Source organism: Renibacterium salmoninarum ATCC 33209, from assembly GCF_000018885.1.
Classification (GTDB): Bacteria; Actinomycetota; Actinomycetes; order Actinomycetales; family Micrococcaceae; genus Renibacterium; species Renibacterium salmoninarum.
In genome coordinates, this window is the sequence record NC_010168.1 from 456,748 (window position 1) to 570,007 (window position 113,260).

The window sequence follows — 113,260 nt, forward strand, 5'->3', positions numbered from 1 at the left end:
TTTGGTTGACGGCGAACAGGGTTCGAAATTCTTGGCTGATATTGGCACCATTTTGTCTGACCCAGGCATGCTCATCACGATGATCTAGGCCGGAATTTTGACTGCTTTACGGCAATAGGCCGGCGAGCGCCATTCGTTCAAGGATTGGTCGTGCTACTTTGGCTGGCGCGATCTTGCCTGAACGGCTGTACGAGCGCAACGAATGCGGCGTTGAGTTGATGAGGCCAAAGGCTGCGTGTGCTTGAACCCGAAGTTCAAGAGTGTCCGCCCTCGGATACAGCTGGCTCAACACTTGTACCCATAACTGCACGTATTCGCGCTGCAGGGTTCGTACGGCGTGCCGGTCGTCGTCGTTCATACTGGCTAAGTCGCGGTCTTGGACTCGAATGATGTCGGCATTGCCCAGTGCGAATTCCACATGAAAGGCGACCAATTTACGGATGGTCGTTTCGGGGTCAGCGTTGTCCATGGCGACAGCGCGACCGCCGGTCAAAAGGTCTTCGCTAACTCCCATGAGCAAGGCTGCGAGCACTGCTTGTTTGCCGCTGAAGTGTCGGTAAACCGCGGGTCCGCTGACGCCGGCAGCAGCACCGAGCTCTTCAATTGATACACCGTTAAAACCACGTTGGGCATAAAGCTCGGCAGCCGCATCCAAAAGTGCTTGCTTACGACTAGCCTTCGCCAAACTGCGCTGGGTCGGTTCAGTCTCTTGGAGCGGCTCGGGCTCGAACGATTCCATGCAAATTCCCTCCGTGGTGGACATCACAGTTAATAAAGACTAACCTAAATCTCAGTTAACGATCACTAACCCAACTCTTTTGAGTGGTTCGAGAGGGAGTCAATGGAGACCTTGACGACGTCGGCCGCGCCCGGCAGCGAAAGCTTTGTAGCGAATGACGCAGATCACCGCGCATTACTGGTGCAGCTGCGCGAAAAATTGGCGACGGCGGCACTTGGCGGGCCAGAACGATCGCGGCAGCGCCATATTGACCGCGGCAAGTTGTTGCCTCGCGAGCGCATTGACCAGCTTCTTGACCAGGGCAGCCCCTTCTTGGAAATTGCGCCGCTCGCCGCCGATGGGCTCTATGACGACGAATGCCCTGGTGCGGGCGTTATTGCCGGTATTGGCTTGATTCATGGTCGCCAGGTAGTTGTGGTCTCCAACGACGCCACGGTTAAAGGTGGCACCTATTACTCCATGACCGTCAAAAAGCATTTGCGTGCTCAAGAAGTGGCTCTAGAGAACCGGCTGCCTTGTATCTACCTTGTTGACTCTGGCGGCGCGTTTTTGCCTAAGCAAGACGAAGTGTTCCCGGATAAAGAACACTTTGGCCGCATCTTTTACAACCAGGCCAAGATGTCCGCAGCCAAGATCCCGCAGATCGCTTCGGTTATGGGTTCTTGCACCGCTGGTGGCGCCTACGTGCCTGCCATGAGCGATGAGACGGTCATTGTGCGCAACCAAGGCACGATCTTCCTGGGCGGGCCACCGCTGGTCAAGGCGGCAATTGGCGAGATCGTTACCGCAGAAGAACTCGGCGGTGGTGAGTTGCACTCACGTACCTCCGGAGTGACCGATCATCTGGCCGAAAATGATGAACACGCGCTGCAGATTATTCGTGACATCGTCTCGACGTTGCCCTTGCCCGAAGCGCCAGCGTGGGACACCGTGGCCACCCGTGAGCCGGTGGCGGATCCGGACGAACTTTATGGTGCCGTGCCAGTAGACGTGCAAGCACCCTATGACGCTCGCGAAATCATCGCTCGCATTGTGGATGCGAGCGAGTTCCACGAATTCAAAAAGAACTACGGAGCCACGCTGATCACTGGCTTTGCGCATATTCACGGCCACCCGGTAGGCATCATTGCCAATGACGGCGTGCTGTTTAGCGAATCGGCCCTCAAGGGTGCGCATTTTATTGAGCTCTGCGACCAACGTGGTATCCCGCTGCTGTTCTTGCAAAACATCAATGGCTTTATGGTCGGCCGCGATTACGAAGCTGGCGGCATTGCCAAAAACGGCGCCAAGATGGTCACCGCTGTTGCCTCCACCCGCGTACCCAAGCTGACCGTCGTCGTCGGTGGCTCGTTTGGCGCTGGTAACTACTCCATGTGCGGACGCGCCTATAGCCCGCGGTTCCTTTGGATGTGGCCGAACGCACGGATTTCGGTGATGGGCGGTGCGCAAGCATCCTCGGTGCTGGCCACGGTTCGCCGCGAGCAGCTTGAAGGTCGCGGCGAAGAGTGGTCGGTCGAAGCAGAAGACGAGTTCAAAGCTCCGATTAAGCAGCAATACGAGGCGGAAGGCAGCCCGTACTACTCAACTGCTCGATTGTGGGACGACGGCATCATCGACCCAGCAGATACCAGGGACATCGTGGGCATGGCGCTCCAAGTATGTTCGCAAAGCCTCTTGCCGGAGAGCTCCTTCGGCCTCTTCAGAATGTGATCGGGCGGAAAATGACTGCGATGTTCCATACAGTTTTAGTTGCCAACCGCGGCGAGATCGCTTGCCGGGTAATCCGGACGCTCCGTAGCATGGGCATCCGCTCGGTGGCGGTATACAGCGATGCCGACGCCGGTGCCCGGCACGTGCAAGAAGCAGATACCGCAGTGCGGATTGGCCCCGCAGCGGCTGCTGAGAGTTATCTCAATATCGAAGCGGTTCTGGAGGCCTGCCGAAAGTCCGGTGCTCGAGCAGTGCATCCTGGCTACGGCTTTCTCAGCGAGAATTTGGCGTTTGCCCAGGCGTTAGCAGCGGCGGGAATTACTTTTATTGGCCCGAACCTAGAAGCCCTGAATGTCATGGGTGACAAGATTCGGTCTAAAAACCATGTCCAAGAAAACCAGGTTCCGGTGGTCGCCGGTATCGCGGAGCCCGGTTTGTCCGATGCGGCGCTCATTGAAGCGGCGGGCAGCATCGGTTACCCGATTCTGATCAAGCCTTCGGCTGGCGGCGGCGGCAAGGGCATGCATTCGGTCTTCGACACCGCGGAATTACCCGAAACCTTGAAAACAGCTCGCCGGGTGGCTGCCTCAGCCTTTGGCGACGACACGCTCTTTTTGGAGCGCTTAGTTGCCACGCCTCGCCACATTGAAGTGCAAATTCTGGGCGACAACTTTGGCCACGTGATCCACCTAGGCGAGCGCGAATGCTCCCTGCAACGTCGGCACCAGAAAGTCATCGAAGAGGCGCCTTCCGCGTTATTGGATGCCGCCACCCGGGCCCGAATTGGCGAAGCGGCCTGCAATGCAGCGCGTAGCGTGAGCTATACTGGTGCCGGCACGGTGGAATTTTTGGTATCCGACGATGCACCGGATGAGTTCTTCTTCATGGAGATGAATACTCGACTGCAAGTTGAGCACCCAGTGACCGAAATGATCACTGGCTTGGACCTGGTCGAATGGCAGATCCGGATTGCTGCGGGGGAGCACCTAACGCTCAACCAAGACGACATTGTGCTCACCGGGCACGCGATCGAAGCACGACTTTATGCTGAGAACCCGGAACAAGACTTTCTGCCAGAAACCGGAACCGTGCTTTCACTGGCCGAATCTGCACAGGCACGAAATGACTCGGCGCTGCTAGAAGGGCTGGAGATCAGCTCAAATTACGATCCGATGCTCGCGAAAGTGATTGCTTGGGCACCGGACCGCGACGCCGCGCTGAGCAAGCTTGACGCAGCGCTTGCCGAAACTCTGGTTCTGGGTGTGAAGACCAACACCGAGTACTTAAGGCTTTTGATCAACGACGCCGATGTCCGTGCCGGACGGCTAGACACTACGATGATCGAACGCAAGATGCCTGATTTCGTCTTCGCAGCACCGGGCGAGCTAGAGCTACAAGCCGCCGCGCAATTTTTTGCCGCTCAATTGATCACCGATTCCGTGTGGGGCTCAGCGAACAGCTGGCGGATGGGTGCCCACCGCCCGCTCAGTTTCTCAATAGTAAACGGAAGAGAAAACCATCAAGTAACCGTTAGCGACGGCGCACTAGAAGTGCATGATGGTGAGTTGGCTTTGACCGCGGACGGCCTACGCACGCACTGGGACTATGCGTTCGACCCGGCAACGGAAACTCTCTGGCTAGGCTCAGCCGGCGTCAGTTTTGCCTTGCGCAAACGCAGCCGACAGGAACTTGTCGAGGCCAAAAACGCATCAATGGCTCGCGCTGAAGGCAGCGTAGACCCGGAGGCGCGCTCGCCGATGCCCGGCACCGTGGTCTCGGTATTGGTTGCCGACGGCGATGAAGTCACCGAAGGCCAGACGTTGCTCGCCGTCGAAGCGATGAAGATGGAACACCAACTCGTCGCGGCAGTAGCCGGCATCGTCAAGCTTTCCGTCAGCACCGGAAATCTGGTGAAAGCCAATCAAATCTTGGCTAGCATCCACCCACTTGAACAAAATCCAGCAGGATCAGCCCAGAACCAGGAGCAATCATGACCACTTCAGACAGTTACGGACTGAGTGAGGACTACCAGGATCTCAGCGATACCGTGCGCGACTTCGCGGACGAAGTTGTTGCTCCAGTCTCGGCAAAGCACGATGAAGAGCACAGCTTCCCTTACGAAGTGGTCAAACAGATGGGCGAGATGGGCCTGTTCGGCTTGCCGTTCCCTGAAGAGCATGGCGGCATGGGCGGCGACTACTTTGCGTTGGCCTTAGCGCTCGAGCAATTGGGCCGAGTAGACCAGTCGGTGGCGATCACGCTGGAGGCCGGTGTCTCGCTCGGTGCGATGCCGATCCACCGCTTTGGCACGGAGGCGCAAAAAGAACAGTGGCTGCCAATGCTCGCCTCTGGTCAGGCACTCGCTGGCTTCGGCCTGACCGAGCCGGAAGCCGGCTCAGATGCTGGCGGTACCAAAACTAAGGCTCGCCTTGAAGATGGCAGCTGGATTATCAATGGCAACAAAGAATTCATCACTAACTCGGGAACCGATATCACCCGTCTGGTGACGGTGACCGCGGTGACAGGTGAGAGTACCCGGGCTGACGGCAGCATCAAAAAAGAGATCTCTACCATCTTGGTTCCCACCAACACTCAAGGATTCAAGGCAGAGAAGGCTTACAACAAAGTTGGCTGGAACGCCTCGGACACTCATCCGTTGACGCTGGCTGACGTTCGAGTTCCAGAGGCGAATCTGCTGGGCGTTGAAGGTCGCGGTTATGCCAACTTCCTCTCCATTCTGGATGAGGGCCGGATCGCGATTGCCGCTTTAGCCACCGGCGCGGCGCAAGGTTGCGTTGATGAATCGGTGCGCTACGCCAAAGAGCGGATGGCCTTCGGCAACAACATCGGCAAATACCAGGCTATCCAGTTCAAGATCGCCAGGATGGCCGCCCGTGCGCACACTGCCCGCCTGGCCTATTACGATGCCGCAGCCCGGATGCAGGCCGGCAAATCGTTCAAAACCGAAGCCGCTATCGCAAAGATGATTGCTGGTGAGGCAGCGATGGACAACGCGCGTGATGCCACCCAGGTTTTCGGCGGATACGGCTTTATGAATGAGTTCCGAGTCTCGCGCCATTACCGCGACTCTAAGATACTTGAAGTGGGCGAAGGCACCACCGAAGTTCAGCTCATGCTCATCGCCCGCGATTTAGGTTTGTAGAACAGGGGAGCAAAGATGATCGATAAGACTGTGCCAACCGCTGCTGAAGCGGTGGCCGACATTCCTGACGGTGCTTCACTCGCCGTCGGCGGTTTTGGGCTTTGCGGTATTCCGGTAGCACTCATCGATGCGCTGCATAAGCAAGGCAGTACGGATCTGGAAACGGTGAGCAACAACTGCGGAGTGGATGACTGGGGGTTGGGCATTTTGCTCAACGACCGCCGAATTCGTCGGACCGTCTCTTCCTATGTGGGCGAGAATAAGGAATTTGCTCGGCAGTACCTTTCGGGTGAGCTCGAAGTTGTGCTTACCCCGCAGGGAACCTTGGCCGAGAAACTACGCGCTGGCGGTGCCGGAATTCCGGCATTTTTCACCACCGCCGGAGTGGGCACGCAGGTAGCTGAGGGTGGTTTGCCGCAAAAGTACGACGGCGAGGGCAATGTTGCGATCGCGTCTTCGGCTAAAGAAGTTCGCGAGTTCAACGGCGCTGAGTATGTCCTTGAAGACTCACTCACGCCAGACTTCGCGCTAGTACACGCGGCCAAAGGCGATCGGCACGGCAACTTGGTGTTCCACGCCACCGCGATGAACTTCAATCCGCTCTGCGCAATGGCGGGGAAGATCACTATTGCCGAGGTCGAAGAACTCGTGGAGCCGGGCGAATTGGACCCGGAGCACATTCACTTGCCAGGGATTTTTATCCAGCGCTTGGTGCATGTGCCCGCCGGTTCGGCGCATGCCGAAAAGCGGATCGAAAAACGGACCGTCTCTGCATCTTCGGCCGATACCGAGAAAATTGCTGCCGGGCAGAACCAAGTAGTGGAAGGCTGAGATGGCGACGGAAACAAAAGGTCTTTCTCGAAACGAACTGGCCGCACGAGTAGCCCAAGAGCTCGAAAATGGGCAATACATCAATCTTGGCATCGGTATGCCGACGCTGATTCCGAACTACATCCCGGCCGACGTCGAGGTAGTGCTGCATTCTGAAAACGGGATTCTGGGTACTGGACCGTACCCGACCGAAGACGCGGTGGACCCCGATTTAATCAACGCTGGCAAAGAGACCGTGACCGTCAATAAAGGCGCAGCCTTCTTCGACTCGGCGGCCTCCTTTGGCATGGTCCGTGGCGGGCACGTCGATGTTGCGGTGCTTGGTGCGATGGAAGTAGTCCAAAACGGTGACCTGGCTAACTGGATGATTCCGGGCAAAATGGTCAAAGGTATGGGCGGCGCAATGGACTTAGTCTTTGGTGCCAAGCGGCTAATCGTGATGATGGAGCATGTCGATCGGAACGGAAACCCGAAGATTTTGGCCGAATGCACGCTGCCCTTGACTGGTAAAGGCTGCGTCAACCGGATCATTACCGACCTCGCCGTGATCGACGTCGTTCCTGGCGAAGGTTTGGTGCTTCGCGAGGTAGCGCCTGGGCTTTCGGTCGAAGAAGTTATTGCCGCCACCGGTGCCCCGCTGAAAGTTGAACTCGATGTCTGATTCCCGACCCGTTCTCGCACCGCTGCCTATTATCGAGCAGCGGGGCCTTTTTCTCGATGAGCTGCAGACCGACGTCGTTTATGCGCATCGCCCGGGTCGCACCGTCACCGAGGCAGACAACGTACTTTTCACCACGCTCACGATGAACACCCAGTCATTACACTTGGATGCGGCTTGGAGTGCCCTCCAAACCTTCGGTCAGCGCTTGGTGAATTCAATGTTCACGCTGTCGACCGTAGTTGGTTTGTCCGTGGCGCAATTGACGCAAGGCACCATCATCGGTCAGTTAGGCCTCAGCGATGTGCGATTCCCGAATCCGGTGTTTCACGGCGACACGCTGTACGCGGAAACGGTAGTCACGGCAAAACGGCGCTCGATATCACGGCCTGGGCAAGGCATCGCGACCATGAAGCTTTTGGGTAAAAATCAAGACGGCCTAGTGGTTGCCGAAGCGACCAGGAGTTGCCTGATGTGGGCAAACGCCGAAGCCGCCTTGGCTGCAGCGACAAAGAAGCACTAGCCATGAATCAATTTGCAGATACTCTGCTAACTATGGGTCCGGCAATCCTGTTCTGCCCAGCAGATCGCCCCGAACGTTACGCGAAGGCGCTGGAACGGGCGGATGCCGTGATCTTGGACTTAGAAGACGCAGTAGCACCAGATGCCAAAGCTCAGGCGCGAAAGTTCTTGCTGGAGAATCCGTTGGATCCGGCGCGGACAATTGTGCGGATCAACGCGGCTGGCACTTCGGATTTTGCGCTCGACCTGGACGCTGTCTCCCAGAGTGCTTACCGCACTGTGATGCTGGCCAAAGCGGAGTCCGCTGAGCAACTGCGAATCATTGCAGATCACGGCGTGCAGCCTAGGGCATCGATCCGAGTTATTGCACTGTGTGAAACTGCGCTGGGCGTGCTGCGTGCTGCGGAGATTGCGCAAGAACCGAATGTGGTTGGCCTGATGTGGGGGGCCGAAGATTTGGTGGCATCACTGGGTGGCTCTTCATCGCGGTTTGCCGATGGTCGCTACCGGGCGGTGGCGTTGCAAGCACGCTCGCAGGTTCTGCTGGCGGCCGGCGCTTTTGGCAAGGACGCAGTTGATGCGGTGTATCTGGATATTCCGGACGTTGACGGACTTGCTGCTGAGGTGAACGACGCCGTGGCCTCGGGCTTCACGGCCACGGCGTGCATTCACCCTAGCCAAGTAGCAGTGATCAGCGCTGGGTATGCGCCTTCAGCTACGCAAGTCGCCGATGCCGAGGAGTTGCTAACTGCGGCGGCGCAGGCTGGTAATGGTGTCTTCCAGTTCAAAGGACAGATGATCGACGGGCCAGTACTCAAGCACGCCGAGCAGGTGTTGCGGCGAGCCCATTAAGGATCGCTTCAATGCCGTAGTCGAAAGCAGCTTCGGCCTCAGGATGCGCTGCGTTGAGGCGCCCTGCGCTTATCTGGTCGGCACTTACTTGGCCGGCACAGACGTCGGCCAGGCTGGAGCGGGTTTGTTCTTCCATGAGGGCGCCCAAAATAAAATGAATCAATACCCGGGAGCCTTGGGTATTGGGCCGATCTGCCTTGACCAGATCTGCCTTGACCGAATTTGTCTTGATCGAATCTGAATCGGCTGGATCGGCATCGAGCAGCTCTCGAAGCCTGGCGAAAGGTCGCAATTGGTAGGGCTGTAGCGCTTGGGCGAGCGCAATGACTTCAGCGCTATCTCTTATCGACAGTGATTTTGCCCGTAACTCGAGGGCAATTTCGTGGGCGGAATCTGCTGCGGTGGCCGAGGGGAGGTCCGCGACAATTAATTCTGCAACGGCGTAGAGCAGCTCTTGTTTATTGGGTACATGCCAATAAAGTGCGCCGGCCTGAACGCCAAGTTCCTTAGCTAGTCGACGCATGGATAGATCAGCAAGTCCGTACTCCTGCAGCACTGAGAATGCAGTGTCGACTATTCGTTCTCGTGTGAGCACAGCGCTAAACCTCCTGACAAAAACCTTATGGCATTGCGGGCCGAGAGTTGACCTTAAGCATTTGCTCTATTGATTTGAACAGTGTTCAATAAAGCTATGGCCAATGAAGCACTGTTCAATAATCCGGCGTCGCGCACACAAGACACCGCGTTCAACGAAGCTGAAATTAACCAGTTTGATGCCCTGGCCGATCGGTTGCTTTCTGGTGTTGAGCTCAGCCGGGACGAGGCTTTGGTGCTTCTGCGTTCAGATCCGGCGAACTACCTCAGCCTGTTGGCGGCCGCGGCGCGCTTGCGAAGCGCCTACTTTGGCAACTCTGTGAAGCTGAATTACTTAGTCAATCTCAAATCTGGACTTTGCCCAGAAGACTGCACTTACTGTTCCCAACGTCTCGGTTCGGCTGCCCAGATTCTCAAGTACAGCTGGCTCAAGTCGGAAGACGCTATCGATCAAGCGGAACAGGGCCTTGCCGGTGGCGCATCGAGAGTCTGTTTTGTGGCAAGCGGGCGTGGTCCTAGCGACCGAGACGTGGATCGTGTGGCTGGTTTGGTTGGCGATTTCAAGACTCGCAATCCGCAAGCGGAAGTTTGTGCTTGCCTGGGCATTTTGAAAGAAGGGCAAGCCGAGCGGCTCAAATCTTGCGGTGTGGATGCCTATAACCACAATCTAAATACCAGTGAAGAAAAGTACTCGGAGATTTGCACCACGCACGAATTTAGCGACCGGACCAATACCGTGAAAGCGGCCAAAGCCGCTGGGCTGTCGCCCTGCTCTGGGTTGATCGTGGGGATGGGCGAGAGCGATGAAGAGCTGATCGATGCACTTTTTGCACTGCGCGAGCTGGGCAGCGAATCGGTTCCGGTGAATTTTTTGATGCCTTTTGAAGGCACGCCGTTGGCGGATACCTGGTTACTCACGCCAGTGAAATGTTTGCAGATTCTGTGTGTTGCTCGTTTCGTCGCGCCGCGTAGCGAGCTGCGCATCGCGGGCAGCCGGGAAATGCATCTACGTTCCTTGCAACCTTTGGCGCTACACGTAGCAAATTCGATCTTCTTGGGTGACTATCTGACCAGCGAAGGCCAATCGGCGGCTGAAGATCTCGCAATGATTGAAGACGGTGGCTTCGTGATCTTGGATCCGAGGGCGAGCGCCCCGCAGGGCGGGGTGGAGCCGGTGTTGCGAAAACGAGGCGCCGGCACTGAACTGCAACCCAATGCCTGATACCAGCTTGGCCGGACTCATTGACCGTGATCGCGGACTGCTCTGGCATCCTTATGCGCCGCTGAACGGTGTTGCCCCGTATGCTGTTGAATCAGCTAGCGGCGTCCGGCTGAGCTTGCGTGACAACAACGGCAGATCATATGAAGCGATCGACGCCATGAGCTCCTGGTGGCGCATGGTGCATGGCTATCGAAACCCAGTTTTGGATCGCGCCATTTTGGCACAACTGGCTGAGTTCAGTCATGTAATGTTTGGCGGTTTGACTCATGAACCCGCCGTCGAGCTTGCCGAAAAGCTTCGGCAGATGAGCCCTGAGCCTCTCCAGCACGTCTTTTTTGCGGACTCTGGGTCGGTTTCGGTGGAAGTTTCACTCAAGCTGGCGTTGCAGTATCAGAGCGCACAGGGTCTACCGGATAGACAGAAGTTTTTGGCTTTGCGCGGCGGCTATCACGGGGACACTTTTGCCGCGATGGGCGTCAGCGATCCCGACGGCAGTTTGCACACCGAGTTTCCCGGTGAGCTCGCTGCCAACGTCTTTGCACCCAGGCCTCCCGCCGCCACTCTTCACCATAGTCAGCTTTCTGCCGACCCGGACGAACTGAGTGCCTGGGCTGCTGAGGTAACCGAGCTGGTGTACCGCAATGCGCACCAACTTGCCGGCATCATCGTCGAGCCAGTGTTGCAAGGTGCCGGTGGCATGTTCGTCTACGACCCGCAGTGTTTGCAGCTTTTGCGCGAGCTGGCAGATTCGACGGGACTATTGCTGATTTTTGATGAAATTGCAACGGGCTTTGGCCGGACGGGCACACTATTTGCTGCTGAGTGGGCCGGGGTCTTACCGGATGTTCTTTGCCTTGGCAAAGCGCTAACTGGTGGATACCTAAGCCTGGCCGCAACGTTGTGCTCGGCCGAGATTGCCTCGGTACTGGGCCGTTCTGAATTGGGTGCTTTGATGCATGGACCAACATTTATGGCTAACCCACTTGCCTGCGCTGCCGCCAATGCTTCGCTTGATTTGCTCGCGACTAAGGATTGGCAAACCCAGGTGGCCAAAATCGATGCGCAATTGACGTCTGGTCTGGTGGGCGCGCTTGAGCTCACGAGTGTTCAGCAGATCCGCACCCTGGGGGCGGTGGGTGTCTTGGAACTCAACGTGCCGGTTGATGTGCCAGCGGTGACCCGGGTCGGCCTGGAAAATGGTGTTTGGCTGCGGCCATTTCGAAACTTGGTCTACACGATGCCGCCATACGTCAGTTCGGCTGAGGACACGGTTCAGATCACCCAAGCAATGGTGGCTGCGGTGGCTGAGGTGCACGGCTAATGGTTAGTCAGTTGACCGGGACCTGGTTGCAAGGTGCGACGGCGACTTGGCTCGCTGCTGCGGCCACCGAGCGTGCTGAGTTGTCCAGACGGCGTCGAACTGAAGTATTTCAACGCCCTGGTGGGTTTCTGGATTTAGCCTCAAACGACTATTGAGGTCTTTCGCGCGATCCGCGACTTATCGAAGCCGCGACGGTTGCGCTGCGTGAATACGGTTGTGGCTCGCGGGCTTCCCCGGTGGTCACCGGTAGGCACGCCGTGCACGCTGAATTGGAGGGCGCGCTTTGCACGCTCACTGATCGCCCAACGGCTTTGATATTTTCTAGCGGGTATTTGGCCAATCTGGGTGCTCTCACCGCGCTGACTGGGCGCGGGGCGGTGATCTTTTCTGATGAACACGCACACGCTTCTTTGATTGACGCGGCGAGGTTGTCTCGGGCCAGAGTCGAGGTCTTTCCACATTCGGATCTGCGCGCATTAGAAATGATGTTGCAGGTTCGCCAGGAAACCCGCGCAGTGGTGGTGGTTGAATCGATCTATTCAGTTTTAGGCGATGCGGCACCGTTACGAGAATTAGCGCAATTATGCGCCCGTTTTGACGCTTTGCTGCTTGTCGATGAGGCGCACGGTCTTGGCGTAAGCGGTTCCGGCCGGGGTGGCGTCTGGGCGGCCGGGCTGGCCAAAGCGGAACACGTAGTAGCCACCGTGACGTTGTCGAAATCTTTGGGAGCGCAAGGGGGAGCGGTGCTGGCCGGTTAGCTGGTGCGTGAGCATTTACTGAACACGGCCCGCAACTGTATTTTTGATACCGCGCTTGCGCCGGCTTCAGCGGCAGCGGCAGCGTGCCAGATCATCGCCGTCGAACCCCAAAGGGTAGCAAAGCTACACCAGGTGGCCGGAGCAATTGCGCAGGCGGCCGGAATCGAGGCCTCCGCTGGCGCCGTGCAGTCGCTGCGAATGGCCAATGCGGCTCAGGCAGAAAAAATCAGTTTGCGACTTCGTGCCGAAGGCATTCTGGTTGGGTGCTTTCGACCGCCCAGTGTGCCGGACGGAATCTCCCGACTTCGATTCACCGCGCGCGGATGTTGCTCCAGCTGAAGCTGCGCAGGCAGCTGTCCTTGCCCGGCTTTGGGCGCGTGCGACCCGGGAGATTCAATGAATGGAGGTGCCATGAAAAATGTTTTAGCGCTGCCCAAGGTTGTGTTTGTCACCGGAACAGATACCGACGTCGGCAAAACCATCACCACCGCGGCGCTCGCTGCCGTGTTTGCGCAGGTAGGTTCAGTAGCGATCTATAAACCGGTGCAAACCGGTGTTGAAGCCGGCGAAGCGGGGGATACGGCCGAAGTAGCCAGGCTGGCTGGCGTGCAAAATACTTTCGAAGGCGCACGGTACTCGGCGCCGATGGCTCCGGTCGCGGCTGCCGAGAAAGAAAATCGCGAGCTACCAAGCTTGGCATCGCACGTGAGGAATGTGGTTGAGCTCAGTCAGCGCTTCGACCGAGTTCTCGTTGAAGGTTCCGGCGGGCTGTTGGTCGAATTGGACGGTGCCGGCGGAACGCTTGCAGACTTAGCCGCTGGATTCGCCCTAGCCGCTGGAAACGGAACGGCGTCAGAATCTGGCGTAGTGCTGGTGGCCAGGGCCGGATTAGGCACCTTGAATCACGCCGCTCTGACTATCGAAGCATTGCAGACGCGCGGGCTTGACCTTGTTGGGGTGGTACTTGGTAGTGTGCCTGCGATTCCGAATGTTGTTGAGCGGAGTAATCAAGAAGTTTTTGCAGCCAGCCGAAACAAGCTTTTGGCGCAAGTTCCGGCCGGCGTCGCAAAAATGCAGGCCAAAGCGTTTTGTGAAGCTGCCGGATTGTGGTTTGAGCCAGAAGCCGTTTGGAGTACGCCCAGAAGCTAGTTGAGTGCTTTGATACCGTCCGGTAGTACGCCGCCAGCCAGAAGCTTTTTGGCCGCGGATTGCAAGGCGGTAAGGGCTAGACGCTGGGTCAGCGGTCCGTATGAGATTCGTGAAATACCTAGTTGCTTGAGCTCCGCGGGCGCAAGGGAGCCAGATACGCCGATGAGCGAAACTTTATTGAAGCCGATTCCTTCAACTAAAGCAGATACGGTTGCCGCGTCGAAGAGACCTGGAACGAAGACGTTTGTTGCGCCCTCAGCCAAGAAAGCCTGGCCGCGTTTAATGGCTTCCGCTAATTGCTCGTTCTTATCCGCATCTTTGGGCCCTTTGGCGAAAACATCGGTACGCGTATTGAGTGCGAACTGGACGCCTTCAACCTCCGCGGCCTTGACCGCGGCACGTACTGCGCCGACTGCTTCATCGAAAGGCTTCAACTGGTCTTCTAAGTTAGCGCCAACAATGCCAACGCCGATCGCTTGCCGGATAGTCTCGGACGCATCGCCATAGCCACCTTCAAGATCCGCACTAACTGGCAAGTTCGTGGCTGCCACGATGCGCCCAACAGCCTCGATAATCAGTTCACGAGGGATTTTTTCGCCGTCTTCATAACCGTAAGAAGCGGCAATCGAGTGGCTCGCCGTAGCGAGGGCTTGGCTGCCGTCAAGGTCCGCGATGACTTTCGCTGAGACGACATCCCAAACGTTGATTACCTGGAGAATCTCGGCCGCATTGTGCAGATCAAGGAGCCGTTGACCTTTTGCACTGAAGTTCTTTTGTGCTGAGTTCTTTGATCGGAGGGTTTGAATTCTCTGGTGTGATCATGGCATCACGCTACCGCTGCCTCCTGACAGTAGTCACGTCCGAGTTCAGTTATTGGCGGCACTGGAACATGAGGGGCGCAAGATCAGCGCATGTGGATTCGCGAACTCCAATCTTGCGGCGCTCAAATCTGGTGGTGCTCAAATCTGGTGGAAGAGATTTCGGCGCGCCTTGCGTTGAGCATCAGCCCATGGCGGCGGGATGAACCAGGGCACGCCGTCGCGCATTTCGATCTGCCAATGGTCTTGGTGAATCAGATGATGGTGATGTGAACAAAGTAGTGCACCGTTTTCTACCGCAGTCCAGGGATTTCGCGACCACCACTGAACGTGGTGAGATTCGCACCAGGCAGCGGGAATAGTGCAGTCCGGGAAACTGTAGCCTTTATCTCTGGCTACCAAGGCAGAGCGTTGTGTCCGGTTGAAGAGTCGGTTGCTGGCTCCAACGTCAAGCACTTGGCCTTTGCTGCCAAAAACCATCGGAATGATGTCTGCTTCACAGGCGAGCGCCCGAATGTTCTTGGCATTGATCGGGCCTGTGAAAGCGAGTCTGGCTGATGTTGGAGACTCAGTGGAATCTGTCTCACCAAACCCCGAGTCCCTCGATGCTTCGAACTCGCCGAGCAATTCTTTAAAGCTCGCGGTGGCCAACAATTGTGGTCTAGATCCGCCGCTAAGCGGAAGTAAGTCGGTTCGCAGCGCTGCCTTCAGGGCATCCGTCAGCGTGTCCAAGTATTTTTGCGGAAGCGAACGATCATCCAGGCTGCGTTGCGCTACGGTCTGTGCGCGCGGATTGGTGCCCGCATTCATCACCGTGAGCAGCACTTTGAATCGCCCCGGCGTGTCCGGAGGGTTTCTCAGACGATGAGCCTGTCGGCGGCTGCCGTGCTCTGGTAGTGATTGTAGTAGTGGTTTTCTAGCTCTGCTGGTGGGATGTCTCCGCAGTACTGGTAGAGCCTTCGGTGGTTGTACCAATCTGCCCATTCAGCGGTGCCGATTTCGACTTCTTCTAGAGTCCGCCAGGGCTTGCCGGGTTTGATCAGCTCGGTCTTATAAAGCCCGTTGATGGTTTCCGCCAAGGCGTTGTCGTAACTATCACCCACAGAACCGATCGAGGGGCGGATACCGGCCTGGGCCAGGCGTTCGGTGAAGGCCAAGGAGGCGTATTGAGCCCCGGCATCGTGATGATGAATCACCCCGGAAATCTCAGCCCCGGCCCGTTCACGACTCCAGATTGCCTGATTAACTGCGTTGAGCACTAGCACGGTGTTCATAGAAGCACTCGCTGACCAGCCCAGGATCCTCCGAGAGTAGGCATCGATCACGAAGGCAACATAGACCCACCCGGACCAGGTCGAAACATAGGTGAAATCATCTACCCATAGCCGATCCGGTGCCGTTGGTGTGAAATCACGGCGGACCAGGTCCTTCGCTCGGGCTGCCTTCGAGTCTTTGATCGTGGTGCGTTTGACCTTGCCACGGACCGCACCCTGTATGCCAAGTAACCCCATGAGCCGTTCTACCGTGCACCTGGCCACCGGCACACCTTCACGGTTCATCGCCAACCAGACTTTCCTGGTGCCGTGCACCCCGTAATTAGCGGCATACACCTTCTGGATCACGGGCTTGAGCACCTCATCACGTTGTTCTCGGTGAGATCGTGTTTTATCCACCCATTCGTAGTACGTGGACGGGGTGGTCTTCACCCCGTCCCAGTAAGCACCTGGCAGATCGACTCGACACCCCACCGCAATCCATTATTCTCGCGGTGACCGGCATGGTCCTTGATGTATTTCACGATCAGTGTTGTGGCGGTCGAGTTCGACCGCGAAAAAAGCTGAAGCACTCCGAAGGATCGCGTTCGCCCGTTTCAGCTCAGCGTTCTCACGCCGTAACCGTTTCAGCTCGGCCGATTCCGTGCTCGTTGTTCCAGTTCTAGTACCAACATCGATCTCGGCTTGCCGGACCCATTTACGCACCGTTTCCGGCACACCCACACCCAAAAGCTGGGCAACTTTTTGCATCGCCGCCCACTCCGAAGACGCACCCTCCATCTCCGCACGATCCTTCAACTCCTGCGGATACCGTGTCGTAGTTTTCCCTGCCATGTCCTGATCCTCTCAAACAAGAAAGTCTCCGGACACGCCGGGGCGATTCACGCACATTCTGCGTTGAATAGGCAGTGTCCGCGATCTGAGGGAGCGGTTAGAGTGTGAGTGTGAGCACTGAGAACCTTGAATCGACTCCTGTCACTCCGCGCGCCGCTCTAGGCAAGCTACCGCGCTATGCCGCTGGGAAACCGCCAGCTGTGGTGGAAGGAATCCAGAGCTACAAGCTCTCGTCTAACGAAAATCCTTTACCGCCGCTACCTGAAGTATTGGCGGCAATCTCCGATTTTGAGGCGATCAATCGCTATCCAGAGCCCACTGCCGCACCGGTGCGAGCCGCATTGGCAGAGTTGCTGGACGTACCAGCTGAAGACATTGTCATGGGTACCGGTGGACTAGGCGCTTTCAATCAGATTCTGGCGGTCTTCGCTGGTAGTAACGACAACGGCGAACCAGATGAAGTAATTTACCCGTGGCGCTCTTTCGAGGCCTATCCAATTTCAGTTGGCTTGACCGGCGCGGAGAGCGTGCAGGTTCCCTTGGCTAGTGGGGGCCGGCATGACTTGGCAGCGATGGCGGCAGCGATTACCGAGCGCACTAAGGTCATCGTGCTCTGCACACCGAATAATCCGACCGGCCCGGCCTTGCGCACGGACGAAGTTGAAGACTTTCTCAATCAGGTACCCGCCCGAGTCGTCGTGGTGATCGATGAGGCGTATCACGACTTAAACAGGGATCCACAGATGGTCAAGGGTCTAGAGATGTACCGCAAGTATTCGAATGTGGTCTTACTGCGTACATTCTCCAAGGCGTATGGATTGGCTGGCTTGCGGATTGGTTACAGCATTTCGAACCCAGAAATCACTGAGAATTTGCGCATTGCGGCTTCACCCTTTACCGCGTCTTCGGTAGCGCAAGAAGCGGCAGTGGCATCAATCGAATTACACGAGAAGATTATCGAAAGGGTACAAACCCTCGTCTTCGAGCGGGATCGGGTTCTTGAAGGGATTCGGGCGCTTGGCTGGGATATTCCCGACGCGCAGGGCAACTTCATCTGGCTCAATTTAGCGGAGAATTCCCTTGAATTTGCTGCACTCGCTGAAAAGAATGGCATCGCGGTGCGGCCGTTCGCTGGTGACGGAGTGCGAGTAAGTATCGGAGAAGTTGAAGCAAATACCAGGTTCTTGGAAATCTGTGCAAGCTATACAAAAGCGCCACTCGCTTCCTAGCGCTTCACACAGCGCGGCTGAGCTCTGCTGAGCGGTTAGAGTAGAAGCTGAGTCTGAGAGATATTCCGCAAGGGTTATGTATTCCGTTTGGGGAATATCTCTATCGCAAAGCATAGATTTGAGGTGAAGCTATGGCAGTCGTTGATTTGCCTGGCACCGAGCTCGATACTGTTGAATCGCCGTCGAGCGAACTACAGCTAAACCATTCCGAACAGATGGTTCAGCTGTTGGCAGCAGACGGTACCCGCCGTGATGACGCCGATTTTGTTCCATTTGCGGACAGGCTAGCCCCGGAACAGCTTCGCCAGTTTTATCGTGATATGGCAGTTGCTCGACGTTTTGACCAAGAGGCCACTGCACTGCAGCGGCAAGGTGAGTTGGCGCTCTGGGTGCCGGAAATTGGCCAGGAAGCGGCTCAGGTTGGTTCCGGTAGGGCAAGCAAACCGCAGGATTACTTGTTTCCGACGTATAGGGAACACGCAATAGCGCTTATCCGAGGCATTGGTCCGGAAAAGCTACTCAAGCTTTTCCGCGGTATCTCGCACGGCGGGTGGAACCCGAAAGATTACGGCTTCCACCTCTATACCCTGGTCCTAGCGGCGCAGACTTTGCACGCGGTTGGTTACGCCATGGGTATTCAGCGTGATCAAGCCAAGAATCCGGAGGCGGCCCCCGCTGCAACTATCGCCTACTTCGGTGATGGTGCCAGTTCTGAGGGTGACGTGCACGAATCTATGGTTTTCGCAGCCTCTTTTAACGCCCCCGTAGTGTTCTTTTGTCAAAACAACCAGTGGGCAATTTCGGTGCCATTTGAGGTCCAATCTCGAGTTCCACTGGCCGAGCGCGCCAAGGGTTACGGATTCCCCGGCATCCGAGTCGACGGAAATGACGTGCTTGCCGTGCACGCAGTCACCGAATGGGCACTAGACCATGCCCGAAATGGTCATGGCCCGGTGCTGATTGAAGCGGTGACTTATCGTTTGGGTGCGCATACGACGGCTGACGATCCAACTAAATACCGGAGAAGCGAAGAGGAACAGCTTTGGAGCACTCGGGATCCGCTGACTCGATTAGAGAAACTGCTTCGAACTGAATCCCACGCAGACGATGCGTTCTTCGCTCAAGTCAGTGCGGACTGCGAAGAAGCGGCGGCGGCGGTGCGTAGCGCGGTCTTGGAAATGCAGATGCCAACTATCCGAACGTCGTTTGAAAACGTTTATGCCGAGCAGCATCCGTTGGTGGCCGAAGAGCTGGCCTGGTGGGAAAACTATGAGGCGGGCTTTGACGCTGAGGAGCAGCAAAAGTGAGCACGATGACGATCGCCAAAGCGATCAATGAGGGCTTGCGCCGCGTTTTGACCCAGGATGAAAGCGCCCTGCTGATGGGTGAAGACATCGGCGCTCTTGGCGGCGTTTATCGCGTTACCGAAGGCTTGAAATTTGAGTTTGGCGGTGAGCGCCTTGTTGATACGCCGCTTGCTGAATCTGGCATCATTGGCACTGCGATCGGTCTGGCCTTACGTGGCTATAAACCCATTTGTGAAATCCAATTTGATGGGTTTGTCTTTCCTGGCTTCAACCAGATCACCACCCAGCTGGCGAAAATTCATGCTCGGAGCGAAGGCCAGCTGAGCGCCGGGGTAGTAATTCGAATTCCTTATGGCGGTGGTATTGGTTCGATCGAACACCACTCGGAATCTCCGGAAGCGCTTTTCGCGCACACTTCGGGCCTGCGGATCATCACGCCGTCGAATCCACATGACGCTTACTGGATGATTCAGCAGGCAGTAGAGTGCCCAGATCCGGTCATTGTTTTCGAGCCGAAGCGCCGTTACTGGCTCAAAGGCGAAGTCGATACCGAACGTTCGGGTCGGAGCGCTTTCGAGGCGCAAATCCTTCGGGAAGGCAGCGATGCAACGTTGCTGGCCTACGGCCCACTTGTTCCGGTAGCTCTGGCCACTGCAGAAGCAGCGCAGCAAGCGGGGCACAGTGTTGAAGTGGTCGATCTGCGTTCACTTTCGCCCATTGATTTCGATCTAGTTACCCGTTCAGTGCAGAAAACTGGGCGGCTTTTGATCGCACACGAAGCGCCGACTTTTGGCGGTTTGGGTGGCGAAATTGCGGCCAGGATCAGCGAACGAGCTTTCTATTCTTTGCAATCGCCGGTGATCCGCGTTGGCGGCTTCCATCTTCCCTACCCGGTTGCGCGGGTTGAAGAGCACTACTTGCCGGATATTGATCGCATGCTCGAAGCTCTTGATCGGGCGATGGCCTACTGATGGGGGAATCCATGAACAGCTTCAAATTGCCCGATGTTGGCGAAGGCCTTACCGAGGCGGAAATTGTCTCCTGGAAAGTCAAAGTTGGCGATGTAGTTGCGATCAACGACGGCCTAGTTGAAATTGAGACTGTAAAATCCCTAGTGGAACTGCCTTCGCCGTATGCGGGGATCGTGAGTGCGCTTCTGGTCGCGGAGGGTCAGACCGTCGACGTCGGAACCGAAATCATTACGATTGGCGCCGCGGGAGCTGGCCCCTTGTTGGCTCATCCGTCCGTGGATATTGCGCCGGAAAACATTATTGCGGAGACACAGAAACGTACCCTGCCTTCCGCCGAGGAATCAGATGAGCCTCAACCCGGTCCTTTGGTTGGCACCGGACCGGAAGCGGATTCAGTGCACCGCCGAGCGCGAAAGCGCGATGTTTCGCTTAGTACTGCACCGTTGGCAGCAGAACTTACTCGACCGACAGTGGCCGAAGTGGTGACGCGTCCACTGGCAACCCCGCCGGTGCGCAAGGCAGCGCAAGACTCCGGAATCGACCTGTCCCTGGTACGAGCATCTGGGCTTCGGGGCGAGATCACCAGAAAAGATCTGCAGGACTACCAGCAGCAAACTGAACCAATTCCAGTCGTGGGCTCCGCTGCTGGGTTGATCGAGCGCATTCCGGTTAAAGGAGTCCGCAAAGCAACGGCCGAAGCCATGGTGCGCAGCGCCTTCAGTGCTCCGCATGTGAGCATATTCGTTGACGTCGACGCCACTCGAACAATGGAGTTCGTCAAACGGCTCAAGGCGAGTAGCGACTTCGACGGCGTCAAAATATCACCACTGCTGATTGTCGCGAAAGCAGTGATTTGGGCTGCTGCGCGCAACCCAAGCGCGAATGCGGCCTGGGCTGATCAGGAGATTTTGCTGAAGAAGTTCATTAATTTGGGTATTGCTGCGGCAACGCCACGTGGCCTAGTGGTGCCGAATATCAAGAATGCCCAGGAGCTAAGTCTCAAAGAGCTAGCAATTGCCTTGAACACGCTGGCTGAGACCGCGCGTGCCGGGAAAACTCAACCTGCGCAGATGCAAGATGGCACACTGACCATCACCAACATTGGTGCTTTGGGATTGGACACCGGCACCCCGATTATCAACCCCGGCGAAGTAGCAATTGTTGCTTTTGGCACCATCAAGCAGAAGCCGTGGGTTGTCGATGGGCAAGTAGTGCCGCGTTGGATCACCACGCTAGGTGGCTCCTTCGATCATCGCGTAGTTGACGGCGATGTTGCTGCGCGGTTCCTTGGCGATGTTGCTGCGATTCTTGAAGAACCAGCGCTGCTGCTGGATTGAGCGGTAGTTAAAAATTGATGGGGCAACTCGAATTGAGCTGCCCCATCAATCACTTCAAAGCGTTGACTAGGAAGTCAACAGGCTTACGCCATATGCCTGGAGAGCCGGTCCTACTTTTTGCAGGTAGGTTTCGTCGGTATCTCCGTCTTGCGAAGCACAGTACGGGCTGCCCTGCGAGGTCTTGTGTAAATTGCCGCCGGAGGTCATACCTGCCGCATAGTTCCCGGAAAGGTTTGATCCGCCAGAGTCGCCCGGGATAGTGCAACCGTTGGTCTGAATCATGTTTTTCAGGGTAACGCCCTCGTCTTGGTAGGAGACGCTTGCATTGGTGGATAAAACTTTGGAGCATTTCCATTTGGTCTTTTGACCGGACTTGCAAATGGTGTCACCGACCGCAACATTGGTTGAGCCTTTGACGCTCAGGTATGTGCCGTCGTACTTATCAACGGCGCCCTTGCCGGTGAAGTTGGCCGTGTTGACGTCTATCAAACCGTAATCGGTCGAGCTTCCAGAGCCAAAGGAACTGTCCTCGTCGTTGCCGAGGTTCACTTTGTCTTTAGACACGGGTCCACCAGTTGTGGTGCAGTGGCCGGCTTGGACAATTTTGATGTCCGAAGCGTCGTTGTTGCTCTTGGAGAAGAAGCCAATCGAGCAAGTGTATCTGTCGCTATCGAAGAGGTAGCGTTGTCCACCATATGCGGCAGTGCCGGCCGAAGTGTGCGCAGCGTTAGCCGCCTTGCTGATCTTAATGACAGAAGAGCTGGCGTCAAGGACTGCCTGCTGTGCTGGGGTTGCGGTCGTCGCCGTTGGAAGCGTTACGTTGACCGAGTTGGTCACCGGGCTGATCGACCAGCGAGCGCCGCTGGCGCTGTCAAATGTTGCCGCGAGTTGATCCGAGACAGACTGCAACTGAGCGAGCGAGTTCGCTACCCGCACGGACCGGATGCCCTGGGCCGAAGCCAAGGCTGCACCGGCGTCGTCAGTTACCGAAGCCGTAAGCTCTCCACTGGCAAAGTCAGTGTAAGCGCCTGCGCCATGGCTGCCGAGGATGCTGTCTAGTTTGGTAGCCAACTCGCCACGAGCGGCCTGGGTATCAATCCGGTGCTGCGCTGCATCGCGGTTGACTCCCTGTTCTACTAGGTAATTTACTGCTGCTTGTACCGGATCCGCAGGATCAGCTGCGTTAGCGTTCGCGGCTCCGAACGCGGTGGCCCCGAAAGTTACGGCCAGAAGCGATACGGTTGCCAATCCGGAAAGACAAGCCTTCCGAACGTTTGTTGATGTCTTCACTGACACTCCTTGAATGTTTTGCGATTTTACGGCGAAGATCGTCTTTGATCTCGCTAACGATTGCAAACGGTGCATCGCAAATCTGAGATCTGCAACGCTCAAGTTTTATGAGGCTAAAGTCCAAATGTCCTGTGTAGAAACTGGTTAAACCCTGAACTTTAGCTATGACGTCCAAGGATTTTCGCCGTTAAGATAATCGATGCTTTCGTGCCAAAACGTCGGCTTGAACCGGTCGTTGAAAAGCGCGAAATGACCGATTTTTTGCTCCCCATAACGGCTCGGGGCCAAGAAATGGCTCGACGACGGCGCGGAGCTGAAGTAGCGCAGCATCCGGTTGGTCGCGGCCGGGGTTGCAAAGGCATCGTCAGTGGGGGCAACTGCTGCAATGGGGGCGGTGACTGCGGCAAAGCTTCGCCGGAGTTCGGGCTGACCGCGCGTGAAGTCACGGGGACTGCGTGCCCAGTCCATGGCCACACCTCGTGGCAGGTCTTCCGTCAGTCCCAAGCGTTTGCCGGGAAAATATCCTGTTTTATGTGTCAGGAGCGGCATGCGTAGATGCCATTGATACCAGAAGTTCAGCCGTTCGGCGCGTTGATAATCCCGCCAGTAAGCATGCTGCGCGCCAACCATCAGAATTCGCTGCAGCTCTCTCGCATGCGGAGCCAGGCCCGCCGCGAATCCGCCAAAGCTGTGGCCGACCAAAGAGGTTTTCCAAGGCTGCACGGCATAAGCCAATACTGCGTCGAGATCGTATCTTCCCCAGTCTGACCAATGACCGTGCAGCGCTTTGAGATCCGAAACAGCAGATAAACCGATGCCGCGGTAATCGAATGTGATGGCGTTGAACCCCGACTCACGCAAGAATTCGGCATAGCGGCGGTAATAACTGGCTAGCACTCCGGTGGCACATGCGATCACGATCGTTGCAGCGTCTGGATTATCTGCTTCAAAGACCGTACACACCAAGGTGTATCCATCTTGGGTCTGGAGGCTGATCTGCTTACCGGGCATGGACTCAGTTCATCATGACTGCGGCATATGGAGCGTTAGAACAACCCTCTCCACTTTCAATTTATACCGGATAGGGGGTCTTGCCGCAAGGCCCCCTATGGCCCGGATAATGATCAGTCCAAGAAGAATCCTGCACGTTGGCAGTCACCTAAATGCTGCTTGATGGGAGCAAATGATTTGAAGAACGCCGTGATTAGCCCATTCAACCTTCCCGACAACCTCAGTGCGAAAGCTGACCCCGCGCTGATTGCCCGTGACGAAGCGCAGTTTGCGGTGATTACTGAAAGCCTTGAAGAAACGATTGCTCAGTTATCTGGGCGTCTTGACGCCGAGCGTAAAGCCCCGGGCGTCGGAGGGCAGGCCGCCTTGGACCGCGATCAGGAAATCCATCGCTTGACCGCGCGGCTTCGCACCTTGCGAAGGTTCGGGTTAGACCTAGCTCTTGGCCGTATGGTCGGGGTCGAAAATGTAGACGCAGAGCAAACTGGGCCGGTTTACATTGGCCGATTGGGGCTTACCGACGGAGCTGGTCGTCGGCTACTTCTTGATTGGCGCGGCCCAGCCGCTGAACCGTTTTTTGGCGCTACCCATGCGACCCCTATGGGTCTACGAAGCCGGCGTCGATACCGTTGGACGCGAGGCGAGCTTACCGATTATTGGGATGAGGTATTTACCGAAGAAGGTTTGGTCGGAAATGCCGCCCTGGATGATCAATCAGCGTTTATTGCCAGCCTGGGTGGCAACCGCTCCGCCCAGATGCGAGATGTGCTTGGCACCATTCAATCTGATCAAGACGCAATTATCCGCGCCGGGTCACGTGGCGCACTTGTCGTTGATGGTGGCCCTGGGACCGGTAAGACCGTAGTTGCCCTGCACCGCACAGCGTATCTGCTCTACTCGGACCCGAGGTTGGGTCATCACCGCGGTGAGGTGCTGTTTGTTGGCCCACATCAGCCTTATCTGGCGTACGTTGCCGATGTGCTGCCCAGTTTGGGGGAGGAAGGCGTGCAAATCTGTACGCTGCGCGATTTTTTGCCCGGGGTGGCCCAAGTAGCCGAAGAGTCCAGTGCGGAAGTTGCGCAACTGAAATCGAGCGCCAAGTTGGTCAGCGCGATTGACGCCGCCGTCGCTCTTTACGAAAAGCCCCCGACCAAGGGGATGCTAGTTGAGACGCCGTGGTCTGATTTGTGGCTAAGCGCCGACGATTGGGCCGAGGCATTCGGTTCTGCGGATCCAAGTGCTTCGCATAATGAAGCGCGTGATCAGATTTGGGACGCGCTGATCAAGATCCTGATCGATAAGTACGCCGGTGAACTCGACGACGATCAAGACGATTGGCAACCAGACAAAGACGAGTTCGATGCCTACGGAATCCACTGTGAGGGGGGTGGAAAGTAAGCTTCGCGGCTCGCTTGCGGCAAATCAAGCATTGGTACACGAGTTCGGTAAATCGTGGCCGCTGCTGGAGGCGAGCGATATTGTTAGCGATCTCTGGTCAGTTCCCGCTTATTTGCGGATGTGCGCTCCTTGGCTTGAGGCAAGTGAGATATCTGCTTTGCAACGAGCTGAATCGAGCCCCTGGACAGTTTCTGACCTGCCCTTTTTGGACGCGGCAAGGCTACGTCTTGGCGACCCGGAAGCATCACGGCGCAGGCAGCGTCAAGCAGCGACTGCCGCATTCGAGCGAGAGCGGATGTCCGACGTCGTCAGCGATTTGATCTCGAGCGACGATTCGGCCCTTGGAGTGATGTCGATGTTGCGTGGTCAGGATTTACGAGCTGCACTGGTAGACGATTCGTCGGTGCCCGCGGCGGACCCTGATCTGCTTGCTGGGCCTTTTGCCCATATCGTGGTTGACGAAGCGCAAGAGCTAACTGACGCGCAATGGCAAATGCTGCTCCGGCGATGTCCCTCGCGAAGCTTCACGATTGTGGGAGACCGCGCTCAGGCCAGACACGGATTCACCGAGTCTTGGCAGGAGCGTCTTGAGCGGGTCGGGTTCGACCGGATCGAAATGGCAACTCTGAGCATCAATTACCGCACGCCACAAGAGGTCATGAGCGAGGCCGAGCCGGTGATTAGAGCGGTTCTTCCAGATGCCAATGTGCCCAGGTCGATCCGTAGTAATGGAATCCCGGTACAGCATGGTCAAGTAGCCGAGCTGGAAGCGATCCTTGATGCTTGTTTTGCCAAACATGCAGAAGGCGTCGCGTGCGTCATTGGCGACTCGCGCTTTGTCGCGAGCCCTCGGGTGCGATCCTTGACGCCTGAATTGGCAAAGGGACTCGAATTCGACTTGGTGATCTTGGTCGATCCGGAGTCGTTTGGCGAAGGCATAGAGGGTGCGGTAGATAGCTACGTCGCAATGACCAGAGCTACACAACAGCTGGTGATCCTCACGAGTTGAAACCCCGTTGAGGGGTCGTGAAGTGACGCTAATATGGGCGGTTAGCGTCACTTCACGACCCTTCAACGGGTGCAGTCTGCTGGGCACGATTTGGGCTCGGCGCTGACATTCGCGATCGCATTGAATCTTGGCGCAGTCGGTGGATCTTTGATTTCGGCACCTTTGGCGGATCGATTCGGACCGATGCGAGTGGCTGCCGTTACTGCCGCGTGTGCCGCCGTCGCACTGCTTTTATTGTTGCTAAACCCGCCTACGGCAGTCGTCTATGCGCTGTTTGTCGTCGCTGGTATTGGCACACACGGAACTCAGTGTCTACTTTTGGCGGCGATCGCCACTCACTATCCGAGTCGACTACGTGGCACTGCGCTGGGCTGGGCGCTGGGTATCGGTCGAATTGGTGCCGTAGCAGCTCCGCAAATTGGCGGCCTAACTATTGGCCCTCAACCTGGGTGTGAATTCGAACTACGTAGCCTTCGCATTCGGCGCGGGTCTAGCTTCAATCGCGCTGATATTTCTGCTTGCGAAGTTTGGGCGACCAACTAACCTCGCGCGATAGCTGCGGCGAGCACCGGGGCCAAGCGCCGGACACCTTCGCGAATGCTTTCTGAGTTCACCGCGCTGAAGGCTAAGCGTAAGGAGTTGCTTTGCTCGGTGCCGGTAAACGCCGCTCCTGGTACAAAAACCACTCCTGCTTCGATGCCCTCGTGCAGTAGCGGGTACGTATCGATGCCCTCGGGCAGGGTTAGCCAGATGAAGAAGCCGCCGGCCGGCCGGTTCCACTGCACGCCGGCAGGCATGTGTTCTTCCAGCGCTTCGAGCATCGTCTCGCAGCGCTCGCGATACAGGGAACGGTACTGCTCGATCTGGCCCTTCCAGTCATAATCTCGAAGATATGCCGAAACAAGCATTTGATTGAACGATGGCGGGCAGAGCGTCACTGCCTCGCTCGCCAAGTAGAAGCGCTGCTTGAGTTCAGTCGGCACAAGTGCCCAACCGATTCGGAGCCCAGGCGCAAAAATCTTAGAAAAGGAGCCCAAGTAGAGCACGTTGTGCGCGTCTCTAGCGCGCAGCGGCGCCAAGGGTTCGCCGTCGAATTTCAACAGGCCATACGGGTTGTCTTCCACAATCAAAACATGCGCCTCGCGGCATATGTCAATGATTTCTTGCCGACGCTCTTCGGTGAGCATTGCCCCGGATGGATTATTGAAGTTAGGGATGGTGTAAAGGAATTTCACCTTTTTGCCGGCGGCCTGCAGCCGGGTCAAGTTTTCTCGAAGGGAGCTGGGTACTAGGCCGTCGCCGTCGACTGCGACCGGTACAACTTCCACTTCGTATGCCTCAAAAGTGTTTAAGGCACCGACATATGTGGGGTCTTCGACCAAGATGACATCGCCTGGATCACAAAAAACCTTGGCGGCCACGTCCTGGGCGGACTGCGACCCTGCGGTCACCACTACATTGTCTGGGTCGGCATCAATAATGCCTTCCGCAGCCATCACCTCGCAGATCTGCTCGCGCAGCTCCCGCGTACCTTGTCCGCCGCCATACTGAAGCGCCTCAAGCCCTTGATCAGCAATGATTTTAGCGGCAGTCTGGCCAAGTTTCTCTAGTGGAAGCGATTGCAGATACGGGTTTCCGCCAGCCAGCGAGATGAGTCCCGGCTGCATCGATATTTCGAAGACATCTCGAACCGCGGACTGCTTAATATTTGCAGCGCGTCGTGAGAATAGATCAGTCAGCGAGTCAGCGGGTTCCATGGTGTGAGTCACATTTTCCAGCATAGCCCGTGAAGTTCACTAATGGTCAACAAATGTTTTCAAAAAGCTCTAACTCGGATGACAAACATGTAACGTTTGAGTAACGAGTAAAAATTCACAGGTAGCAGAACTGGGTGAAATTTCACTCAACCGGTTCAGTCGATGTGTGACTATTCGTTGCGCCACAGCCCGCTAGCTCCGGAAATGCTCCGGTTTACGGACTGTCGTCAAAGATTTCGTTCGGGTTACGGCGGCGAAATCCCTTTATCCGCTTAGGCAGCAGCGATGAAAATGCTGTGCTAGATTCTCAGTAATGTGATGCGTAGCACAGTTACCCGAATTGCTGGAAGGCTTCGGTAACGTTGCACGCCCAGACCAATGGGGGTCTGCGGTGAAACTGCGCATCGGACCGCAAGCCAGTCGGGAGGACTGAACAGGTGTCACAACGAAGCGTGGGAATGCCGGATCATGAGTTATCGAAGAGCAGAGGACCGGAACAACCTCAGTAGTAAGTACTCATCACATGCTTTTCTACCTTCTCAAAAGAGCCGCCACCTATGTGGTCATGATTTTTCTGACCACATCTGCCGCTTTTTCTGGCCACCGCTTACTTCAAGCCCGGTAAGGACATGGAGAGCCGCAGTCCGCGGCCTAGTCAAGAACAAATTGACAACTCCTTGGCACTACTGGGGTTAGACCCGCATCGTTCAGCCTGGGACAAATACGTCGACTGGTTAGGCGGCATCTTCACTCGTTGGGATTGGGGACGCAGCCCTAATGCTCAGCACGTATCAGCTGAATTTGGTACCAGGGTTTGGGTGAGTACCCAGCTATACACACTGGCAATCTTGCTGACTGAATCGCTCCGGTGTGTCCGGAGGGTTTCTCAGACGATGAGCCTGTCGGCGGCTGCCGTGCTCTGGTAGTGATTGTAGTAGTGGTTTTCTAGCTCTACTGGTGGGATGTCTCCGCAGTACTGGTAGAGCCTTCGGTGGTTGTACCAATCGGCCCATTCAGCGGTGCCGATTTCGACTTCTTCTAGAGTCCGCCAGGGCTTGCCGGGTTTGATCAGCTCGGTCTTATAAAGCCCGTTGATGGTTTCCGCCAAGGCGTTGTCGTAACTATCACCCACAGAACCGATCGAGGGGCGGATACCGGCCTGGGCCAGGCGTTCGGTGAAGGCCAAGGAGGCGTATTGAGCCCCGGCATCGTGATGATGAATCACCCCGGAAATCTCAGCCCCGGCCCGTTCACGACTCCAGATTGCCTGATTAACTGCGTTGAGCACTAGCACGGTGTTCATAGAAGCACTCGCTGACCAGCCCAGGATCCTCCGAGAGTAAGCATCGATCACGAAGGCAACATAGACCCACCCGGACCAGGTCGAAACATAGGTGAAATCAGCTACCCATAGCCGATCCGGTGCCGTTGGTGTGAAATCACGGCGGACCAAGTCCTTCGCTCGGGCCGCCTTCGAGTCTTTGATCGTGGTGCGTTTGACCTTGCCACGGACCGCACCCTGTATGCCAAGTAACCCCATGAGCCGTTCTACCGTGCACCTGGCCACCGGCACACCTTCACGGTTCATCGCCAACCAGACTTTCCTGGTGCCGTAAACCCCGTAATTAGCGGCATACACCTTCTGGATCACGGGCTTGAGCACCTCATCACGTTGTTCTCGGTGAGATCGTGTTTTATCCACCCATTCGTAGTACGTGGACGGGGTGGTCTTCACCCCGTCCCAGTAAGCACCTGGCAGATCGACTCGACACCCCACCGCAATCCATTATTCTCGCGGTGACCGGCATGGTCCTTGATGTATTTCACGATCAGTGTTGTGGCGGTCGAGTTCGACCGCGAAAAAAGCTGAAGCACTCCGAAGGATCGCGTTCGCCCGTTTCAGCTCAGCGTTCTCACGCCGTAACCGTTTCAGCTCGGCCGATTCCGTGCTCGTTGTTCCAGTTCTAGTACCAACATCGATCTCGGCTTGCCGGACCCATTTACGCACCGTTTCCGGCACACCCACACCCAAAAGCTGGGCAACTTTTTGCATCGCCGCCCACTCCGAAGATGCACCCTCCATCTCCGCCACCATGCGCACCGTATGATCCTTCAACTCCTGCGGATACCGTGTCGTAGTTTTCCCTGCCATGTCCTGATCCTCTCAAACAAGAAAGTCTCCGGACACACCGGGGCGATTCACTGTACGGTTCCTTGGAGACCTCCGCCTGCGGTAGCGCGGAAGTCGCTCACCCTGGCTAAAGGCAATCCAGCCACCGCCACAATCGCCTTGCCTACCGGATGTTCACTGCCATGTTCCACGGCAGCGCTGAGCCGAATGAGCTCGGCTTCCGGCATGCCAAAGCTTTGCACAGCCTGGACGGCCAAGGTGCCAGTGGTGACCGTTCCGGTCTTGTCCAACACAATGGTGTTCGCCGTTCGGGTGTCCTCGAGCACTTGTGGCCCCTTGATCAGGATGCCCAGTTGCGCGCCACGCCCAGTGCCGGTCAACAGCGCGACAGGTGTGGCTAGGCCTAGCGCACAAGGGCAGGCAATAACCAAGACGGCGACGGCGGCCACGAAAGCAGCCTGTACGTCACCCGAGAAGATCCACCACAAGACGAATGTCAGCACGGCGATGCCGAGTACGATCGGCACGAATACGGCGCTGATCCGGTCAGCTAGTCGCGCAATTGGCGCCTTCTCGCTCTGCGCCTGACTGACTAGTCGACCCATCTGAGCCAAGGTAGTCTCGCTGCCAACGCGGCTTGCTCTGACAAGGAGTCGGCCGGAGGTGTTGATGGTCGCGCCAGTCACTGAATCTCCGGGCGCAACCTCAACGGGTAGCGATTCTCCGGTAACCAGGGAGGTGTCGATAGCTGAGTGACCTTCTAATATCTGGCCGTCGGCCGGAAGTTTTTCACCCGGCCGGACCACGAAGTGTTCGCCTACCTTGAGGTCTTCGGCCGGTATTGACACCTCTTTGCCATCCCGGATTACCGTCGCTTCTTTGGCACCCAAGCTGAGTAGTGCCTTGAGCGCATCGCCAGCCTTGGCCTTGGATCGAGCCTCGAGATAACGGCCCAAGAGTAAAAAGGTAGTGACGACGGCGGCCACCTCAAAGTAGAGACCACCCCCGGTCATGCTTTCCATCCCTGGGTGTTCTGTCATCAGGGGATTGGCAATGAGTTCGCCCAAGGAAAACAGGTACGCCGCGATAATGCCGATCGAGACCAAAGTATCCATGGTGGAGGCACCATGGCGCGCATTGACTGCGGCCGCTTTGTGAAATCCCCAGGCGGACCAGCTTGCTACTGGCAGAGTGAGCGCGGCCGCGAACCAGCCCCAATGTGCAAACCGCAGCGCCGGAATCATGGAGATCAAAAATACCGGGACGGTTAGCACTGCGGCGACGATCAAACGCGGTAAGAGCTCTTTGGCACTGCCACCGTGGTCCATATGATTTTCGTGCTGCGCATGCTGCATTGGTTCTTTGACGCTGGCGCTGTATCCGGTGGTTTTGACTGCGGCAACTAACTCTTCGTCGCTGACTCCGGCTGGCACTTCCACCCGTGCAGATTCCAGCGGTAGGTTCACCACGGCATTCACGCCGTCGATTTGATTGAGCTTCTTCTCCACCCTGGTAACGCACGAAGCGCACGTCATGCCCTGAATATCGAGATCGACGAATCGACCCGCAGTCTCGGTGGATTTTGTAAGTTCTCTTGCTGTTTTCATCTTGCCCATTCCATGTTCCGGTCCGGGTCGAATGAGCGCCGAAGAAGCTTTCTAACAGGATCTGCCGGGAAAGTTTCGTCAGTTTCGCAACGGGGCGGACGCAGTAGGAGGACCCTTCAGCGGGGGTGTAGTTATTAGGCCTGATCGGCGACGACGAGGTATCCCGCCTCCGCTACGGCTTCGCTGATCTCTGCAACGCTTAGCGCGGCAGTTGAGGTGATGGTCGCCGTCGAAATTCCGCCGGCATTCAACTCGACTGAAACATCTTGTACTGCTGGCAGTGCGGTCAATTCTTCGGTGACCGAATTGACGCAGTGACCGCAGGTTATCCCGGAAATCGAAACAGTAGTTGATTGAGTGCTCATAATTGCTCCTAGCTTCGCAATAGGCGAGAAATAGCCGCGGTGGCTTCTTCTACCTTGGCTTTGACGATTTCTGGATTGCCAGTTTGGCTGGATTCTTCCGCAGCGCCAACGACGCAGTGGTCGATATGTTCTTGAAGCAGGCCAATACTTACGGCATGCAGTGCTTTGTTCACCGCGGCCACCTGCGTCAAAATATCGATGCAGTACTTGTCCTCTTCGACCATCCTGGCAATGCCACGGATTTGGCCTTCGATTCGCCGCAAACGGCGAAGGTACGCCTGCTTGTCTTCTTTATAGCCATGTTCCATGACACTCAACTTATACCCCCTAGGGGGTATAAGTTGAGTACCCCCTAGGGGGTATATTAATTCGCTGGGTAACCAGGCTGGGAGAGTCGGAACTCGAATCCATCAACGAGTAGCTTTACCCGGTCCAAAAGGAGCTGAAACATACCACCGTCGATGGCGCGCAACGTCTCGGTGGCTAAGGCAGGGTCCTTTTGGGTTGACCAGGCAGCGCGATGTTCATCGCGAATTAGTCCGCCGTGTGAGCTGCGTGCGCGAAAAATCTCTTCTGAGATCATGGTGTCCATGGTCAGATGACCTACTAAGTCCACCGCCATATTGGCATCTGCCGCACTGAAGCCTAAGGCCATCAAATCTTGCGCGATCTTAGTCGCGGCTTTGATGAGGCCGTTAGGCGAGGGGCGCATGAGCTTGATCTCTTGACTGGCGCCGGGGTGCTCATCGAGAAAATTCCAGAATGCTGTTGCAAACTGGGGCAGGTATTCGCGCCAGTCTGGGTGGGGCTCTGGCCATTGCTGGCTTTCTAGGCCAAAGTCAACGGCGAGGCGAACTAGGTCCGCTCGATCGGTAATGTGACGATAAAGCGAGCTTTGACCTACACCAAGACGCTTCGCGACCTTGGTGGAAGATATCCCATCTAGCTCGGCAAGTGCTGCTTCGCCGATGCTGGACCGGGACATAATGGCTGGTCTGCCGACGCCCCGGGATTTCGGTAATTGCTCGTTCTGTCGCATGGTCCCTTTCTGCTGAGGCAGCCAAACTTACTGTGCCGCCTCATTGTCACCAGGATACGCCCCAAGGTGTATTGCATCATCTTGAAATGGGCGCAGTCCGCAATCAGGCAGCGTAGCTGCGTCCGCCGTCGATAACGTCCTGGAGGTGGTATTCCATCTCCTATTAACGTAGTGGTTAACAAATTTGCGCTACCTATTAATAGCGTTGAATACCGAGGAACAGGTTCCGTTTTAAAAAAGCTGTGTGGGTTGTCTGGAATATTCCAGACAACCCACACAGCGAAGTATTACTAGATACCACTCAATGGCATCATTTAAATCTTCGTTTTGCTTAGAGGCCCCAAAAGCGGGCGAGCAGACGAATTGCAAAATCAGACAGCGTGGTTACGGTGGGCCCGAGGATGTGCCACAGCGTAGCAATGGTGTGCCTTGTTACTCCTTATGATTATAAAGGATGTGGTTTAACCTAGCTTTGCAGGCCCGCAATATGAATATACTGCGTAAAATGTTTACTGCAAAGAGTTAAAAAGGAATTTTATTTTTATGACATTGAGACTAACTGTCGCTCAATTAAAGTAATTTGCAATAGCCATTCAGGTAACTAGTTAGTCATTAAGAATTGCCATTTTATTTGACTGCACCCGTTGAAAGCCAGCGAACAAGCTGCTTTTGTGCTATCCAACCAGCTATTACGACCGGAAGGGAGGCCAAAACCGATGCTGCCGAGAGCTTGGCCAAGAACAAGCCCTCGCTGGTCATCTGTGAAACCAGGAACACTGGAACGGTCGCGGCATTTGCCGCGGTCAAGTTGAGCGCAAAGAAAAACTCATTCCAAGCGAAAATGACGCAAATTAGCGCGGTAGCAGCCAACCCTGGTGCGACCATCGGAACCAAAATCGTTAGAATAGTCTTGAGCAGGCCAGCTCCGTCCATTTGGGCAGCTTCTAGTACTTCACTAGGTACTTCCTGGAAGAACGAGCGCATCATCCAGACAGCTATGGGCAAGTTCATCGAGGTATAAGCACAATCAAGGTGCCAATGTTTTCCAGCACTTTGAGTTGGCCGGCGATGACATAAATCGGCATGATGACAGCGACCACGGGCAGCATCTTGGTGGAGATGAAGAAAAATAGCACATCCTGAGTCTTTTTAACTGGCCTAATACTCAAGGCGTAGGCGGCCGGAACCGCGAGCAAGATAACTAAAACGGTGGATAGCCCGGTGGCGATGAGCGAGTTGAGAAAATAGCTACCCGCGCCGGCATTGAGCACCGCGGCAAACTGGTCAAATGTTGGTGCGAAAATAAATTTTGGCGGGCTGGACGCGGCGTCGGACTCTTGTTTGAAGGCGGTCAACACCATCCAAAGAACCGGGGCGAAGAAGATCAACGCGACTAGCCAAGTGAGGGTAGTCAGTGCTGAAGCGCCAACTTTGCCCCGCCGGGCGCGAGCATTGTCCGCCCGGCCAACGGCCTTTGTACGCTGTGTAAGAGTGGCGGTCATAGCGTGTCCTTCGTGTCGAAGCTGCGGAAAATCAACCGCAAGGCGAATGTTGCGATCACTATCGTGGCAATGACGGTGACTACGCCCATCGCTGCGGATTGGCCAATGTCGAAGCCCAGGAAAGCTCTTTGGTAGATGTAGAACGGTAGGTTGGCGCTTGCCGTACCCGGCCCGCCCGCGGTCATCAGGTAAATCTGATCGAAGGTATTCACTACGTAAATCGCACCGAGCAGCACGCCCAGTTCAATGTAGCGACGCAATTGCGGCAGTGTGACGAAGGCGAAATTTTTCCACCATCCGGATCCATCAATCTGTGCAGCTTCCAGCACATCCTTAGGTTGTGCCTTGCAATCCGGCGAGGACCAAAAGCATCATGAAGGGCGTCAACTGCCAGACCAAGGCAATCAGGATTGAAATCACCGGATACTTTGACGTCCAGTCCACGGCGGGAATACCTACTAGCGAGGTCACCCAGTTGACTAGGCCGAAGCTTGGGTTGAGCATCGAAACGCTCCACAGGGTGGCTGAAGCAGCCGGCATGATGAGGAACGGCGAGGAACGGCGTTATCAATAGGGTGCGCACAATTGAGCGGCCGCGGAAGCTGCGGTCTAACAAAATTGCTAAAAAGATGCCCAAGATCATTGCCACGAAAACGCAGCTGAGCGTGATCAGAATTGAATTGAACGCTGCACCGCGAAAGGTTGAGTTGAGAAAGATATCTGCATAGTTCTTGAGGAATACGAACTGATCACTATCTGGTCGCAGTAGATTCCAGTTCCGCAGCGAGTACCAAATTGTTAGCAGGAACGGGATCTGCGTCACCAAGATGGTGAAGACTAATGCGGGAAGCAGCGGTGCGCGCCGCCGCCAGCCTTCGGCTTTGGAATATTCCAGTGCGGGGTCCGCTGGACTTTCTTTTTGTTTGGCACCTAGGCGTTCATTTCTACGTGTGGGGGCCGCCGTCGTCATTTTTTGGCTCCTGTTTGGTAGGATTCCGCGACAATTTCGGCGTATTGCTGAGCTTGAATGAGTGCGTCATCGACGCTCTGCTGGCCCGCAATCGCGGCGGAAATCTGTTGTGCGACTTGAGTGCCCAAATCCTGGAACTCGGGTATTCCCACGAACTGCAATCCGGGGTAGGGCACTTTCTGCACCATCGAGTTGCTCTGTGAGGCATTGTTCATCGCCTTGAGGGTTGGCTCCGCATAAGCTGCGGCCACCTTGGCGTATTCCGGGATTTGATAGGTAGACAGCCTGCTGCCAGGAGGTACGCGTTCCCAGCCAATATTGTTTCCGACCAATTTGATGTAGTCCTTGTTGGTCATCCAGGAGACGAAGTCCCAAGCCGCATCCTTGTGCTTGGAAGTCTGCGGAATGGCTAGTGACCAGCTGTAAAGCCAACCAGCAGATTTGGTATCTTTGACCGGGGCTGGCGCGTAGGCCGTTTGCCCGGCGACCTTCGAAGACTTTGGATCTTCGACCGAAGACACCATGGCAGTGGCGTCGTACCACATGGCAGCTTTGCCTTGGCTATAACGTGTGATGCAGTCGCCGTAGCCGCTGGTGGCGACACCGGGCTGGCCGTAGTTGTTCAATAAGCTGACGTAATCGCTTACCGCTGATTTCACCTGTGGGGAATTCAGCTTTGCGTTCCAGTCCTGGTCGAACCATTGCCCGCCGTAGGTGTTGATCATGGTGTCCAGCGGCGCCATCACCTCACCCCAGCCAGCTAGGCCACGGAGGCAGACGCCGGCAAAATCGTTTTTTGGGTCATTTAGTTTCGCAGCGAAGCCTTTTATGTCATCCCAGGTGGGGTTCGCTGGCATGGTTAGCCCGGCCTTATCGAAAAGGTCTTTGCGGTAGGCGACGAAGGAAGATTCGCCATAAAAAGGTACCGAATAGAGGTTGTTTTGGTAGCTCAGCGCATCCTTGATTGTCGGGATGAAATCGTTGGGATCGTACCCGGCGGTCTTGTCTGCATAGGGCTGCAGGTTAGTGATCCAGCCGTTTTTGCCCACATTTCGGTTTCGTAGTTAGAGATCATCACAACGTCGAAATCACCACCGCCAGTTGCCACAGATGCCACAGATACCACAGATACCGTGATTTTGGCGCGGGCTTCATTTTCCGGAAGCGAAACAAACTTCACGTTGACGTTCGGGTGCGCCTTGCGGAAGTCATCCTGTAGCGAGATGGCGTCTTTCATCTGCGGATTCGACACGATGGCGACCGTAATCTCAGTCTTCGCCGTTGGATCAGCCGAGCAGCCAGTCAAAGCGACCATGGCGATCATGAGTGCTGCCAGGCTTACACCGATCGCTCGAGGCAAGCTACGGCGGCGTAAGCCTGCTTGATAGGGGGACTTCATGGGTAACCTTCCCTGTTCTTGCTCAAATGAGTAACCACGGTGGCTCATTTGTTAAGTGACTTTAGTCATATATGCTCATTTGAGCAAGACTTGAGTGCTCATGCGTTCGTTAGGGAGCCATGACAGCAATACAACCGGAGCACGAAGCTTCTCGCGTTGATCGGCAAGGACTATTACTTGGACAACTTGTCCAAGGTTGATATTGCTCAGCGCTATGGCATTTCACGATTCCAAGTAGCGCGTTATCTCGATGAAGCGCGGGAGGAAGGAATCGTTCACATTGAAGTGCGATTCCCCGGACTAGCTGATGCAACAGATCCGTTGTTACTTGCGCAAAAACTGGGTGTGCAGCGGGTAGTGATTGTGCGTTCGCTCAATGACGATGTTCAGCAGCGAGATCTACTGGCACAGGCGGTTGCCGAAGAAATCATGACGGTAACCCGGGCCGGAATGACGGTGGGCGTTTCTTGGTCCCGCACGCTGGATGTGGCTGCGCGCTACATCAGCAGGCTGCCAAAATGTGAAGTAGTTCAACTTGCTGGCGCGCTGCCCGGCACTGGAAATTCAAACCCGTTAGAGCTGATCCAACGGTTAGGTAGGGTTTCTGAGGGGAAAGTTTGGCCGCTTTGGGCGCCACTTGTCGTAGACAGTGCACAGACTGCCGTTGGACTACGTCAGCAGCCAGAGATTTCTCATGCGCTCACTAAAGCTGATTCTCTGGATGTAGCTGCCGTTGCCATTGGTGCTTTGGGGCCGGCACTCTGAATCGCCCCGGTGTGTCCGGAGACTTTCTTGTTTGAGAGGATCAGGACATGGCAGGGAAAACTACGACACGGTATCCGCAGGAGTTGAAGGATCGTGCGGTGCGCATGGTGGCGGAGATGGAGGGTGCGTCTTCGGAGTGGGCGGCGATGCAAAAAGTTGCCCAGCTTTTGGGTGTGGGTGTGCCGGAAACGGTGCGTAAATGGGTCCGGCAAGCCGAGATCGATGTTGGTACTAGAACTGGAACAACGAGCACGGAATCGGCCGAGCTGAAACGGTTACGGCGTGAGAACGCTGAGCTGAAACGGTTACGGCGTGAGAACGCTGAGCTGAAACGGGCGAACGCGATCCTTCGGAGTGCTTCAGCTTTTTTCGCGGTCGAACTCGACCGCTACAACACTGATCGTGAAATACATCAAGGACCATGCCGGTCACCGCGAGAATAATGGATTGCGGTGGGGTGTCGAGTCGATCTGCCAGGTGCTTACTGGGACGGGGTGAAGACCACCCCGTCCACGTACTACGAATGGGTGGATAAAACACGATCTCACCGAGAACAACGTGATGAGGTGCTCAAGCCCGTGATCCAGAAGGTGTATGCCGCTAATTACGGGGTGTACGGCACCAGGAAAGTCTGGTTGGCGATGAACCGTGAAGGTGTGCCGGTGGCCAGGTGCACGGTAGAACGGCTCATGGGGTTACTTGGCATACAGGGTGCGGTCCGTGGCAAGGTCAAACGCACCACGATCAAAGACTCGAAGGCGGCCCGAGCGAAGGACTTGGTCCGCCGTGATTTCACACCAACGGCACCGGATCGGCTATGGGTAGCTGATTTCACCTATGTTTCGACCTGGTCCGGGTGGGTCTATGTTGCCTTCGTGATCGATGCTTACTCTCGGAGGATCCTGGGCTGGTCAGCGAGTGCTTCTATGAACACCGTGCTAGTGCTCAACGCAGTTAATCAGGCAATCTGGAGTCGTGAACGGGCCGGGGCTGAGATTTCCGGGGTGATTCATCATCACGATGCCGGGGCTCAATACGCCTCCTTGGCCTTCACCGAACGCCTGGCCCAGGCCGGTATCCGCCCCTCGATCGGTTCTGTGGGTGATAGTTACGACAACGTCTTGGCGGAAACCATCAACGGGCTTTATAAGACCGAGCTGATCAAACCCGGCAAGCCCTGGCGGACTCTAGAAGAAGTCGAAATCGGCACCGCTGAATGGGTCGATTGGTACAACCACCGAAGGCTCTACCAGTACTGCGGAGACATCCCACCAGTAGAGCTAGAAAACCACTACTACAATCACTACCAGAGCACGGCAGCCGCCGACAGGCTCATCGTCTGAGAAACCCTCCGGACACACCGGGGCGATTCAGTTTTTGCCCGGCTTCCTCAAACTCCTGCCATGTCTTGGGCGTCCCGACGCCGGCTTTGCCCAGTAGATCTTGGCGGTAGTACATCACCATCGGTGCTGCATCGTAAGGTAGTCCGTACGTCTTGTCGCCAAATTGAACCATGCTTCGAATCTCGTCAGCGAACTTATCCACCGTGTTGGCTTTGTCAATCAAGCCATCTAGGGGCTGGATTTGATCATTGCTGACAAACTGGGGCAGCTGCGGGTATTCAATAGTGGCAATATCGGGCCCATTTCCAGCGGTAATGGCCGTGGATAACTTGGCGTAACCACCATTGGCACCATTTGGCGCGGTTTCGAATTTCACCGTGATCTTGCTTTGGCTGGCATTGAAAGCTGCAGCCACCTTGTCCATCCCTGCCAATGGTGACCAGAAAGTGATTGCACCACTGGGATCCGCGGCTGATGCCGAGTTGCCCGCCGAGCCGGAACCACAGCCGGCAAGCAGCAACGCGCTGCCGGTCAAGACCACAGCTCCGATAAGCAGTTTGCGACGCCTCATTGTTCTCCTTTGAAATCCCCGATGCGAAGTGCTGATATGACTACAGCCACATCATGAATTTCAATCAAACAGACAGGAATGAACAATGTAAACAAAACGAACAGATGCGAACAGAAAGTGATTGTGACTAGTGCTGCTACCGTGCTGTTGAAGCCCGAATTTGCGAGGTCGGAGAAAGACTGACTCGTTGAACTGCTAGGCGCCAATTGCGGCGCGGGCTTAGGCGATTCACACACATTTGCAACGCGAGATAGCCGACGTCGAACTTTGGTGGCGCAATAGCGCTCAACGGCACCGCGGCAAAGGAAGCCACCTAGTCGTCATAAGCCAAAAGCGCTAAGTCATCTGGAACTCGCAATCCTCGTGATTCACATAAATCAGCGAACATCAGTGCGTCCTCGTCATTGTGCACAATTGCAGCAGTGGCGCCGGCCCCAATAAACCCGTCGAGCGTTTCAGTCATCTGCCGCTGCTGTGCCTCCGGGTCAGTGACATCTTGGGTCATCGTGCTCAATTCAGCTTGCGGACGTAGGCTAACTTTCCTGAGAGCTCGGCGGTACCCTGCCGTGATGGCCGAGGCAGTTGGGCTACTTTCACGTAAACACAATGCGATCTTCGTGTGACCCAGGGAAAGCAGATGGGTTACCGCAATCTCAGCGCCCTGGCTATGGTCGCTCCGCACCGATTCAAGCTGTCCAGCATCCAAAACATCATCAATAGAGCGTTCGACGACAACAACTGGCACGTTAGCGGTGACCAACCGGGCCAAGGTTTCCGTGTCCGCCCAAGACTCACCGCTCGGTGTCACCAATAAACCGTCAACCTTGCTGCTAAGCAGCCGCTGAATGTGGCGCTGTTCTTCGGACTCGGAATAGTTGGATACGCCGAGGACTAGTCGAACTCCCAGTTCTTGAGCAGCGGCCTCAGCTCCCCGGATAATCCCGGGAAAGTAGTACCTAGTAGTCGGAACCACCATCCCGATAGTGACCACGGGACGCACCCTGGCAGCGACTCGCGTTTCTGCAGTTATCTTGCGTTCTGCGTTCACTACGGCACCGCCGTGCACACGTTGCAGCAAACCCTGTTCGTCAAGAAGCGCCAAATCACGCCGCACAGTCATTGCCGAGGTGCCAACTTTTCGGGCAAAATCCGCAGCATTCAACGAACCATGTATTGCTAGCTCATGGAGGATCTGATTCTGCCGGTCCTTGGTCAACATTGCCTGACTCCTTGTGTTCACTTCTGTGCGCTCTGTTCATTGTGCACGACATCAAGATTATTGTCGGTAATCAGGTCAGCTGATTACCGAGGCAAAGAAAACTCAACGAGGAGATTTTCGATGACGCACATTAATCTCAACCGGCGCCGACTTTTTCAGACCGGCGGCTTGGGCGCTCTTGCTTTAGCTTTTGCTAGCACCGCATCTGCTAACGCGAGTCCGCTCGCCGTTCGTAGACCAAAGATCACAGACCTTGGGCCAGCAGTGGTCCAGTTCTCGCTGATGAGCGGACTGCTCGTCGGCAATACCGTCTACATTGGCTCGCGAAACCTCAACCCGCCCCGCATTATCGGTTTCCACCTGCCAAGCCAGCGCATCACCTCGCGAACTGATCTAGGCTCGGGGTACAGCATCCAGGCGATGGCCCCGGATGCTTCCGGACGTTATTTATACGCAGGCGTACTTCGAGATGGAATGGACGGAAAGCCGAACCTTTATCGCTGGGACCTGAGCACGCCTGACCAAGCCGCCATCGGCGTCGGCGAGACCGGTGATCGGGACATTCGCGCACTAGCCGTGGCACCCGATGGCAAGGTCTATTTGGCCGGCGGCGGTCAAACGTCAATAGCGCCGTCACTGTGGGAATACGATCCAGCCACAGAAGCCGTGACGAGCTGGGGTGTACCGGACCCTGGCGCCACTATTGCGCAGTCCGTGGCCGCCACCGGCAACATAGTGTATTTCGGTACTGGAAGCACCCTCGGTGGCGGCAATGGTGCCAGCCCGGCGCGTCTGTTCGCCTTCGACCGCAGCTCAAAGACAGCGACGAACATCTTGCCTTCCGAACTGGCTACTGGAGTCTCGGTCACCTCGCTCAGCATTTTGGACGGGTTGCTTGGAGTTGGGGTGAAAGGTCCCGGAAAATCGGTATTGATCAGCCTCAGCGACTCGTCAAAGTACACGATTGTGCCCAAAACTGGCACCATGTTCCGCCAACGCGGCAATCAAGTCTTCTTTGCCAAGGAGCCCGGCGTATGGGCTTATGACCTGGACACAAAGCAAATCAGTCAAGTCATCGCCGACGACGTCGGCGCCATGTGGGGACTGGATGTCTATGCCGACCAGGTAATCGCAGTTTCGGACTACAGCGTGCTTGATATCAACCCGACAACAAAGTCCGCTCAGACGCACGATCTTGATACTGCTGGCGCGCCATGTGGACCGCAACTTTGCATGGGTTTGGCCGCCGGCGCTGGCGATGTTTACGTTGGCGGTACCGGAAGCGGGACTCGGCGGCAACTTGCCTCAGGGCAAAGGAGCAACCTTCGTTCCACTGGCGAAGCGAAGGCCGCCGTCGTCGTCGATGGCATCCTTTATACGGGCCAGTACAACTCGCGCGGAATCTGCAGTTACAACCCCAGCAGCAATCAGCCAATGAGCCAAGTGGCTGTGCTGCCAGCCGGGCAAAATCGACCGCTGGACATCTGTTGGGATCCGGTCAACAAACTCATCATTTCCGGAACTCAAAATGACACTGCAGGCGGCGGCTGTCTTGCCGCTTACAGTCCGGTGACTGGCAAGGTCGTCACGAAAGTCAATCCCATCGATAACCTTCAGATGGTTCGTGCGGTAGCAAGTGCGGACGGCGTTGCGTATCTTGGCGGCGACAATATTTACGCCACCGGTCCGCGCAGCACCGTCGTCGCCTGGGACCCAGCTGGCAACCAGGAATTGTGGCGCCTGGACCCTGACCAGGGCGTGGGCGTTGCTGCCCTGGCAACTTCGGGCAACCATCTTTTTGGCATGTCACGCAGAGCCGCTGGCCTCTTCGTGATCGACCTGGCCACTCGCGAACTAGTGCATACTGCTGAGCTAAGTGCGGTGTGCACTGACTTCGGGGCCTTGACCGTCAGCCAAGGCGTGGTCTACGGCGTCTCAGACAGCACGGTCTTTCGAGTCGATCCGGAGACGTTCGCGGTCTCGGTGGTCGTCCCGAGCATCAATGGCGCTTGGTACAGCGGCCCACACATTAGCGCTGACGACGACGGTCTGTTGTACACGATCCGGGGCAGCGATCTGGTGCAGATCGACGACCGGATTTAGTCCTTCCATCATTGGCAGGTGCAAAGTGAGTGACATTGAGAAATCAGACTGGCGTCACATACGCTCCGGAGATTCCGCCGTCGACCAGAAATTCGCTGGCCGTAATGAACGAAGAATCATCCGACGCGAGGAACGCCACGGCGGCTGCCATCTCTTCCGGCTCCGCAAACCGACCCAGTGGCACATGCACCAGTCGACGTTGCGCTTTCTCCGGATCCTTGGCAAAGAGCTCTTTGAGCAACGGCGTATTGACCGGCCCCGGGCACAGCGCATTTACTCTGACACCAGATCGTGCGAATTCCACACCTAGTTCACGCGACATCGAAAGCACGCCACCCTTAGATGCTGAATAAGAAATCTGCGAGGTGGCGGCCCCCATCACGGCAACAAAGGAGGCGGTATTGATGATCGATCCCTTGCCTTGTTCCAGCATGTACGGCAATGCGTATTTGCAGCACAAATAGACACTGGTCAGGTTGACGTCCTGAACCCGTCGCCAAGCTTCCAGCCCGGTGTCTAAAATCGAGGCATCTTCGGGCGGCGAAATACCGGCATTGTGGAAGGAAATATCCAGTGAGCCGTAAGTCTGCACACACACGGCGAACATGTTCTTGACGTCGTCTTCACTAGTCACGTCAGTGCGTACAAAGATACCGCCCACCTCGTCAGCGGCGGCCTGGCCAATCTCGTCTCGGCAAATATCCGCGATAACAACATTGGCACCCTCCGCAGCCAACCGTCTTGCCGTCGCCAAGCCAATTCCGCTAGCACCGCCAGTAATTACTGCCGCACGGCCTTCCAGCCGATTTGAAATAACCTTCACCAATTTCTCCTATGCTTCGTGGGACAGAAAGACGGTTTTGACTTCGCTGAATGCGTTGAGCGCATCCGGGCCCAACTCGCGGCCCAGACCAGATTGTTTGAAGCCGCCAAACGGCGTCGAATAACGCACTGAAGAATGCGAATTCACGCTCAAATTGCCGGTTTCTACCGCGCGGGCCACACGCAATGCCCGCCCAATATTGCGGGTAAAGATCGATCCGGACAGCCCATAATCGCCGTCATTGGCAATCTGGATTGCCTCGGCTTCATCTCTAAATGCCACTACCGACAGCACCGGTCCGAAAATCTCCTCTCGGAACGCCTTACCGTCCGACGACGTCGGGCCGGGCAGGCTCGAGTGCGCCAACACCGTGGGTGGGAACCAAAAGCCGCTGCCACCCGGCGCGCTGCCCTGGAAAGCGACCGAAGAATCATCAGCAATGAAACTGGCCACGGCGTCGCGCTGGCCGGCTGAGATCAGCGGACCCATCGAGGTTCCTTCCGCCCGCGGATCACCTACTGAGAACGCTTTGACTTCCGGCTCTAACATTTCCAGGAATCGATCAAAAACTGAGTGTTCAACCAGAATCCGCGAGCGCGCACAGCAATCCTGACCAGCGTTATCAAAGCCTCCGGCAGGCGCAGCCGCGGCCGCCGCAGCTAGATCTGCATCAGCGAAGATGATGTTCGCACTCTTACCACCAAGTTCAAGTGTGACTCGTTTGACCTGATCCGCGCAGCCGGCCATGATCTGTTTCCCCACCGCCGTCGAACCGGTGAAGACTACTTTGCGCACTAGCGGGTGTGTGACAAACCGTTCACCAACCACGGAACCCTTGCCCGGAATGACGGTAAAGACTCCCTCAGGCAACCCGGCATCCAAAGCCAGTTCCGCCAGTCGGATGGCCGTCAGTGGCGTTAGCTCAGCGGGTTTGATTACTACGGTGTTGCCCGCGGCGAGCGCTGGCGCAAAACCCCAGCCAGCAATCGGCATCGGGAAGTTCCACGGCACAATAATGCCAACCACGCCGAGAGGTTCGTGGAAGGTTAGTGCCACCCCTCCGGCAACCGGAATCTGCTGCCCGCTATGCCGCTCCGGCGCGCCAGCGTAATAGTGCAAGACGTCGCGCACATTGCCAGCTTCCCAGCGAGCATTCCCAATGGTGTGTCCAGCGTTTTCGACCTCTAACTGAGCCAACTCTTCCAAATGCTGATCAACGCACTCGGCAAAGCGACGAAGTAGCCGCGCCCGGTCTGCGGGGCTCACCTGTCGCCAGGAATCGTATGCTTTCGCAGCCCGCGCGATGGCGGCGTCTGCCTCTGCCAGCGAAGCCAACGCTACGTGCGCGATGACTTCTTCGGTGGCCGGATTCAGCACCGCTGTTGTGCTCAATTCTTCGCCTCTTCTCTAGTGTTTTTGTTGAGCTGGCTTACCAAACGGGCTTGCGCGTACTTTCGAGCTTCCGCAATGAGACCGACGAAAAGTCGGGGATCTTCGGAGTTCTGTTCTGGATGGAATTGCACGCCAAGATTCCAGCCCGGAGCATCCGCTTCGATTGCTTCGATAGTGCCGTCAGTTGCCTTTGCCGTCACGCTCAAGCCACGCCCGACGACGTCGATCGCCTGATGGTGATAGACGGGAGCCGATGCCTGCTCGCCCAGTAGTTCTCTGCTGACGGTTCCGGCTTCAGTACAAAAATCAACGGTGCCAAATACCCCGGGCGCTGGCTGGTAGTTCGCCTCGGGCAATGCATCCGGAAGATGCTGAATGAGCGTGCCGCCTCGGGCAACGTTAAGAATCTGCGCGCCACGGCAAATCGCCAGCAACGGTAGACCAGTGTCTAACGCCGCATCGGTCAAAGCGATATCAAAGGTATCCCGATCCGACTGCCACGAGGTCTTGGGGTGCGGCTCTGCACCATAGTTCGCCGGATCTACGTCGACTCCGCCGGAGATAATCAAGCCGTCCAAAAGTTCCAAGACCGAGGCATCTGGCCCTTCCGGAGCAAATGCGGGCGGCAGCAAGATCGGCGTGCCGCCAGCTGAGATCACGGCTGAAACGTAGGCATCCGGTAAAATCGCGGCCGCTTCGTCCCATACACCCCACTGCCCGCGTTGCAGATAAGTCGTCAGCCCAATACGTGGCCGATAACTTGCGGTCTGCTGATCAGTGCCGCTCGAAGCCACGACGCAACTCCCAATCCGTGATGGCGCCGTTGAAGGCTGTAATCTCAACATCCGCGTAATTGGTGTAATGCTTGACCACCTCTTCGCCGAACACTTCACGCGCGATCGCGGAGGAAGCGAAGAGGTCTCGCGCTTCTTGAAGTGTTGCGGGCACGGTGGGAGCACCTGAGGTGTAGGCATTGCCAACCGTCATGGGCTCCAATTCCAGTTTGTGCTCAATTCCGTAGAGTCCGCCGGCCATCATCGCGGCGATGGCTAGATATGGATTGGCATCGCCGCCAGGGAGCCGGTTCTCCAAACGGGCTGATTGATCGTGACCGACAAGGCGAATGGAGCAGGTGCGGTTATCGATTCCCCAGGCCACCGCCGTCGGCGCAAAAGAACCCTGCTGGAATCGCTTATAGGAATTGATATTGGGCGCATAAAACAGAGTGAATTCGCGCATCGTAGTGAGGATGCCAGCAATGAAGTGATCATAAAGGGCGGTGCGCTGGCCAGTCTCACCGTCCCAAAACACCAGTTTGCCATCAGTGCCTCGCAATGACAGGTGGATGTGGCAGGAGTTCCCCTCACGTTCATTGGGTTTAGCCATGAAGGTAATTGCCTTGTGTTGCTGAGCTGCAATTTCTTTCGCCATGGTCTTGTAAACCGAGTGGTTATCCGCAGTGCTCAGCACGTCGTCATACTTAAAAGCGATCTCATGCTGGCCAAGATTGCATTCACCTTTAGCTGACTCTGGATTGAGCCCAGCTGCGTAGGTGGCATTACGAATCTCCCGCAACAAGGGCTCTACCCGTGCAGAGCCAATAATCGAGTAGTCAACGTTGTACTGATTAGCGGGCACCAGATCCAAATATCGCTGGCTCCAGGCCTCTTCGTAGCTGTTGTTGTACACCACGAATTCCAGCTCAGTTCCGGCCAGCCCTTGCCAACCGTTTTTTGCTGCCCGGTCTACTTGACGCTTCAAAATGGTGCGCGGCGAAACATTGAGCGGGCTGCCATCGACCAACTTCAGATCGCACTGAATCATCGCGGTGCCCGGAACATGTGACATCCACCTAATCGTTTCCAGGTCAATGTCAAAAAACATGTCCCCGTAACCAGATTCCCAGCTGGTCATTTCGTAACCGTCAACGGTGTTCATCTCGGTATCAACAGCAAGTAAGTAATTACAGCCCTCAGCTCCATGAGCTAGCACGTCTTCGACGAAGAAATCACCGTGAATGTACTTGCCCTGGAGTCGGCCCTGCATATCGGTAAAGGCGAGCACCACGGTATCGATGTTGCCTTCCGTGATGAGGTCGCGAAGTTGTTCAACGCTGAGCATGCGCGAATTCTTAGGCATTATTTTCCTGTTCTAGCGTGTGATCGTGAGTGGACATCAGGGTCTTGGCTTGACTCATTTCAGTTCCGATTCAGCTTGCTCAATAGCGGCAAACTCTTCTTCCGGCGCATTGGATACCAACCGATGCCGTGAATAGAACCAGAAATATGCCAACGCCACGAGGAAGACAGCTGCGGTAATCGACGCCGCCAGAATGTCGACGAAAAACGTCGCGATCATTGCGACGAACGCTAAGACCAAAGCAATTCCGGTAGTAACTACACCACCGGGCGTTCGATAACCACGCTCTAGCTGTGGTTCTTTTCGACGCAGCACAATGTGGCTCAAATTCAGCAGGACATAAGAAACAGTGGCGCCAAAGACCGCAATGTTGATCAGCAACGCACCATTTTGCGTTGCCGCGGCCAAAATGAATCCCATCGTCCCCGGTACTAACAGCGCAACCCAGGGCGTTCGGCGTTTGCCGGTCAAGGACAGCCAACGGGGAAGATACCCGGCTCGCGAAAGTGCAAAGAGCTGTCGCGAGTACGCGTAAACAATGGAGAAAAAGCTTGCGACTAAGCCTGCCAGGCCCGCATAGTTTACGAAGTCAGCTAGCCAACTGTGCCCACCGGCGGCGATCCGCAATGCTTCCGGCAGCGGATTATTGGAGGCACCCATGGCGGCAGCGCCCGCCGCACCGGGAACGAGAAAGAGCATCAAGGCACCAAAAACCAGAAGCAAAAGCATTGCGCCAATGATTCCGCGCGGTAAGTCGCGCTTGGGGGTTGCTGACTCTTCTGCGGCCAATGGCACACCCTCAACTGCCAAGAAAAACCAGATTCCATAGACCAACGCGCCCACTGCGCCAGAAATACCCATCGGTAAAAAGGCGCTGGCCGTTCCCACTGAGCTGTCCGGCACGATGTCAAAAAGGTTGCCAAAGGAGAAATGTGGCAACAAGCCGACGACGGTCACCACCAAAGCAATGATGGCCACCAAGGTGATGCCAAAAATTAGTTTCAGTGCTTCGCCCACACCGCGTAAGTGGATGCCAATAAACACGACATAAGCCACCAGGTAAACAGGCCACGAGTTGGTTATGCCAAACAAGCCCAACGCTTCGATATAGCCGCCAATAAAGGTAGCTATTGCGGCCGGAGCCACCGCATATTCGATGAGAACAGCCATTCCGGTAGCAAAACCGCCCAGCGGGCCAAGCGCTCTACGAGCAAATCCGTACCCGGCCCCGGTGGTGGGAATGGCCGATGCCATTTCGGCAAGACCTAAGACCATGAACAGATACATGATGCCCATCAAGACGAAGGCAATCAATAGCCCGCCCCAACCGCCTTGAGCGAGCCCATAATTCCAGCCAGAAAAATCACCGGAAATAACGTAAGCGACGCCGAGGCCCACCAAAAGCAGCCAACCCGCGGCACCCTTTTTGAGCTCCCGCTGCTTTAGATAGTCTTCGCCGAGGGTGGTGTAACCGATATGCTGCTTGGCCATCAAGTCCCCATCTCAAAATAGGTGTGAGCATCAATCCGCGCCCACGGACGACATTCCAATGGTCTGTTATCAGTCCATAAGTAGTTTGTGGGCATTTTGATCATGCGTCAAGGAAAAATCTAAAATTAGTGAGACGCATGCTTTCGTGGATACACCACCTCAGCCATATCTCAGGCGATATTCGCGCCAAGTTACTCAAGGGCAATTAGCAGGAAGCAAACTGATTAGACTGTCAACATGAGCGCAGAGCAGACAGGCATGGGCCATTTTGAAACCAATGGCGACCTGATTGGCCTCAACCTGCTGCGCCCTGCCCGTACTGGAAATGCCTTTGAAGAAACGCTGGCGTCATTACTACGCGCTATTCGACTTGGCGTATTTCCACCCGAGTCACGGTTACCCTCCGAACGTGATCTTGCCGAACGTTTGGGCGTTTCCCGCTCAACGCTCCGAGAGGCACTCTCTGCGCTGCAAGAATCCGGGCATCTAGTCATCCGCCGAGGCCGGTACGGTGGCGCAATCGTCACGGGCGGGCCTACAACATCAACAGATAGTCATGATTCCGTCCCGGTAAGCGCTACGGACCTGTTGGACGCGATTCGATTCCCTTCCGTAGTCGAGCCCGGAGCGGCCGAATTAAGCGCGCGGGCCGATCTGAGCTCGACACAAAGACAGAGCCTACAAACCGCATACGAAAAACTACTTGCCGCTAGCATTGATGACTATCGTTTATTCGATTCTCGATTCCACCTCATCATCGCTGAACTCTCCGGAAGCCCCAGCCTGGCCGCCGCCGTGGCAGAATCCCGGGCCAAGACAAACGCGCTTCTGGAGAAAATTTCGGTTTTACCTGCAAACTTGGCGCACTCGAACGAGCAGCATCACATCATCTTGGCCGCGATTCTCAGCGGAGATGCCGAACGAGCGCGGGCCGCAATGTTCGAGCATCTCGCTGGCACCGAGGCCCTTTTGCGTGGGTTCCTAAGTGAGACTACAAGCCTCGACGGTTAGGGCAAAAGTTGAAGCAGTGAAGCCGCTGCTTCAACTTTTGTTCTAAGCCTATTTTCAATAGGCGCCTCGGATCAGTGATCGGGCTGCGGACTTTGGCTACGGGTGCAAAGGCTTTCGTAGTCGATGAGGATGCCGGAGCCGTCGACGGTTAGTTCAGCGTGGAAGTCGCTGTCCAGACTTGATTAGGAAACCCGTCCGATACCATTTTCTGGGCTTGCTGAAGCGTAGCTCTGATTGCTGCGAAGCACGCGCAGTGAAGGTACTTCGATCCAGGCCATGACGAAGTTAGTCGGTTCTATCGCGAACTGGTGTGCGCCGAGCCGCAGGATTGGCATCGTGTTGGTGACTGGGCATAAGCCCACGTCGCAATCGAGCGCGTCCTTTAGATCAGTTGTGTCTTGAATACCGGGTTCCGGGAGGTCTATTTCACCGAAAAATTTGGTCTGCGAAGACCAATTGCCAAGGTCATCGCGGGAAAGTTTGAGGTTCCGGCCCCAACCGAATCCTTGCACAGACACTCGTATGTTCTTGGGTGATCCATTCCGCGCCAGCGGTCAGATGCCAGCTGAGTGCGTAATCCGGTGTGGTTGAGCTGCCAACGGCCTGTAGCCGATCTGCCTCGAAGGCGATGGTTGCTGCGTCGGCTCGTTGGGCGTCGTCGGTCCCAGTCCACTTGTACGTTTTTCGATCCGTCATAAGGAAAGAATGTCATAGGGCTCAAAACAGTCTGCTGCCGCCGGTGAGGCTTGATCTGCTCTACGAAAGCGCAGTGCTGGGATAACCAGCTGCGTTTCGAATTGCCTGGCCCCAAGGCCGGAGTATTTCAAGGAGTGTTTCAAAGTCATCGCCGAGACTTTTTACGATTACTTCGCATTGACTGTCGGTGGCAGCTTCGACTGCTTCCCGCGCGGCATGGCCTTTTTCGGTCAGTTTTCCGTCGGCGAGATGCCCGCGCGCGGTGAGTCTGTCTTCGGCGTCGTCGAGCTGTTCATCCGTCCAGGCGCGGGTACGAAGGTAGGTGCGTGGCTCGATTCCTCGGTAGAGCTCGGACGCCACGCCAATCTCCGTGCCATCAAAACCAGCAGTCGTCCAAGCAGCAATATGGGCATCTCCGCGAAACTCTCTGAGCAAGTCACCACAACGCCACATCTCACCCATCACACCTGCGGGCAGCGGAAGCGCGCGAAGCCCGGAGTAGAGGGGTTTTCCTTCTGGACGGAGCTGGTCTGAAGCTTTTCCCAGCAAGTCTCTTGCTCGATTCAAGCCATCCGGGTTGCTGCCAAGAACGCGCTCAAGTTGAGCAATGGCGCCGGCTGTTCTCGCGGCTGCCATGGTGCTGGCGTCGGTCAGTGACCAACCGTAGGTTACTGCCGGAATCACAGCCTCAGGATTGAAGACGCCGAAAGCGGCAGCAATGACTTCCCCGGGAACCTGGCCCAAAATCGACCCGCGACTGCAAAAGTATGCGGGCCCGTTTGGACGTGCCGCTCCGCCCATCGTTCCAGCGCTCGCACCAAAACCTAGTGCGGAATAGGCAGCATTGCATTCGGGGGAGAAAATCGCCTGTCCAATAACGGGCTCCAGTACCGAGCCCAGCAGGCGGGACGGATGTTCCTCGACGGTCAAATGAAATCCCTTTCGCGCAGCTGAGCCTTCAGTCTATGGCCCGCGCACTAGGACAAACAGAAGGCCCCGGCCCGGACTTTCGTCTGGATCGGGGCCTTCTGGCGGAGACGGGGGGATTTGAACCCCCGGTGGAGTTTTGCCCCACACTTCATTAGCAGTGAAGCCCATTCGGCCGCTCTGGCACGTCTCCAAAGTGCTGGCTCCAGTAGAAGCCTGAAGCCAGCCTCACAAGGTTACCGAACTTGTGACCCAACACGCAAAGTGAGATCTCTAATTGGCAACTTCGGCATGGCTTTTGAACTTGTTGATCAAGCTATGGGGCGCATCTTCGTTGTAGAAAAGCTCGAGGTTTGCCGCAGATTCGGCCGCCGATACTGCGGCGCGTGGCGCCATTGCTGCCTCGTGCGCGGCAATCGCGGCGTCGACGTCGTTGGGGTTGGCCAGTAGCGCTAGCGCGAGTTCGGCGCCGTCTTGCATGGCCAAATTTGCACCCTCGCCCGCGTAAGGCGACATAACGTGCGCGGCGTCGCCGATCAGCGTCACGCCAGAAACAGGTGACCACGAGTGCCCGATCGGCAGAGCATAAATTGGCCGGGGGATAATTTCGCCATCTGAGCGCAAGATCAAATCAAGCAAGCTAGCATCCCAGCCGTGGAATAACTCAGCCAGGGCCGGGCGGGCGGATTCCGCCTGGTTGAAGTCAATGCCGCAGTCGCGAATCCACGTCTCGGCTACCTTGAAGGCCAGGCCCACCCGTACACTGCCGTCGCCATTGCGTTGGCCCGAGATGCCTTTGCCAGGCACGTTAATGGTCAAGCTGCCGCGGCCAACAAGTGCCGAAAGCTCTGGATTACGCTGATCAATGTCCGTGAGCCGAAGCTCGATGTAGGAAAGTCCGCTGTACTGTGGTTTGGCTGCAGAAACCATTGGGCGGACCTTCGACCAGGTGCCATCGGCACCAACCAAGGTCTCGACAACTTCACTACTGCCGTCGGCGAAATTAAGCACGTGCTTGCCGCCGTCGAGGGCTAGAACCGAGGCGATTTTTCGCCCCCACTGCATCGTGCCCGGTTCAAGGGAATCGATAATGAAGCCCGCGCAGTGCCTTCCGGTCAATCTCCGGCCGTCCGGCACCCTCGCGTAACTGGGCATCGGATATTTCTTCAAACAGCACGTTGCCGTCTTGATCGAGGAAGCGCCAGTCTTCACCTTCAGGCCGCGCCAATTTGGCAAACTTTTCGTACAGGCCAGCTGCACTGATCGCAAATTGACCCGAGTCGGCATGCAAATCGAGTGTGCCGCCTTGGCTGCGGCTTTCGGGTGAATCCTCGAGTTCGAAGATTCGGGTAGCTGCACCGTTGCGTTGCAAAACCCTAGCTAAAGTCAGGCCACCAAGGCCTGCGCCAATGATGGTAATCATCGGAGCGTCCTTTCAAGAGCGATATACGTCGATGCATCAAAGATATATCGCTATATTCTTTAATTCAAGTGTGATTTAGCGCACTTTCGCTGCCCGAGCTTAGCCGTGGGTGTTTAGACGGGTTGTGAGTGGAGTCCGAGAGCGCCGGGTGCGTTGGTGCCGGTCATAAGGGCGGCGAGGTCGTCCGGTTCGAGGAAAGATGGCGGCGGCGGCGGTCCCCAGTTGAAGAGGCCCTGAGCGCCTTCGAAGGTTTCTGGGGTCCAGATTTCGTCTTCGGGGATGCAGTCCATGTCGGAGTAGTACTCGGAGAAGTTCCCTGCAGGGTCTTTGAGGTACCAGAAGAAGTTGGATCCGGCGTGGTGTCTTCCAAGTCCCCAGATGTGGCGTTCGGGGTTGTTCTCGAGCATGGCTTTCGCGCCGCGTCCGACGTCGTCGACGTCGTCGACCTGCCAAGAGGTGTGGTGGAGAAAGTTCACGGGTGCGGCCAGGGGCCAGGACGTTGTGATGTTCCACGGAGCAGCGCATGAACGCGCCTTTGTCGGCGATGTAGTCGCTGACCTTGAAGCCGATGCCCTCGGTAAAGAACCGCATTATCGCCTCGAGGTTCACGGTGCCGATCACTGTGTGGCCGAGCTTGCGAGGCTTGATTTTGGTATTGCGCATAACCCCGGGGGCCCGGCCCCAGCGCTCGATTCGGCCGGGGCCGTTGCAGGGAGTCGCTGGGGTCTTCTCCTGCGCGACCCGGGGTGCGATGTGGATGTGGGCGGTGAACCCGGAGACGGGCTCGGTGGCGAGCAGCTCGGTACCATTGTGGTTGATCGGCACGCCTAGGCGGGTCATCTATGCGGTGACTTTGGCGACGTCGTCCTGGTTGTCGGCGCCGACGCCGAGTTCGACTAGGCGTCGGGTGGGAGCGTGGACGATCTTGAGCTGCTCACCGCCGTCGCGGGTTCCGAATGAGTTGTTGCCGAGTGGGTCGAGGCCAAATTCCTCATAGTAGGCGGCCGTTTCAACCACGTTCGGCACACCCATCACCACACGGGTCAGACGATGTAATGACATGGGATTACTCCTTATGTATCCGTAATTGATGTTGCTGGGGGCAGGCGGGCTCAGTTCCCGGCGGTGGTGAAGGTTTGGCTGATTTCGCCGATGCCTTCGATCCGGGAGATGAGGGTTTCGCCGGGCTTGATGAATCGCTGCGGGCTCCGGCCAAGGCCCACGCCGGCAGGGGTTCCGGTGAAAATGATGTCTCCCGGGAGCAGGGTGAGAGTGTGGGAGAGGCCCTCAATCAAGGCCGGGACGGAGAAGATCAGTTCGCTGGTGCGGCTTTTCTGGACTTCTTCGCCGTCGACGCTGCATTCGATGCTCAGGTCGTCCGGGTTCGTGAACTCATCGGGAGTGACGAGCCAAGGGCCGACGGGTCCGAAGCTGGGGAAGGACTTCCCCAGCCCGAACTCTGGTGCAGGGCCGCGGAGTTGGGACACACGTTCGGAGATGTCCTGCCCGACCGAGAGGCCGGAGACATAGTTCCAAGCCTCCGCGGCGGAAAAGTTCTTGGCCTCGCTTCCGATCACGGCGACGAGCTCGACTTCCCAATCCACGTTGCCGCCCTCCGGCAGCACCACCGTTGTGTCGGGGCCGGTGATGCATGTTGGAAACTTCGTGAATACCGGGGGCAGGGAATCGGGCTGGGCGAACCCGGATTCCTTCGCGTGATCGCTGTAGTTCAAGCCGATCGCGAACACCTGGCGCGGAGCTGGGGAGGGGGAGCCAAGCCGCGAGCGGTCCACGATCACGTCGGCGGCGGTGCCGGCAAGGGTTGAGGCCCAGGCCGTGAACTCTTCCCACTGCTGGTAAATCGCGGGCAGGTCGGGACCGAAGCGGCCCTCGCTGGCCGTGTGGATGTCTATACCGGACTCATCGGTGGCCAGCAGAACGGCCCGGTGATCATGGTTGGCAATACGCACGATTTGTCTTTTCTGTTTAGGCGGAACTGGGGCGGGCTCAGAAGAGCGGGGTGATTTTTTCTTCGACGCCGAGGAGCGCTTTGCCGTAGGTTTCGTATCCAACGATGGGGGTGACTATGCCGTGGCGTGCTGTGGTGGCCGAATCACGCCAGATGCGCTGGAGCGGGCTGGTGTCGCCGAAGCTGCCGGCGCCGTGTGCGCTGAGCAGGATATCGATAGCGCGCGTTACGTGTTCGGCGACCCAGCCAGTGTCTGCGCGGACGCGTGCCCTGGCCTTTTAGTCGAGGTATTCGCCGCTGGTGGCGGCGTCGTCGATGTCCTGGGTGGCCCGGTATGCGTGCAGGTTGGCTGTGTCCAGCAGCTGAGCCGCCTCTGCGACTTGGAGCTGGAACGCGACGGAATCTCTTTGCTTGTCGAAGAAGGTGTAGGCGACTGACTTTTTGGCGGACTTGTCGATGACGAAATCCAAGGCCGCTTGGCCTAGGCCCAGCTGTGGGCCGATCAAGACCAGTACCAGGATGGGCACGAATGCGGAGCGGTAGAGGGCCTCGGAGTCAAGCTGCTCAGTCGGGTAATCGCCCTCAATCGCGGGCGGGACAGACATGATGCGGTGGTCGGGGACGAAAACATCCTCGGCAACCAGGCAGTTGCTGCCGCTGGACCTCATGCCGGCCACGAACCAGGTATCCTCCAAGGTCATCTCGCTGGTAGGAATCAACGCCAACCCTTGGTCAACCACCGCCCCGGTCTCATCGGTGATCGGGATTCCCATAACCGCCCAGGTGGCGTGCCAGGAGCCGGAGTTGTAGTACCAGCGGCCAGTAACCTTATAGCCGCCGTCGACCTTTACGGTGGTGGAGGTCGGCGTAAGGACGCCGGATACCTTGGCGTCCGGGTCCGCGCCGAAGACTTCATCCTGCGCCTTGACGGGGAAGAGCCCAGTCAGCCAGGCGCAGATGTTGGTCAGGGTAAGGACCCAGGCCGTGCCGCCGTCCGCGTAGCCTACGGCTTTGGACACGTCGAGCATCGTGCGCATGTCCGTCTCGTAGCCGCCGTAGCGTTTGGGTACGGCCAGTTTGAACAGGCCCGCCTCTGTGAGGGCTTGAATGGATTCTTCGACGACGCGGCGGTTCTTTTCGCCTTCTGCGGCATTTTTCTTCAGCAGCGTGGTGAGTTCAGTGGCGCGTGCAACGAGCTGTGCGCGGTCCGGGACGGTGGCGGTTTCAGTAATAGTGGTCATTTCTTTTCTCTCTTCTTGAAGGGGCGTACAACGACGCCGGGGGGTGTCGAAGTCAGCGGGCGAAGGCCGTGGCGTAATCCACGATGGGGCGACGGGGGCGCTTGACGAATTCAGAATGGGTGCCGAAGAGGCGGTGGCTGTACACCATCGGGGCCGTATCGGAGCCGGCGGCTTGCTGTACTGCACCTACCAGCATGGTGTGGTCCCCTCCGGGAACAACATCGTAGAGCTCGCAGACCAGCCAGCCGGCAGTGCCCTCAAGGCGGGGCAACCCATGATCGGAGTGCCACTCAGACTGGTCGAACTTGTTCTCACCCCTGCCGCCGAACGTCAACGCCAGCTCAGGTTGGTGCTGAGCCAGGACGTTGACCGCAAAGCGGCCCTCCCGGCAGATCCTCCGAAGCACGTTGGACCGGTTCTCCATGGCCACGAGGATCAAATGAGGCTCCAAGGACAGCGGCATGAAAGCGCTGACTGTGGCCCCGGCTGGGCCCTCGTCGCCGTCGGTCGTGACGATGGTTACCGGGGAGGGCACCGCTGCCCGCAATTCCCGGAACTGCCTTTGAATATCCACAACTCCTCCTATTCAACATAATGATCATCATGATCATTATGTTGAATAGGAATCTAGTGTGGATCACCTGTCAAGGGTTTGCGATATAATGATCATGATCTATTTCGATGAATAGTTAGGAGGGGCGATGTCAGCGCCGTATGACGAGATGAGCGAAGGGCAAGCCCTTAGCCGTGAACTCTGGCGGGCTGGGCTATCACGCCAGCAAGCGGCCGCTCCCGAGCCTGCGAACAGGGCGGTGATGGCGGCGAATCTCATTGAGGAATTCGCTGCAAAGGCCGGACCTGAGGAGCGCCTTGGCAGCAAGGATGGTCTGCGGAAGCATTGCTCGGTTTCTGTCGGGACGTTCAACGAAGCGTTGAAGATCGCCGAGGGGCGTGGCGTTATTGCGTTGCGCCGGGGTCCGGGCGGGGGCGTATTTGCCGCCCAGCAGACCCCGCTGGTCAAGCTCGGAAACCAGATGCTGGCGATCAATGACAGTGAAAGGATCGTCGCGGATGCCCAGCGTATGCGCAATGCGCTGGATCCATTGCTCATTGAAGATGCGTTACTGCACTCCTCAGCTGCCGACGTCCTCACCATGCGCAAGGAAGTCGCGGCGATGAAAGAGGCCATGGCCGCCAACGACATTTCTGCGTTCCTGCACGGCAATTGGCGGTTTCAGGCCTGTATCGCCAGCATCTCTCCGAATGTCATGCTGCGCTCGGTCTTTCTCAGCTTGCTGGAGATACTCGAGCAACATGCGGTTACGTTGCCTGCACCACCGGACCACCCGTTGCTCGAGGTGTGGGAGCGCCGCTTAAGCCTTTATCAAGGAATGGCAGATGCCATGGAAGCAAGAGACTGCGGCGCGGCAATGCGGATCATGCACGAACACAACACCGGCATCTTGAATCGCCCCGGTGTGTCCGGAGGGTTTCTCAGACGATGAGCCTGTCGGCGGCTGCCGTGCTCTGGTAGTGATTGTAGTAGTGGTTTTCTAGCTCTACTGGTGGGATGTCTCCGCAGTACTGGTAGAGCCTTCGGTGGTTGTACCAATCGGCCCATTCAGCAGTGCCGATTTCGACTTCTTCTAGAGTCCGCCAGGGCTTGCCGGGTTTGATCAGCTCGGTCTTATAAAGCCCGTTGATGGTTTCCGCCAAGGCGTTGTCGTAACTATCACCCACAGAACCGATCGAGGGGCGGATACCGGCCTGGGCCAGGCGTTCGGTGAAGGCCAAGGAGGCGTATTGAGCCCCGGCATCGTGATGATGAATCACCCCGGAAATCTCAGCCCCGGCCCGTTCACGACTCCAGATTGCCTGATTAACTGCGTTGAGCACTAGCACGGTGTTCATAGAAGCACTCGCTGACCAGCCCAGGATCCTCCGAGAGTAAGCATCGATCACGAAGGCAACATAGACCCACCCGGACCAGGTCGAAACATATGTGAAATCAGCTACCCATAGCCGATCCGGTGCCGTTGGTGTGAAATCACGGCGGACCAAGTCCTTCGCTCGGGCTGCCTTCGAGTCTTTGATCGTGGTGCGTTTGACCTTGCCACGGACCGCACCCTGTATGCCAAGTAACCCCATGAGCCGTTCTACCGTGCACCTGGCCACCGGCACACCTTCACGGTTCATCGCCAACCAGACTTTCCTGGTGCCGTGCACCCCGTAATTAGCGGCATACACCTTCTGGATCACGGGCTTGAGCACCTCATCACGTTGTTCTCGGTGAGATCGTGTTTTATCCACCCATTCGTAGTACGTGGACGGGGTGGTCTTCACCCCGTCCCAGTAAGCACCTGGCAGATCGACTCGACACCCCACCGCAATCCATTATTCTCGCGGTGACCGGCATGGTCCTTGATGTATTTCACGATCAGTGTTGTGGCGGTCGAGTTCGACCGCGAAAAAAGCTGAAGCACTCCGAAGGATCGCGTTCGCCCGTTTCAGCTCAGCGTTCTCACGCCGTAACCGTTTCAGCTCGGCCGATTCCGTGCTCGTTGTTCCAGTTCTAGTACCAACATCGATCTCGGCTTGCCGGACCCATTTACGCACCGTTTCCGGCACACCCACACCCAAAAGCTGGGCAACTTTTTGCATCGCCGCCCACTCCGAAGATGCACCCTCCATCTCCGCCACCATGCGCACCGCACGATCCTTCAACTCCTGCGGATACCGTGTCGTAGTTTTCCCTGCCATGTCCTGATCCTCTCAAACAAGAAAGTCTCCGGACACACCGGGGCGATTCACTTCGGTTGTCACAGCCGGTGCTCTTTTTTTGCTCGGCGCCGGCGGTGCTCAAGCGGCTGACACCAGCACGCCGATTAAGCATGTGGTGGTGATCTTCGGCGAAAATATATCCTTATGATCATTACTTCGGCACTTACCCCAACGCAGTTAATGACCCGGCTGAGAAGCTCCAGGACGGCACTCCTGCGGCTCAGTTCACCGCGGTAGCAGATACGCCCACCGACATTGCCACGCTAAGCCACGATGGACTGCTGACGCAGAACCCCAACCAATACTCGCCGCTGCGACTCAAGCCTTCGGAAGCGCTGACTTGCGATCAGAACCACGGCTACGGCCCGGAGCAACAGGCTTATAACAACGGTGCGATGGACCAATTCGTGCAGAAAACCTCGGTAGATATCTGCAAGAGCCCCGATAACGTGCACATGTTCGGCAAGCCGGGATTGGCCATGGGTTATTACGACGGTAATACCGTTGCCGGGATGTGGAATTTGGCACAGAACTACGCCATGAGCGACCACGCTTTTTCCACCCAGTTTGGTCCTTCCACGCCGGGTGCATTGAATCTCATCGCAGGCAGCACGCACGGCGCACGTTCCTACGACGCCAAGACCGGCCAGTAAACTGCCACTCCGGATAAGTATGCGGTGCAGTCGCCGGATGGCAACGGCGTCGGAACCGTGACCAATGATCCGGATCCGCTTTATAATGACTGCTCAAATCATGGTCATAATTTGGCCGCTCTTGACGGTAAGAACGTTGGCGACCTGCTTAACGCCAAAAGCGTTAGCTGGGGCTGGTTCCAAGGTGGCTTCGCGCCGAGTAAAGCGCACGACGGCGATCAGCTCGCCGTCTGCGGTGCGGCGCATAACAACGTTGGCGGATTTGCAGCCGTAGATTATTCGCCGCACCACAACCCCTTCGCCTACTACAAGTCGACGGCGAATCCCACGCACGCAGCTCCTGCAAATGATGCCGAGATCGGTCACGACGGAGCTGCTAATCACAACTACGACCTGACCGATTTCGACAAGGTCGTTAATTCAGACAACATGCCCGCAGTTTCCTACCTCAAGGCAGGCGAATACCAAGACGGTCACGCCGCATATTCTGACCCGGTAGATGAGCAGAACTTCATTACCAAGCAAATCAACAAGATCCAGGCTTCGAAAAACTGGGCCAATACGGCAATTGTTTTGGCCTATGACGACTCAGACGGTTGGTATGACCACGTTCCGGCGAACATTACCAATGGATCAAACGATGCGGCCGGAGCGAACTTAGATGCAGAAATCTGCAAGGGTGGACCGGCACCAGCAGGCGGGTACCAAGACCGTTGCGGTCCTGGTACCCGCCAGCCACTTTTAGTGGTTTCGCCCTACGCAAAGAAGAACTTTGTTGATCAAACCCAAACTGATCAGGCCTCGATCCTAAAGTTTATCGAGCAGAACTGGAGTCTGGGCCAAATTGGCGACAGCTCGGTTGACGAATCGGCTGGTCAGATCAACGCGATGTTTGACTTCAATGCAGCACCGCGAGTCACTCCCGTGGTGCTGCATGAGAAGAATGGCTCTGTGGTCCAAACGGCAGTCCAACCAAGCAGCCCGGCGCCAAGTAGCCAAGCACCAAGCGTTTCAGCTCCCGCTGGTCAGCTGCCGGTCGCCTCCGCCAGCCCAAGCAGCGCCGCGGCGGGCGAGGATTTAGCCGCGACGGGATTCCCCGTCGTCGTTGTTGGCATGTTAGCGCTGATCGTCGCAGCCTTCGGTGTGCTGACCTTTGTGTTGATTCGTCAACGCAAACGCTTCAACTAACTCCTAGCCGCAATGAACAGAGCCTGGTCTGAACATTCATTCAGACCAGGCTCTGTTCATTGCGGCGGAAGGTATGGGATTTGAACCCATGAGACGGGGTTACCGCCCACTGGTTTTCAAGACCAGCTCCATCGGCCGCTCGGACAACCTTCCTCAGAGAACAGTGTTTCACGGAGGGGCACCAACTATCAAAGCGTCCTAAGAGTTGTTGACCAGGATGGAAATTCTTGACGGCAAATAATGGTTGGCTTGAGCAAGAAGTTATTCAGCGACGATGAGTGGAGCATCATGAAGGCAATTACTTTGAGTCAGTTTGGCGGGCCTGAAGTTCTGGAGCTTTCCGAGGTGCCGGACCCGGTTGCGGCTGAGGGCGAAGTGTTGATCGACGTCGTTGCAGTAGGGCTTAACCGCGCTGACGTGCAACAGTGTCGAGGGTTTTACCCGCCACCTGATGGCGCGTCTGAGTACCTAGGACTCGAAGTCTCGGGCCGGATTGCCCAGTCCGGGCATGGATTTACGCGGGGTCAAGAAGTGGTTGGCTTACTGGCTGGTGGTGGTTATGCGGAGCAGATCGCGGTGCCGGCCGGTCAAGTCATTCCGGTGCCAGACGGCGTCGAGCTAGTTGACGCAGCAGGGCTACCGGAGGTTGCGGCAACTGTTTATTCGAACGTTGTGATGGCCGCCGGGTTGAGCGCAGGAGAAACTCTCTTGGTGCACGGAGGTGCGGGTGGAATTGGTGCGATGGCCATTCAGCTAGGCAAAGCCTGGGGCGCGCGCGTCATCGCCACGGCCGGCAGTGCCGAAAAGTGCGCAACTGTACTTGCCTTAGGTGCTGATGAAGCGATCAATTACCGCGAGCAAGACTTCGTCGAAGTGGCGCATCAGTATCGCGGTGCGAACGTGATTCTGGACGTCATGGGTGGATCCTATCTGAGCCGAAACATGGATGCTTTGGCACTGAATGGACGCCTGGTGATAATTGGACTGCAGGACGGCGCGACGGCGGAATTGAACTTGGGGGCGCTCATGGGTAAGCGCGCCTCGGTCATCGGCACTACCTTACGAGCCCGCCCAGTGGCTGAAAAATCAGCGATCATGAGCCGGGTGCAAGCCGAGGTTTGGCCGCTTGTGGCGCGAGGCGTGGTCAAACCAAACAGTGACACAACTTTTCCGCTCGCTCAGGCCAGTGAGGCGCATGAGTACTTCGACTCTGGCAAGCATCAAGGCAAAATCTTGCTGACCATCTGAGTGGTCTTCTTGCATCTGTTCGGTTAGCTGGCTAGATTGGCTATACGCAGTATGTAACCAGGAGGTATGCCGTGTCGATTCGCCATTCATTGCTTGCGCTTCTCCAGGAGCGTCCTAGGTACGGCTACGAATTGCGCCTTGAATTTGAAGAGCGGACCGGGGTAACTTGGCCTTTGAATATTGGTCAGGTCTATACAACTTTGGACCGGTTAGAGCGCGATGGACTGATCGTCAAAGACGGTGACGACGGCGAGGGCCACGTGATCTATAGCATCACGGTGACCGGCGGTACCGAAGTTGACGAATGGTTCAAACAGCCAGTGGAGCGAAGTAATCCGCCGCGTAACGAGCTGGCTATCAAGCTCGCGCTCGCTGTCACTTTGCCAGGCGTCGACGTCGAAAATATCATTCAGGCGCAGCGAACCGCCTCAATGCGAGCACTGCAGGATTACACAAGAGTTCGACGCGAGTCCGCAGCAGCGGCAGCAGAGTCCGATATGGCTTGGCTTTTGGTTTTGGACTCCTTGATATTTGCCACTGAAGCAGAAGTCCGCTGGTTAGACCATTGCGAGTCTCGAGTAATTCGTCGGGCGGCAGCTAGCAAGCTTTCGGCTGGCAGGCAACGGAAGCCGCTGAAAGATGAGGTTCGACTGGAGGCTCAGCTATGAGCAACCAGGTTCTGCAGCTTCAGGGAGTTAGCAGAAATTTCGGGGCCGGTGCCACCGCAATAGCGGCATTACGCGAATTGAATTTGACCGTGCATGCGACGGAATTTGTTGCAGTTATGGGCCCATCAGGTTCCGGAAAATCATCGCTCTTGGCAATTGCCGGGGGCCTGGATCAGCCCAGCGCAGGTCAGGTTTTCGTTGAAAACACGCCGCTTAACGGTTTGGGTATGAACGAGTTGGCGCGGTTAAGTCGTCGCGCTGTTGGCTATGTATTTCAGGATTTCAACTTAGTTCCTACGCTTACGGCAGTAGAAAATGTTGCACTTCCTCGCGAATTGGACGGAATTCCCAGCGGAAAAGCGCAAAGCCAGGCAATGGATGCGCTCCGTCGAGTAGGCATTCCTGAAGTCGCGGAACGGTATATGGATGAGATGTCCGGTGGCCAGCAGCAACGCGTGGCGATCGCTCGCGCCATTGTGGGGGAGCAACGATTGATCCTTGCCGACGAGCCAACGGGCGCGCTCGACTCGGCTAGCGGCGATGGCATTCTGGAGGTGCTTCGTGCTCAAGCCGACGCCGGAGCTGCCGTTGTGTTGGTGACCCATGAGGCTAGGCATGCAGCTTGGGCCGACCGGGTAGTCTTTTTGCGTGATGGCAGAGTCGTGGACCAATCAGTATCGCAAAATGATCCAACGATGTTGCTTGCTTCTGCGTTGTACAGTGACTGACTTAAGCCTCGCCACAGATGTTGTCTATGCACTCTGATTTAGATTCCAAAACATTTGACCTTGCCCCGGTGAAGGCTGGCCGTTGGCGGCAATATCGACTTGCGATGCGACTGGCTTGGCGGGATATGTCGCAGACATCGTGGGCGATCGATCTTAATAGTGCTGCTTATTCTGATGCCGTCGTTTGGGCTGAGCGCGGCCGCTACATTCGGGCAGAGCCTGCTGCCGAATACTGAAGAAACTATCGCTACGCAACTCGGGCATACCCAGGCAAAGTTCATCAACGCCTCGGCGCCCGGTTCTGACTTTGGGCAGAGCCCAATATCCGACTGGGCTTTCTACAACCCTGGACCGAATTTAAACGGAAATCTCGTTGATCTCAAGACGATTATTCCGCAGAACTATCGACTGCTCAGCTGGCGGCAAAACTTCATCAACGTAGCAGGTTTTGACACCACCAACCGCGTAGACGTCATTGAATCTGACGTGTTGGATCCAGCGTTTTATGGCAAGTACTCGCTTTTGGGCGGTCGAGCTGCCGCCGCGGCGGATGAGGTCTTGGCCTCCCCAGGCTTACTAGCAGCTTTGAATGCCACTGAGGGTCAGCGAATCAGCACAGATCTTGGTGATTTCACCGTTGTGGGAACTGTGCGGGACAGCAAAACGGGTGATTCATCGCTGACTCTCTATTTACGCCCTGGGCAGTTATCAGCAGGCCAGCTATCTCCTGATCAGGCTCAGGCCGGGTTTGTCGGCCCGCCGTCCTACTTTGCCGTCGGTGATCAACCCATCAGCTGGGAACAAATAAAACAGTTCAATAAAAGTGGCGTCGCGGTGCCCTCCCGATCGGTCATCCAAAATCCACCGGCCGGTGTGCCAGATAACAACGGACCCTACAGTTCGCAGGAGTCTTCCTATTGGACTGGCGCTTTGGTGGGAGTATTGGCCCTTTTAGAGGTGGGACTGTTGGCGGGCGCAGCCTTCGCCGTAGGTGCAAAAAAGCAACAACGGGAGCTCGCGCTATTGGCGGCCTCCGGTGCAGAGTCGGCCACGCTCAGAGCTATCATCATCGCAAACGCTGTCTGGCTTGGGTTGATTGCCGGGGTTGTTGGCGCCGCGAGCGGTTTGGCTTCGGCTCTATTGCTCGTCGGATATTTTCGTTCAGTAGGTCGGGGCGGGTTTTATGGACAACATCCGAACTTCTGGATTGCGGGCGCAGTAGTTTTAGTAGCGTTAATCGCCTCTTTGGCAGCGGCATCGATTCCTGCACGGGCAGTGGCAAAACAGGCAACGCTAGCTGCGCTGCGCGGTGGCCGAAGCGTGGTTGCGCACCGCCGATGGCCAACGGTGGTGGGATTGATCGCCATTGGCTTAGGGCTTGCCGCGACGGTAACCGGCGCAGTTGTTGGCTATTTTGAGCGCCACAACGATCCAAGATTTGTGCCACTCTACCCATATTTCATCATTGGTGGGGAGGTTGTTGGTGTTTTAGGCACGGTATTAATCCTGGGCCGTATTGTCGATTTTATGGGCCGCAGGATCGGTCGGTTGCCGCTCATCTGGCGTCTGGCAGCGCGTGATTCAGCACGAAATCGCAGCCGAACGGTTCCAGCCGTTGCTGCGGTACTTGCGGCCTCAGCACTCGCTGGCGCAGTTGTGGTTGGCGGCGGTAGCGGACTTGAATCAACCACGCAAAATTACTCGTGGTCGGTAAATATTGGCCAGGCAAACTTTTCGCTTTCAACGACGGTGTCCAAAAATACCGCAGACGGGACTGAGACTTCGATAGTCAAGTTCAGCCCCGAGCAATACCTGACAAAGCTCAAGGATGCTAGCCAGATTCCAACAGAACACTGGGTGCTTCGCGGCGAGGCTAATGATGAATGCCATTTGACCTCTTCAAAGACCGGAGATACCCAAGAGTCACAAACGCCTTGTCCTGAGCACTTCCTGATAGTTCCGCCGGAAAACCGGTGCCCGGTTGATCAGTTATGGGCGACGACTGGACCTCAATGATCGGCGTTGCATTCCCCATGGCTATGGAAGCTTCCCGCGTTTTATTGTTGGTGGTGCAGCTGAGTTGACGGCTGTTTTAGGCCATGCACCTAGCGCAGAGTCAGTTGAGATGCTCAATTCAGGTGGCGTGGTGGTACCTAATGCGTTGCTTCTCAACAATGGATTCGCTGACATTGGTCTTGGTGATTCACGTCAGCAAATAGGTCAATATGGCTATGACCTGCAATGGGCTAATTTTCCCGTGACGAGTAGCGTTCGGTGACCCGCCGCCGTCGAACAGCCAGAGCACTACCTTGGATACTCGGGGTTCGTCTCGGAACAGACTGCTGCTCGGCTCGGCTGGAAGATTATCGACTCCTCAGTCTTAGTGCAGTTTGGCCGGCAACCGACCGCACAGGAACTTGGCCAGATTCGAAGTGCCCTGGGCAAGTTGGACTCAGCAAAGTCCTATTTCGCCGTCGAGGCTGGCCCCAACTCCGCTTCAGGCATCTTTTTGTGGGGAATTATTGCTTTGGCCGGGCTAATTATTTTGAGTGCGGCTGGCGTGACAGTCGGATTGGCTCTAGCTGACGGTAAAGCGGATCAAGCGACCTTGGCCGGAGTTGGCGCAGATCCAAGAATTGCGAAAATCGTTGGCTGCTTTTCAAATGATGATCACGACAGTGATCGGAACTTTTCTAGGTCTAGTAGCTGGCATCATTCCCACGACTTTGATGATTTGGGTGATCGGCGCAATACAGGTTTCAATACCGTGGCTGCATTTGCTTGTTTTACTGATCGTGATGCCAATACTTGGCGCCGGCATTGCCTGGGTATTCACGCGCAGCCGTGTGCCGATGGAACGCCGCCGAACGCTGGTCTGAGCAGGGTTATTTGGCCTGCCTGAACAGACTTCGGATAATGAAAAAACTCCCTAACGCACAGAAGAGTAGTGCGCCGAGCATGTCCATCGCGTAGGCCGGCCAGAAATTTGGGTTTTGAAAGAGATTGTAGGTAAGCGTGCGCCAGAAATGGCGGCTGACAAAAGAGTCGAAGAAGCCAGAATTGGTGTATTTCATCATGTCGTACCAGATGCCGGCTAGGAATGCTAAAACCATCGTCACAACCGTCACGGTCAGAATTGACCAGACTCCGGGTTTGCTTAGCCGGCCCTTAGAGCCCAGGGTGTACAACTTGAAGGCACCGAAGCTCACTCCCAGCGACACCAATGATGCCATCCAGCCGAAGCTCCACAAAAATACCCAGAGAGCAATACCCGCCGGGATGATCAACATGGCGCAGAGTGTTCCTCGAACCACGCCGGAGTCCTGCTTACGAGGTGTCCCGCGTTGATGCTCTGGCACCGGCGGGGTCGAATAGAAGCCGTTGGCTTCAAGGAACGGATCTCGTTGACCATATTGTGGCCTGGCATCATCGAACGATTCAGGCATAGCGGACCCCTAAGACTTTACGAGTGATAAATTGCAGTTGATCTTCTCATAGACTTCACAGAATCACTAGTAATTTAAGTCGCTACTTGCATCTTTTGAATGAGGCCGCCCAGATAACGGAATTACTCGCCTAAGTGATCCACCAGCTGCTCGGCAATTCCGATGTATCGCCCTGGCGTCAGATCTTTGAGCCGCGCTTCAGCTTCCGCTGAAAGGCCAAGACCAGAAACGAATTCGCGCATTCTTGTTGCATCAACGCGTTGGCCTCGGGTCAGATCTTTGAGCCGTTCATAGGGGTCTTCCATGCCCGGAACGCCAGCAATAGCTTCGGCCCGCATAACGGTTTGTACGGCTTCGCCGAGGATCTCCCAGTTGTGATCCAGATCGTCCGCGAGAACTGCCTCGGCAGTGTTCAAGCGGCCAAGCCCGCCAAGGACGTTGCCAATAGCTAATACCGAGTGTCCAATAGCGACGCCGATATTTCGTTGGCTCGAGGAATCAGTAAGATCTCGCTGCCAGCGCGAGGTAATGAGCGTTGCGGCTAGGTTGTCTAGCAGGGCGGAGGAAATCTCCAAATTGGCTTCGGCATTCTCAAAACGGATTGGATTGACCTTGTGCGGCATCGTCGAGGAGCCAGTAGCTCCAGCGACCGGAATCTGCGTGAAGTAGCCAATTGAAATGTAGCTCCACACATCGGTACATAAGTTGTGCAGAATCCGGTTGAAGCGGGCAATGTCCGCGTACAACTCGGCCTGCCAGTCATGCGATTCAATCTGGGTAGTGAGCGGGTTCCAATCCAGTCCTAAGCCTTCCACGAAGCTCTGAGAGATGGCTTGCCAGTCGGTTTGCGGTGCCGCTGCGTAGTGCGCGGCGTAGGTTCCGGTGGCACCGTTGATTTTACCGAGGTATTCAGCTTTTTCGATGCGACGCAATTGGCGATCCAGCCGATGAGCCAGTACCGCAAGCTCTTTGCCAAGCGTAGTGGGGGTTGCCGGCTGGCCGTGGGTACGGGACAGCATTGGTACTGCTCGGTTGGCCTCCGCCATTTCATGCAGCTTGCCGCTCAGTCCGCGAGCGGCAGGCAGCCAAACGTTTTCTACTGCGCCCTTAATGCCCAGCGCGTAGGAAAGATTATTCATGTCTTCGCTCGTGCAGGCAAAATGCACCAGCGGCTTGAGCTGCTCGATGCCGATTCCGGCCAGTCGTCGACCGATGTAATACTCCACCGCTTTGACATCGTGGACGGTCACACGCTCGATCTCGGCAAGCTCAGTGACTGACTCGACGTCGAACTCATTCACGATTGAACGCAACTGATCCTTCTGCTCGCCACTTAGCTGACCAGCACCAGGCAATACGGCCTGATCAGTCAAATGAATAAGCCATTCGACTTCCACTGCGATCCGGTCTCGGTTGAGTGCTGCTTCGGAAAGGTAATCAACCAAGGGTGCAACGGCGGAGCGGTAACGTCCGTCGAGCGGTCCGAGCGCAATGGTGGTTTCGGCGAGGCTATAGCGCGAAGATGAGGCAGAAGGCATATTTCTATTCTAGCTTTTCGCCAACCAAGCCTCACGCCGAACAATTAAAGCGGAGGCCATGGTGGTTCAGCGTCGCGTTCTGACTCAGCGGTCTGCAGAACTAGAGCGCCGGTTTATCCCGGTAACCCCGCTGCCAATCATCGACAACACACTAATGATCAGTGCCGCCCAAATCGCGGTCCAGAAGAACGAATCGATCGTAAAGTGCACGGGTCTGAAGCTGCTAAGCCACGAGGTCAGCCAAAGCATTGCGGCATTGATGATCACGGTGAATAGACCCAATGTCAGAAAAGTCACTGTCCAGGAGACCAGTTTAACCAGCGGTTTGATGAGCGCATTGACGATGCCAAAGATCAGTCCGATGAACAGGAAGGCCAATACCGAAGCAAAAGTATTGTTCCCTTGCGCTACATTCATGGTCCCTTCGGTGCTGATCTGTAGCCCGCGCAGAACCCAGCTGGCAATCCAGAGAGCGAGTGTGCTGATGACAACGCGGACGAGGAATCTTGAATCGCCCCGGTGTGTCCGGAGGGTTTCTCAGACGATGAGCCTGTCGGCGGCTGCCGTGCTCTGGTAGTGATTGTAGTAGTGGTTTTCTAGCTCTACTGGTGGGATGTCTCCGCAGTACTGGTAGAGCCTTCGGTGGTTGTACCAATCGACCCATTCAGCGGTGCCGATTTCGACTTCTTCTAGAGTCCGCCAGGGCTTGCCGGGTTTGATCAGCTCGGTCTTATAAAGCCCGTTGATGGTTTCCGCCAAGACGTTGTCGTAACTATCACCCACAGAACCGATCGAGGGGCGGATACCGGCCTGGGCCAGGCGTTCGGTGAAGGCCAAGGAGGCGTATTGAGCCCCGGCATCGTGATGATGAATCACCCCGGAAATCTCAGCCCCGGCCCGTTCACGACTCCAGATTGCCTGATTAACTGCGTTGAGCACTAGCACGGTGTTCATAGAAGCACTCGCTGACCAGCCCAGGATCCTCCGAGAGTAAGCATCGATCACGAAGGCAACATAGACCCACCCGGACCAGGTCGAAACATAGGTGAAATCAGCTACCCATAGCCGATCCGGTGCCGTTGGTGTGAAATCACGGCGGACCAAGTCCTTCGCTCGGGCCGCCTTCGAGTCTTTGATCGTGGTGCGTTTGACCTTGCCACGGACCGCACCCTGTATGCCAAGTAACCCCATGAGCCGTTCTACCGTGCACCTGGCCACCGGCACACCTTCACGGTTCATCGCCAACCAGACTTTCCTGGTGCCGTACACCCCGTAATTAGCGGCATACACCTTCTGGATCACGGGCTTGAGCACCTCATCACGTTGTTCTCGGTGAGATCGTGTTTTATCCACCCATTCGTAGTACGTGGACGGGGTGGTCTTCACCCCGTCCCAGTAAGCACCTGGCAGATCGACTCGACACCCCACCGCAATCCATTATTCTCGCGGTGACCGGCATGGTCCTTGATGTATTTCACGATCAGTGTTGTGGCGGTCGAGTTCGACCGCGAAAAAAGCTGAAGCACTCCGAAGGATCGCGTTCGCCCGTTTCAGCTCAGCGTTCTCACGCCGTAACCGTTTCAGCTCAGCGTTCTCACGCCGTAACCGTTTCAGCTCGGCCGATTCCGTGCTCGTTGTTCCAGTTCTAGTACCAACATCGATCTCGGCTTGCCGGACCCATTTACGCACCGTTTCCGGCACACCCACACCCAAAAGCTGGGCAACTTTTTGCATCGCCGCCCACTCCGAAGACGCACCCTCCATCTCCGCAACCATGCGCACCGTACGATCCTTCAACTCCTGCGGATACCGTGTCGTAGTCTTCCCTGCCATGTCCTGATCCTCTCAAACAAGAAAGTCTCCGGACACACCGGGGCGATTCACTTCGGCTTGCTTTTGATCTGCCCAGATCTGAAAGTAATGCAGTCCGCGCAGGCTCCGTATTCGCCAGATACCTTGTCGCTGTTTGAGCTCTTGATCAGTGGGAGCCGAACCGTCTTGATCAATAACGGTTTGCCAACGTTGAATGACTGGGCGCAAGAAATCCGGGTCGTGTTGGCGCGCACATTCGGCAAGGCTTGATTCCATCGCGAGCGCGGTGTCTTCGTCCGCGCGAAGTTTAGCCTCGCCTAGTGCTCGAATTGATGAGACTAGGGCTTCGCCGCCCACCTCGCTGAGCTGTGCGACTTTGGCCAATTCAGGATATTTCGGGGGCAGCAATGATCCACACAACGAGATTCGATGCAGGAGTGCTTCGCCCACCAGCAATCGGCGTTTTGCCGCCGATTTACTGATCCGAAGCCGCTGCTGCAGGAATTCTGCAGCATTCCGGAACTGGGACCGGGCAGGTATCACTGCTTCGGCATCGACTGGTTGATTTGGATTGACGGCTTGCTTTGAATCGACGGAAAAATGTCGATCCTGAAGGGTAACTGCGGCGGCGGCCTGCGCCATTTCTATTGCTTGAGAAATTCGTTCCAGGGAATCCAGAGAGCTGAGCAGCGACGGAGCATCCAGCAAAGAAAAGCCCGAAAACAATGATGGCAGCGCCGCAACCAAAGCCGACTCCATCTCATGGAAATCTAACTTTGCCATATCAGATAGAAGGAATGTTCCCATAATGCAATGTTATGAGAATAAAAATACGAAAACAAGTAAAAGGCATTTTTTTGGGACATCCTCATCCGCCCAGAAAGAAGATTCACCCGATATGATTTTCATTGATAGCGTCTAGGGTTCCGGTGCTGAGTTGCTGAAGTACGGCATGACTGGTCCGAGCGTCGCCACCAAGCCCTAAAGAACGGGCTTGGTCATCTCAAAGGACAAAAGCCTGGAGGATCCCTCACTGGTGCTCCCGTCGCCAGTTAGAAGTGGACCCTCATGCTTGCGTTGATCTTGATCTTTTTACTGGGCCTAGTCGCGGGAGTGCTCAGCGGCATTGTTGGTACCGGCTCCTCGATGGTGATGTTGCCAGTTCTGGTGATGCTTTACGGCCCGCGAATGGCAGTGCCGATGATGGGGATTGCCGCTGTGCTGGGCAATCTCGGTCGCGTTATCACCTGGTGGCGAGAGATTCTGGCGCCCGGTGCTGGCATACTCCCTGCCAGGTATTCCGGCCGCGGCGCTAGGCGCGAATACTTTGTTAGCGATTCCACCGGCAGTAATCGAGATCAGTCTTGCTGGATTCTTTCTCGCGATGATTCCTTTACGACGGCTTTCCCGTCGAAAACACTTCCAGGTCCGTTTGTACCAGTTGGCAATTGCCGGTGCCGTAGTTGGGTTTCTCACCGGCCTGGTGCTTTCGACTGGGCCGTTGAGCGTACCAATCTTCACCGGGTACGGGCTCAATGGCGGCTCATTCCTTGGCGCGGAAGCGGCTAGCGCTTTATTGCTGTACGCCAGCAAGCTGGCTGCTTTTGGCGTGGCAGGTGCCTTGTCGCCCACCATAGTTGTCACTGGTCTGAGTATTGGTGTGGCATTATTCCTAGGCTCATTGTTAGCGCGCAAGCTTGTGCGGCGGATACCGCTCCGAACGTACGAGGTTCTGATTGACGCGGTTCTCTTCATCGGGGCCTTGGGCATGCTTATTGGACTGCTGTGAGCCGGGAGCGCTTCCGATTGCGGGATACTGGAGCTATGTCCGCAAGCAATAACGCATCGCGTCGGGTAGTCATTCTCGGCTCTACCGGCTCTATCGGCACGCAGGCCCTGGACGTCATCGGTCGCAGCTTCACTGACGATGGCCAGCCCCTGTTCGACGTCGTTGGGCTGAGCGCTGGCGGTGCAAACCTTGAGCTGCTTGCTGAGCAAGCAGCAATTGTCCGACCCTTGGCGATTGGCATCGCGCACGGCGATCCAGCAGTTTTGGCGCAAGCAATCGCAAGCCTGGCTCCCGGTTACGCACCGCAGATCGAGTCTGGGCCAACGGCAGCGAGCCTGATCGCGGCCCTTGACGCCGACGTCGTACTGAATGGAATTACCGGATCGATTGGCCTCGCGCCCACGCTTGCGGCGCTTAAAGCTGGCAGCACGCTTGCGCTGGCGAATAAAGAATCACTGATCGTGGGCGGCCAGCTGGTCAAAGATGCAGCCAGTGCGGGCCAACTAGTCCCGGTTGACTCGGAGCATTCCGCCATCGCGCAATGCCTCAGAGCCGGTAACAAACTCGATGTAGACAAGCTGATTCTCACTGCTTCTGGCGGCCCATTTCGTGGTCGGAAGCTTCATGAATTATTGGGAATCACACCGGCCGAAGCGCTCAATCATCCCACATGGGACATGGGGCTTATGGTCACAACCAACTCGGCAACCTTGGTCAACAAGGGCTTGGAAGCAATCGAGGCGCACCTGCTGTTCGACATTCCGCTAGACAAGATTGAAGTGGTGGTGCACCCGCAATCGGTAGTGCACTCAATGGTGCAATTTGTGGATGGCTCGACGATTGCTCAGGTTTCACCGCCGGATATGCGCTTGCCGATTGCGTTGGGTCTGGCCTGGCCAGAACGGGTAGAACACGCAATTCAACCGTGCGATTGGACCAAAGCGACGCAGTTGACCTTTGAGCCGCTCGACGCGATCGCTTTCCCTGCGGTTGATTTAGCGAAAGATGCTGCAAAGCAGGGCGGCACTCATCCTGCGGTTTTTAACGCGGCTAACGAAGAAGCAGTGCTGGCCTTTCACGATGGTCGGATTAGTTTCCTTGACATTGTGGACACGGTACAAAAGGTGCTCAGCGAACATTCAGCTGACGCAACGCTCAGTCTTGCGGCGGTGCTGGATGCTGAAAGCTGGGCACGAACGCGAACCCGCGAACGTTTAGCTCAACTGAGCGAATAGTTGAATGGCAGGATTGTGAAGTTGAGTAGGAAAGACATGGGCGAAGAACTGTGACGGTATTGCTTTTCATTCTGGGTGTGCTTTTTGTGGCAATCGGCATTGTGGTGTCAATTGCTCTGCACGAAGTTGGCCATCTGGTGCCCGCGAAGTTATTCAAAGTGCGCGTTACTCGCTACATGATCGGCTTTGGACCAACCATTTGGTCGAAGAAAAAGGGTGAGACTGAATACGGCATTAAGGCGATCCCCGCTGGTGGATACGTCGCCATGATCGGTATGTATCCGCCAAACAAAGTTGATGGCAGTGTTCGTCCTTCAAGCACTGGGCTTTTGCAGACTTTGGCCGAATCTCGGGGCGATAAGGTCAAGACCGGACGTTTTGAAAAGCTCGCCACTGAGGCCAGAGCGATCGCCCATGAAGAAGTAGGTCCGGAGGACCAGGATCGAGTTTTTTACAAACTCCCGGTCTGGAAAAAGATCATCATCATGCTGGGTGGGCCAGCGATGAATTTTGTTATTGCGATTGTGCTGATCGGCGTTGTGTTGATGGGTTTCGGCGTCGCGCAGCCAATAACGACTTTGGCTGAGGTCAACGCCTGCCAGGTCAAATACGGCGAGAAGCCGCCAGCTGATCTCAGCAATTGCACACCTACTCCGGCCGCCGCCGCTGGGCTCAAACCGGGGGATAAGATTGTCAGTTTTGATGGCAAGCAGCCGTCCAGCTGGGACGAATTGACTTCGTGGATTAAGGGCGACGCCGGGCGAAGCGTGTCGGTAACCGTGCAGCGTGGTGCTGAGACATTGTCGTTGTCGATCACCCCGGTGCTGAGCGCGCGACCAGTGGTGACCGCCGCTGGCACGGCGCAAAAGGATGCCGCTGGCAATGTGGAAACTCAAGAAGTTGGTTTCGTTGGCATTAGTCCAACAAGCGCCAATGTTCAGCAGCCGATCACCGCCGTGCTGCCCGCCGTCGGAGATAATATTGCTTCGGTGGCTGGCGTGGTACTGAACCTGCCGCAACGGCTGGTAGCGGTAGCCCAAGCCGCCTTTAGCTCTGCGCCACGCGACCCTAATGGCCCAGTATCGGTCGTTGGTGTTGGCCGAGTTGCCGGTGAGTTCGCTGCAATGGAGGAAGTTCCGCTTAGCGCACGTGTCTCCGCGCTTATTAGCTTGGTCGCTGGCGTCAACATTGCGCTGGGTTTTTTCAACCTGATTCCCTTATTGCCTCTTGATGGTGGGCATGTGCTTGGCGCGGTTTATGAAGCAGTTCGACGCCGGGTAGCGAAACTCTTCAAGCGCAAGGATCCTGGCCCTTTCGACATTGCCAAGCTTTTACCGCTTACCTACGTAGTGGCCTGCGTAATGTTAGTGATGAGCGCGCTTTTGATCTATGCGGACATCGTGAAACCGGTCAATATTTTCGGCTAAATTTCGCGGCGTCGACAGATTTCTTGAACAACCGTTTACGGTTGATACATGTTTGTGCTTTCGACCCTGAGTCCAGATCTAACTACCGCCGAGGTGTTGCGGGCCAAATTCGCCGCATCGGGGCAGCTGAGGCCAATAGATCCGACGCTTGAAATAGCAGCGGTATCTGCTGAAGTTATCGGCAGGACTGAGGATGCCCTTGAAGCGGTTGCCCTGGCTTTGCTGGCTTTGCGTGCGGATGGCAGCGTCGGTGTGGGGTTAGCGAATGAGGTGCGCTCCGGTGTCGAGCTGGCCCGTCAAGGTGCCCATGATCGCAAACGATCGGTCCGTCATGTTCCACTGCGCGTGCTCGGGGCGGTTCCCAGCCAAAATGTTGACGCGGCGCAGGCGGTTTTGCGCCTTGTCGGCAGGATCGTTGTTAATCGTAGCCAGGCCGAATGGCGGGTGCTTGATGAGCTCACGCCAGGCGTGCGTGGTAGCCAAGGACCAATTGCACAAGCGCTAGGTATTAGTTCGCAGGCGGTGAGTAAGGCTATTGCTCGCGCTGGTTGGGTCGAAGAGTGGGACGGTCGCCGAGCCGCCGCACTGTTGTTGAATGCTGCGCGGCAGGCCGTGCGCGATTGGTCCTGAGTCGTTGATTGGCTATCACAACAGCTTGCACACCGACGTATCAATGGAAAAACGTTGAAATCTATAGTTGCAACGGAATATCATTGCAAAATGTACGTAGTGACGATCGACCAACAACACAGCCGCCGGAGCCCGGATCGGGTACCTGAGCTTTTACATATGTTGCAGGTGGTGCCAACAACATTGAGCTTTGAACGCACGGTGGGGGACGAAGTTCAAGGTCTTATCGGGAGCGCTGACGCCGTAGCGGAAGCTGTTTTGATCGCAGTTCGTGCAACAGAATGGTCAATCGGCATCGGCTTGGGTGCCGTGGATAAACCGTTGCCTGAATCCAGCAGAGCAGCCGTCGGCTCAGCCTTTATCGCCGCGCGGGAAGCGGTTGAATCGGCGAAACGGCGCGGTTCTCGCTTGCCGTTGGCCTTAGTGAGTTCGACGTCGAAGCTCAGCCCGGTGGCGAGCAATAAAGCAGTTGCCGCAGCGGCTGAAGCAGAGGCGGTGCTTGTGCTCCTGGGTCAATTGATCGCTGCTCGCAGCGCAACACAATGGCGGGTGCTGGATCAAATGCAGCGAACTCCGCTGGCGCCGCTGACCAAAATTGCTGACGCGCTCAGCACTAGCCATCAGGCAGTTAGCGCGACTTTATTGCGGGCAAATCGGCAAGAGGAGCTAGCAGCTCGACCCGCAGCGGCAACCTTGCTTGATCGCGCGCTGGAGGTGGCGCTCGGGCTAAACGTCCTCGACACGCTCTAGGCTGGTCGTATGACCGTGCTCATCATTGTTACCGCAGTGCTCGTCGCCGCGCTCTTAGGCTGGCCGCTCACTGCGTTGGTGCTCAAATTAGCGCGCAAAGTTGACCCTGCGCCTGTGGACGTCGAAACCACCGCAGGCGAGGCGGACGCCGAAACAGCGCCGAGCAAGCCAAAACCCGATTCGTCCGCTTCAACTAAAGTGCTTCGTGGCGGTCTCACGATCGGTATTTTGGAGCGGATCGCCGTGGTGCTCTGCATCGCTTTTGATCAGCCTGTTGCTATTGCCTATAAGTTGTTGCAGTCAAAGGGCTGGGTAGGTATCCGGAGCTCAAAGACACGCCGGCCGCGAGTGAGCGATTCATTATTGGCACGCTGGCTTCATTGATTTGGGCAGCAGTTATTGGCGTTCTTGCTCGATGGCTCATTGGTCGGCTGTGAGCATCTCAATCAAGTCAGTAGGCTAGTGGCATGACTGTTTATGCCGTGGAATATGCCTATGATCCAGACCTCGCAGATCTGCGCGCTGAACACCGTCCGGCGCATCGGGAATGGCTCGGCAAGATGGTGGAGCAAGGCGTGCTACTTACTTCTGGGCCGTATTTAGACGGAAGCGGTGGTCTATTCGCTTTCGTTGCAGAGGACGAAGCGGCTTTGCACGCGGTCTTGGCGCAGGACCCTTTTATTATTCATAGCTCAGTAGCCGGGACGAAGATCACAGCCTGGAATCCGGTGTCCGGGTTGCTGAAGGAATACTCTCAGGGCTGACTAAGCTTATAATAATGTGGTGCGTCTTCCGGCAACCGCCGGAGCTGGCACACATCTAGCAACAAGGAGTTCATTGTGACCTCGGTCAGCCTCGGAATGCCCGCAGCCCCACCGCCAGTATTGGCGCCGCGCCGCAAAACTCGGCAAATCAAGGTGGGTTCAGTGGGCGTGGGCTCCGATTCGCCGATCAGCCTGCAGTCCATGACGACCACGCCGACCACCGACATCAATGCCACTTTGCAGCAGATCGCAGAACTGACCGCCTCGGGATGCGACATTGTTCGGGTGGCTTGTCCCTCGGCCGATGATGCTGAAGCTTTGCCGATTATTGCCAAAAAATCGCAGATTCCGGTAATTGCGGATATTCACTTCCAACCTAAATACGTTTTTGCCGCAATTGAAGCTGGCTGCGCTGCGGTCCGAGTAAATCCTGGCAATATCCGCAAGTTTGACGATCAAATCAAGGAAATCGCGCAAGCGGCCAAAGACCACGGCACCTCGATTCGCATTGGCGTCAACGCGGGCTCCTTAGACCCGCGGCTGATGGAAAAATACGGAAAAGCTACGCCGGAAGCTTTGGTGGAATCGGCAGTTTGGGAAGCGTCGCTGTTTGAAGAGCACGATTTCCACGACTTCAAAATTTCAGTCAAACACAATGACCCGGTAGTGATGGTTCGGGCTTACGAATTGTTGGCAGAACGCGGCGCTTGGCCGTTGCACTTGGGCGTCACCGAAGCTGGGCCCGCGTTCCAGGGCACGATCAAATCGGCGACCGCCTTTGGTGCGTTGTTATCCAAGGGCATCGGCGACACGATCCGGGTCTCGCTTTCCGCACCACCGGTTGAAGAAATCAAAGTAGGCAACCAGATTTTGCAGTCGCTGAATCTTCGCCCGCGCAAGCTTGAAATTGTTTCTTGCCCCTCGTGTGGCCGTGCTCAGGTTGATGTTTACACTTTGGCCGAGGAAGTCACTGCCGGCTTGGAAGGTATGGAGATCCCGTTGCGAGTTGCAGTCATGGGCTGCGTAGTGAACGGACCCGGAGAGGCACGCGAGGCCGATCTCGGTGTAGCCTCAGGCAATGGCAAGGGCCAGATCTTCGTCAAGGGTGAAGTGATCAAGACCGTACCGGAAAGCCAGATCGTTGAGACTCTGATCGAAGAAGCGATGCGAATTGCCGAAGAGTACGAAGAAATGGGGGGCGAAGATGGCCAAGGCGGCATCAAAGGCAGCCCCGTGGTCAGCGTCTCCTGATCCGGCACGTGGCGGGCGCGGGCCAATTCGGGCGCTGACTCACCGCGATACCCCGGAACTTCAGCGATTAGTTGGCCTAGACCCGATCGCAAACATTTACCTTGCGGCCCATTTGGAGCAACACAGAACCGCCACCTCAAGCGTAATAGGTACCGAAATTCTGGGACTTTTTGACGCCCATGAAGTGCTACTAGCGGCCTGCTGGGTGGGCGCGAACATCATTCCAGTTGCGGTCACTGCGCAGACTGCGCCAATTTTTGCTCAGCGCCTCACCGCGACGGGCCGTAGACATGCCAGTATTTATGGTCCGGCAGACGGCGTGTTGGGAATTTTTGCTGAAATGCAGCGTTGCGGGAGCGAAGCGAAAGAGATTCGAGCAAATCAGCCGCTCATGACGATCGCTTCCGAACCATTGGTCGAGCCGCACAGATCGCTTCGGCAAAGTTCCAATGCCGATTTTGACCAAATTTTGCCGGCCGCAGTGGCAATGTTTGAAGAGGAAGTGGGCTATTCGCCCTACAGCGGCGGTGAGGAATTCTATCGACGTCGGGTTGCCGCTTTGATCGCGCAGGGGCATTCGCTCAGTCACCTGGATTCGGCTGGCGAAGTTGTCTTCAAAGCGGACCTTGGCTTGGTTTCACGGGCGGCAACGCAAGTGCAGGGTGTGTGGCTGCGACCGGAGTTTCGAGGCCAGGGGCTTAGTGTCGGTTATATGGCCGCTGTTGTACAGCTAGCGCGCCGGATAGCGCCCGTTGTCAGCCTGTACGTCGACGACTTCAACGTCAAAGCTCGTGCAAGCTATGAACGAGTCGGTTTTGAGTAGGTTGGCACCTATGCAACGGTGCTTTTTTAGCCAGGTCTTATGAGCGCGTTAGCCTCCATTCGCCGCGCTGGCGTCTTCTTGTTCTTGTGCCTGTTGGGCGAGCGTGCGCGAGCAGTCGCTGAGCATTTGCGCGGCGTTCCGCAATGTTGGCGCGTGCGAAGAGTTCAAAACATGTTGGAAAAAGAAAGCGTCGGCGCCATGCCATTGCAACGGACCATTGATCTTAGCGGCCAGTAAAGCACGGGCCTCGCTGATCAGATTGGCGCTATTGTCGAAATCCCGCCCCAGCTCGCGAAGCGCGGCCGGATCGGCTCCCAGCATTCCTTCGCTCATTGGAGCTCCCTGCGCTTGTACGGCTAACAATTCAGCCTAAGTCACTGGCTGCTAAGTCGCGATGGGGAGGACTCCCCATTGATTATTGTGCGTCAGTCATCAATATTGCCGGTCAAATAGCGTTGCAAGGTCGGCGCAACCCACTGGACTAAGTCGTCAACCGAGGCCGAAGCGATCGGTTCAAGTTTCAACACGTGACGAGCTGCGATGAGGCCGAATAGCTGGCTAATCAACAATGACGCCCGAAGTTGCTTATCCTCGATGGACCCGGAAATGTCGCTAAGAGCATTAGTGAGAAGCATCTTTTGCAAAAATTGGCGCAGCAACGAAGCCTTATCCGGCGAGGCTATGGCCGAGCGAATTACCGCCAGGAGGGCAGGCTGCACCGGTGAATCCCAAAGCTCAATCACCGTGTTCAGCATGGTTACGCCACGTTGTTCTGGTGGGCTTACCATCACCTTTGCCACGACTTCTAAAGGTTCAATTGGCATCTTAACGCAGGCAGAAAAAAAGCTCATCTTTGGAACTGAAATAGTGGTGCACTAAAGCCGGATCGACGCCCGCAGCGCGCGCAATTTGCCGCATGCTCACGCCGTCGAACCTTTCTTGGGCAAAGAGCTCGCGGGCCGCACTGATAATGAGCTCGCGAGTGTCTGTACCACCACTGCGCCGCCCTCGCTTGCTGCTGATTTCAGCAGGGTTCCCCTGAGTGCTCATCGTCCCCCTCAAATTCAGCGTAATTCACCGAATTATGAATTGAGCGTAGATTCGCCTCGACATAATGTCCAGTGGCTCGCTCTTTGTGTCATCACAGCGTCAGCATAGGGTTTTGGTGAACTATAAATTAATGATTAAGCCTTCCGACACTATGGATAATTCGGGCCTGTACGAGAAGTTACTGGGCCGCGACCGGCGACAAAAGCGCCGACGTCGGATAGTCATCAGTTCGGTGGCGGCGCTCGTCGCAGTCCTACTGTGCGTCGGTGGTTTTGTTGTTTACAGCTGGGTCAGTTTGCAAAACGGTATTCATCGTTCGGATATTTTGGGTCATCAAGTACCGCCGCTCAACGGCGATCAAAACATCTTGGTCATGGGGCTAGACAGCAGGCTGGACGAAGACGGGAAACCACTGCCAGCTGAAGATTACGATGCCTTGCATTCAGGTGATTCCAGCGATGGCGGCTACAACGCAAACGTACTCATGCTTTTGCATGTGCCAGCAAATGGTGCCAAAGCTACCGTCATCTCGATTCCCCGCGACGACTATGTGGACATTCCTGGTGCGCCGAAGGGCCAAACGAAGGCGAAGATCAAAGAAGCCTACGGTCTTGCTCTGGCCGAGGCCACGGATCAATTGACCGGCAAGGACGGGATGAGCGCGGAGCAGGTGTACCAAAAAGCCCGAGATGCTGGACGTAAAGCTGAGCTTGCCACGGTTTCGAAGTTCCTGGGTGGGGTGCAAATAGACCATTTTGTCGAAGTAACGATGGGCGCTTTCTTGGGGATTGCCAAAGCGGTTGCACCGATTACCGTCTGCTTGAACAATGCTACTCAAGACAGCTACTCAGGTGCAGATTTTAAGGCCGGTGTGCAACAGCTAGACGCTCAACAGGCGGTTTCTTTTGTGCGTCAGCGCCGCGATACCGCGAACCCGAAAATTCAGTTGACCGACTTAGACCGGGCGCGCAGACAACAAGCCTTTATTGCCTCGGTAGGGCACCAGCTCAAAGACCAAGGAACGTTCCAAGATATTGGCAAACTGCAAGGAATTCTCAACTCGGTGAAGTCCAAGATTGCCGTGGACTCTGGTTTGGACCTGATTACCTTTGCGCAACAGGCAAAGTCGTTAGCTGCTGGCAATATGGCATTTAGCACGCTGCCAATTGTGAAATTTGGCTACACCAATAGCGGCGAAGCAATCAATATTGTTGACCTGGCGCAAATCAAAAGCACGGTTAAAGACCTACTGGAACCGGCTAGTAGCCAACAACCTTCGACGGCGGCAGGTAGCGGCTCCGCGACACCAACACCTGGCAATTCAAGTCCGCAGGCGCCCACTGAGTCTGGCGATTCCGGCAGTGCTCCTGCGCAGGACAACCATTACGATGACTGGACCGGTGCGCTGCAAGGTGGAGCGGTGGCCTGTGTTAACTAGTGGTCAAATGTTAACTAGCGGTCGAAGTGGCGATTGCCCCAAATAGGGTCATCTTCGGGCGGAGTCCATTTCGGCTCTTCGCCCCGGAAGGAATAATCTCCGCGCTCTAGCCGGGCGATGATCCCGCGGGTCCAGGACAAATTGCCTTCGACGATCGACTTCATAAAATAGAAATGCTCTACGACGTGTGGCGGAGCTTCCGGACCCGTGGTGTCGAAATTATCGATTGCGCTGTTGAGCTCTGCGAGTCGCGCGGTACACGCTCGCAGGCGTTCACCCAGCAGCGTCAAAACCTCTGCTCGGGTCAGGAACGCCAAGAACCCGATGCTAGACATAGTGGTGGCGATAGTATGCGAGTCAGTATCGGTCAGAGCATGCTTGACCAGCCGAGTGAATTCCTCGATGCCAGCCGCAGTGGTGCGGTAAGACGTTTTGGCCGCGGATCCGCCGTCGTCCTTGGTCGGTTCAACTACCTCCAAGAGGCCATCCTTGGCCAGCGTGCTGAGGGCGGAGTACACCGAACCCGGTTTCACATTGGCCCATTGATCGACTTTCCAAGAATTGAGTTCTTGGAGGAGTAAGTAGCCATGTGCCGGTTCGAAAATGCGCACGACGCCGAGCACGAGCAACCGGGTGGAGTAGGGGGCCATGCATCGAGTTTAAGGCACGATCATCTCTCGGTTACTGCCTGCATTTGTAACGGGTAGATTAGTACTGACTTTTTGCTTTGCTCCGCCGATCCTCAGAAGGGAGCCACCCGCGTGGTTCTTCGACTCTCTACCTTGTTCCTGCGCACTTTGCGAGAAGATCCGGTTGACGCCGAGATTGCCAGCCACAAACTTATGGTTCGAGCTGGTTACATCCGGCGGGCGGCTCCTGGAATTTACAGCTGGCTACCGCTGGGTCTACGGGTCCTGGGCAAAGTCGAAGCAATTATTCGCGAGGAAATGGCTGCCATTGGTTCTCAAGAAGTCCATTTTCCTGCCTTGTTGCCGTGTGAGCCTTATGAGGCGACAAATCGTTGGACCGAATACGGCGATGGAATTTTTCGGCTCAAAGACCGTAAAGGCAACGACTATTTGCTTGCGCCCACGCATGAGGAAATGTTCACGCTCCTGGTCAAGGATCTCTACGGCTCCTACAAAGACCTGCCCGTAAGTCTTTTTCAGATCCAGAACAAGTACCGTGACGAAGCTCGTCCGCGTGCGGGCCTGATGCGCGGTCGCGAGTTCATCATGAAGGATTCGTATTCCTTCGACATTGACGACGCCGGCCTGGACATTAGCTATGAAGCGCACCGGGCCGCTTATTTCAAGATTTTCGAACGGTTAAGCCTAGAAGTAGTTGCGGTCAAAGCCACTGCTGGCGCCATGGGCGGCTCGAAGAGCGAAGAGTTCCTGCACCCGACCCCGGTTGGCGAAGATACTTATGTGCGCTCAGCGGGCGGATACGCGGCGAATGTTGAAGCGGTTAGCACTGTAGTGCCCGCGGATATCGACTTCGCTGATCTGGCTGATGCTATGGTGCATGACACGCCAAATACGCCGACCATCGAAACCTTGGTAGCGGCGGCGAATTCGATGGTTCCCCGCGCTGATGCGCCGTGGACTGCAGCAGATACGCTCAAGAATGTGGTGCTCGCAGTAGATCTGCCTGCGGTGGGGGATAAGAAAGCTGAGCGACGACTCGTCGTCATCGGCGTTCCTGGCGACCGCGGTGTAGATCTGAAGCGAATAGAAGCCAACATCTCCACGCACCTCGGCATTGGTGGCGAAGTTGAGATTGAACCCGCAAATGACGAGGACTTGAAGAAGAACCAGCTACTCGTCAAGGGCTACATTGGCCCGGGACTTTCGCTCGATGCTGCGGTACTGGGTCTTGAGAGTAGCAGCAAGCTTTTGTACCTTGTGGACCCGAGAGTAGTTTCCGGCACCAGCTGGATCACCGGAGCCAACGAGCACGGCAAGCACGTCTTCGGCCTGGTCGCTGGCCGGGACTTTGCGTGGGATGGCGTGATTGAAGCGGTCGAAATCCGCGAAGGAGACGAAGCGCCGGACGGCTCGGGCCCGCTGGAAATTGCGCGTGGCATTGAGACGGGTCACGTGTTCCAGCTCGGGCGCAAATATGCTGAAATCTTCGACTTGAAGGTATTGGACCAGAATGGCAAGCAAGTTGTTGTCACGATGGGTTCCTACGGCGTTGGTGTTACCCGCGCGGTCGCGGCAATTGCTGAAGGCAATAACGATGACCGCGGTTTGGTTTGGCCCATTGCGGTCGCCCCCGCTGATGTGCACGTCGTCGCCGTCGGTCGAGACAGCGAAGTTTTCGAGACTGCGGAAAAGCTAGCGGCAGATTTGGAAGCAGCTGGGCTTGATGTGATTTTGGATGACCGGCAAAAAGTCTCTCCCGGAGTCAAATTTGGCGACGCCGAATTGATCGGCGTGCCGATGGTGTTGGCTGTTGGCCGCGGGCTGGTAGACGGCGTCGTCGAACTGAAAAACCGTCGCACCGGTGAGCCGAACAACGTTCCGGTTGCTGACACGGTTGCTGAGGTTCTCGCTTTGCGCGAGACCCTCAGCTAAGTTCTCAGATCGGAATGCTTTCCGGCTTCGAGGACATCTCATTTTTTACGATCCTGCTGATTGTCGTGGCTGGTTTTGCGGCAGGCTGGATTGATGCCGTTGTAGGCGGCGGTGGGCTAATCCAGCTGCCGGTGATGCTGATGATTCCTGGAATTACGCCGATTCAGGCCTTGGAGACTAATAAAATGGGCTCCATTTTTGGCACGGCGACCAGCTCAGTAACGTACTATCGACGGGTAAAACCTGATCTAAAGACCGCGTTACCCATGGCGGTTGTCGCGTTGGCTGGCAGCTTTGCCGGTGCTTTGCTTGCCGCGAATCTGCCGCAGTCAGTTTTCAAGCCGATCATTGTGGCGGCGCTTATTGCGGTAGCGATATTTACCGCGGTGAAGCCTAATATTGGCGAGCTAACCGCCTTGCGGCATCGTGGGCACCGGCACTATGTTCTCGCGTGTCTGATCGGTGCGGTGATTGGTTTTTATGACGGTGTGATTGGTCCCGGTACTGGATCATTTTTGATTATCGCGCTGGTCACCGAGATGGGTTACGCTTTTTTAGAAGCCAGCGCCAAAGCAAAAATCGTCAATTTGGCTACTAACCCCGGTGCGTTGTTGTTTTTCTTACCGCATGGTTCATTGCTGTGGGGAGTGGGTTTGGTGCTGGGCGGATCGAATATGGCTGGTGGTTACCTGGGCGCCCGAATGGCGGTGGCTAAGGGAAGTAAATTCATTCGGATTGTGTTCTTGGCCGTGGTGGCAGTATTGATCGTCAAACTGGGCTGGGACGTGCTGCAGGAGAATCTGCTGCACGCTAGCTGATTCCAGTCTTGAACCTGGGAGCAGGTTTTCAGATAGCAAGACGCCTTTGCGATAGGCAGAAGAACCGTCTTCTAGCTATCCGAATGTTGTCTTGCTATCTGAACCGGGATCAGATGATTTCTAAGCTATGCGGGTGAGGTAAGTCGGAGATCGTGCGGCCAGCGAGCGTGCTGCCAATCCATAGGCAGCGTTGCAGGTCCTTGAGGTGGTCAGCTTTTCCGGCTGGCCAAAGAGCATCCTCAACTTCGCGCACAATGCACCATTGCCTAGCGATTTCTGCGTCAAGCCCGGCGGCCGCACACAGCAGGTTGAGCCGATCGAGCAATGCGAGTTCAGGATTGCTTTCAGGTAAATCTTTTAGCCGGTTGTTGAGCATTGGTGCGACGGCGTATTCGGCCTCGCCCAGCCAGCCTTGCGGATCGATGGCCTGGAAGTCTTTTGCTTCCCAACCGGTGGTTCCAGGCCGAGCCAACACGTTCATGCCGTGCAGATCGCCATGCAACAGTACATCGTTGGACTCTCTGCGACCCAGCACTCCCCGGGTTTGGCAAACCTCTAACGCAGCTTCCAGCAGCCAACGCGGAAAGGGTTCATCGAGCCGGGCCCAATCCGCGGGAAAATCATCGCTCCATCGCTCAGCCTGGTCGGCGAGCGAGGGGATCTGACTCCACTCAGGACGAATATCTTGCTTGATGGACAGCTCTTTCATCACTGCACCCCAGACCCGAATAGCATCTGGCATTGGCGCGGATTGCAGCCAACGATCCGCATCCAGTCGTTCCAGAAGTAAGGCAAAATCGGCTGCGTCGTGGTCGAGTAAGCGTGCTGCGCCGTGGCCGCCCCAGAGCTTCAAAGTCGCGGCTTCATGGCCAATATCCTCGTAAGGGAAAGCAATCTTGAGCACGGCTTGGTCAGCGCCTTGACGGAGCACCGGAATAGCGATGCCGGTAAAGCCATTCCACGGCTGTTGACCAGGCAATAAGTCTGAGCTCAAGTCCCAACGCTCAAATGCGCTTTCAATGAGACCCGGAAGCCTAGTTAGCCAGGCTCGCCGCTCGGCAGTGTTGCTGTATCTCTGCGCTAAATCGGCGGGAATCGGGACTGTCATCAGGACGCCAGACCGGGCAGCTTTTGAGGTGGCGCGGCCCAGTTGAGCTGGTCTTTGCTGCTCGAGAGCATTTTCTCGATGGCCCAGTCTCGGAGCGCACCATCGCTGAGGCCAACCAAATCGGCGTAGCTAATACTGAGCTGATCTTGAAGGGTTGCGAGTCCCGGCACAGGCTGGGCTAAAAAGCTTTGGTCTAAGGTGATGAATGCCGGTTCTGGCAAGGGTGATTGCAGGCATTGTGCACGGAATTGCGCCCTCGTCTGGCTCAAGGCATCTTGATGTTGCGCCAGCAGCCCAAATGCCGTCTTGGCTGATTCCGGCGTCGCCAATCGAGTCGCGGCTACTTGGTAAGCGTAGACGGCCTTTTGCTCCGCCAAGGCGACAGCTGCCAAGGCCTGAGCGCTGCCGAGTTTGGTGTCGGCAGGAGGGGCAGTTGGCGTGGCACAAGAGGATGCCTCGGGCGGTGTGACTGCAGGAATAGCCACCATAGGCACCGTGATGCCTGCTTGTTTGGCAAGATACTGGGCAGAAATTGCTTGCCCAATACCGATTGCGGCAAGCAAGCGGGCCATACCAGGCTCAGTGTTGCGCGCCGTGGACAAGTTTGACAGTGCCGCTTTTGCCAGTCCATCGACGACGGCGGCAACAGCAACCGGAGTTGTCGCAGAGGATGACGGGGCCGTGGGGCTAGCACTGCTGGTAGCTGAGGGCCGGGTCAGCGCTTCGATTGAGGCGTTGAGAACTCCGACGGCGTAATTTGCCGCCGGAGCCGTTGCGCTATCAGGGGCAAGAGCTTTGAGCTGGGTAAGTAACTCGTTGGCCGAACTGAGCGAATCTTGCCTGCCCTGCTCGGTTGCCGAAATCTGCTGAGACTCATTATTTCGGTTGCTGATAATGCTGCCGGTAGCGAGCACCAGGACGGCAACAAGCAATAGCAGTAGCACTCGTCGCGACCAGTTCCACACATTGCGGCCAAGCCGACGTTCCGGATGCTCGAAGTCTTTGGCTTTTTCGCGAGCTTTTTCCTGCGCTTTCTCGCTGGCCTCAGAGGCGCGCAACGACTGTCGAGTGGCGTGTTCCAGCGGTTCGATTTCTGCTGGAATCGCCATCGCGGGTATTTCGGGTTCTGGAACGGGAATTGACTCGGGTTCTGAGCTCAGCTCGGGCTCTGGAACGGGTGCCGGCTCTGGTTCTAAGCGCGCTTCCGGACTCGGCTCCGACTGGGTTGCTGACTCTGCGGGTGCTGGTTTCTCGGGTGCTGGTTTCTCGGGTGCTGACTCCGCGGGCGCTGACTCCGCGGGGGCCAATTCCGTTACCGGCGCCACTTCCGCTAGAGGCACTGCTTCTAGCTCCGGAGCGGGTTTCGCTTCCGGCAAGTCTGGCGCTATTGCTTCGGCTGAATTGCTCTCCGCGATAATGATGACCGGCACTGAAACTGCGGCAACAGGAGGCCCAGCGGGCAAGCTTGCGCGGCGTGGCTTGCGAGTTTTTGCAGATTTGGATTTCGCATCGGATTCGACCGATTGAGCAGCAGAGCCCGTGGAAGACGACGGCAGGGAACTGTCGTCGTCGGAATTCTGGGCAATTTCTGGATCGGTCACAAAGTTCGATCATGCCATGTTTGAGGGCATTTTGCTCACTCAATGGGACCCGCCAGCCGGCATTCAGCCCGCCAGCCGTCGCCTAATCGCCCTAACAATCTGTAGGCTATACGTACAACATCATCACGTGGGTGCCCGAATGGGCCCAGGAAGGCTTCGATCATGTCCAAGCCGGATCGGTCGCCGAGTTCAGCAATCAATACTGCTGCACAGTCCCAACGACTCTTCGATTTCCTCCAACCCGCCGTTGTTGAAACAGGTTTATTCCTCGAAGAAGTGAATGTGCACCTTGCTGGTACGTAGCGGATCGTGCACGTCGTGGTCGATTTACCCGAAGATCAACAGGGCAGCGTTGGCCTAGACAAGATTGCTGAAGTTTCGCTAGCCCTTTCCTCCGCGTTAGATGCGGATCCGGAAGATGACGGACGTCCTTTTGATTTAGAAGTTTCCTCGCCCGGTGTGGGGCGTTCTCTAACCGAGTTGCGGCACTGGCGCCGGGCTTTGGGGCGGATGGCGACTTTGAAGCTTCGAAAAAGCGAGCAAGGCGAGTCCTTGTTCGGCAGAATTATTGAAGTTAGCCCGGACGGGGTGAAGATCCGCCCCGAACTGCCAGTGAAGAAAGGTATGAAGCCTAAACAGGCTGAACCTGAATTCATTGAGTTCGCGCAGATTCGCAAGGGCACGGTTGAGGTCGAATTCCATCGACTCGACGAAGAAGAGCAGGCTGGAACAGATTCCGGTCAGAAAGGTCAGGATTGAGATGGATATTGACATGAGCGCGCTGCGTTTGCTGGAGCGCGAACGTGAAATTCCGCTAGAGAAGCTCATCCCGACCATTGAGCAGGCGCTTCTTGTGGCCTATCGCAAGTCTCCTGGCGCTTTTGAGCAGGCTCGGGCGGAGATTGATCGCAAGAGCGGTCACGTGACCATTTGGGCCACCGAAATCGACGACGACGGCGCACCCGTGGGTGAGTTCGAAGATACCCCCGCTGGCTTTGGCCGCATTGCCGCCAGCACAGCGCGCCAGATCATCTTGCAGCGACTGCGTGATGTTGAGGATGAGAACGTTCTTGGCGAGTTCCGCGGCAAAGAAGGCGAACTAGTCTCCGGCCAAATTCAGCAGGGACACAATCCCAACATGGTCCAGGTCAATCTGGGCACAGTCGAAGGCGTGCTGCCGCCAACTGAGCAGTCGCCAGGGGAGCGTTACCCGCATGGCAGCCGGATTCGGGCCTTTGTTGTTGACGTGCATCGCGGCCAAAAAGGTCCATCAATTACCCTGTCCCGTTCACACCCGGGCTTGGTTCGGAAGCTTTTCGAGTTGGAAGTTCCAGAAATTGCGGACAAGTCCGTGGAAATCGTGGCGCTTGCGCGTGAAGCCGGCCACCGCACCAAAATCGCTGTTAAGGCTCATCGGCCCGGGATCAACGCTAAGGGAGCTTGCATCGGTGAGATGGGTTCGCGAGTACGTGCCGTGATGACGGAGCTCAATGACGAGAAGATCGACATCGTCGACTTCAGCGAAGATCCGGCAACCTTTATTGCCAGCTCACTTTCGCCGTCGCGCGTTAACTCAGTGACCATCACGGATGAGGCAACTCGTTCAGCACGGGTGATTGTGCCGGATTACCAGCTTTCACTGGCGATTGGCAAAGAAGGCCAAAATGCCCGGCTGGCAGCCAAGCTCACCGGTTGGCGAATCGACATCATTTCGGATGCGGTAGCAGAACCAACTGAGCCGGCGGCCGAGTAACTAGCGGCTTTGCTGGCACCGTTTGGGCAGCGGGGGCGCTTGGGCGCTAGACTGGGATAGGCCGGGTCTATCGACCACAACATCCCACCAAAGGTACCTACGTGTCGACAACGCAGTTAACTGCGTCCAAAACGCCTATTCGTACCTGCGTTGGATGCCGTTGTCGTGATGCCCAGCCAAAACTTTTGCGTGTGGTGAGAGATGCTTCCGGCGTTTTGGAAGTGGATCCTCACCGCAGCATGGCTGGCCGGGGTGCTTGGTTGCATCCGGAAAAGGCATGTCTTGATTTGGCTCTCAAGCGACATGGTTTTAGCCGCGCTTTCCGAGGCGCGGGCGAAACTGCGTCAGTCGAAAGCTATTTCGCACAGAACCGAACTGTCCAACCTGAAAGCGGGTCAGAAAACTGATGGAAACCCGATGAGTGCCCAGCGATGAGTGCCCGGTAATGAGTGTGCAAGCAATTTGTGCTGTGCACGCCAGCGTCGGACATTCCCCCCTGGAATCCCGACTTATGAATTAGACGGTTCGTGCCTGACTCGGTGCGAGCCGAGACAGGAGAAAGCGTGGCTAAGGCCCGTGTACATGAGCTCGCAAAAGAGCTCGGAATCACATCCAAAGATGCAGTTGCGAAGCTGCAGGAACTGGGCGAATTTGTTCGTTCAGCATCTTCAACCATCGAAGCTCCGGTGGTAAAGAAACTTCGCGATGCCTTCCCCGATGCGGTAGCTGCACCAGAAGCTGCAGCCCCTAAGGCTCCGGCACGTCCGGCACCTAAAGCGCCGGCGAAACCTGCTGAAGCGCAAGCGTCGGTAAAGCCCGTTGAAACGCAAGCTCCAGCAACTCCGGCTGCCGCGAAAGCTGCGGCTACGCCAGTTGCACCAGCTGCTCCGGCAGTAAAAGAGCAAAAAGAGGGTAGCGCCGCTCGTCCTGGCGCTGGTGGACCGCGCCCAGGCAATAACCCGTTCGCCACTTCGCAAGGTATGCCACGCGCTGGCGCCCGTGCCGAAGGGGAACGTCCAGCCGCAGCTCCGGCTTCAGGCGCTGGCAGACCCCGTCCAGGTGGTCCTCGTCCGGGTGCACCTCGTCCGGGTAACAATCCTTTTGCCTCATCGCAAGGTATGCCACGTTCTGGCGGCCGCGGTGACGGCGAGCGCTCGGGTGGACCGCGTCCTGCGGCTGGCTCGGGTGGCCCTCGTCCAGCAGCTGGTTCGGGTGGCCCTCGTCCAGCAGCTGGTTCGGGTGGCCCTCGTCCGGGCGCCGGTTCTGGTGCCTCACGGCCTGGTGGCGGCGGCGGAAACCGTCCTACTCCCGGCATGATGCCTAACCGCACCGAACGACCAGCTCCGGCAGGTCGTGGCGCAGGCGGCGGCGCTGGCGGTCCAGGCCGCGGTGGCGGCGCACGTCCTGGTGGCGGCGCTCCTGCCGGTGGTGGCTTTGGCAAGGGCGGTCGCGGTCGCGGCGGTACCCAAGGTGCCTTCGGTAAGGGCGGCGCGGGTCGTGGCAAGCAGCGCAAGTCGAAGCGGGCAAAGCGTCAGGAACTAGAGCAGATGAGTGCTCCGTCGCTTGGCGGCGTGAGCGTACCCCGTGGCGACGGCAACACCGTTGTTCGGTTGCGTCGTGGTTCTTCGATCACTGATTTCGCAGACAAGATTGAGGCTAACCCGGCAGCATTGGTTACTGTGCTCTTCCACTTGGGCGAAATGGCTACGGCCACGCAGTCCTTGGACGAAGAGACATTTGCCTTGCTCGGTGAAGAACTCGGTTACAAACTTCAGGTCGTTTCGCCGGAGGACGAGGAGCGCGAGCTGCTCAGTACCTTCGACATCGACTTTGATGCCGAGCTCGAAGCTGAAGGCGATGAAGATCTTCAGGCGCGCCCGCCGGTTGTTACCGTGATGGGCCACGTCGATCACGGTAAGACTCGTTTGCTCGATGCGATCCGTAATTCGGATGTCGTCGCGGGCGAACACGGTGGCATCACCCAGCACATCGGTGCTTACCAGGTCAATCACGTCCATGAGGGTGAAGTTCGAAAGATCACCTTCATCGATACTCCGGGTCACGAAGCTTTCACCGCGATGCGTGCCCGTGGTGCCAAAGTCACCGACATTGCGATCCTGGTGGTCGCTGCGGACGACGGCGTGATGCCGCAGACCGTTGAGGCGCTCAACCACGCACAGGCTGCTGGTGTGCCGATTGTGGTCGCTGTGAACAAGATCGATAAAGAGGGCGCGAACCCGGAGAAAATCCGTGGCCAGCTCACCGAATACGGTCTGGTGCCTGAAGAGTACGGTGGCGAGACGATGTTCGTCGACGTCTCTGCTCGGCAGAACCAAAACATTGACGCTTTGCTCGAAGCTGTCATGCTGACCGCAGACGCCGCTTTGGATCTGCGCGCCAACCCGAACAAGGACGCGCGCGGTATCGCGATCGAAGCGAACTTGGATAAGGGTCGCGGTTCAGTGGCTACCGTGCTGGTGCAGTCCGGTACTTTGGCCGTTGGCGACACGATTGTGGCCGGTACAGCGCACGGACGTGTCCGGGCAATGTTCGACGACGATGGAACTGCCGTCACCGAAGCAGGACCTTCGCGTCCGGTGCAGGTGCTTGGTTTGTCCTCGGTGCCTCGCGCAGGTGACACCTTCTTCGTGACCGGTGATGAGCGTACTGCCCGTCAGATCGCGGAGAAGCGTGAAGCTGCGGACCGCAACGCCGCCCTGGCGAAGCGTCGCAAGCGGATCAGCCTGGAAGACTTCGACCAGGCCGTTGCCGATGGCAAGGTTGACACGCTTAACCTCATCCTCAAGGGTGACGTTTCCGGTGCTGTTGAAGCTCTGGAAGATTCGTTGCTCAAGATCGACGTCGGCGAAGGTGTGCAACTGCGCGTCATTCACCGTGGCGTTGGTGCGATCACGCAGAACGACGTCAACTTGGCGACTGTGGACAGCGCAATCATCATTGGCTTCAACGTCAAGCCGGCCGAGCGGGTTGCCGAGTTGGCAGACCGCGAGGGTGTCGATATGCGCTTCTACTCGGTCATCTATGCAGCGATCGACGATATTGAGTTGGCGCTCAAGGGCATGCTCAAGCCGGAATACGAAGAGGTCCAGTTGGGTACCGCGGAAATCCGCGAGATCTTCCGTTCCTCGAAGTTCGGCAACATCGCTGGCTCGATCGTCCGCAGTGGTTTGATTCGACGCAATGCCAAGGCACGTGTTTTGCGTGCGGGTGTGCTCATCGGAGACAACCTCACGGTCGATTCGCTCAAGCGAGTCAAGGACGATGCCACCGAAGTTCGCGAGGGCTTCGAATGCGGTATTGGCCTTGGATCGTTCAACGATCTGCAGCTCGAAGACATCATCGAGACCTTCGAAATGCGCGAGAAGCCGCGGGTCTAAACGTAATTTTCCGTCGAGTGTCGAGTTGTGGTTGGAAAAACTCCGTTTTTCCAACCACAACTCGACACTCGACGTCCTAGGAGGAACCATGGCCGATCCGGCACGGGCTGCACGACTGGCCCAACGTATCAAGGTGATTGTCGCCGAGGCGCTGCGCAAGCAGGTTAAACAGCCAGGTGTGGAGAACATCACCATCACGGAAACTCGTGTGACCAATGATCTCCAACACGCGACGATTTACTACACGATTTTCGGCGGCACCGAGGCTCGTCAAGAAGCCGAAGATTCGCTAGCTAAGTCCAAAGGAATCCTTCGCCGTGAAGTGGGTAAGAATCTCACGATTCGGCTCACGCCTACTTTGGAATTCATCTCTGATGAAGTTCCGGAGACCGCGAGTCACGTCGAGGAACTCATCCGGTTAGCCAAGGAACGAGACGCGGAACTGGCAGCACGTGCCGCTCGCGCCGAGTTTGCTGGCGAGGCTGATCCGTACAAGAAGCCCGAAGACGACGAGGCAGCAGAAAGCTAAGTCAACCAAAAAGGTCTCAAGCTGTGGGGCAAGTGCAACTGAGCACTCGCCCCACAGCTTGAGACCTTTTTCTTGCCCTGGTTTAGTTTTCTTAAGCTGACTGAGGGGCCGGAATCCGGCGTAACCCTTCGAGCAGCTCCGCGGTATCCCCACATAAAGCGACTCTGACCCAGCCCTCACCCTCTGAACCGAAAGCCGTCCCTGGTGCTACCGCGACGCCGTCGTCCGCGAGGAATTGATGTACCCAGGTACGGACGTCGCCGTTGGAGGCGTGTGCGACATTGACCCATAGATAGAAGGCACCCTGTGCGTCGAGGAACTGCAGCCCGCGGGCACGCAATAAGGACTCAGCAGCGTCTCGGTTGGCTCGATAATGCACGCGCGCCGCATCAACCGACTCTTGCGGCCCCGTCAAGGCTGCCAGTGCCGCATATTGTGCTGGCGAACTGACGCAGGAAAATGTTGCCTCGATCGCCGTCGAAACCGCATTCGCCAACCCGGGCGGCGTGAGTAACGCGCCGATCCGAATTCCGGTCATGGCGTAGGTTTTTGACGCGGTCCACGACGCTAGTACCCGGTCGTCCGTATCGAAGCGGGCGGGCGAAACATGGGGTACGTCAAAAGTAAAAGCTTCATAGCATTCGTCGGAGATTACCCAAAGATCATGTTTGCGGGCTAACTCCATGAGAGCTGCCGTGAGTTCCGCAGAGAGCACCGCGCCCAAGGGATTCGACGGCGAATTGAGCACTAGCGCTTTGGATTTCGAGGTAATCAGGGCTTCAATATCGGCTACTTGTGGTTGGAATCCGTGTTCGGGGCGCAAGGGGTAGCCGACGGGAATCGCGCTGAGTAGATTCGCGGCAATCCCAAAGGTGGGGTACCCCGGATTCGGAATCAGAATCTCATCCCCGGGCGCGAGCACTAACGTCATGGCAAGGTGCAGGCTTTGTTGCGCACCAGCTGTCACGACGATTTGCGAAGGTTCGACGACGGCGCCCTGCTCGAGTGCTAGGCGCGCGGCAAAGGCTTCGCGGAGCGCCGGAATACCTCCGTTGGGGGTGTAATTCGTTTCATCGCGGATCAAACAATCGATGGCGGCTTGGCGAATGTGCATTGGCACCTCAAACCCTGGTTCACCGATGCTGAGCACCAGGGTTTCTTGGGCGGACGCTTGCCGAGTCCAGGCAGCTTCGGTGATCTCGCGGATCAGATTTGGATGGAGGGCAGTGATGTGTGGAGCGAGCGAGGGCATAGCCGAATGCTACGGCAACATATACTGAAACACGTGCTTTCTGGACTCGTTATCGTGGATAAACCTCAAGGATGGACCAGCCACGATGTGGTGGCCAAAATGCGACGGCTTGCGGGCACCCGCAAAGTGGGGCATGCGGGCACCTTAGACCCGATGGCGACTGGTGTTTTAGTCATCGGTATCAATAAGGCGACCAAGCTACTGACCTACATCGTGGGCACTAGCAAAACCTATGATGCGACCATCAGGCTGGGGCAGTCGACCATTACCGATGACGCCGAGGGCGAGATTCGGCGCGCAGTAGCGGCGCTAACCGGCGAAATTCTGCAGGTGCCCAGCAGTGTTAGCGCAATCAAGGTTGACGGCGAACGTTCCTACGCTAGAGCGCGGGCGGGTAAAGATGTGCAGTTGGCTGTGCGACCAGTCAACATCCTAAGTTTCGACGTGCACCGAATCCAGAGCACAACGGACGGGCTGCTCGACGTCGAGGTGACGGTTAGCTGCTCTTCCGGCACCTACATTAGAGCGCTGGCTCGGGATCTGGGCACGGCCTTAGGCGTTGGCGGGCATTTGACCGCACTCCGCCGGACCGCTGTTGGGCCCTATGGACTGGATCGGACCCAGACGCTGGAAAGCCTTCAGTAACTGCGCTAGGATCAACAAGAGCTGCCAATTCTTGAGATCTCCGATGCTGCCCGAGCGCTTATGCCGGTCCGTGAATTAAGCGCGGAGGAAACAATCGAACTTTCCTTTGGTCGCCGAATTTCAGCAAGCGATCAGGCGCACTCCGCAGCCGAGCCAGCCGCCGGATTCGCACCTGAAGGTCATTTGGTAGCGCTCCTTGAAGACCCCGGTGCTGAAGGTAAACACGCTAAAGCGATTTTAGTTTTCGCGCCGGACGAAGGTGGAAGCAAATGACGCCGGATATTTGGTTCTGGATTTCACTGATAGTTTGTCTGCTCTCAACCGTGATTTGCGTCGTGGCAGCGTTAGCCAAAAAAGGCCCCAACGACGTCACGATCCTTTCGGTAGCTACGGTTGAATTGTTTTTGCTCGTGTACTTAGTGGCCAGCATCATGAGGCAGGCCAACGGCGAGCAGATTTCTGGTGCGGGCTGGGAATTCTGGGGCTATTTGATTACCGTTGTGGTGTTACCAATTGGTGCCGTCTACTGGTCGCTGTTGGAGCGGAGCCGCTGGAGCAATCTAGTGCTCGGCGCTGTGGGGTTGATTGTGATTGTCATGATGTACCGCATGATGCAGATTTGGTACGGCGTTGCCGTGCCCGTGGGAAGCTGAGGATAAGAAACATGAGCCAACAACTCACCCGGGCTACCGGTCCTGGTCGTTTGCTAATTGCGGTCTACGGTGTTTTCGCACTTGCCGCGACAGCGCGGGCAGTATTTCAAATCGCGACTAAGTTCTCCGATGCGCCGGTAGCCTATCTACTCTCGGCCTTCGCAGCCCTGGTCTACATCGCCGCTACCATCTCATTGTCGATGCGCGGCGTGCGCTGGTACTGGATTTCGGTCGTCGCGGTGGTTGTAGAACTACTTGGTGTTTTGGTTATTGGCGCGCTCAGTTTATTTGACTCAACGGCATTCCCGCATGACACAGTATGGAGCGCCTTTGGTCGCGGTTATGGCTTCGTTCCGCTGTTGCTGCCGCTTTTGGGCTTAATCTGGCTGCACCGGAAAAGGCCAGGTACCGCACCACAGCAGAGTGCCGCAGCTGCTCAGTCGGGTAATGCCCATGACTAACCTTGAGCCATCAATTGCCGCGGCATCGTTAGTTACCGTGCCGGCACTTACCGACGGCGTAGTGAGTTTGCGCAAGATTGAAGCGCGGGACGCGAAACAACTCATGGAGAATTGTTTGGACCCGGAGGCGGTGCGCTGGACCACCGTGCCGCTGAACTATTCTGCGGCTGATGCCCAAAAGTTCATCGACGAGATTTGCCCGCAGGGTTGGGTGAACGGCAGTACGCATACTTTTGCGATTGCCGATGCGGTGGACGACCGACTGATGGGCACGATCGATTTGCACAGCTTCCGGGCGGCCACCGCAGACGTTGGTATCAACCTGGGTCCAGCGGCTAGGGGGGGCGGAGCCGCCTTGCGCGCGGTCGAATTGCTTTTGGACTACGCCTTCAACCGGCTCAATTTGGCTTATCTGTATTGGCACGCATATGTGCCAAACTGGGGCAGTCGCAAGTTGGCTTGGAAGGCTGGCTTCCAGTTCGACGCACAGTTTCCCGGCTTTGCCGATGTCCGTGGCGTGAGTTCGGATGCCTGGATCCTTTCGCTGGCCTCGGTTGACAAAGACCGGGCCAGCCGGGCACGTGAGATGGGTGAAGTTTGGACGTCTTGGTCCGAATAAAGTGCTATCTGAGAATCACTCTTATAAAAGTGTGTGAATTAGCTGAGCTTTCGCTGTGAATTGATGACAAATTCCCAGGTTACTTTCAGTTTCGCGCTGTTCATTGGGATCGTGCCCATGAATTGGGCGATTTCAGGGAATGGTACGAGCCGCGTCAGTGTTGACGACGGCCCGCTATTTCACCACGAAAGGTACCGCACGTGACTAATAGTGCTCTACGCTTCCGGATGCTCGCTGGCGCTGCAGTTTTCGCCGTCGGCCTCACCGGTATCAGTACCGCAATCATTTCTGCACCCGCAAACGCGGCTCCAGTTGCCCAGGCTGCCTTGGCAGATACCGATGGCGACGGCTTGCCCGATGTTTGGGAGACCAACGGCTACGACGCCGACGGCGACGGCCAGATCGACGTTGATCTGCCCGCCATGGGTGCTAACCCGAACAAAAAAGATCTCTTCGTGGAGATGGACTACATGCAGGGGTGTTTGCCCGGAACAGCGGCAATGGACCGTATTAAAGCGGTTTTCGCTGCGGCTCCAGTGAGCAATCCTGACAACACCACCGGTATCAACATTCACCTCGATGCCGGTACCGCCGGCGGCAGTAACCACAACCTCGGTGGTGGCAACCAGGTCCCCTATGACTCTGATCTCAAGCCTTATGAGAGCCAGATTAACGCGATCAAAGATGCCAATTTTGACAGCAATCGGGACAAAGTCTTCCGCTATATGATCTGGGCGGACGACTACGACAGCAGCTGCAGCAGTGGCGTGGCTCTCGGTATTCCAAGTGATACCTTCGTCGTCACAATGGGACCGCGTTGTGACTGGAACACCACCCAAGATATGCAAGTTGGTACCTTTATTCACGAACTTGGTCACACCCTGGGCTTGAAGCATGGCGGATCGGATTATAACAACTACAAGCCGAACTACCTGTCCGTGATGAACTACACCTTCCAGTTCGGCGGTGTGCCGAAGACTGATGGCACGTTCAACTTTGGCTACTCGTCGATCGAGCCGGTCTCTTTGAAAGAGTGAATCGCCCCGGTGTGTCCGGAGACTTTCTTGTTTGAGAGGATCAGGACATGGCAGGGAAAACTACGACACGGTATCCGCAGGAGTTGAAGGATCGTACGGTGCGCATGGTGGCGGAGATGGAGGGTGCATCTTCGGAGTGGGCGGCGATGCAAAAAGTTGCCCAGCTTTTGGGTGTGGGTGTGCCGGAAACGGTGCGTAAATGGGTCCGGCAAGCCGAGATCGATGTTGGTACTAGAACTGGAACAACGAGCACGGAATCGGCCGAGCTGAAACGGTTACGGCGTGAGAACGCTGAGCTGAAACGGGCGAACGCGATCCTTCGGAGTGCTTCAGCTTTTTTCGCGGTCGAACTCGACCGCTACAACACTGATCGTGAAATACATCAAGGACCATGCCGGTCACCGCGAGAATAATGGATTGCGGTGGGGTGTCGAGTCGATCTGCCAGGTGCTTACTGGGACGGGGTGAAGACCACCCCGTCCCACGTACTACGAATGGGTGGATAAAACACGATCTCACCGAGAACAACGTGATGAGGTGCTCAAGCCCGTGATCCAGAAGGTGTATGCCGCTAATTACGGGGTTTACGGCACCAGGAAAGTCTGGTTGGCGATGAACCGTGAAGGTGTGCCGGTGGCCAGGTGCACGGTAGAACGGCTCATGGGGTTACTTGGCATACAGGGTGCGGTCCGTGGCAAGGTCAAACGCACCACGATCAAAGACTCGAAGGCGGCCCGAGCGAAGGACTTGGTCCGCCGTGATTTCACACCAACGGCACCGGATCGGCTATGGGTAGCTGATTTCACCTATGTTTCGACCTGGTCCGGGTGGGTCTATGTTGCCTTCGTGATCGATGCTTACTCTCGGAGGATCCTGGGCTGGTCAGCGAGTGCTTCTATGAACACCGTGCTAGTGCTCAACGCAGTTAATCAGGCAATCTGGAGTCGTGAACGGGCCGGGGCTGAGATTTCCGGGGTGATTCATCATCACGATGCCGGGGCTCAATACGCCTCCTTGGCCTTCACCGAACGCCTGGCCCAGGCCGGTATCCGCCCCTCGATCGGTTCTGTGGGTGATAGTTACGACAACGTCTTGGCGGAAACCATCAACGGGCTTTATAAGACCGAGCTGATCAAACCCGGCAAGCCCTGGCGGACTCTAGAAGAAGTCGAAATCGGCACCGCTGAATGGGTCGATTGGTACAACCACCGAAGGCTCTACCAGTACTGCGGAGACATCCCACCAGTAGAGCTAGAAAACCACTACTACAATCACTACCAGAGCACGGCAGCCGCCGACAGGCTCATCGTCTGAGAAACCCTCCGGACACACCGGAGCGATTCAACAAGGACGGCTCTAAGGGCACGTTGACCGGGCAAAATAACTGGGCGTCGATTAGCTTCCGCGGTGGCAATATCGGAAGTGGCCAAGCGCTCAAGACCCGTTCGTCGACGTTTGAGGAAGTTGGACCCGAGCTGACCAAGGCTGATTGGGACCTGCTCCAACAGGGGATGCAGCCGTAATTTAGCTGAGCAATATTCTTAATAGCATAAAGGCTTCGGGATGGTTGGATGGTTCGTCCACAACCGTCCCGAAGCCTTTATGCGTTGGGATGACCGCCTGCCGTGAGAACATTGCTTTGAGAACAGCTTTGAAGATATGAAAGACACCCTCCGCGCAGAAGGAGATTGGCATGACGGAAAACGTTGTTCCGGAAGACAACCCGGAGGAACTGACTCCGGAACTTGATCCTGAAGCTGCGGCGAAAGCCGAAAAGCTCGCCGATTGGAAAGTCTTCCGCGTGGTCGTCGCGCTTATTGGTCTGGCATTGCTGGCCATCGGGCTCTATGACGTGATTGCTGGCGCCAAAGGTGCTCCCGGGTTTACCGGAACCTCTGATCCCAGCTTGGAATCCAGTTATCGCTTCCTCGCCGGAGTTTTTCTCGGCACTGGTATTGCTTTCATTGCCATTGCGATCAAATTCCAGTGGGCCCAGGTACTTTTCTTCGTCAGCGGGATGATTTTCCTGGGCGGGCTAGCCAGAGTGCTTTCTTGGGCGCTTTCTGGCACGCCAACCCCGCTGGCAATTTTCGAAATTATTGCCGAGCTGGTGTTCCCGCCGGTGGTTGTGGTCTGGTACCTCTGGGTCAACCGGACGCAGAAGCTTCGTGCCAGTTACCGGCAAGGACGGTCCTGCCCAAAGAACTAGTTGGCAGCTGACGAATTCCAAACGAAAGAACAGCGATACAAGTGCAGTACTTCAACGGCATCTCTGATGTGCCCACCGGCTTCGGCCCGTCTGTAGTGACCTTGGGAAATTTTGATGGTGTGCACCGAGGGCACCAGGAAGTCCTTCGGAATCTGGTGTCAGATGCTCGGAAACGCGGGGCGAAAGCGGTGGCCATCACCTTCGACCCGCACCCGGCTAAGGTGCATCGGCCGGATTCTGCGCCCGGTCAAATAATGAGTTTGGCTGACCGGGTGGCGACGATGGCTGCTACTGGTTTGGACGCCGTATTGGTCTTGCATTACACCTTGGACTTCGCGCAGCAGAGCGCTGAAGAGTTCGTCCAGTCAACCTTTGTCGATGCTTTGAAAGCGACTTCGGTGGTGGTTGGCCACGATGTGCGGTTTGGCCGAGGCAATAGCGGGGACCTGGCAACCATGCAGCAGCTGGGTACGAAATTCGGTTTCGACGTCGAAGTGATCGGTGAGTTTGGTACTGAACGACGGTGTTCTTCCACCTGGGTGCGCGAAGCATTGGACCACGGCGACGTTCGGACCGCAGCCGAGGTGCTTGGTAGAGCTCACCATATGCGTGGCACCGTTGTGCACGGTGCTGCTCGAGGCAGAGAGCTTGGCTTCCCGACGGCAAACCTTGCCCCTGATTCGTCAGGGTATATTCCGGCCGATGGAATTTACGCTGGGTGGCTGTTGGATGAAGCTGCAACTCGCTGGCCGGCCGCAATCTCAGTGGGTTCCAATCCGACCTTCGAAGGCGTTAGCCGACAGGTCGAGGCCCACGTCATTGATCGACCAGAGGAAGCCGTCGAAGATTTCAATCTTTACGGTCAATCAGTGACGGTGGAGTTCGTTGAACATTTACGCGGCATGGTGGCTTATACCGGGCCAGAAGCGTTGATCGAACAGATGTGCAAAGACGTGGTGCAGGCGCGGGAAGTGTTGCAGGCAGACGAGGCGCTCCGGTCGGCCTAGTTCGCCTCGCAGCTAGTTTGAGAAAGCGTTGAGCTGGGTCTAGGCTGAGCCGAATGAACGCCAAAACGAGCAGTATTCTCCGGGCCCGGAACCCCATTTAGGCGATCTATCGAATCGGTATTGCGGTCAAAGGGTATTGCGGTCAAAGGTATTGACGGCGCTATTGAATTGATCGCTGGCCTAGTGCTCTGGCTTTTCCCGCAGTTGCTGACCTCAATGCTGCAGCCGATCGCTGAGGTGGTACCGGGCCACCACCCGATCCGCAATTTCATTGGTTACTGGGCTGGCCGGATGGACCATGAGTTGAGCAATGGATCACACGCCTTTGTGATTTTTTCCTGCTCGCGCACGGTGTGGTCAAACTAGTGCTCGTATACTGCCTCTTCAAGGAGTATCACTGGGTCTACCCTTATCCACTGACGGTATTGGCTCTGTTTACGGTTTACCAGGTCTACGTGCTGATCAAGCAGCCTACTATCGGCATGGGATTCCTTACGGTTCTCGATGTTGCCATCATCTGGTTAGTCTGGCGGGAATGGCGTGACTTGAAGAAGAAAGCCAGCGCCTGATTTTCGCCGTCGATCTCTTCGGCGAAGTAGTTGTGTCGACAGACTCCGCCCGCACAGCGTAAACTGGAAGCGTGAATCTGGCTGCAGTCCGTGGCGGCTGGATTCCGTGTTGCGTACAGACCGTTGCGGTTAGTCGCAATACGTACCCGTTGACAAGCTGTTAGTCGGGACGCACGGCACAACTCAAGGAGTTACCTGTGGCATTAGAAGCCGCTGTAAAGCAAGAAATCATCAAAGAATACGCAACCGGTGAAGCTGATACCGGTTCGCCCGAGGTGCAGATCGCGATGCTCTCCAAGCGCATCTTGGATCTGACCGAACACCTCAAAGTACACAAGCACGATCACCACACCCGCCGTGGCCTGATGGCTCTGGTCGGTCGTCGTAAGCGTCTGCTCACGTACTTGAAAGACACCGATATCACGCGTTACCGTGCGCTCATTGAGCGCCTCGGCTTGCGTCGATAACACCCTGCTGAGGCCGTGCCTTCCAAAGGAAGGCACGGCCTCAGCAGGTTTCAACTGAATCATTAGGAGCGGACGAACACTAAGCATTCGCGGTCCTCGGTAGTGGTTTACGGGCAAGTTGCTAAGGCAACGCTCCCCGTGGGCCTCGATCGAAGACCGGGTGCGGTCAAGTGAACGGACGGCTCCTCACACTAGAAACGGAGGTGACTCTCTTATGGAGGGTCCCGAAATTCAATTCTCCGAGGCAGTGATCGACAACGGTCGCTTCGGCAAACGCACTATCCGCTTTGAAACCGGTCGCCTCGCCCAGCAAGCTGCTGGCGCCGCGATGGTTTACATCGATGACGACACCGCGCTGCTTTCAGCAACGACTGCTGGCAAACAGCCGCGCGAAGGTTTTGACTTTTTCCCGCTTACCGTGGACGTGGAAGAGCGTATGTACGCTGCTGGCCGCATCCCGGGTTCATTCTTCCGCCGTGAAGGCCGTCCTTCGACTGAAGCCATCTTGGCTTGTCGCTTGATGGACCGCCCGCTGCGCCCAGCTTTCGTCAAGGGCCTGCGTAACGAAGTTCAGATCGTCGTCACCGTGCTGGCGATCAACCCGGACGAACTGTACGACGTCGTCGCGATCAACGCATCGTCGATGTCCACTCAGCTTTCCGGTCTGCCGTTTTCCGGTCCGATCGGTGGCGTTCGCGTCGCATTGATCGAAGACCAGTGGGTAGCTTTCCCGCGTCACTCCGAGATGGAAAAAGCTGTCTTCAACATGGTTGTTGCCGGCCGCGTTGCCGGTGACGACGTCGCGATCATGATGGTTGAAGCTGAAGCTACCGACAACTCATGGAACCTGATCAAGGAAAACGGTGCGACTGCGCCGACTGAAGAGATCGTTTCCGAAGGTCTGGAAGCTGCTAAGCCGTTCATCAAGGCGCTCTGTGAAGCACAGGCTGACTTGGCTGCGCGCGCTGCTAAACCGACCGTCGAATTCCCGATCTTCTTGGATTACCAAGATGACATCTTCGAAGCCGTCAACGCTGCCGCTGCCGCTAAGCTCACCGAGGTCTTCCAGATCGCGGACAAGCAAGAACGCGACAATGCATCCGATGCGCTCAAGGACGAAGTTGTTTCCAGCTTGTCCAGCAAGTTCGATGGCCGCGAGAAGGAAATCTCCGCTGCCTTCCGCTCGGTCACCAAGCAGGTTGTCCGCCAGCGCATTCTGAAAGACCAGATCCGTATTGACGGCCGTGGCCTGACGGACATCCGCCAGCTCACCGCCGAGGTCGAGGTACTGCCTCGCGTACACGGTTCGGCAATCTTCGAGCGTGGCGAAACCCAGATCATGGGCGTCACCACCTTGAACATGCTCAAGATGGAGCAGCAGATTGACTCGTTGTCGCCGGTAACGCGCAAGCGCTACATGCACAACTACAACTTCCCGCCTTACTCCACCGGTGAAACCGGTCGCGTGGGCTCGCCCAAGCGTCGCGAAATCGGTCACGGTGCGCTCGCAGAGCGTGCTTTGGTTCCGGTGCTGCCATCGCGTGAAGAATTCCCTTACGCGATCCGTCAGGTCTCCGAAGCACTCAGCTCTAACGGCTCCACCTCGATGGGCTCCGTTTGCGCATCGACCTTGTCGTTGCTCAATGCGGGCGTGCCTTTGAAGGCTCCGGTTGCTGGTATTGCGATGGGCTTGGTTTCCGATCAGGTTGATGGCCAGACCCGTTACGCGGCGTTGACCGACATCCTGGGCGCTGAAGATGCTTTCGGTGACATGGACTTCAAGGTGGCCGGTACGTCCGAGTTCGTCACCGCGATCCAGCTCGACACCAAACTTGATGGCATCCCGGCTTCGGTATTGGCCGCTGCGCTCAAGCAGGCACGCGAGGCACGCTTGCACATCCTGGGCGTACTCAACGCTGCGATCGATGTACCGGACGAGCTTTCCGAGTTCGCACCGCGCGTTATCGCAGTCAAGATCCCGGTGGACAAGATCGGTGAGGTCATTGGGCCCAAGGGCAAGATGATCAATCAGATTCAGGAAGACACTGGCGCGGACATCTCGATTGAAGATGACGGCACCGTGTACATCGGCGCGACCAACGGCCCTTCGGCCGATGCCGCCCGATCGGCGATCAACGCGATCGCTAACCCGCAGATCCCTGAGATCGGCGAGCGTTACCTGGGTACTGTCGTCAAGACCACCACGTTCGGCGCGTTTGTTTCGCTCACGCCGGGTAAGGACGGTCTTTTGCACGTTACCGAGCTGCGCAAGATCAACGACGGTAAGCGCGTAGACAACGTTGATGACGTCGTCTCTGTTGGCCAGAAGATCCAGGTGGAAATCACCAAGATCGACGATCGCGGAAAGCTCTCGCTTTCTCCGGTGGTTGCTGAGGACGCCGCAGCCGCGGATTCCGCTGAAGCTGCTGAGCCGGCCGAAGCTGCGGCCAACTAATAACTTGGCTGCACAACTACCGCTGATTGCTGCTGGTTCGGACGGTGCGAGCGTTAATAACGCCGCGCCGTCCGGCCAGCGGTTTTCGCATTCCCAGTCATTAGATAGTCAGTCACTAGAGCAGTCCTTCCCGGTACAACTTGTCTCGGGGGAACCCGGCAGCGCGATGGTTCGCCGTTCGGTACTGCCAGGTGGCGTCCGAGTGCTTACTCAGTCGATGCCTGGCCAACGCAGTGCCACGATTGGTTTTTGGGTTGGCGTTGGTTCAAGAGATGAAGCAGACGGCCAACACGGTTCGACGCACTTCTTGGAACATTTGCTCTTCAAAGGCACCTCGCGGCGCACCGCCCTTGAAATCGCCTCGGCATTTGACGAGGTTGGTGGCGAGTCCAACGCCGCGACCGCGAAAGAAAGCACCTGCTATTACGCGCGGGTTTTGGATGCTGATCTACCGATGGCTATTGACGTTATTGCAGACATGGTGAGCTCGGCAATTCTGGACGCTGATGAGCTCGAAGCTGAGCGCGATGTCATCCTTGAAGAAATCGCGATGGATGGCGATGACCCCACTGACGTGGCGCACGAGAAGTTCGTTGCAGCTGTCTTAGGCGCGCATCCTTTGGGTAGGACAATTGGCGGCACGCCCGAAGCGATTCTTGCTGTCTCGCGAGAATCCGTACTTCAGCATTACCGTCGCTTCTATCGTTCCGAGGAACTTGTCGTCACGGCCGCTGGTGGGCTTGACCATGAAGCTGTCTGCGCTCAAGTTTTCGCCGCTTTGCAAAATGCTGGCTGGGAATTGGTGCCGGAGGCACTTCCGGTGCCGCGCCGCGCCGTCGTCCCGGCTTCTATCACCGGCCAGCCCGGTCTGCACGTGGTGCCGCGCCAAGTCGAACAGGCCAACATCGTTATGGGCTGCCCCTCCATCGTGGCCACTGATGAACGCCGATCTGTGATGAGTGTGCTCAATGCAGTTCTCGGCGGCGGTATGTCCTCCCGACTGTTCCAAGAGATTCGCGAAAAGCGTGGCTTGGTCTATTCGACGTATTCCTTTGCGTCCTAGTACGCAGATGCCGGCTACTTCGGTATGTATGCTGGCTGCGCACCGCAAAAGGTGCCGCAGGTGAATCGCCCCGGTGTGTCCGGAGGGTTTCTCAGACGATGAGCCTGTCGGCGGCTGCCGTGCTCTGGTAGTGATTGTAGTAGTGGTTTTCTAGCTCTACTGGTGGGATGTCTCCGCAGTACTGGTAGAGCCTTCGGTGGTTGTACCAATCGGCCCATTCAGCGGTGCCGATTTCGACTTCTTCTAGAGTCCGCCAGGGCTTGCCGGGTTTGATCAGCTCGGTCTTATAAAGCCCGTTGATGGTTTCCGCCAAGGCGTTGTCGTAACTATCACCCACAGAACCGATCGAGGGGCGGATACCGGTCTGGGCCAGGCGTTCGGTGAAGGCCAAGGAGGCGTATTGAGCCCCGGCATCGTGATGATGAATCACCCCGGAAATCTCAGCCCCGGCCCGTTCACGACTCCAGATTGCCTGATTAACTGCGTTGAGCACTAGCACGGTGTTCATAGAAGCACTCGCTGACCAGCCCAGGATCCTCCGAGAGTAAGCATCGATCACGAAGGCAACATAGACCCACCCGGACCAGGTCGAAACATAGGTGAAATCATCTACCCATAGCCGATCCGGTGCCGTTGGTGTGAAATCACGGCGGACCAAGTCCTTCGCTCGGGCCGCCTTCGAGTCTTTGATCGTGGTGCGTTTGACCTTGCCACGGACCGCACCCTGTATGCCAAGTAACCCCATGAGCCGTTCTACCGTGCACCTGGCCACCGGCACACCTTCACGGTTCATCGCCAACCAGACTTTCCTGGTGCCGTAAACCCCGTAATTAGCGGCATACACCTTCTGGATCACGGGCTTGAGCACCTCATCACGTTGTTCTCGGTGAGATCGTGTTTTATCCACCCATTCGTAGTACGTGGACGGGGTGGTCTTCACCCCGTCCCAGTAAGCACCTGGCAGATCGACTCGACACCCCACCGCAATCCATTATTCTCGCGGTGACCGGCATGGTCCTTGATGTATTTCACGATCAGTGTTGTGGCGGTCGAGTTCGACCGCGAAAAAAGCTGAAGCACTCCGAAGGATCGCGTTCGCCCGTTTCAGCTCAGCGTTCTCACGCCGTAACCGTTTCAGCTCGGCCGATTCCGTGCTCGTTGTTCCAGTTCTAGTACCAACATCGATCTCGGCTTGCCGGACCCATTTACGCACCGTTTCCGGCACACCCACACCCAAAAGCTGGGCAACTTTTTGCATCGCCGCCCACTCCGAAGACGCACCCTCCATCTCCGCACGATCCTTCAACTCCTGCGGATACCGTGTCGTAGTTTTCCCTGCCATGTCCTGATCCTCTCAAACAAGAAAGTCTCCGGACACACCGGGGCGATTCACGCGCGTGCTGATCTCGGATGTAGCCGCGGGCCTGTTGAATAAGACCTTCAACACTGACGCTGTGAAGAAAGACATGCTGGTCGGAATCGCAAAGATCACCGTCAACACCAAGTAGATTTTCCCAGTAACAATTTCCAGTAACAAAAAGGGTTCGGACCGCCAAGTTGGCGGTCCGAACCCTTTTTGTCTGAGCTAGTTTTAGCCGCCGGCAAACGGTGGCAGCACATCTATGACGTCGGTATTGGCCAGCAGGCTGCCGGTCTGTGCATTCAGTGCGGTCTGGGTCGTCTGATTGGCTTGCAGCTTCAACACCATACCGTTGCGTAAGAACGAACAGCGAGGGAGTAAGACCTCAAGCGCGGGTACAGATGCCGAGGCCGACGTCGGATGTTGACGAGCAAGTAGCGTGCATAACTCAGCTAGCTCGACGCCGTCGGCAATCTCAATGGTCTCCTGCTCAAAGCCGGCAGCCGCGCGCGCCGCAGCAAAGTATCTGATCAACATGCTTTCAGCCGCCGATAGCGCTCATGCTGCGCTCCGACTGCACATAGTCCGCTGAATCAAGCCCTACATGATCCATACCGCGTGCTTTAGGCTTGCCCCACATAGCCTCTTGCCAACGCCGGGCGATGGCGTCGTCGTCCTCCGTGCCCCGCAAGAGGGCCAGCAGATCGGTCTCCTCGCGAGAGAAAAGGCAACTCATTACCTTGCCTTCCGCGGTAATCCGGGTGCGCCGGCAATCCGCGCAAAACGGTTCAGTCACCGAGGCGATGATGCCAACGGTGCCGAGCAATTTTGATTTTCCAGCGAGCCGGACTTCGAATCGTTCTGCTGGTGCACCATCGCGTCGCCGGGGGTCGGGGCTGAGGTCAAACCGATTGCTGAGCAAAGCTCGCATGTGTGCTGCGGTCACCATGCCCTCCCGCGTCCAACCGTGATCGGCGTCCAAAGGCATTTGTTCGATGAAACGTAGTTCAATGCCCCGCGCTAAAGACCAGGCCAGCAGGTCCGGAGCCTCAGCTTCATTGATACCGCGCATCAGCACCGCATTAACTTTCATCGGTGTTAGCTCGGCCAACAAAGCGGCGTCATTCCCGGCTAAGACCTGGTCCAGGAACGGTCGGCGTGTGAGTTGTTGAAAAGTGCCTGGATGCAGTGAATCTAAGGAAACGTTGATCCGACTCAGGCCCGCAGCCTTCAGCGAGGCGGCCTTCTTTGCTAGCCCCACAGCATTGGTGGTCATGGAAATTGGCAGTTCAGGGTGATCTGCTCGAATGGCAGCAATAATCTCCACTAAGTCCGCCCGAACCAAAGGCTCTCCGCCGGTGAGCCGCAGCTCGCGCACACCCAGCTGCTCGACGCCGATGCGCACGAGCCGGGCAATTTCGACGCCGGTGAGCACTTGGTTTTTTGGCAACCAATTGAGTCCCTCAGCTGGCATGCAATAGCTGCAGCGCAGATTGCATTTGTCCGTCAGTGAGATCCTTAGATCAGTGGCCCTGCGGCCAAACCAGTCCAGCAACCCGGCGCTGATCGCCGCGGGCGCATCCGCCGGGCGGGCGATGGCGGTCGGGGAGCTGGTCGAGGACATGTATCTACGCTACGCCACAGCGAGGGTTTCGCGGCAAGGAAAGCTTACGAGTCCAAGACATTCCAGCCGATTCGCACGATGGGTACTGGGCAGAGTCCGAGCGAGCGCATAAGGTCAAGTCATGACTTATCGCGCACGTACTGCCACTGTTGGCCTGATCGCGGCCGTTGCCATTCCGGCACTTGCTGCTTGCTCGGCTCCCGCTCCCGCCGGATCGAGCCAGGCATCGGGCTCGAGCGCCGCCGCGACCGGCCAAATTACCGTTTTCGCGGCAGCCTCATTGACCGATGTCATGAAAACTTTGACCGATAAATATCATCAAGAAACCCCTGGCGTGCAGTTCACCTTGAGTTACGCGGCAAGTTCACAATTGGTTCCACAGCTGACTTCTGGTGCTTCCGCTGATGTTTTAGTCACCGCTGACGAAGCATCCATTGCGGCAATCCCGCAAAATACCATCCTGGCTCCAGGGACGACCATTATTGCGAGCAATGAAATTGCCTTGGCCGTGGCTCCCGGTAATCCGGGCAAGATCGGTTCGCTCGAAGACGCCAGTAAGGACAGCAAGATTGCGGTTTGTGCTCCAGCGGTTCCTTGTGGACGGGCAGCTCAGCGCGTGCTGGATGCGGCTAAATTGTCCCTGAACGGACCAAGCCAGGAAAACGCTGTGCGTGCCGTCCTGACTAAAGCCTCGGCAGGCCAAGTCGACGCCGGATTTGTTTACAGTACTGATGTAAAAGCTGCCGCGAGTCAGGGTCTGACAAGCGTGAAGCTCAATGACCCCTCGCCGAACAAATATCCGATGGCCTTGACCACTGCAGCTGCTAAGAAGCCAGAGGTTTTGGGTTTCAAGACCTGGCTGGCTGGACCAGAAGCCGCCGGAATCTTGGCCGACGCCGGGTTCGGACCGGGCAGTGCAAGTACCGCGAGCGGTACCGCCTCCGGCAAGTAATGCGTCAGTTCGTCTCCTCAACGGTGCCCCGGTGGCTCTGGGCCCCGGTGGGCATCGGCCTCTTTTTATTGGCCGGACCGTTGGTCGCTCTTGTTGTGCGGGCGCCATGGTCAGACCTGCCATCGCTGCTGACTAGCCCCGAGGCGCTGCAGTCCCTGAGCTTGTCTTTGCTCACTTCCGCGGCGTCTACCCTGGTTTGCCTACTCTTGGGTACGCCATTGGCCGTGGTGTTGAGCAAGGTGAGGGCCTGGTGGATTGGACCCGCCAGAGGTCTTTTGCTTATTCCGTTGGTTTTGTCGCCGGTGGTCTCGGGCATCGCATTGCTTTATTTTTGGGGTCGCAACGGGCTTTTCGGCTCGGTGCTTAGCCAGTTCGGGATCGACGTCGGATTTAGCCCGTGGGCCGTCATTTTGGTGCAAGTCTTCGTCTCCTTGCCGTTTTTCGTGATCTCAGCGCTGACTAGTCTCAATGCAGTTGATCCGGAGCTGGAAATGGTTGCCGCAACGAGTGGTGCCAATGCCGGGCAAATTCTGCGCCACATTACTGCTCCGCTGGCGATGCCCGGAATTCTGGTTGGCTCGTTATTAGCGTTCGCTAGATCCCTGGGGGAGTACGGGGCAACTATCACTTTTGCTGGTTCGATTGCGGGCCGAACGCGCACCTTGCCGCTGCAAATTGAACTCAGTCTCAACTCCAACCAGCCGCAGGCTGCACTGGGTATTTCGTTGATGTTGATTGCGATCTATTTGATCGTTTTGTTGTTGGCCAGAATCGGCACCAGCACGCTGCTGCCAGCGCCATTGCGGCCGGGACGCTGACGACGCCAGCCCCAGATTCCCAGCAAAAGCACCGATGCAACAAGCAGCGCAACTCTGGCGATCACTAGTGCGCCCGGTAGCGGCGTGGCGAGAAATACCATCGTCAAAGCCAACACCACGATGAATATTCGAATCTCCCACTCAGCAGAATAAACGGCAAAAGTAAGAAGGCGTACCAAACGTAATTGGGACTGACTACCAGCAGAATGACGGAGATCAGCAATGCTTGACCATCCCAAGGCCTGCTCGGGTCAGTACGCCGCCAGATAACAATAGCCAGCGCTAGCAGAATGAGTGCCCCCACCACAACCGCGGTTTTTTGCGGAAAGATCAGCGTGAGTAAGGCAAAACGAGTAGTTTGTTTGTCTGAGTCGTAGCCTTCTTCGTTCAGATATCCCGGTAGGTAGCCCAAGACCGCTAGCCCGGAGAGCAAAACATACGGCACATAAAGCAGCGCAAAAGTGCCTAAAGAGGTAGCTATAAAATGCCAAGGTTTGCGGTAGAGCATGCCAGGGGCCGCTACAACGGGAATCAGTTTCGCCGCAACGGCTGCGCCAAAGGCAACTCCGGAGCTGAGGACCTCGCCCCGAGCTAGGCACACCACCGCGAGCAATAATAAAGCCGAGCCGATTAAATCGACGTGGGCGTTGTTGATGCCTTCGAAAATTAGCAGTGGGCTCCATGCCCACCAGGCAACGCGATCCAGCGGTAGTGTTGAACGTCGAGACAAACGCAGCAATCCCGCGGTTACGCCCAGACCAACCAACAGGCCAGCAAGCTGGAAACCAATAAAGCCTACTTCTGCTGGCAGCGCTAACCGGACCAGGAAGAAATAGATTTCGGCGCTCGGCGGGTAGATAGTGGGCACATTTGGCCGGTTTACCGCGTAGCACTCGCCGGCCGTGCGCTCCGCAATGGCCGGGAAAATGCTTGCATCACAGTCGCCTTTAGCCGTTTCCGGTTGAAACAGCCAAGATGGTCGGAGCGCACTGAGCGCCGGATCAGCGGGCACCCGATCGTACGGAGAGATACCCGCTTTTTGTACGATGCCGTCCCAGGCATAGCGCGCAGAGTCATTACTTGTGGAGGGCGCAGCACTCAGCGCCGCAGCACCCATGAGCAAGGAACCCAGCAAGATCACTACCGTGCCGAGCCGTCGTGCCTTCGGGCTGGCTCCGTCCCGAGGTAGCGCCTTTCGTAGCGCGAAGATTGCCAGGATGAAAACCAACCAACAGGCCATGGTGAGTAGAAGCATTGCGATGCTGGATTGGTCTGAACGGCGCTGCAATCCCGGCACCAACCAGGACCAACGGACCAGATCAACAGTGCACCAAATCATCGCTGAAAGCAGCACGACCAAAGCTACTGAGGCCCACAGCCAGGGCTTTTTGATCGAATGCATGATTACAGCCTGCCGTATCCGGCCCGTTGAACTCTGGCTTTGCGCGGCATCGTTCGGTTTTCGTAATGACTGGACCGGGATTTCTAGCCGCACTGGTGGTCTGATGAATAGATGGACCGGATGACGCGTTTTCTCCAATCACGTATGGAGGGGGTTTCTGCGCGTCTACATTCTCCGGTGCGGTCCACCCGCTTGGTAGTAGTACTTGGACGCCTGTTAGGCCCGGCGTTCTTGATTTGCTTCGGCACCGGAATTTTTTCGCATTATTTACAAGAGCCCGGCGATGCGACATTTTTTCTGACCAGACCAGTTTGGATCTATCAACTGACCCAAGGCATCCACATAACTGTTGGTATTGCCGCGATTCCGCTGCTGTTAGCAAAACTCTGGACGGTCTACCCCGAGTTACTCAAATGGCCGCCGATTAAGAATGTTTGGCACGCACTTGAACGTGCTTCGATCGCCTTATTCGTCTCAGCTTCGCTCATCGAACTGACCATCGGGCTGATTAATACCTATAAGTGGTATCCCTGGCCTTTCCCGTTCCGGCAGACGCATTATTGGCTAGCATGGATCATCGTGGGTTCCTTGGCGCTACATATTGCGGTCAAGCTGCCGCTCATTGTGGAGCACTGGCGTAAACGTCCAGAGCACGCTGGCGCGCCACGGCCGGCGGGGCGATGGTCACGCCGAGGTTTCCTGGCCGCCGTCGGACTCGGTTCCGTAGCTTTAGTGGTGACCACGGCTGGTCAATCCTTTGCTTGGCTGGCGCCATTCAACATCTTTGCGCCTCGCAAGATGGGTACCGGTCCGCAGTCCATTCCAGTGAACAGAACCGCTTCAGAAGCCCGGGTAGAGAAGCTAGCTGCCGATCCGCTCTGGGCTTTGCATATCAATTTCCGCGATCAGCTTGCGGCGTACACGTTGGAGCAGCTTAAAGCCATGCCGCTCAGCGAGCACAACTTGCCCATAGCCTGTGTGGAAGGTTGGAGCCAGTACGCCAACTGGCGGGGCGTGCCCATCCGGAATTTGATCGCGTTGGTCGGGGCGCCCGCTGATTCGCTGCTGAAAATTACCTCACTGGAACCTGACGGCGGTTATCGGATTATGACCATGCCGGCCGCCTATACCGAGGACGAGCAAACCCTGGTCGCCCTCCAGCTCAATGGTGAAACGCTAGATATGGACCACGGTTACCCGGCTCGGATCATTGCCCCTGGCCGTCCTGGGGTTTTGCAGACTAAATGGCTCAAAAGTGTCGAGGTGCTTGGATGAAACGACTGGCAGCTAAGCGAGCAGTAGTGATTAGCCGGACGACGGCGATTCGGTTGGGCTTGGGTGGGATAGGCCTGATGGCGATTGCCGTTGGCATCCTGGGCTTGCCTACTCAGCTGGAGTTCAAACAAATCGTCGGTTTGATCAGTTGGTTTGCGGCAGCGCTGGTACTGCACGATGGTATTTTGGTTCCGCTGAGCTATCTGGTTGGCATGGGATTGCGTCGGTTTAGCTACGGCCTGCGACCGGTTTGCGCAGCGATTATTCGCGCCGCGCTACTGATCGGCGCGGTAGTGACCTTGATTTGCATCCCGTTGTTGAAAGCGCAACAGGTGGCAAGAAACGAATCGGTTCTGGTGGATGACTATGGGCTGAACCTTTTATTGTTCTGGTTGGCACTAGCGGTTGTTACTGCGGCGTCGATCTTGATTTTGGAACGACGTGCCAAAAAGGTGAAGCAATAACGCAACGCTTTTCGTTAGCGGCTCAACACGCTGATTTTGC

The 113,260-nt window shown here is 56.5% G+C and carries 108 protein-coding genes, 2 tRNA genes and 15 pseudogenes (2 of these 125 running past the window's edge); 70 read left to right on the forward strand and 55 right to left on the reverse strand.

The features are described from left to right. A protein-coding gene (locus RSAL33209_RS02305; RefSeq protein WP_012244001.1) for a dihydrolipoamide acetyltransferase family protein crosses the window boundary here: on the forward strand, window positions 1-88 show its 3' portion. Its footprint begins 1,247 nt before the window's first position; 88 of the gene's 1,335 nt are visible here — the last part of the coding sequence; the start codon falls outside the window, past its left edge; it ends in the stop codon at window positions 86-88. A gap of 18 nt (window positions 89-106) precedes the next feature. Here the strand turns inward: RSAL33209_RS02305 and RSAL33209_RS02310 are convergent, their stop codons facing one another. Beyond that, window positions 107-739: a TetR/AcrR family transcriptional regulator gene (locus RSAL33209_RS02310; protein ID WP_233494252.1), complete on the reverse strand. Its 633-nt coding sequence runs from the start codon at window positions 737-739 to the stop codon at window positions 107-109. A gap of 102 nt (window positions 740-841) precedes the next feature. On the opposite strand from RSAL33209_RS02310, the gene RSAL33209_RS02315 reads away from it, so the two are divergent. From RSAL33209_RS02315 to RSAL33209_RS02345, 7 genes are read left to right on the forward strand one after another with little or no spacing between them, the layout of a single operon-like run. After that, on the forward strand, window positions 842-2,449 hold the full coding sequence (locus tag RSAL33209_RS02315; RefSeq protein ID WP_012244003.1) for a carboxyl transferase domain-containing protein: 1,608 nt from the start codon (window positions 842-844) through the stop codon (window positions 2,447-2,449). 11 nt (window positions 2,450-2,460) lie between these two features. Next, window positions 2,461-4,443, forward strand: a complete 1,983-nt coding sequence (locus RSAL33209_RS02320) for an acetyl/propionyl/methylcrotonyl-CoA carboxylase subunit alpha (RefSeq protein WP_012244004.1) — start codon at window positions 2,461-2,463, stop codon at window positions 4,441-4,443. Beyond that, window positions 4,440-5,612: an acyl-CoA dehydrogenase family protein gene (locus RSAL33209_RS02325; RefSeq protein ID WP_012244005.1), complete on the forward strand. Its 1,173-nt coding sequence runs from the start codon at window positions 4,440-4,442 to the stop codon at window positions 5,610-5,612. The genes RSAL33209_RS02320 and RSAL33209_RS02325 overlap by 4 nt, the downstream gene beginning before the upstream one ends. A gap of 15 nt (window positions 5,613-5,627) precedes the next feature. Further along, entirely contained in the window at window positions 5,628-6,443 is an 816-nt protein-coding gene (locus RSAL33209_RS02330) for a CoA transferase subunit A (protein ID WP_012244006.1), read from the forward strand. 1 nt (window position 6,444) lies between these two features. Further along, on the forward strand, window positions 6,445-7,104 hold the full coding sequence (locus RSAL33209_RS02335) for a CoA transferase subunit B (protein ID WP_012244007.1): 660 nt from the start codon (window positions 6,445-6,447) through the stop codon (window positions 7,102-7,104). After that, on the forward strand, window positions 7,097-7,624 hold the full coding sequence (locus RSAL33209_RS02340) for a MaoC family dehydratase (RefSeq protein ID WP_049758783.1): 528 nt from the start codon (window positions 7,097-7,099) through the stop codon (window positions 7,622-7,624). Before RSAL33209_RS02335 ends, RSAL33209_RS02340 begins: the two co-directional genes overlap by 8 nt. A gap of 2 nt (window positions 7,625-7,626) precedes the next feature. Beyond that, window positions 7,627-8,475, forward strand: a complete 849-nt coding sequence (locus RSAL33209_RS02345) for an HpcH/HpaI aldolase/citrate lyase family protein (RefSeq protein ID WP_012244009.1) — start codon at window positions 7,627-7,629, stop codon at window positions 8,473-8,475. On the opposite strand, the gene RSAL33209_RS02350 is transcribed toward RSAL33209_RS02345, so the two are convergent. Further along, the gene (locus tag RSAL33209_RS02350; protein ID WP_041684320.1) at window positions 8,438-9,070 is read right to left on the reverse strand and encodes a TetR family transcriptional regulator; all 633 of its coding nucleotides are present in this window, start codon (window positions 9,068-9,070) and stop codon (window positions 8,438-8,440) included. The genes RSAL33209_RS02345 and RSAL33209_RS02350 overlap by 38 nt on opposite strands. 81 nt (window positions 9,071-9,151) lie before the next feature. Between RSAL33209_RS02350 and bioB the strand changes: the two genes are divergently transcribed. The 5 genes from bioB (at window position 9,152) to bioD (ending at window position 13,519) form a co-directional block, all read left to right on the forward strand. Continuing rightward, a complete protein-coding gene (gene bioB, locus RSAL33209_RS02355) occupies window positions 9,152-10,291 on the forward strand; it encodes a biotin synthase BioB (protein ID WP_012244010.1) in 1,140 nt (379 codons plus the stop codon). Further along, a complete protein-coding gene (bioA, locus tag RSAL33209_RS02360; RefSeq protein WP_012244011.1) occupies window positions 10,284-11,612 on the forward strand; it encodes an adenosylmethionine--8-amino-7-oxononanoate transaminase in 1,329 nt (442 codons plus the stop codon). Before bioB ends, bioA begins: the two co-directional genes overlap by 8 nt. Before the next feature lie 257 nt (window positions 11,613-11,869). Then, window positions 11,870-12,370, forward strand: a complete 501-nt coding sequence (locus tag RSAL33209_RS17970) for an aminotransferase class I/II-fold pyridoxal phosphate-dependent enzyme (protein WP_244862350.1) — start codon at window positions 11,870-11,872, stop codon at window positions 12,368-12,370. A 3-nt stretch (window positions 12,371-12,373) separates the two neighbouring features. After that, a complete protein-coding gene (locus RSAL33209_RS17975) occupies window positions 12,374-12,709 on the forward strand; it encodes a PLP-dependent aminotransferase family protein (RefSeq protein ID WP_012244014.1) in 336 nt (111 codons plus the stop codon). 72 nt (window positions 12,710-12,781) lie between these two features. Next, the gene (gene bioD, locus RSAL33209_RS02370) at window positions 12,782-13,519 is read left to right on the forward strand and encodes a dethiobiotin synthase (protein WP_041684321.1); all 738 of its coding nucleotides are present in this window, start codon (window positions 12,782-12,784) and stop codon (window positions 13,517-13,519) included. On the opposite strand, the gene RSAL33209_RS02375 is transcribed toward bioD, so the two are convergent. The 3 genes and pseudogenes from RSAL33209_RS02375 to RSAL33209_RS16825 form a co-directional block, all read right to left on the reverse strand. Continuing rightward, window positions 13,516-14,325 (reverse strand): isocitrate lyase/PEP mutase family protein, encoded by an 810-nt coding sequence (locus RSAL33209_RS02375; protein ID WP_041684322.1) that lies wholly within the window; start codon window positions 14,323-14,325, stop codon window positions 13,516-13,518. The genes bioD and RSAL33209_RS02375 overlap by 4 nt on opposite strands. 153 nt (window positions 14,326-14,478) lie before the next feature. Further along, a complete protein-coding gene (locus RSAL33209_RS02380) occupies window positions 14,479-15,162 on the reverse strand; it encodes a DUF222 domain-containing protein (RefSeq protein ID WP_012244017.1) in 684 nt (227 codons plus the stop codon). A gap of 32 nt (window positions 15,163-15,194) precedes the next feature. Next, window positions 15,195-16,445 (reverse strand): annotated as a pseudogene (locus RSAL33209_RS16825) (IS3 family transposase). Between the two features lie 110 nt (window positions 16,446-16,555). Between RSAL33209_RS16825 and RSAL33209_RS02395 the strand changes: the two are divergent. From RSAL33209_RS02395 to RSAL33209_RS02410, 4 genes are all read left to right on the forward strand, one after another. After that, window positions 16,556-17,674 (forward strand): histidinol-phosphate transaminase, encoded by a 1,119-nt coding sequence (locus tag RSAL33209_RS02395; RefSeq protein WP_041684324.1) that lies wholly within the window; start codon window positions 16,556-16,558, stop codon window positions 17,672-17,674. Window positions 17,675-17,805: 131 nt separating this feature from the next. After that, entirely contained in the window at window positions 17,806-18,981 is a 1,176-nt protein-coding gene (gene pdhA / locus RSAL33209_RS02400) for a pyruvate dehydrogenase (acetyl-transferring) E1 component subunit alpha (RefSeq protein ID WP_012244020.1), read from the forward strand. Next, window positions 18,978-19,952: an alpha-ketoacid dehydrogenase subunit beta gene (locus tag RSAL33209_RS02405; RefSeq protein WP_012244021.1), complete on the forward strand. Its 975-nt coding sequence runs from the start codon at window positions 18,978-18,980 to the stop codon at window positions 19,950-19,952. Before pdhA ends, RSAL33209_RS02405 begins: the two co-directional genes overlap by 4 nt. Window positions 19,953-19,963: 11 nt before the next feature. After that, on the forward strand, window positions 19,964-21,289 hold the full coding sequence (locus tag RSAL33209_RS02410) for a dihydrolipoamide acetyltransferase family protein (RefSeq protein WP_041685046.1): 1,326 nt from the start codon (window positions 19,964-19,966) through the stop codon (window positions 21,287-21,289). A 66-nt stretch (window positions 21,290-21,355) separates the two neighbouring features. On the opposite strand, the gene RSAL33209_RS02415 is transcribed toward RSAL33209_RS02410, so the two are convergent. Both RSAL33209_RS02415 and RSAL33209_RS02420 read right to left on the reverse strand, forming a co-directional pair. Next, a complete protein-coding gene (locus RSAL33209_RS02415) occupies window positions 21,356-22,579 on the reverse strand; it encodes a S1 family peptidase (protein ID WP_114597687.1) in 1,224 nt (407 codons plus the stop codon). 162 nt (window positions 22,580-22,741) lie between these two features. Then, on the reverse strand, window positions 22,742-23,590 hold the full coding sequence (locus tag RSAL33209_RS02420) for an alpha/beta hydrolase family protein (RefSeq protein WP_012244024.1): 849 nt from the start codon (window positions 23,588-23,590) through the stop codon (window positions 22,742-22,744). A 162-nt stretch (window positions 23,591-23,752) separates the two neighbouring features. Here RSAL33209_RS02420 and RSAL33209_RS19480 point away from each other — a divergent pair, with 162 nt between their 5' ends. From RSAL33209_RS19480 to RSAL33209_RS02430, 3 genes are all read left to right on the forward strand, one after another. Further along, window positions 23,753-24,988, forward strand: coding sequence for a HelD family protein (locus RSAL33209_RS19480; RefSeq protein WP_325050091.1), 1,236 nt, complete (start codon window positions 23,753-23,755; stop codon window positions 24,986-24,988). Then, window positions 24,978-25,997, forward strand: a complete 1,020-nt coding sequence (locus RSAL33209_RS19485) for a helicase domain-containing protein (protein WP_325050092.1) — start codon at window positions 24,978-24,980, stop codon at window positions 25,995-25,997. Before RSAL33209_RS19480 ends, RSAL33209_RS19485 begins: the two co-directional genes overlap by 11 nt. Before the next feature lie 69 nt (window positions 25,998-26,066). Further along, window positions 26,067-26,540, forward strand: a complete 474-nt coding sequence (locus RSAL33209_RS02430) for an MFS transporter (protein WP_012244027.1) — start codon at window positions 26,067-26,069, stop codon at window positions 26,538-26,540. Here RSAL33209_RS02430 and RSAL33209_RS02435 read toward each other — a convergent pair. From RSAL33209_RS02435 to RSAL33209_RS18480, 11 genes and pseudogenes are all read right to left on the reverse strand, one after another. Next, a complete protein-coding gene (locus RSAL33209_RS02435; protein WP_012244028.1) occupies window positions 26,537-27,778 on the reverse strand; it encodes an aminotransferase-like domain-containing protein in 1,242 nt (413 codons plus the stop codon). The genes RSAL33209_RS02430 and RSAL33209_RS02435 overlap by 4 nt on opposite strands. A gap of 862 nt (window positions 27,779-28,640) precedes the next feature. After that, a pseudogene (locus tag RSAL33209_RS16830) lies at window positions 28,641-29,906 on the reverse strand (IS3 family transposase). A gap of 50 nt (window positions 29,907-29,956) precedes the next feature. Further along, a pseudogene (locus RSAL33209_RS02450) lies at window positions 29,957-31,492 on the reverse strand (heavy metal translocating P-type ATPase); the annotation flags it as partial. Window positions 31,493-31,626: 134 nt separating this feature from the next. Further along, window positions 31,627-31,857, reverse strand: coding sequence for a heavy-metal-associated domain-containing protein (locus RSAL33209_RS02455; protein ID WP_012244032.1), 231 nt, complete (start codon window positions 31,855-31,857; stop codon window positions 31,627-31,629). Between the two features lie 8 nt (window positions 31,858-31,865). Beyond that, window positions 31,866-32,165 (reverse strand): metal-sensitive transcriptional regulator, encoded by a 300-nt coding sequence (locus RSAL33209_RS02460; RefSeq protein ID WP_041684325.1) that lies wholly within the window; start codon window positions 32,163-32,165, stop codon window positions 31,866-31,868. Between the two features lie 56 nt (window positions 32,166-32,221). After that, window positions 32,222-32,896: a TetR family transcriptional regulator gene (locus RSAL33209_RS02465; protein ID WP_012244034.1), complete on the reverse strand. Its 675-nt coding sequence runs from the start codon at window positions 32,894-32,896 to the stop codon at window positions 32,222-32,224. A gap of 627 nt (window positions 32,897-33,523) precedes the next feature. After that, window positions 33,524-34,398: pseudogene (locus RSAL33209_RS02470) on the reverse strand (carbohydrate ABC transporter permease). Further along, window positions 34,395-34,727 carry a carbohydrate ABC transporter permease gene (locus RSAL33209_RS19490; protein ID WP_012244037.1) on the reverse strand — a complete coding sequence of 111 codons (333 nt, stop codon included), beginning with the start codon at window positions 34,725-34,727 and terminating at the stop codon, window positions 34,395-34,397. The pseudogene RSAL33209_RS02470 and the gene RSAL33209_RS19490 overlap by 4 nt, the downstream one beginning before the upstream one ends. Before the next feature lie 4 nt (window positions 34,728-34,731). Then, the gene (locus RSAL33209_RS19495; RefSeq protein WP_325051566.1) at window positions 34,732-34,902 is read right to left on the reverse strand and encodes a hypothetical protein; all 171 of its coding nucleotides are present in this window, start codon (window positions 34,900-34,902) and stop codon (window positions 34,732-34,734) included. A 462-nt stretch (window positions 34,903-35,364) separates the two neighbouring features. Beyond that, window positions 35,365-36,417 carry an ABC transporter substrate-binding protein gene (locus tag RSAL33209_RS02480; protein WP_233494253.1) on the reverse strand — a complete coding sequence of 351 codons (1,053 nt, stop codon included), beginning with the start codon at window positions 36,415-36,417 and terminating at the stop codon, window positions 35,365-35,367. Next, entirely contained in the window at window positions 36,318-36,767 is a 450-nt protein-coding gene (locus RSAL33209_RS18480) for an extracellular solute-binding protein (RefSeq protein WP_233494254.1), read from the reverse strand. Before RSAL33209_RS18480 ends, RSAL33209_RS02480 begins: the two co-directional genes overlap by 100 nt. A gap of 177 nt (window positions 36,768-36,944) precedes the next feature. Here RSAL33209_RS18480 and RSAL33209_RS02485 point away from each other — a divergent pair, with 177 nt between their 5' ends. Together RSAL33209_RS02485 and RSAL33209_RS16835 are read left to right on the forward strand one after the other, a co-directional pair. Beyond that, entirely contained in the window at window positions 36,945-37,532 is a 588-nt protein-coding gene (locus RSAL33209_RS02485) for a sugar-binding domain-containing protein (protein WP_169305776.1), read from the forward strand. 47 nt (window positions 37,533-37,579) lie between these two features. Continuing rightward, window positions 37,580-38,875: pseudogene (locus tag RSAL33209_RS16835) on the forward strand (IS3 family transposase). Here the strand turns inward: RSAL33209_RS16835 and RSAL33209_RS02500 are convergent. From RSAL33209_RS02500 to RSAL33209_RS02505, 3 genes are all read right to left on the reverse strand, one after another. Next, a complete protein-coding gene (locus tag RSAL33209_RS02500) occupies window positions 38,865-39,446 on the reverse strand; it encodes an ABC transporter substrate-binding protein (protein ID WP_080503739.1) in 582 nt (193 codons plus the stop codon). The pseudogene RSAL33209_RS16835 and the gene RSAL33209_RS02500 overlap by 11 nt on opposite strands. A 136-nt stretch (window positions 39,447-39,582) precedes the next feature. Next, window positions 39,583-39,759, reverse strand: coding sequence for a type 1 periplasmic-binding domain-containing protein (locus tag RSAL33209_RS18485; RefSeq protein ID WP_012244046.1), 177 nt, complete (start codon window positions 39,757-39,759; stop codon window positions 39,583-39,585). Continuing rightward, entirely contained in the window at window positions 39,760-40,665 is a 906-nt protein-coding gene (locus RSAL33209_RS02505) for a substrate-binding domain-containing protein (protein ID WP_233494255.1), read from the reverse strand. It abuts the gene before it with no gap. A 120-nt stretch (window positions 40,666-40,785) separates the two neighbouring features. Between RSAL33209_RS02505 and RSAL33209_RS02510 the strand changes: the two genes are divergently transcribed. After that, window positions 40,786-42,768: an outer membrane protein assembly factor BamB family protein gene (locus tag RSAL33209_RS02510; protein ID WP_012244048.1), complete on the forward strand. Its 1,983-nt coding sequence runs from the start codon at window positions 40,786-40,788 to the stop codon at window positions 42,766-42,768. Between the two features lie 43 nt (window positions 42,769-42,811). Here the strand turns inward: RSAL33209_RS02510 and RSAL33209_RS02515 are convergent, their stop codons facing one another. Genes RSAL33209_RS02515 through eat form a run of 5 tightly spaced genes read right to left on the reverse strand, consistent with a single transcriptional unit; the run spans window position 42,812 to window position 48,613 of the window. Beyond that, window positions 42,812-43,582, reverse strand: a complete 771-nt coding sequence (locus RSAL33209_RS02515) for a 3-oxoacyl-ACP reductase (protein ID WP_041685053.1) — start codon at window positions 43,580-43,582, stop codon at window positions 42,812-42,814. Between the two features lie 18 nt (window positions 43,583-43,600). Then, window positions 43,601-44,983 (reverse strand): aldehyde dehydrogenase family protein, encoded by a 1,383-nt coding sequence (locus RSAL33209_RS02520; protein ID WP_012244050.1) that lies wholly within the window; start codon window positions 44,981-44,983, stop codon window positions 43,601-43,603. Next, entirely contained in the window at window positions 44,980-45,777 is a 798-nt protein-coding gene (locus RSAL33209_RS02525; protein ID WP_049758786.1) for a gamma-glutamyl-gamma-aminobutyrate hydrolase family protein, read from the reverse strand. The genes RSAL33209_RS02520 and RSAL33209_RS02525 overlap by 4 nt, the downstream gene beginning before the upstream one ends. Then, window positions 45,758-47,122, reverse strand: coding sequence for a glutamine synthetase family protein (locus tag RSAL33209_RS02530; RefSeq protein ID WP_012244052.1), 1,365 nt, complete (start codon window positions 47,120-47,122; stop codon window positions 45,758-45,760). The genes RSAL33209_RS02525 and RSAL33209_RS02530 overlap by 20 nt, the downstream gene beginning before the upstream one ends. 54 nt (window positions 47,123-47,176) lie before the next feature. Beyond that, complete coding sequence (gene eat, locus RSAL33209_RS02535) at window positions 47,177-48,613, reverse strand: ethanolamine permease (protein WP_041684326.1); 1,437 nt, start codon at window positions 48,611-48,613, stop codon at window positions 47,177-47,179. Between the two features lie 237 nt (window positions 48,614-48,850). Between eat and RSAL33209_RS02540 the strand changes: the two genes are divergently transcribed. Next, window positions 48,851-49,624 carry a FadR/GntR family transcriptional regulator gene (locus RSAL33209_RS02540; RefSeq protein WP_012244054.1) on the forward strand — a complete coding sequence of 258 codons (774 nt, stop codon included), beginning with the start codon at window positions 48,851-48,853 and terminating at the stop codon, window positions 49,622-49,624. A gap of 182 nt (window positions 49,625-49,806) precedes the next feature. Here the strand turns inward: RSAL33209_RS02540 and RSAL33209_RS02545 are convergent, their stop codons facing one another. The 6 genes from RSAL33209_RS02545 to RSAL33209_RS17985 all read right to left on the reverse strand — a co-directional run bounded on the left by RSAL33209_RS02545 (window position 49,807) and on the right by RSAL33209_RS17985 (window position 53,146). Continuing rightward, entirely contained in the window at window positions 49,807-50,142 is a 336-nt protein-coding gene (locus RSAL33209_RS02545) for a putative glycolipid-binding domain-containing protein (protein WP_049758787.1), read from the reverse strand. 238 nt (window positions 50,143-50,380) lie between these two features. Beyond that, window positions 50,381-51,250: an SCO6745 family protein gene (locus tag RSAL33209_RS02550; protein WP_012244057.1), complete on the reverse strand. Its 870-nt coding sequence runs from the start codon at window positions 51,248-51,250 to the stop codon at window positions 50,381-50,383. Window positions 51,251-51,349: 99 nt separating this feature from the next. Continuing rightward, window positions 51,350-51,440, reverse strand: a tRNA-Ser gene (locus RSAL33209_RS02555). 80 nt (window positions 51,441-51,520) lie between these two features. Then, window positions 51,521-52,402, reverse strand: a complete 882-nt coding sequence (locus tag RSAL33209_RS02560; protein ID WP_199533190.1) for an FAD-dependent oxidoreductase — start codon at window positions 52,400-52,402, stop codon at window positions 51,521-51,523. Then, a complete protein-coding gene (locus RSAL33209_RS17980) occupies window positions 52,323-52,670 on the reverse strand; it encodes an FAD-dependent oxidoreductase (protein WP_012244059.1) in 348 nt (115 codons plus the stop codon). Before RSAL33209_RS17980 ends, RSAL33209_RS02560 begins: the two co-directional genes overlap by 80 nt. Window positions 52,671-52,783: 113 nt before the next feature. Then, complete coding sequence (locus tag RSAL33209_RS17985) at window positions 52,784-53,146, reverse strand: VOC family protein (protein WP_218916557.1); 363 nt, start codon at window positions 53,144-53,146, stop codon at window positions 52,784-52,786. Window positions 53,147-53,174: 28 nt separating this feature from the next. Here RSAL33209_RS17985 and RSAL33209_RS17990 point away from each other — a divergent pair, with 28 nt between their 5' ends. Continuing rightward, the gene (locus tag RSAL33209_RS17990) at window positions 53,175-53,501 is read left to right on the forward strand and encodes a hypothetical protein (RefSeq protein ID WP_218916558.1); all 327 of its coding nucleotides are present in this window, start codon (window positions 53,175-53,177) and stop codon (window positions 53,499-53,501) included. A 9-nt stretch (window positions 53,502-53,510) separates the two neighbouring features. Here RSAL33209_RS17990 and RSAL33209_RS17995 read toward each other — a convergent pair whose 3' ends face one another. From RSAL33209_RS17995 to RSAL33209_RS02580, 4 genes and pseudogenes are all read right to left on the reverse strand, one after another. Further along, on the reverse strand, window positions 53,511-53,732 hold the full coding sequence (locus RSAL33209_RS17995) for a hypothetical protein (RefSeq protein ID WP_012244061.1): 222 nt from the start codon (window positions 53,730-53,732) through the stop codon (window positions 53,511-53,513). 50 nt (window positions 53,733-53,782) lie between these two features. After that, entirely contained in the window at window positions 53,783-54,640 is an 858-nt protein-coding gene (locus tag RSAL33209_RS02570; protein ID WP_041684327.1) for a fumarylacetoacetate hydrolase family protein, read from the reverse strand. Window positions 54,641-54,677: 37 nt separating this feature from the next. Continuing rightward, window positions 54,678-55,880 (reverse strand): annotated as a pseudogene (locus tag RSAL33209_RS02575) (acyl-CoA dehydrogenase family protein). 52 nt (window positions 55,881-55,932) lie between these two features. Then, window positions 55,933-56,454, reverse strand: a complete 522-nt coding sequence (locus RSAL33209_RS02580) for a flavin reductase family protein (RefSeq protein WP_012244064.1) — start codon at window positions 56,452-56,454, stop codon at window positions 55,933-55,935. A 127-nt stretch (window positions 56,455-56,581) separates the two neighbouring features. Here RSAL33209_RS02580 and RSAL33209_RS02585 point away from each other — a divergent pair, with 127 nt between their 5' ends. Beyond that, entirely contained in the window at window positions 56,582-57,385 is an 804-nt protein-coding gene (locus tag RSAL33209_RS02585) for a FadR/GntR family transcriptional regulator (protein WP_012244065.1), read from the forward strand. Here RSAL33209_RS02585 and RSAL33209_RS16840 read toward each other — a convergent pair. Continuing rightward, a pseudogene (locus tag RSAL33209_RS16840) lies at window positions 57,375-58,640 on the reverse strand (IS3 family transposase). The gene RSAL33209_RS02585 and the pseudogene RSAL33209_RS16840 overlap by 11 nt on opposite strands. A 155-nt stretch (window positions 58,641-58,795) precedes the next feature. On the opposite strand from RSAL33209_RS16840, the pseudogene RSAL33209_RS02600 reads away from it, so the two are divergent. Then, window positions 58,796-60,502: pseudogene (locus RSAL33209_RS02600) on the forward strand (phospholipase C). Between the two features lie 65 nt (window positions 60,503-60,567). Here RSAL33209_RS02600 and RSAL33209_RS02605 read toward each other — a convergent pair. Further along, window positions 60,568-60,655: transfer RNA gene (locus tag RSAL33209_RS02605), tRNA-Ser, on the reverse strand. Window positions 60,656-60,790: 135 nt separating this feature from the next. Here RSAL33209_RS02605 and RSAL33209_RS02610 point away from each other — a divergent pair. The 7 genes from RSAL33209_RS02610 (at window position 60,791) to RSAL33209_RS17395 (ending at window position 66,025) form a co-directional block, all read left to right on the forward strand. Further along, window positions 60,791-61,750: an NAD(P)H-quinone oxidoreductase gene (locus tag RSAL33209_RS02610; RefSeq protein WP_041685061.1), complete on the forward strand. Its 960-nt coding sequence runs from the start codon at window positions 60,791-60,793 to the stop codon at window positions 61,748-61,750. Between the two features lie 71 nt (window positions 61,751-61,821). After that, entirely contained in the window at window positions 61,822-62,418 is a 597-nt protein-coding gene (locus RSAL33209_RS02615; RefSeq protein ID WP_012244070.1) for a PadR family transcriptional regulator, read from the forward strand. Then, entirely contained in the window at window positions 62,415-63,146 is a 732-nt protein-coding gene (locus tag RSAL33209_RS02620; protein WP_012244071.1) for an ABC transporter ATP-binding protein, read from the forward strand. Before RSAL33209_RS02615 ends, RSAL33209_RS02620 begins: the two co-directional genes overlap by 4 nt. 26 nt (window positions 63,147-63,172) lie before the next feature. Beyond that, window positions 63,173-63,382 (forward strand): hypothetical protein, encoded by a 210-nt coding sequence (locus RSAL33209_RS17730; RefSeq protein WP_158541124.1) that lies wholly within the window; start codon window positions 63,173-63,175, stop codon window positions 63,380-63,382. Continuing rightward, the gene (locus tag RSAL33209_RS02625) at window positions 63,321-65,162 is read left to right on the forward strand and encodes an FtsX-like permease family protein (RefSeq protein WP_158541125.1); all 1,842 of its coding nucleotides are present in this window, start codon (window positions 63,321-63,323) and stop codon (window positions 65,160-65,162) included. The genes RSAL33209_RS17730 and RSAL33209_RS02625 overlap by 62 nt, the downstream gene beginning before the upstream one ends. Window positions 65,163-65,226: 64 nt before the next feature. Beyond that, entirely contained in the window at window positions 65,227-65,424 is a 198-nt protein-coding gene (locus tag RSAL33209_RS17390; RefSeq protein WP_012244074.1) for a hypothetical protein, read from the forward strand. A 388-nt stretch (window positions 65,425-65,812) separates the two neighbouring features. Next, the gene (locus tag RSAL33209_RS17395; protein WP_145962030.1) at window positions 65,813-66,025 is read left to right on the forward strand and encodes a hypothetical protein; all 213 of its coding nucleotides are present in this window, start codon (window positions 65,813-65,815) and stop codon (window positions 66,023-66,025) included. Window positions 66,026-66,031: 6 nt separating this feature from the next. On the opposite strand, the gene RSAL33209_RS02635 is transcribed toward RSAL33209_RS17395, so the two are convergent. From RSAL33209_RS02635 to RSAL33209_RS02660, 5 genes and pseudogenes are all read right to left on the reverse strand, one after another. After that, window positions 66,032-66,592: a hypothetical protein gene (locus tag RSAL33209_RS02635; protein ID WP_012244076.1), complete on the reverse strand. Its 561-nt coding sequence runs from the start codon at window positions 66,590-66,592 to the stop codon at window positions 66,032-66,034. Between the two features lie 122 nt (window positions 66,593-66,714). Continuing rightward, a complete protein-coding gene (gene purB, locus RSAL33209_RS02640; RefSeq protein ID WP_012244077.1) occupies window positions 66,715-68,130 on the reverse strand; it encodes an adenylosuccinate lyase in 1,416 nt (471 codons plus the stop codon). Window positions 68,131-68,214: 84 nt separating this feature from the next. Further along, window positions 68,215-68,616 (reverse strand): phage holin family protein, encoded by a 402-nt coding sequence (locus RSAL33209_RS02645; RefSeq protein ID WP_041684330.1) that lies wholly within the window; start codon window positions 68,614-68,616, stop codon window positions 68,215-68,217. A 51-nt stretch (window positions 68,617-68,667) separates the two neighbouring features. Continuing rightward, a pseudogene (locus tag RSAL33209_RS16845) lies at window positions 68,668-69,963 on the reverse strand (IS3 family transposase). A gap of 12 nt (window positions 69,964-69,975) precedes the next feature. Continuing rightward, a complete protein-coding gene (locus RSAL33209_RS02660) occupies window positions 69,976-70,749 on the reverse strand; it encodes a DUF222 domain-containing protein (RefSeq protein ID WP_012244080.1) in 774 nt (257 codons plus the stop codon). 261 nt (window positions 70,750-71,010) lie between these two features. On the opposite strand from RSAL33209_RS02660, the pseudogene RSAL33209_RS19930 reads away from it, so the two are divergent. From RSAL33209_RS19930 to RSAL33209_RS02705, 10 genes and pseudogenes are all read left to right on the forward strand, one after another. Beyond that, a pseudogene (locus tag RSAL33209_RS19930) lies at window positions 71,011-71,190 on the forward strand (hypothetical protein); the annotation flags it as partial. Between the two features lie 25 nt (window positions 71,191-71,215). Continuing rightward, the gene (locus RSAL33209_RS02665; RefSeq protein ID WP_199533191.1) at window positions 71,216-71,731 is read left to right on the forward strand and encodes a sulfite exporter TauE/SafE family protein; all 516 of its coding nucleotides are present in this window, start codon (window positions 71,216-71,218) and stop codon (window positions 71,729-71,731) included. Between the two features lie 35 nt (window positions 71,732-71,766). Beyond that, window positions 71,767-72,966, forward strand: a complete 1,200-nt coding sequence (gene dxr, locus RSAL33209_RS02670) for a 1-deoxy-D-xylulose-5-phosphate reductoisomerase (RefSeq protein ID WP_041684333.1) — start codon at window positions 71,767-71,769, stop codon at window positions 72,964-72,966. A 50-nt stretch (window positions 72,967-73,016) separates the two neighbouring features. Beyond that, window positions 73,017-74,393 carry a M50 family metallopeptidase gene (locus RSAL33209_RS02675; protein ID WP_012244083.1) on the forward strand — a complete coding sequence of 459 codons (1,377 nt, stop codon included), beginning with the start codon at window positions 73,017-73,019 and terminating at the stop codon, window positions 74,391-74,393. A gap of 48 nt (window positions 74,394-74,441) precedes the next feature. Further along, window positions 74,442-75,023: a MarR family transcriptional regulator gene (locus tag RSAL33209_RS02680; RefSeq protein WP_012244084.1), complete on the forward strand. Its 582-nt coding sequence runs from the start codon at window positions 74,442-74,444 to the stop codon at window positions 75,021-75,023. A 90-nt stretch (window positions 75,024-75,113) separates the two neighbouring features. Next, a complete protein-coding gene (locus RSAL33209_RS02685; RefSeq protein ID WP_041684334.1) occupies window positions 75,114-75,773 on the forward strand; it encodes a hypothetical protein in 660 nt (219 codons plus the stop codon). 9 nt (window positions 75,774-75,782) lie between these two features. Beyond that, the gene (locus RSAL33209_RS02690) at window positions 75,783-76,157 is read left to right on the forward strand and encodes a hypothetical protein (protein ID WP_012244086.1); all 375 of its coding nucleotides are present in this window, start codon (window positions 75,783-75,785) and stop codon (window positions 76,155-76,157) included. Window positions 76,158-76,240: 83 nt separating this feature from the next. Next, window positions 76,241-76,537 carry a YciI family protein gene (locus RSAL33209_RS02695; RefSeq protein WP_012244087.1) on the forward strand — a complete coding sequence of 99 codons (297 nt, stop codon included), beginning with the start codon at window positions 76,241-76,243 and terminating at the stop codon, window positions 76,535-76,537. A 75-nt stretch (window positions 76,538-76,612) separates the two neighbouring features. Then, complete coding sequence (gene ispG, locus RSAL33209_RS02700; RefSeq protein ID WP_012244088.1) at window positions 76,613-77,788, forward strand: flavodoxin-dependent (E)-4-hydroxy-3-methylbut-2-enyl-diphosphate synthase; 1,176 nt, start codon at window positions 76,613-76,615, stop codon at window positions 77,786-77,788. Then, the gene (locus RSAL33209_RS02705; protein WP_041684336.1) at window positions 77,742-78,611 is read left to right on the forward strand and encodes a GNAT family N-acetyltransferase; all 870 of its coding nucleotides are present in this window, start codon (window positions 77,742-77,744) and stop codon (window positions 78,609-78,611) included. Before ispG ends, RSAL33209_RS02705 begins: the two co-directional genes overlap by 47 nt. 48 nt (window positions 78,612-78,659) lie before the next feature. Here RSAL33209_RS02705 and RSAL33209_RS02710 read toward each other — a convergent pair whose 3' ends face one another. The 3 genes from RSAL33209_RS02710 to RSAL33209_RS15850 all read right to left on the reverse strand — a co-directional run bounded on the left by RSAL33209_RS02710 (window position 78,660) and on the right by RSAL33209_RS15850 (window position 79,661). Then, a complete protein-coding gene (locus tag RSAL33209_RS02710; protein WP_041684337.1) occupies window positions 78,660-78,944 on the reverse strand; it encodes a hypothetical protein in 285 nt (94 codons plus the stop codon). A gap of 92 nt (window positions 78,945-79,036) precedes the next feature. Continuing rightward, window positions 79,037-79,435 (reverse strand): TetR/AcrR family transcriptional regulator, encoded by a 399-nt coding sequence (locus RSAL33209_RS02715; RefSeq protein WP_012244091.1) that lies wholly within the window; start codon window positions 79,433-79,435, stop codon window positions 79,037-79,039. A gap of 1 nt (window position 79,436) precedes the next feature. Next, window positions 79,437-79,661 (reverse strand): helix-turn-helix domain-containing protein, encoded by a 225-nt coding sequence (locus tag RSAL33209_RS15850; protein WP_049758788.1) that lies wholly within the window; start codon window positions 79,659-79,661, stop codon window positions 79,437-79,439. Between the two features lie 115 nt (window positions 79,662-79,776). Between RSAL33209_RS15850 and RSAL33209_RS02720 the strand changes: the two genes are divergently transcribed. Then, on the forward strand, window positions 79,777-81,099 hold the full coding sequence (locus RSAL33209_RS02720) for an LCP family protein (protein ID WP_199533192.1): 1,323 nt from the start codon (window positions 79,777-79,779) through the stop codon (window positions 81,097-81,099). 14 nt (window positions 81,100-81,113) lie between these two features. On the opposite strand, the gene RSAL33209_RS02725 is transcribed toward RSAL33209_RS02720, so the two are convergent. Continuing rightward, window positions 81,114-81,749: a PadR family transcriptional regulator gene (locus tag RSAL33209_RS02725; RefSeq protein ID WP_012244094.1), complete on the reverse strand. Its 636-nt coding sequence runs from the start codon at window positions 81,747-81,749 to the stop codon at window positions 81,114-81,116. 111 nt (window positions 81,750-81,860) lie between these two features. On the opposite strand from RSAL33209_RS02725, the gene RSAL33209_RS02730 reads away from it, so the two are divergent. Next, window positions 81,861-83,681 (forward strand): proline--tRNA ligase, encoded by a 1,821-nt coding sequence (locus RSAL33209_RS02730; protein WP_041684339.1) that lies wholly within the window; start codon window positions 81,861-81,863, stop codon window positions 83,679-83,681. A gap of 14 nt (window positions 83,682-83,695) precedes the next feature. Beyond that, window positions 83,696-84,499 (forward strand): sulfite exporter TauE/SafE family protein, encoded by an 804-nt coding sequence (locus tag RSAL33209_RS02735; protein ID WP_012244096.1) that lies wholly within the window; start codon window positions 83,696-83,698, stop codon window positions 84,497-84,499. A 109-nt stretch (window positions 84,500-84,608) separates the two neighbouring features. Here the strand turns inward: RSAL33209_RS02735 and RSAL33209_RS02740 are convergent, their stop codons facing one another. Beyond that, window positions 84,609-85,607: an aminoglycoside phosphotransferase family protein gene (locus RSAL33209_RS02740; protein ID WP_012244097.1), complete on the reverse strand. Its 999-nt coding sequence runs from the start codon at window positions 85,605-85,607 to the stop codon at window positions 84,609-84,611. Next, entirely contained in the window at window positions 85,607-87,208 is a 1,602-nt protein-coding gene (locus tag RSAL33209_RS02745) for a DUF4439 domain-containing protein (protein ID WP_012244098.1), read from the reverse strand. Before RSAL33209_RS02745 ends, RSAL33209_RS02740 begins: the two co-directional genes overlap by 1 nt. A 162-nt stretch (window positions 87,209-87,370) precedes the next feature. Here RSAL33209_RS02745 and RSAL33209_RS02755 point away from each other — a divergent pair. The 5 genes and pseudogenes from RSAL33209_RS02755 to rbfA all read left to right on the forward strand — a co-directional run bounded on the left by RSAL33209_RS02755 (window position 87,371) and on the right by rbfA (window position 92,888). Beyond that, window positions 87,371-87,967: pseudogene (locus RSAL33209_RS02755) on the forward strand (ribosome maturation factor RimP). Between the two features lies 1 nt (window position 87,968). After that, complete coding sequence (gene nusA, locus RSAL33209_RS02760) at window positions 87,969-88,961, forward strand: transcription termination factor NusA (protein WP_012244101.1); 993 nt, start codon at window positions 87,969-87,971, stop codon at window positions 88,959-88,961. Between the two features lie 101 nt (window positions 88,962-89,062). Next, the gene (locus tag RSAL33209_RS02765; protein WP_012244102.1) at window positions 89,063-89,368 is read left to right on the forward strand and encodes a YlxR family protein; all 306 of its coding nucleotides are present in this window, start codon (window positions 89,063-89,065) and stop codon (window positions 89,366-89,368) included. Between the two features lie 156 nt (window positions 89,369-89,524). Next, complete coding sequence (infB, locus tag RSAL33209_RS02770; RefSeq protein ID WP_041684345.1) at window positions 89,525-92,359, forward strand: translation initiation factor IF-2; 2,835 nt, start codon at window positions 89,525-89,527, stop codon at window positions 92,357-92,359. Window positions 92,360-92,447: 88 nt separating this feature from the next. Then, a complete protein-coding gene (rbfA, locus tag RSAL33209_RS02775; protein WP_041684347.1) occupies window positions 92,448-92,888 on the forward strand; it encodes a 30S ribosome-binding factor RbfA in 441 nt (146 codons plus the stop codon). 91 nt (window positions 92,889-92,979) lie between these two features. On the opposite strand, the gene RSAL33209_RS02780 is transcribed toward rbfA, so the two are convergent. Then, window positions 92,980-94,140, reverse strand: a complete 1,161-nt coding sequence (locus tag RSAL33209_RS02780) for a pyridoxal phosphate-dependent aminotransferase (protein WP_012244105.1) — start codon at window positions 94,138-94,140, stop codon at window positions 92,980-92,982. 33 nt (window positions 94,141-94,173) lie between these two features. Here RSAL33209_RS02780 and truB point away from each other — a divergent pair. The 14 genes and pseudogenes from truB to RSAL33209_RS02850 all read left to right on the forward strand — a co-directional run. After that, window positions 94,174-95,058 (forward strand): annotated as a pseudogene (gene truB / locus RSAL33209_RS02785) (tRNA pseudouridine(55) synthase TruB). Next, the gene (locus tag RSAL33209_RS02790; protein WP_012244108.1) at window positions 95,055-95,438 is read left to right on the forward strand and encodes a hypothetical protein; all 384 of its coding nucleotides are present in this window, start codon (window positions 95,055-95,057) and stop codon (window positions 95,436-95,438) included. Before truB ends, RSAL33209_RS02790 begins: the two are co-directional and overlap by 4 nt. Window positions 95,439-95,449: 11 nt before the next feature. Further along, complete coding sequence (locus tag RSAL33209_RS02795) at window positions 95,450-95,899, forward strand: hypothetical protein (RefSeq protein WP_012244109.1); 450 nt, start codon at window positions 95,450-95,452, stop codon at window positions 95,897-95,899. Next, window positions 95,892-96,518, forward strand: a complete 627-nt coding sequence (locus RSAL33209_RS02800; RefSeq protein ID WP_012244110.1) for a GNAT family N-acetyltransferase — start codon at window positions 95,892-95,894, stop codon at window positions 96,516-96,518. The genes RSAL33209_RS02795 and RSAL33209_RS02800 overlap by 8 nt, the downstream gene beginning before the upstream one ends. 200 nt (window positions 96,519-96,718) lie before the next feature. Then, the gene (locus RSAL33209_RS02805; protein WP_012244111.1) at window positions 96,719-97,555 is read left to right on the forward strand and encodes a zinc-binding protein; all 837 of its coding nucleotides are present in this window, start codon (window positions 96,719-96,721) and stop codon (window positions 97,553-97,555) included. Between the two features lie 47 nt (window positions 97,556-97,602). Next, window positions 97,603-98,869 (forward strand): annotated as a pseudogene (locus tag RSAL33209_RS16850) (IS3 family transposase). Window positions 98,870-98,922: 53 nt separating this feature from the next. Continuing rightward, window positions 98,923-99,078 carry a hypothetical protein gene (locus RSAL33209_RS17400; RefSeq protein ID WP_155116069.1) on the forward strand — a complete coding sequence of 52 codons (156 nt, stop codon included), beginning with the start codon at window positions 98,923-98,925 and terminating at the stop codon, window positions 99,076-99,078. 170 nt (window positions 99,079-99,248) lie between these two features. After that, window positions 99,249-99,764, forward strand: a complete 516-nt coding sequence (locus tag RSAL33209_RS02820) for a DUF4345 domain-containing protein (RefSeq protein WP_012244114.1) — start codon at window positions 99,249-99,251, stop codon at window positions 99,762-99,764. Window positions 99,765-99,805: 41 nt separating this feature from the next. Then, complete coding sequence (locus RSAL33209_RS02825) at window positions 99,806-100,771, forward strand: bifunctional riboflavin kinase/FAD synthetase (protein WP_012244115.1); 966 nt, start codon at window positions 99,806-99,808, stop codon at window positions 100,769-100,771. A gap of 120 nt (window positions 100,772-100,891) precedes the next feature. Beyond that, a complete protein-coding gene (locus RSAL33209_RS02830; RefSeq protein WP_012244116.1) occupies window positions 100,892-101,137 on the forward strand; it encodes a hypothetical protein in 246 nt (81 codons plus the stop codon). Then, entirely contained in the window at window positions 101,137-101,340 is a 204-nt protein-coding gene (locus tag RSAL33209_RS02835; protein WP_049758791.1) for a DUF2127 domain-containing protein, read from the forward strand. Before RSAL33209_RS02830 ends, RSAL33209_RS02835 begins: the two co-directional genes overlap by 1 nt. Window positions 101,341-101,537: 197 nt before the next feature. Then, on the forward strand, window positions 101,538-101,807 hold the full coding sequence (rpsO, locus tag RSAL33209_RS02840) for a 30S ribosomal protein S15 (RefSeq protein WP_012244118.1): 270 nt from the start codon (window positions 101,538-101,540) through the stop codon (window positions 101,805-101,807). Window positions 101,808-102,021: 214 nt separating this feature from the next. Continuing rightward, window positions 102,022-104,262 (forward strand): polyribonucleotide nucleotidyltransferase, encoded by a 2,241-nt coding sequence (locus RSAL33209_RS02845; protein WP_041684349.1) that lies wholly within the window; start codon window positions 102,022-102,024, stop codon window positions 104,260-104,262. Window positions 104,263-104,428: 166 nt separating this feature from the next. Then, a pseudogene (locus tag RSAL33209_RS02850) lies at window positions 104,429-105,388 on the forward strand (M16 family metallopeptidase); the annotation flags it as partial. Between the two features lie 28 nt (window positions 105,389-105,416). On the opposite strand, the pseudogene RSAL33209_RS02855 reads toward RSAL33209_RS02850, so the two are convergent. The 3 genes and pseudogenes from RSAL33209_RS02855 to moaA form a co-directional block, all read right to left on the reverse strand. After that, a pseudogene (locus RSAL33209_RS02855) lies at window positions 105,417-106,667 on the reverse strand (IS3 family transposase). Window positions 106,668-106,916: 249 nt separating this feature from the next. Then, window positions 106,917-107,222 (reverse strand): MoaD/ThiS family protein, encoded by a 306-nt coding sequence (locus RSAL33209_RS02865; RefSeq protein ID WP_012244123.1) that lies wholly within the window; start codon window positions 107,220-107,222, stop codon window positions 106,917-106,919. Between the two features lie 4 nt (window positions 107,223-107,226). Continuing rightward, entirely contained in the window at window positions 107,227-108,309 is a 1,083-nt protein-coding gene (gene moaA, locus RSAL33209_RS02870; RefSeq protein WP_012244124.1) for a GTP 3',8-cyclase MoaA, read from the reverse strand. 121 nt (window positions 108,310-108,430) lie between these two features. Here moaA and modA point away from each other — a divergent pair, with 121 nt between their 5' ends. After that, window positions 108,431-109,261 (forward strand): molybdate ABC transporter substrate-binding protein, encoded by an 831-nt coding sequence (gene modA, locus RSAL33209_RS02875; RefSeq protein WP_012244125.1) that lies wholly within the window; start codon window positions 108,431-108,433, stop codon window positions 109,259-109,261. After that, a complete protein-coding gene (locus RSAL33209_RS02880; RefSeq protein WP_012244126.1) occupies window positions 109,261-110,079 on the forward strand; it encodes an ABC transporter permease in 819 nt (272 codons plus the stop codon). Before modA ends, RSAL33209_RS02880 begins: the two co-directional genes overlap by 1 nt. 103 nt (window positions 110,080-110,182) lie before the next feature. Here the strand turns inward: RSAL33209_RS02880 and RSAL33209_RS02885 are convergent, their stop codons facing one another. Continuing rightward, window positions 110,183-111,481, reverse strand: coding sequence for a glycosyltransferase 87 family protein (locus RSAL33209_RS02885; RefSeq protein ID WP_145962032.1), 1,299 nt, complete (start codon window positions 111,479-111,481; stop codon window positions 110,183-110,185). 177 nt (window positions 111,482-111,658) lie between these two features. On the opposite strand from RSAL33209_RS02885, the gene RSAL33209_RS02890 reads away from it, so the two are divergent. Together RSAL33209_RS02890 and RSAL33209_RS02895 are read left to right on the forward strand one after the other, a co-directional pair. After that, window positions 111,659-112,756 carry a molybdopterin-dependent oxidoreductase gene (locus RSAL33209_RS02890; RefSeq protein WP_233494259.1) on the forward strand — a complete coding sequence of 366 codons (1,098 nt, stop codon included), beginning with the start codon at window positions 111,659-111,661 and terminating at the stop codon, window positions 112,754-112,756. Next, a complete protein-coding gene (locus tag RSAL33209_RS02895) occupies window positions 112,753-113,220 on the forward strand; it encodes a hypothetical protein (protein ID WP_012244129.1) in 468 nt (155 codons plus the stop codon). The genes RSAL33209_RS02890 and RSAL33209_RS02895 overlap by 4 nt, the downstream gene beginning before the upstream one ends. A gap of 14 nt (window positions 113,221-113,234) precedes the next feature. Here the strand turns inward: RSAL33209_RS02895 and RSAL33209_RS15860 are convergent, their stop codons facing one another. Further along, window positions 113,235-113,260 carry the 3' end of a hypothetical protein gene (locus RSAL33209_RS15860; RefSeq protein ID WP_049758794.1) on the reverse strand. It continues 268 nt past the right edge of the window, so only the last 26 of its 294 coding nucleotides appear in the window; its start codon lies off the right edge, out of view; it ends in the stop codon at window positions 113,235-113,237.

What these genes read in the sequence shown, in the direction of transcription:
- RSAL33209_RS02310 (WP_233494252.1), bottom strand. Translation starts at nt 739, where the DNA reads ATGGAATCGTTCGAGCCCGAGCCGCTCCAAGAGACTGAACCGACCCAG.
- RSAL33209_RS02315 (WP_012244003.1), top strand. Translation starts at nt 842, where the DNA reads ATGGAGACCTTGACGACGTCGGCCGCGCCCGGCAGCGAAAGCTTTGTA.
- RSAL33209_RS02320 (WP_012244004.1), top strand. Translation starts at nt 2,461, where the DNA reads ATGACTGCGATGTTCCATACAGTTTTAGTTGCCAACCGCGGCGAGATC.
- RSAL33209_RS02325 (WP_012244005.1), top strand. Translation starts at nt 4,440, where the DNA reads ATGACCACTTCAGACAGTTACGGACTGAGTGAGGACTACCAGGATCTC.
- RSAL33209_RS02330 (WP_012244006.1), top strand. Translation starts at nt 5,628, where the DNA reads ATGATCGATAAGACTGTGCCAACCGCTGCTGAAGCGGTGGCCGACATT.
- RSAL33209_RS02335 (WP_012244007.1), top strand. Translation starts at nt 6,445, where the DNA reads ATGGCGACGGAAACAAAAGGTCTTTCTCGAAACGAACTGGCCGCACGA.
- RSAL33209_RS02340 (WP_049758783.1), top strand. Translation starts at nt 7,097, where the DNA reads ATGTCTGATTCCCGACCCGTTCTCGCACCGCTGCCTATTATCGAGCAG.
- RSAL33209_RS02345 (WP_012244009.1), top strand. Translation starts at nt 7,627, where the DNA reads ATGAATCAATTTGCAGATACTCTGCTAACTATGGGTCCGGCAATCCTG.
- bioA (WP_012244011.1), top strand. Translation starts at nt 10,284, where the DNA reads ATGCCTGATACCAGCTTGGCCGGACTCATTGACCGTGATCGCGGACTG.
- bioD (WP_041684321.1), top strand. Translation starts at nt 12,782, where the DNA reads ATGAAAAATGTTTTAGCGCTGCCCAAGGTTGTGTTTGTCACCGGAACA.
- pdhA (WP_012244020.1), top strand. Translation starts at nt 17,806, where the DNA reads ATGGCAGTCGTTGATTTGCCTGGCACCGAGCTCGATACTGTTGAATCG.
- RSAL33209_RS02410 (WP_041685046.1), top strand. Translation starts at nt 19,964, where the DNA reads ATGAACAGCTTCAAATTGCCCGATGTTGGCGAAGGCCTTACCGAGGCG.
- RSAL33209_RS02420 (WP_012244024.1), bottom strand. Translation starts at nt 23,590, where the DNA reads ATGCCCGGTAAGCAGATCAGCCTCCAGACCCAAGATGGATACACCTTG.
- RSAL33209_RS19480 (WP_325050091.1), top strand. Translation starts at nt 23,753, where the DNA reads ATGGGAGCAAATGATTTGAAGAACGCCGTGATTAGCCCATTCAACCTT.
- RSAL33209_RS02435 (WP_012244028.1), bottom strand. Translation starts at nt 27,778, where the DNA reads ATGCTGGAAAATGTGACTCACACCATGGAACCCGCTGACTCGCTGACT.
- RSAL33209_RS02455 (WP_012244032.1), bottom strand. Translation starts at nt 31,857, where the DNA reads ATGAGCACTCAATCAACTACTGTTTCGATTTCCGGGATAACCTGCGGT.
- RSAL33209_RS02460 (WP_041684325.1), bottom strand. Translation starts at nt 32,165, where the DNA reads ATGGAACATGGCTATAAAGAAGACAAGCAGGCGTACCTTCGCCGTTTG.
- RSAL33209_RS02465 (WP_012244034.1), bottom strand. Translation starts at nt 32,896, where the DNA reads ATGCGACAGAACGAGCAATTACCGAAATCCCGGGGCGTCGGCAGACCA.
- RSAL33209_RS19495 (WP_325051566.1), bottom strand. Translation starts at nt 34,902, where the DNA reads ATGCTCAACCCAAGCTTCGGCCTAGTCAACTGGGTGACCTCGCTAGTA.
- RSAL33209_RS18480 (WP_233494254.1), bottom strand. Translation starts at nt 36,767, where the DNA reads ATGAAGTCCCCCTATCAAGCAGGCTTACGCCGCCGTAGCTTGCCTCGA.
- RSAL33209_RS02500 (WP_080503739.1), bottom strand. Translation starts at nt 39,446, where the DNA reads ATGAGGCGTCGCAAACTGCTTATCGGAGCTGTGGTCTTGACCGGCAGC.
- RSAL33209_RS02505 (WP_233494255.1), bottom strand. Translation starts at nt 40,665, where the DNA reads ATGTTGACCAAGGACCGGCAGAATCAGATCCTCCATGAGCTAGCAATA.
- RSAL33209_RS02510 (WP_012244048.1), top strand. Translation starts at nt 40,786, where the DNA reads ATGACGCACATTAATCTCAACCGGCGCCGACTTTTTCAGACCGGCGGC.
- RSAL33209_RS02530 (WP_012244052.1), bottom strand. Translation starts at nt 47,122, where the DNA reads ATGCCTAAGAATTCGCGCATGCTCAGCGTTGAACAACTTCGCGACCTC.
- eat (WP_041684326.1), bottom strand. Translation starts at nt 48,613, where the DNA reads ATGGCCAAGCAGCATATCGGTTACACCACCCTCGGCGAAGACTATCTA.
- RSAL33209_RS02540 (WP_012244054.1), top strand. Translation starts at nt 48,851, where the DNA reads ATGAGCGCAGAGCAGACAGGCATGGGCCATTTTGAAACCAATGGCGAC.
- RSAL33209_RS02560 (WP_199533190.1), bottom strand. Translation starts at nt 52,402, where the DNA reads ATGCCCAGTTACGCGAGGGTGCCGGACGGCCGGAGATTGACCGGAAGG.
- RSAL33209_RS17980 (WP_012244059.1), bottom strand. Translation starts at nt 52,670, where the DNA reads ATGATTACCATCATTGGCGCAGGCCTTGGTGGCCTGACTTTAGCTAGG.
- RSAL33209_RS17990 (WP_218916558.1), top strand. Translation starts at nt 53,175, where the DNA reads ATGTTCCACGGAGCAGCGCATGAACGCGCCTTTGTCGGCGATGTAGTC.
- RSAL33209_RS17995 (WP_012244061.1), bottom strand. Translation starts at nt 53,732, where the DNA reads ATGTCATTACATCGTCTGACCCGTGTGGTGATGGGTGTGCCGAACGTG.
- RSAL33209_RS02585 (WP_012244065.1), top strand. Translation starts at nt 56,582, where the DNA reads ATGTCAGCGCCGTATGACGAGATGAGCGAAGGGCAAGCCCTTAGCCGT.
- RSAL33209_RS02610 (WP_041685061.1), top strand. Translation starts at nt 60,791, where the DNA reads ATGAAGGCAATTACTTTGAGTCAGTTTGGCGGGCCTGAAGTTCTGGAG.
- RSAL33209_RS02620 (WP_012244071.1), top strand. Translation starts at nt 62,415, where the DNA reads ATGAGCAACCAGGTTCTGCAGCTTCAGGGAGTTAGCAGAAATTTCGGG.
- RSAL33209_RS17730 (WP_158541124.1), top strand. Translation starts at nt 63,173, where the DNA reads ATGCACTCTGATTTAGATTCCAAAACATTTGACCTTGCCCCGGTGAAG.
- RSAL33209_RS02625 (WP_158541125.1), top strand. Translation starts at nt 63,321, where the DNA reads ATGCCGTCGTTTGGGCTGAGCGCGGCCGCTACATTCGGGCAGAGCCTG.
- RSAL33209_RS17395 (WP_145962030.1), top strand. Translation starts at nt 65,813, where the DNA reads ATGATCACGACAGTGATCGGAACTTTTCTAGGTCTAGTAGCTGGCATC.
- RSAL33209_RS02635 (WP_012244076.1), bottom strand. Translation starts at nt 66,592, where the DNA reads ATGCCTGAATCGTTCGATGATGCCAGGCCACAATATGGTCAACGAGAT.
- purB (WP_012244077.1), bottom strand. Translation starts at nt 68,130, where the DNA reads ATGCCTTCTGCCTCATCTTCGCGCTATAGCCTCGCCGAAACCACCATT.
- RSAL33209_RS02660 (WP_012244080.1), bottom strand. Translation starts at nt 70,749, where the DNA reads ATGGGAACATTCCTTCTATCTGATATGGCAAAGTTAGATTTCCATGAG.
- dxr (WP_041684333.1), top strand. Translation starts at nt 71,767, where the DNA reads ATGTCCGCAAGCAATAACGCATCGCGTCGGGTAGTCATTCTCGGCTCT.
- RSAL33209_RS02680 (WP_012244084.1), top strand. Translation starts at nt 74,442, where the DNA reads ATGTTTGTGCTTTCGACCCTGAGTCCAGATCTAACTACCGCCGAGGTG.
- RSAL33209_RS02685 (WP_041684334.1), top strand. Translation starts at nt 75,114, where the DNA reads ATGTACGTAGTGACGATCGACCAACAACACAGCCGCCGGAGCCCGGAT.
- RSAL33209_RS02690 (WP_012244086.1), top strand. Translation starts at nt 75,783, where the DNA reads ATGACCGTGCTCATCATTGTTACCGCAGTGCTCGTCGCCGCGCTCTTA.
- RSAL33209_RS02695 (WP_012244087.1), top strand. Translation starts at nt 76,241, where the DNA reads ATGACTGTTTATGCCGTGGAATATGCCTATGATCCAGACCTCGCAGAT.
- RSAL33209_RS02705 (WP_041684336.1), top strand. Translation starts at nt 77,742, where the DNA reads ATGGCCAAGGCGGCATCAAAGGCAGCCCCGTGGTCAGCGTCTCCTGAT.
- RSAL33209_RS02710 (WP_041684337.1), bottom strand. Translation starts at nt 78,944, where the DNA reads ATGAGCGAAGGAATGCTGGGAGCCGATCCGGCCGCGCTTCGCGAGCTG.
- RSAL33209_RS02715 (WP_012244091.1), bottom strand. Translation starts at nt 79,435, where the DNA reads ATGCCAATTGAACCTTTAGAAGTCGTGGCAAAGGTGATGGTAAGCCCA.
- RSAL33209_RS15850 (WP_049758788.1), bottom strand. Translation starts at nt 79,661, where the DNA reads ATGAGCACTCAGGGGAACCCTGCTGAAATCAGCAGCAAGCGAGGGCGG.
- RSAL33209_RS02725 (WP_012244094.1), bottom strand. Translation starts at nt 81,749, where the DNA reads ATGGCCCCCTACTCCACCCGGTTGCTCGTGCTCGGCGTCGTGCGCATT.
- RSAL33209_RS02735 (WP_012244096.1), top strand. Translation starts at nt 83,696, where the DNA reads ATGCTTTCCGGCTTCGAGGACATCTCATTTTTTACGATCCTGCTGATT.
- RSAL33209_RS02740 (WP_012244097.1), bottom strand. Translation starts at nt 85,607, where the DNA reads ATGACAGTCCCGATTCCCGCCGATTTAGCGCAGAGATACAGCAACACT.
- nusA (WP_012244101.1), top strand. Translation starts at nt 87,969, where the DNA reads ATGGATATTGACATGAGCGCGCTGCGTTTGCTGGAGCGCGAACGTGAA.
- rbfA (WP_041684347.1), top strand. Translation starts at nt 92,448, where the DNA reads ATGGCCGATCCGGCACGGGCTGCACGACTGGCCCAACGTATCAAGGTG.
- RSAL33209_RS02780 (WP_012244105.1), bottom strand. Translation starts at nt 94,140, where the DNA reads ATGCCCTCGCTCGCTCCACACATCACTGCCCTCCATCCAAATCTGATC.
- RSAL33209_RS02790 (WP_012244108.1), top strand. Translation starts at nt 95,055, where the DNA reads ATGACGCCGGATATTTGGTTCTGGATTTCACTGATAGTTTGTCTGCTC.
- RSAL33209_RS02795 (WP_012244109.1), top strand. Translation starts at nt 95,450, where the DNA reads ATGAGCCAACAACTCACCCGGGCTACCGGTCCTGGTCGTTTGCTAATT.
- RSAL33209_RS02800 (WP_012244110.1), top strand. Translation starts at nt 95,892, where the DNA reads ATGACTAACCTTGAGCCATCAATTGCCGCGGCATCGTTAGTTACCGTG.
- RSAL33209_RS02820 (WP_012244114.1), top strand. Translation starts at nt 99,249, where the DNA reads ATGACGGAAAACGTTGTTCCGGAAGACAACCCGGAGGAACTGACTCCG.
- RSAL33209_RS02845 (WP_041684349.1), top strand. Translation starts at nt 102,022, where the DNA reads ATGGAGGGTCCCGAAATTCAATTCTCCGAGGCAGTGATCGACAACGGT.
- RSAL33209_RS02865 (WP_012244123.1), bottom strand. Translation starts at nt 107,222, where the DNA reads ATGTTGATCAGATACTTTGCTGCGGCGCGCGCGGCTGCCGGCTTTGAG.
- moaA (WP_012244124.1), bottom strand. Translation starts at nt 108,309, where the DNA reads ATGTCCTCGACCAGCTCCCCGACCGCCATCGCCCGCCCGGCGGATGCG.
- modA (WP_012244125.1), top strand. Translation starts at nt 108,431, where the DNA reads ATGACTTATCGCGCACGTACTGCCACTGTTGGCCTGATCGCGGCCGTT.
- RSAL33209_RS02880 (WP_012244126.1), top strand. Translation starts at nt 109,261, where the DNA reads ATGCGTCAGTTCGTCTCCTCAACGGTGCCCCGGTGGCTCTGGGCCCCG.
- RSAL33209_RS02885 (WP_145962032.1), bottom strand. Translation starts at nt 111,481, where the DNA reads ATGCATTCGATCAAAAAGCCCTGGCTGTGGGCCTCAGTAGCTTTGGTC.
- RSAL33209_RS02895 (WP_012244129.1), top strand. Translation starts at nt 112,753, where the DNA reads ATGAAACGACTGGCAGCTAAGCGAGCAGTAGTGATTAGCCGGACGACG.